Here is an 81844-nt window from a genome sequence, read left to right as displayed (position 1 = left end):
AGATAACCTATATCGTCCAATGCACTTTTTAGGCCTTTTTCTTCAATATTCCCAAAATCAGTTTCCACATCATCTTCAGCGGTGATATCTACTGGTATCCCGTTAAAATAATTCCCTTGGTTATTGGCATTTAGATTTTGGAACAGAGAGAGGTAAAGGGAATATGATTTTATTTTTATGGGAAAAAAACCGATTGGTTTTCCAAAAGTCTTAACGGGTTCTGATGGTTTTTCAGTTGTTCTTATGCCAATCAGTTTTACATCCATGTAAGGCTTCAGGCAATTAACCAATAATTCACTTGCTGATGCTGTTTTCTTACTGACAATGAAGTATATCCTGGTTAAATTATTTGGGCCAGCCGTTTTTTTAAAAAATGCTGTATTTGCATTTAAAGAATAATCACCATCTGCAAGCGTGGCCGTTCTGCCGTTAATAATAAAGGCGGGACTTCCGTCATCATTTAAAATAGGTTGTTTTGTTAATAAGGTTGCCCCTCCTTTTTGCATAAGGGTATTATATTTCTCTTTTCGCATTACCTTTCCGTTTGCACTTTGTGGTGCAACCAGGTTGGCGAAATTTTCGCAGGTTAAAATATCACCACCGCCATTATACCTCAGGTCAATAATTAATTCTTTTATATCTTCATTTTTAAAATAAGAAAATGCATTGTTTAAACTTTCGTCCCAGCCTTTGGGGCTGGAAAATTTCAGGTAAGAAATATAGCCGATACTGATGTTGTTTATCTTTAAAACGGATACCTTGTTTACCGGATCAGCAATATAGGCCATTCGTTTGATGGTATATTGCTCAGCCCTATATCCAGTAGGCTTGCCGTTTAATATCAGCTCTACCTTATCCCTGTCAAAGGCTGTTTTAACATATTTATAGAAATCTTCTGTGTTTTCACTTTTCCTTCCGTTAATTTCTTCCACTTTCATTCCTCTTTTTATCCCAGCTGTTTCAGCGGGAGAATTCTTGATGACATATTCTACATATATGGCGCTGTTTCCGACGGCAACAAGGGTAATCCCATAACTATAACCGAGGTCTGCGAGGCTGTAACTATTTTGGAGACCGGAATTGGAATTGTTTATTATTGTCGAGAATTTTGCTTCAGAAACATTATCCTGATTGAATTCAAATGATTTCCCAGTTTCAGGATTTATTGCATAGCTGGTGAGATCAAATATTTCATGATTATACTTGGCTATGGCAGAATTGCCAACATATTTTTTAGAATCGGAGCTGGTGTATTTTGGAAGCTGCTCATTCCAGAAATAAATCTGGTCTGCATATAAGCGAATCGAATCAATAACCTGTTGTTCTTCGTTATATTGGTCAAGGGGCAAAATTCTGGGCTCCTTTTTACAGGATATAATGGCAAAGCATAAAAGGGAAAAAAACGCAATGCGTTTTAAATAAAAGAGATGCATTAGTTTGAGATATAAATAATATCTCAAATGTAGGTCTATTAAATACCGATTTGTATCTATTCATATTATGCTTGTGTTAATTAATTTATATTTTTTGTAGTATTTGGATGCTAGTATGGTGCTTTTACATTTATAAAATAGAGCTAAAAAACAAGAGGGGGTTAATTATTAATTAACCCCCTCATTTAATTTATTTTAATTGCTTTTAAAAGCCATAGCGTAAACCAATTTGGAATTGGTATGGATTGCCGGAAGGTGTTGCAATGCCCTTATTGTTTACATTATAGTTAAACTTTTTATTAACGGAGTCAAATCCTGGATCTTGTAAGGCATATAGTTGAGTGTTGCTATTTGTCCATGATTCATTAACGCCCCAGGTTTTCTTAAAGATATTTGCTACGTTGAAAGCATCAACTGAAAGTTCGAAACTATGTGTTTTATATAGCTTGAATTTTTTAGTTATCCTTACGTCTACAATCCCATAAAAACTATTAATGCCACCATTTCTCTCAGCGATTTTACCAGTATATTTGTTAATATAATCTTTAAAACTTTGACTCGCTAATGGATTATCTAGAATGGACTGTAAGCCTGTTCGGATATTTTGAGCAACAGTAGGATCATTTCTGTCAAAAATAAAGGCCAAATCATTTGTTGATGCTACAAAATCGCCATTGCTGTTTGCTCCTGATAAGAAGCTATATCTTGTTCCCCCAATTCCAGAGTAACGTACGCCGATAGTTACCCCATAAAAACTCGGTAATGTGCCATAAATAACAACTTTATTTCGAAACTGATTGTCAGAATAGGTCATTTGGCTTAAGTCGCGGGGATCATCTTTAACTGGTAGTGATAACGTTGAAGTGTTAGCCACATTACCATTGTACGAGGTATTATCTTTAGTGTCATTGTACGTATAACTTACCGAAATTTCTCCATCCTTAAAATATCGATACGTTCCATCAATCACTATAGCAAACTGATTTACTTTTCCATTACTGTTCATTTCTAATACACGGCCTAACTTCTTACTTATACGCCCTTGTTGCCAATCTGCAACTCCATTTGCCGGAATACTGTTGGCTGGTACAAATACCCCACGATTCGCCTCGTTTGCCAATGTAAAATAAGGAGCGTTAACCATATTACGATCTACATAAACATAATTATTGCGGCCTAAAGTGGCAAAACCTGATATGCCAACTTTTAATCGTGGTGTGAAGAAGTGACTGTAAGATATGTTTGCTTTGTATACAACCGGAACTTTTGCATTATCTGCATAGGTATTTATTGTAGATAGTTGATATTGACTTAAAGTTGGGGCACTGCCAGGATTATTGCGGTAATCTGTTAGATAAGCCGAAGGAATGCCGACCCTTGTATCTACTGTGCCATAGTGTTTTCCATCGAAAGTTAAATTGTTGATGGTTGCATAGTTATTAATGTCTGAAGCAAAAATACCAGCACCTAAACGCACATAATCCATGTGCTGTTCCTTAACATCCCAGGTGAATTGAAAACGAGGCTGTACAACAAAAGATTTTAACTTATTATCCGTACGTAAACCCAACTCATCTAGTACTAATTGGTTTAATGGTGATGAAGGGTAATGTGCATAATCTAAACGTAAACCTGCTGTTAGTTCTAAGCCTAATGCGAGTTTCGTTTGCATTTGTCCGTATATGCCAGCATTAAATATATTTCCGGTTACCGTTGGATCGGCCATTAATGGAACTTCCCTGAAGAAACGATAGGCTGTTCCATTTTGGAAGTTATCTAAAGTTGGTACTTTTGTTACGCCATCAGGCAAGGTTTTAGTTCCAGCGTTCACATAAAAACGTCCGTTTACTTCACTGCCGTAAAGTGACTTTGCATGTGTATACATAAGATCGACACCAAAAGTGTATTTCACTTTATCTGTATTATAGTACAAGTTATCGATCAATTGAAGCACATTATTGGTAAAGCCTTCTTGTGCAAAACGATGGCCTCCTATTTCGATATCTGTTGCTTTTAATGTTCCGTCAGAAATGATAGAATTTACTTTTTCAACCACTACACGTGGAATATTAGTTGATGGTAATTGATCACCAGGACTACTTTTTTGATAAGTATATAAGTGCTGTACCTTTAATTCATTTGTTAATTTTGAATTGATCGAGGTACGTAATGTTGCGAGTAGGCTGTTATCAACATTTTTATCGTTACCGTATGATTCGTAGAAATTAATCTTTGAATTGTCTTCTAAACCAAGTGGATTTCTATCGTTAGTATAATTATCCCTCACAGTTAACAAGTTCTTTTCATCTATTTGCCAGTCTAATCGAATAAAGGCCGCATCTGATCCTCTCTTTTTGTTGAAAGAGCCATATTGAGGCGTATTGGCAACTCCGTATTTATCACGGGCAATCCCTAAGAAATTATCTAATGTTGCACGGGTGATGTTAAGCCTCGACTCATCGGCTGCTGACTGAACATCTGCAATTAATAACGGACGTGCATCTTTTTGATGATCCCATGCCACAAAGAAGTGTAGTTTATCTTTAATAATTGGTCCACCTAAAGAGAAACCATATTGATAAGTAGAAAAATCTGCCTGGCGCTTTGTGCCTTTAATGTCGTAAGGACTTGATAGCCAGTCTGCACGGCCATAGGTAAATGCGCTTCCACTTAATGTATTAGTACCTTGTTTGGTTACAGCACTAACTGTACCGCCACCGCTACGGCCATAGGTAACATCATATTGGTTAGTAACTACTTTAAATTCCCTTACAGCTTCGATAGAGATGGAATAGGGTGCTCCGCTTCGGCTGGTTGTACTACCTGCCGATGTTGGGTTTTTAGCATTCATTCCATCAATTGTATAATTGGTAGACGAGCCAAGCTGACCAGAAATATTACCTCCCTTACTTAATGGAGATAAGTCCATTAATGAAGTAAAGTTACGGCCATTAACAGGAAGCTGTGTAATATCTTTGGCAGAAATTGCTGTTGCTGCACCAATATTTTCAATTTTATTTTTCAGACCAGAAGCTACTACTTGTACGGCTTCTAGATTTTGTGAAGCTTCCTGCATGTTGATGCCAATTTTTATGGCATCGCCTTGGTTTAAATAATATCCGCTTCTTGTTTGCTCTCCAAAGCCAATATAGATCGCTTTAACAGTGTATGGCCCACCTAATGGAAGCTCCTTAAAGATATATTCTCCTTTAGCATTGGTGGATGTTTTGGTGGTAAAACCAGTTGAGTTGTTTTTAATTTGTACAGAAACGCCTGGAATTGGTTTCTTTTGTTCATCCGTCACAATTCCGGAAATTGATGCTTGTGTGGTTTGTGCAATTGCTGAATTAGTGGCATAGCATAAAAACAGCATCACTGCAATAAGTAAATTTTTAATCATGATCAGTTTTTTGATTTGTTATCTGACCGCAAAGGTGTTGTTGTAGTGTTAAGCCGATTTCGATTTTATGTTATGAAATTAGTTTAGAAATGTGGAAAATGTTAAGAAAACAGTATCCGCGGCATTTGAATAGTTTGTTCGTAAGTTTTTTAGATTTTATAAATGCCTTTTAATGTATTTGCTTTTATAAAAGTTTTACCTAAAAGAAATTTTAAGATAAGTTTAATTTCATTCCGGTATAGGATACAGCAATAGCAATATCACTATTGCGACGGACTTTCGACGGGGTTGAGTCGGACTTATGACAATTGTACGCGACTAAACACCGTCATAACGCTGCATAAACTGTAACCAAAGTTTCTACCAGTTGACACCATAGTGTAGTTCGATTAAGCCCCGGGTTCTATAATAAAAAACCTCCATCGGAATTAAGCGATGGAGGTTTGATAAATTAAGGTGGATTAAAGCTACTTCTTCTCAGCAGTATATTTCTCACTAAACTTCTTATCTAATTGTTTGTGCAGGTTATCGAGATTGATATCACGACCTTGAATAAAAGCCTGTTCAACTTTGTTCGTCCGCATATCCAATGCATCGCCAGTGGAGATAAAGAAAGTAGCGTCCTTGCCGGTTTCGATACTACCGGTGGTTTTATCAATGCCCATGGCTTTAGCTGCATTTAAGGTAATGGTTGATAAAGCTTTTTCTTTGTCTAACCCCCAGGCCGTAACGGTACCCGCCATGAAAGGCAGGTTGCGCTGTTGCCAATAACCATCAATGCTTAAAACTACATTTAGGCCCGCGTTGGCCAGTGTTGCAGCATTTTTATAAGGCATGTTTACATCATCATCATTATTGTTCGGTAAAGCATGAGGCTGTTTCACCACCAAAGTAATGTTGTTTTCTTTCAAAAAGTCGATCACCAGGTAAGCTTCATCAGCACCTGTAATTACCGGGCTAATGCCGAATTTTTTGGCAAAATTAACTGCGGCAACAATATCCTTCTGACTTTCGGCCGCGATAAATAATTTTTCGTTCCCTGCAAATACTTTTTTCATCGCCTCGAAACGGGTATTAATTACTTCTGGTTTGCCCATTTCGGAATAAGCTTTAGCTTCCGAGAAAAACGAAGATAACTGCGCAATGGCAGCCTGTGTTCTTTCGGCTAAAACTTCAGGCGACTGTTGCGGACGGCCGAAACCACCAAAGCCACCTCTAAAACGAGGTGTAACTGGCCAGGTCATGTGCATGGCATCGTCAGTTTTAAGCGCTGCATCTTCCCAGTTCCAGGCATCAAGCTGAACCACTGATGAACTGCCCGAAACCATTCCCCCCTGAGGGGTTGGCTGTGCCATTAAAATTCCATTGCTACGTAAAGTTGCCGGAACTTTCGAATCGGTATTGTAAGCAACGATAGAACGGATGTGCGAATTAAAATCGCCGATCTCCTGAAAATCCAATGTTGCTTTTACCGCTTCAATTTCTGTTAATCCCAAATTGGTAGTGGCTGCAATAAAACCTGGATAAATGTGTTTTCCTGTGGCTACAATACGCATTACGTCATCCTGTGGCACCTGTCCGTTGGCAGTTACCGAGATAATTTTTCCATTCCCAAAAAGGAGGGTGCCATTTTCGATCACTGTTCCATTACCCACATGTATGGTTGCACCGGTAATGGCGATGGTTTTACTTTGTTTTTTGGCTGGTGAAATGTTGGCCTGCGCAAAACAAATCAGGCTCGTTGCCGATAAAGCCAGGCTCATTAAATATTTTTTCATGTTAGTGTGCATGTTCTTTCTCTGTTAATTCTGCTGAATAGTTTTCTAAAGTTTCGCAATTGTAAAGGCGTGGTGCATCACCCATTGGGCGCTGTGTACGGCCACCTTTGCTTTTACTCTCTAACATTTTCTGGATCAATCGGGCTTTTTCAGTCTGCATGGCTTTAATTACCTGTGCATCTTTGTCAATATCCCAGTAGGCAATGCCATCTACAAAAGTTTTTTCTGCCCTGGCATAAATGGAAAGCGGATTCGCTGTCCAGATAGCCACGTCAGCATCTTTACCCGCTTTTAAGCTGCCCACTTTATCATCAATGTGCAGCATTTTTGCCGGGTTTAAGGTTACAAACTTAAAGGCTTCTTCTTCAGGCACATTTCCATATAATACCGATTTGCCGGCTTCCTGGTTTAAGTGACGGGCCATTTCTGCATCATCAGAATTGAAAGCGGTTGTTACCCCAACATTATGCATGATTTTTCCGTTGTAAGGAATAGCCTCGGCCACTTCGTTTTTATAAGCCCACCAATCAGAGAAGGTTGAGCCGGCAATGCCATGCGCTTTCATTTTATCGGCCACTTTGTAACCTTCTAAAATGTGTGTAAAAGTATTGATCTTAAAGCCTAAGCTATCCGCTACATGGATGAGCATATTGATTTCGCTCTGTACGTAAGAGTGGCAGGTAATGAAACGTTTATTGTTTAGAATTTCTACAATTGCATCCAATTCTAAATCTTTACGTACACTGTTACCTTTTACCGAGCGCGCTTTGGCATATTCTTTTGCGCGCGTAAATTCATCAACAAAGGTTTGCTCAACCCCCATGCGCGTAACCGGGAAACGTGCACCAGTACCAAAATTACTTTGTTTCACATTCTCCCCCAATGCAAATTTGATAAAACCATCGGCACCTGCAAATTTCAGTTCCTCTGGCGATTTACCCCAACGTAATTTAATTAATTGCGATTGGCCACCGATGGGATTGGCTGATCCGTGCAGGATTTGTGAAGTAGTTACCCCTCCGGCCAACTGACGGTAAATGTTTACGTCTTCAGAGTTGATGATGTCGGCAATACGTACCTCAGCAGAAACTGATTGTGCGCCTTCATTTATTCCTCCAGCACCTGCAATGTGCGAGTGCTCGTCGATAATACCTGCGGTAATATGTTTGCCGGTGGCATCGATCACTTTAGCGCCGCTCGCCGAAAGGTTTTTACCAACAGCTTTAATTTTTCCATTTTCTAAAAGAACATCAGCATTTTGAATGATTCCGTCTTTTTCATTCGTCCAAACAGTACCGTTTTTAATTAGTATGGTTTCTTGTTTTGGGAGTTCAGTACTACCGAAAGCTGAAAATGGATAAATTACCTGACCCATGGCTAAAACAGCTTTAGGCTCATCCTTTTTAGGTGTTTCTTTAGCTGCTTCTTTATAAGTAGCTGTGAATTTTCCTATAGTACCATCAGCCAATGCCGATTCGCCTCTTAAGGTAACCGGATTGGCTGAAGTAATGTATCCACTTAAACGGATATCACCTTTCGGATTTTTCTTTAAGTTGAAATTGATGCTTACCCAATCGCCATTTCTGGTAAAAGTGGCTGTAGTTTTTATGCTGTCTACACCAACTCTTTCAATTGCTGCGGTAGATCCGCCACCGGTGCCGGTTATTTTTAAAGTTAAAGCACCAAGGCCATCAACATTCAAATTGTAAGTGCCTCGTACGTCGCTTACATCTATTTTGTTTACGATGAAACGTTTGCCTTGTACCCAGTTTTCGAAAATGATATTTCCGTTTTTGAACAGGTTATCAGATGAGATCAAAAAGTTAGCGACTTTTCCTTTTTCCAGAGAACCAACTTTATCGCCTACGCCCAAAAGTGAAGCAGGGATTTCGGTAACCGATTGTAAGGCTTGTTTTTCAGTTAAGCCATTTTCTATCGCTGTGCGGATGTTCGCCCAGAAATCGCGGCTGTTTTCTAAGCCAAATGATGTTAAAGCAAATTTAATTCCTGCTTTTTCCAGGGCTGCCGGATTGGTTGGTGCCAGTTCCCAGCCTTTCATTTGGGATAAAGTTACATTTCTGGCCTCTGCCGGATCTTCTACATCGTAAGCTTTAGGGAAGGTTAGCGGAATAATTAAACTTGCGCCGGTAGCTTTAACTTCATTAATGCGTTGGTATTCATCGCCAGTAGATTTAATGATATATTTCTTGCCAAATTCTTTCGCAATTTTATCTGCACGCAGGATGTTCTGCCATCCATCAACTTCAAAAATCTGGGGGATATTTTGTTGTTTACCAAATTCATCGAGTGAGATGTTATATTCATCTTTTTGTTTTCCATACCATTCAGCATCGTAATAGGTTTGACGCAATAAAGCAATAGAACCCATTAAGGAAGTAGGATAATCGTTTGATGAACTTCCTTTGTTGAATGAGTAGTTTGCTGCGGTTTGGTCTTTTAAAAATACATTGTTATCTGCACCTTCATTTAAGGTTACCGCTGCAGAAATACCACGTGCAATGCCATCCCGGTTAATTACATTTACACTTCCAAAACCAACCTTACGCAATTCGTCGGCTTTTTTACTATCGGTCGAAAAAATGCTTTTTACATAAGTTTCAGGTCTGATAGCCTCATTCCAGCCATAAGCACCTTTTTTGGTCGAGACAAAAATAGATTGGCGTTGACCACCAAAACCGCGTTGTTGCGCGGGTGTTTCAGTAAGGCCGTAGCTGCTAAAAGCATCAATCAGTGATGGATAAATGAACTTTCCTTTTAAATCGATCACCACATAACCTTTGGGCACGGCTAAGCCGGCTCCAACAGCCTGAATGGTTTGTCCTTTAATTAAAAGGGTTGCATTTGTTAAAGTTTGGTTGGCATTTACTACTATCGTTGCATTAGTGAAGGCAAACATTCCAGGTCTGGTATCATAAGAGCCATTAACAGGGAAGGAGGTTTGCTGTGCAAACAGAAATGTAGCAGAAAATACCAGCACAAGGGCAAGTAAAATTTTCTTCATAGTAAGTTTGGATTTTAATTTGTTTAAAACTAATATAAATAAGCGTTCATTTTGTAGAATATCCTCTTTTTTACAATTAATGCCTACTTTTGATTAAACATATTTTAGAAAAATGTACAGTATCTTAAAATCTGCGCACTCCGGATGGCGCTACATCGTATTAATTTTATTGGTTATCGCGGTAATCAACGCATTATCGGGCTGGTTTGGAAATAAAACATACACAGAGGGTAACCGCAAATTGAATGTGTTTACGCTGATTAGTGCACATATCCAATTTTTGATTGGTTTGGTGTTGTACTTTCTAAGTCCGCTAACCAAATTGCCGATGAGCGATGCCATTGGTCGTTATTTTAAGGCTGAGCATACTTCGATAATGCTTATTGCAATTATTTTAATCACAGTGGGTAATGCAAAGTCGAAAAAAGTAACAGATGCTGTAGCAAAGCACCGCACTATTGCTATTTTCTTCGGATTAGCACTAGTTCTAATTATTGTAGCTATTCTATTAATGGTTAAGGCCGTTCCGGGAAGATCGTTTTTTGGGGTTTCTTAGGGGATAATGCTTACAATAAAATATAGAATCCTGCTTTAAAAGAGCGGGATTTTTTTTGGTTCTAATACACTCGTTTTTTACCACAAAGTACACAGAGGAAGGGCACGGAGGTTGCAAAGCTAGGTATACCAGCGGTCGTCATCTCGACTGGAGCATCGTGGAATGGGGAGATCTATCTAGGCAGATTTAGCTTCGCTGAGCCTTCGGGTTCTCGACTGCGTTGCACTCCGCTCCAAATGACGACATTGCGTAAAAGATCCTTCGCTGTGCTCAGTATTGACAATGTAACTAATATCACGACTTCCGACTCCGGACTAAACTTATTTTCATAAATATTTTGCTTTTTCAAAATTCTTTATATTTTTGTGGCTCATGATCAACAATATACATACATGGCTTTGGCAAAGTAATTCGAAAACGGATTGCGCAGGCTGCGTATGAAAAAAATATAGTTTATCAACCTAAACCTTATTAAAGAACCATTGAAGCCCGGCGTAGAACCACACGCCGGGCTTTTTATTGTTAAAAACAATTTAACCGTTATTGCAATGCACGAAGCGATAACAACATCGTAAAAACATGTATAAAATAAATACAACTTACAAAAAACTACTTGCTGATACCACCACACCGGTAAGCATTTACCTACGCCTGCGCGATGTTTATCCAAATAGCATTTTACTGGAGAGCTCGGATTACCACAGCCGCGAAAACTCCATGAGTTTTGTTTGCGCCGACCCCGTGGCGGGTATCATTTTAAAAGGTTCCCGACTGGAAACGTATTTCCCTGACGGGACGGTCGAAATTACCGAGAGCCAAAACCTGATTGATGAAATTGCCGATTTTAAAGATAAGTTTAAGGAAACTGAACTGCCTGAAATCAAATTCATTTCGAGCGGCCTGTTTGGCTATTTTACCTGGAATGCAGTGCAGCATTTTGAAGATATCAAGTTTACTTCCGAAACACCAGAAGGAGAAGAGATTCCGGAAATGCAATACCACTTGTATCGGTATATTATTGCCATCGATCACTTTAAAAACGAGATTACACTATTCAAAAATACTTTCGAAGGCGAAGAAGAGGGGGGATTGGAGAAAATGGAATACCTGATCCAGAATAAAAATTATCCTGAGTATAAATTTCAACTTCGTGGTGAGGAAAGTTCAAATCTAACCGATCAGGGTTTTATGGATTTGGTAGAGAAATTACAAAAGCATATCTATCGTGGTGATGTTTTTCAGATCGTTCCTTCAAGAGCATTTAAACAAGCTTTTACCGGAGATGAATTTAATGTATACCGTTGCCTGCGTTCAATAAATCCATCACCGTACCTGTTTTATTTTGATTACGGGAATTTTAAGCTATTCGGCTCTTCACCAGAGGCGCAGATCACGATCAAAAATAATTCTGCCAATATTTTTCCAATCGCCGGAACATTTAAGCGAAGTGGAAACGACATTGAAGACGCAGAACAAGCGAGAAAGTTAGAGCAAGACCCTAAAGAAAGTGCAGAACATGTAATGCTGGTAGATTTGGCCAGAAACGATTTAAGCAGGCACTGTAACCGTGTTGAAGTAAAGTCTTTTAAAGAAGTACAGTACTATTCCCACCTGATCCACCTGGTAAGTAAAGTGAGTGGCCATTTGCAGGAAAATGTAAGTGCTTTTAAGGTGGTTGCCGATACTTACCCGGCAGGGACTTTGAGTGGGGCACCTAAATATAAAGCCATGCAGCTGATTGATGAAAATGAAAAACTGGGCAGAAATTTTTATGCCGGTGCCATTGGCTTTATGGGCTTTAATGAAGATTTTAACCACGCCATCATGATCAGGACTTTTATGAGCAAAAATAACGAATTGCATTACCGTGCCGGAGCGGGTATTGTGGCCGATTCAGTGCCTGAAACAGAAATGCAGGAAGTAAACAATAAAATTGCCGCATTGCGTAAAGCGGTGCAAATGGCAGAGCAGATCTAGTTTGGGAGTTGGAAATTTTTAGCCTGGAGTAAAATCCACTAGTAAGAAATACAATGGAAAAAAATATAAATAGTAATCACCCTTCAGGGGGCAAGGGCGTGGTTTTGGTGATCGATAATTACGATAGTTTTACCTACAATTTAGTGCATTTAATTAATGAAGTTGGTTACGAAGCGGTAGTTTGGAGAAACGATAAATTTGATCTGGCAGATGTAGAAAAATATGACAAAATATTGCTTTCGCCTGGCCCCGGTATCCCTGAAGAAGCAGGTTTATTGCTGGATGTGATTAAAACTTATGCACCAACAAAAAGCATTTTTGGCGTTTGTTTAGGCCAACAGGCCATTGCTGAAGCCTTTGGAGGTACATTGTACAATTTAGGCAGGCCTATGCACGGAATTGCTACACCGGTAACGGTTGTAGACGGCGATGAGCCATTGTTCTGGGAATGCCCACAAACCATTAATGTTGGCCGCTATCACAGTTGGGTAGTGAGTAAAGATAATTTTCCTTCCTGTTTAAAAATTACTGCCAGAGATCATAAGAATGAAATTATGGCGTTAAGACATGAGACGTTGGACGTGCGTGGTGTACAGTTTCATCCTGAAAGTGTGTTAACAGAGTATGGTAAGCAGATGATGGAGAATTGGTTGACTAGTACGACCACGTAGATTAAATTTATCCGGCCGTCATCCTGAACTTGTTTCAGGATCTTGTTGGATTAGTTTTTTATTTTAGGTGCTGAAATAAATTCAGCATGAAGATTAAGAAAAAATGAACATACTAGATAAAATCGTATTACGTAAAACAGAAGAAATTGCCACAGCAAGAGCTTTGGTTTCTGTTAATGATTTGGAGAATTCAGTACATTTTAAGCGGACACCTTATTCTTTCAAAGAATTTTTGCTCGCTAAAGATCGGACAGGTATTATTGCAGAGTTTAAGCGCCGCTCGCCATCTAAAGGTTTAATCAATGGTATTGCCGATGTTGCCGAAGTAACTCAGGCCTACAATGCTGCGGGAGCATCTGCACTTTCGGTATTAACAGATGTAGATTTCTTTGGTGGTAAAAAAGAAGACATTCTGGCCGCACGTGCAACAAACAACATTCCGATTTTGAGAAAGGACTTCATGATCGATGAATATCAGATCCTGGAAGCCAAAGCCTGGGGTGCTGATATTATTCTGTTGATTGCCGCTATTTTAACGCCGCAACAAATTAATGATTTCGGAAAGCTTGCACATGATCTTGGTTTAAATGTGCTTTTAGAGGTGCACAATCTCGAAGAGCTGGAAAGAAGTATCTCACCTCATGTAGATGCTATTGGGGTAAACAACCGGAACCTGACTGATTTTACAGTTGATATTCAAACTTCGTTCGATTTGGTGAACAAAATTCCGGATGAATTTTTAAAGATTTCGGAAAGTGCTATTAGCAATCCGCTAACCATTAAAGACTTGAAAGAAGCAGGGTTTAATGGGTTTTTGATCGGTGAGAATTTTATGAAAACCGATAATCCGGGAACGGCTATTAAAGAATTTATAGCACAGATATAGCCAACATTGACTTCGGAAGTTTGCTAGCGCCCCTGGCCTTAGAAACTTCGGAAGTCTTTACAGCTTAATTTTACATTCGCAAATTTCGTATCTTTGCACCAATTACATGGGAAAACAAAAAACATACGATACTGCCGTTGTGCAGGAACGGGCAATTTTAGTCGGAGTAGTTACTCCGGGCGAAAAAGAAGCCCAAACAAAAGAATATTTAGATGAGCTGGCCTTTTTGGTAGATACAGCCGGAGGGAAGGTGGAGAAAGTTTTTACGCAAAAAATGCTCAAGCCTGAGCGTGCCACCTTTGTGGGGACTGGTAAGCTGGAAGAAATTAAAGCATATGTAAAATCAGAAGAAATTGATACCGTAGTATTCGATGATGAGTTATCGCCATCACAACTGCGTAATATAGATCGCGAACTGGGGGTTAAGGTATTAGACCGGAGTAATTTAATTCTCGATATTTTTGCCAACAGGGCCCAAACTGCACAGGCAAAAACGCAGGTAGAGCTGGCACAATTGCAATATGTTCTGCCGCGTTTAACAGGTATGTGGACCCACTTGGAACGCCAGAAAGGTGGTATCGGGATGCGTGGTCCGGGTGAAACGCAGATTGAAAGTGATAGACGGATTATTTTAAATAAAATCTCTTTGTTAAAAGAGCGTTTAAAAAATATAGACAGACAAAACGAGACACAACGTAAAAACCGCGGTCAGCTGATTCGGGTAGCTTTGGTAGGTTATACCAATGTAGGTAAATCTACCATTATGAATATGCTGTCGAAATCTGAAGTGTTTGCAGAGAATAAACTCTTTGCTACTTTAGATACCACAGTGCGTAAAGTAGTGATCGAGAATTTACCTTTTTTACTTTCTGATACCGTTGGGTTTATCCGCAAGCTGCCTCACCATTTGGTAGAATGTTTTAAATCTACTCTGGATGAAGTTAGGGAAGCCGATTTGCTGATTCACGTGGTAGATGTTTCGCATCCAAATTTTGAAGATCAGATTAATACCGTTAACGAAACCCTAAAAGATATCGGTGCAATTGATAAAGACATGATTCTGGTTTTCAATAAAATTGATGCTTATGTTTCGCCAGAGGTTGATGATGAAGAGGATGATGGAAAGCTTACTTTAGAAGACTTTAAGAAAAGTTGGATGAGCCACGATAAAGTGCCTGTATTGTTTATATCAGCCACAGAGAAAGAAAACTTAGAAGAATTTAAAACGTTATTGTACGATAAGGTTAAGGCTGCACATGTGGCGAGGTATCCGTATGATAGTAATTTATTATATTAGATAAATTCCGTCAATAGGTCGCGGAAATAAGTCTTACAGCTTTTAAAAGTAGGTCTCAGTTTGATTAATAACATCCCTATTCAATGTTTCGAGGTGTTTTTAATTTGGAATCGTCACCCTGATCCGATAGCTATCGGATTTATTTCAGGGTCTATTTGGAGTAGAGATGCTGAAATGAATTCAGCATGACGATCGCCTTCGAATAATATTAATCGAGCTTGGGTTGTGAAGTTTCAAAAGTTTTTACATTTTTAAATATATTATCTGTCCCATTTGCAGACTGATTATGGTCTGATAATTGATTCTTGGTCATTGATAATTTAAACCTTATCAATCGATATTATCTGGATTAAATCGTCTGGTAATTGATGATTGGTAATTGATAATTTTAAATAATATGGAAAGTAAACGTCAGCAGAAATTTGCAGGAGTATTACAAGAGGAGTTGGCACAGGTTTTTCAGCGTGAAGGTGCTGCATTTTTGCCTAATACATTGGTAACCATTACCCGGGTAAGGGTTTCGCCTGATTTGGCCGTGGCTAAAGTTTATCTCAGCTTTTTCAATACCAATAATACCGCACTTTCAATCAATACTGTTAATTCACATGCCGGAGAGATCAGATATAAATTGGGAAGTAGAATCCGCCACCAGGTAAGGGTGGTGCCAGAGCTTACTTTCTTTGTGGATGATACCAACGAGTATGTAGAGCGTATGGATCATCTTTTTGAGAAGATTGCTAAAGAGCCCAGACAAAAAGACGAAGACAGCGAATAATTATTTTGTGAGGAAGCTAAGGGAACCCGTTAATTTCTTCACACACTTTATACCGGCTTTATTAGCAATTCCGGCTGGATACTTCTTGCTTCAAAAATGCAATACACCTATTGATTATATTGCTGCCTGGATTTACAGCATCGGAGCCTTTATTCTTTTTGGCGTAAGCGCGATGTACCACGGCTATCCTGCTACGGATTATGGTGTCCGCTTTTGGCAGAAATTTGATCATTGCTGTATATATTTAATGATTGCCGGCTCTTACAGCCCCACTGCCTTACTGGTTTTTGACGGCTGGCTGCGTTGGAGCCTGTTTGCCATCGTATGGATTATAGCAATTATGGGCTGCCTGCTCAAAATTTTTAACCGCTTAAAAAGTACAGTTATATCTTTGTCTATCTATATTTTAATGGGCTGTTTAATTGTGCCATTGCTCCAAAAAATGTTAGGCACCTTACCCACTGGTGCAATTTTCTGGTTATTGTTAGGAGGTATTTTTTATATCGGCGGAACTTATTATTACGCCAAAGATAAGCAGTTGTACAAATGGATACATAGCCACGAACTTTGGCATTTATTTGTGATTGGTGGCGCTTTATCACACTATATTTATAACTACGTTTATATTTTTAAATAAACATCTTCCATGCATATTCTTGAGCAGGTAATTGAAACAAAACGCGACTTGATCCATCAGGTTGTAGGTTTCGATCCTAAAAATGATCAGCTTTTAAAGCTTGATTTTACCATTACAAATACTGAACTCACAAATGAAATTTTAAGCAATATCGACCTGTTTTCAGCTTGGATTGATGAAAAGCTTAATTCAAACCATGCGCGGTATGGCATTGGGGGTTACAATGAACACCGCACCATATATTCGCGCAGCTCGCATTTTGATACCGGTGAGGAGCCGCGCAGGCTGCATTTAGGCGTAGATATCTGGGCACCGGCTGGAACACCAGTTTACAATTTTTACGATGCAACCGTTCATAGCTTCGCCAACAACAATAATTTCGGCGATTATGGGGCAACCATCATTCTGTGTTATGATATTGCAGGTTATAAATTCCATGCGCTTTACGGGCACCTAAATTTAGCTTCTTTAGGTAATATGGAAAAAGGAATGCAGATAAAAGCAGGCACAAAATTCGCAGAACTGGGCGACAAAGATGAAAACGGTTGCTGGCCGCCACACCTTCATTTTCAGCTAATAGAAGATATGGATGGATTAAAAGGTGATTATCCAGGCGTATGTAAGTTTAGCGAGCGGGAAAAATATCTAGCCAACTGTCCTGATCCGGAGTTTATTTTGAAGGCCACTTTTTCTTAGTTTTTAACCACCGATTGCTAACCAAAAAGAAAGGAGAATATCGATCGGTCTTATGCTGTTTTCGTCACCCTGACCTGTAGCGCAGCGGAAAGCTACGAAGTAAACCGAGCCTTAAGCGAGCTCACCGAAGGTAATTTATTTCATGGTCTTATAGGAGAAAGATGCTGACCACGAAGTAGCTACAAAGCAAATGAAAACAATACCTCTACTTGTAAAATAAATTCAGCATGACGGCCGGGTTAGTTCCGTAGCAAAAACTCTTATTCCTTTGCGAAAAACTTTGTATTCTCTTAAGTGTTAACCTAATAAACCATAATTTAGTACAATGAAAAAACTGATCACCTTGTGTTTAATTTTCTGCTGCTCGCTAGCCATGGCCCAGGTTCAGTTTAAATCTGGCAAAAGCGGTTTTACAAACTTCTTGATAGAGAATACCATTTATCCGCAGTTTTCTAAAGATAATTGTATCCAGGGAACGGTAAATGTTAGTTTTAAGCTTAATCAACAAGGGAAAGTTTATTTTTCAAAAGTGAGCAAAGGCATATTAACTGATTTGGATGAGGAAGCACTACGTTTAGTTAGAATGAGCAGTGGTAAATGGCAGGTTCCGAGTGGTTACGATACAACAGTTTCGGTCATTGCTCCGGTTAATTTTAAACTTTCAGGCTACAATTGCGAAGGAAAATCAAGTGAAGCCATGCAGGAAGCAATTCGCAACTATCAGGCTGAAGAAGGCCTCACCAATTCAGTGATTAATTTCTATAAAAATATCGATCAGGCCAAACCCGGACAAGAAGTTCAGATTATAGCAATCAAAAATCAGTTGGGTATTGATGATGAATACCTAGACGACCGTATTCAAATGGGCTTAAAGAAAATAAAGCAGGGCGATAAACAAGGCGCCTGCGAGGATTTTACTTTCGTTAAATACATGGGAAGCAAAAAGGCAGATGATTATTTAACAAAGTACTGTAAGTAATGAAGAATACTACCCGATTTTTTGCTTTATTGGATCTCATTAGCATCGTTTTGTTAGCCAAACAATTTTGGTAGATTTTAACGCATTTAAACGAAATTCCCGATCAGGTACTTTCGCAAGCCAAAGTGGTATTGTTGCTGCCCTTATTCGTTTCACTGTTTATCTCCGCTGCCGGTTTACTCCTGAATAAGAAATTTGGCTTTATTGCCTATTACATTCAATTTCCTTTCCGTTTGGTGGTATGGGTATTTTCCATCGGTTTTATCACTTATTTACCAGAAATATTAAACCTTGGTGAGCGTTGGTTTGATATTTTATTCCGGATCTGTTTTATTGCCGAATTCTTTAGGTTGTATTTTACGATTAAAATTCATCGTTCAATTTTCTAATACTTCAGGTAAAACTACTGTTATGGCAGCAGGAAGAATTTTTGCTTCAACAGTATTTACCTTTCCAATATATTCTCCATCAATCTGAAAGTGCGCTTTGTGTTTTGATGAAATCTTTACTTCAGCAGTTTGAAACACTTCTATCTTTTTAGGGTTGAAGGGTAATTTGGTGATCCATATTTTTAAAATCTCGATATAGGAGTAATCTTTTACCAAAACTACTTCGAAAAGATCGTCATCTAATTTTCCGTCAGGATTTATCTTTAATCCTGTTCCATACATAGTGGCATTGGCAATGGCTACCATAGCCGCTTTAGAGGTTATGGTTTCATTTTTAAGTTTTAGTTGTACATCCATCCTTTTATGGTTCCACAAGGCATGCCAGGTGGCTTTAGCATAGCCCAACATACCGCGTTGAGGCAGGGCATCGAATTTTTTTACCAGATAGGCATTAAAACCAAGGTCTGATAAATGAATGCAGATTTCATCATTAAGTTTAACCACATGGATTTTTTCCAAATGGCCTTCATCCAAAATGGCTAAGGCCTGGTCAATATCAGTAGGTATGCCCAATTCTTTTGCCATCCCGTTAGCCGAACCGGCAGGAATAATGCCAATAGGTGTTTCGGTATGCAGCAGGCATTCTGCAACCAGTTTTAAGGTTCCATCACCACCAACGGCCACCACACGATCTGCTTTTGCACTTTTGATCTTATCTTTGATCTTCTCTAAAGAACAATCTTCTGGTAATTCGAAAAGATCAATTTCTGTATTTTTTGAATCGAAATAGGTAGAAATTACTTCCTTTAAATTAAGATCATGACTGCCTGAGCCTGGGTTGATGATGAATAATAATTTCATGTTTTACCTGATGGGGTTTTATCAACAAACAACTTTAAATAAACTCTGTTTTAATATAGATGAATAAATCTGTTAGTGTAAAAGTATATCACGGTTATGGTCATGCGCACAATTTGGTTGTTTATGGTCATGTTTTTAAACGCAAAGCGAAAACACGGCAGGTTTACAGTAATAATCTGTTTGTTAACATTATCCATCTTTTAAAACTCTTCATTTTAAAACCTTATGCTTTTGTTGAGGTGCGTTTGCAATTCTTTGATCAGACTATTTACAATAAAACCGAAGTTGACGGTTTTTTTAAATTCGAATGGAAGGCCCAACATGATGTCGCTGCGGGCTGGCACAATGTTAAAGTGGAAGCTATTGATCAATACGGGGCTGTTTTAAATATTGGAGAAGGTAGGGTATATGTGCCACACATTACGCAATATGCTTTTATTTCTGATGTAGATGATACGGTGATGGTTTCTCATTCCGCAACTGTTGGCAGAAGGTTGAGAGAGTTATTTATTAAAAACCCGCATACCCGTAAAACCTTTTCAGATACAGCCAGCCACTATCAGCAATTGGCCCTTTCGCATACGGAGGCAAATCAACCCAACCCTTTTTTCTATGTAAGCAGCAGCGAATGGAATCTCTATGATTACTTAGTGGAGACTTTCCGGTTTAATAAACTACCTGATGGTGCTTTTCTGTTGAATACGCTCAAAAAGTGGAAAGATTTAATTAAAACTGGCAAAACCGGTCATGAGGGTAAATTATTAAGGGTAATGCGGATCCTGGATACTTTTCCCAATCAGAAATTCGTGTTCTTTGGCGATAATTCGCAAAAAGACCCGGAAATTTATAGTTCGATAGTAGAAAAATACCCGCAAAACATCGAAGCGGTTTATATCCGTAATATCCGGCCTGAGAAAGAGTTAGAAACGAATGAATTGCTTAAAAAAGTAAAAGATAAAGGAGTGGAAGCTTGTTTGTTTAAAGATAGTGAGGAGGCAATTAGGCATTCTCGATCAATAGGATTGATCCAATAATTTAAAGGGGCGTCATTCCCGCGCAAGCGGGAATCTTAATGCAACTTAAACTCCCTGCCAAGGCATTACGATTTCCAATCAAGTTGGAAATGACGCTACGATATAGTACGAAAGTTTTTGCTCACAGGGACAGGCCAAAGTTCAATAAACCCGACAGGAGCGACAGCCCCGTCCCGATTTTTCATCGGGATCATGAGGGCTATAGCGAATGGCGGGACTTTCGGATCCGATAAACACAGAACCCTGCTTTTCAAAAATCCAAGAGATATACCACGAAATGTCGTGACTGTAAGGCTGGGATGGGGAGAACCGAAGCAATCTTATATATTAATTGACGATTGAGATTGCTTAGTAGGCGGAAAAGCCTTCTCACAATGACGAGTAAGTGGTCGAAATGGTAGAACTATCTAGGTTTATTCAGGTTAAGAAATCGATTTCCCAAACGGTGTAAAAGCTAAATTCATCAACTTAAAATGTTGGCGACCGAAAGGAATACCTACGATGGTGATGCAGAGCAGGATGCCGAAAAATAGATGCGTCAACGCTATCCAGAAACCTCCACAAAAAATCCAGATTAAATTCATGATAGTAGATAGGCAGCCTGTATTAGATGAAGTATCGGTTATTTTAACACCAAAAGGTGCGAGGCCTACAATGGCGAATTTAAAACATTGAATGCCAAAAGGAATTCCCACAATGGTTAGGCAAAGGATTAATCCTCCAATGATATATTCGAAGAAAATAAAGATACCACCAAAAATAATCCAGATAATATTGCCTAAAAAGTTCATTGTGTTTTTTACGTTAAGATTTAATATTGGATATTTTGTTACAAATCGTTCAAGTATTATAATTGGATTCTTCGTAATTTAGGGATACACACAAAAGAAACACCATATGAAAAAATTAACTCTTGCAGCGGCAATGGTCGCATGCTTCTGGCTATCTACTGCCAAAGCACAAAATGTAAACGGCATGAAATTGACCGATATCCACGTAGATTATATTCAAATTCGTGCAGTAAAAATTTTTTTGGCAAATAAACATTGGATTGCACTCGAATATGGACAAAAAATAGGTGATAATAGCGAAATGTATATTAGGGATGATAATGATAAAAGGATTGAATTTAATTCGGCAATTGATGGTGTAAACAAGATGAAAAACTATGGATATGAATTGTTTAGCATTTACACCGAGCAGATTGATAAAGATACTAACCGACCGGTATATGTTTTAAAAAGGAAATAGATAATAAAGAAGTCAAGTTTCATAGCAAGTTGGTTATTAAACTTGACTTCTTTATAATATCTATATAAAATCGAGTGTATTAAACTTTTTGTTTAAGATATCAGCATTATTTACATCGAGCCATTTATCTAAAATGGTACCGTAAACCTGCCTGAAATCCAACTGGTATTTTAAATCGCCGGTGTCTAAATCGCTGAGATTAGGCGCAGTATTAAATATGCCCTGTTTCTTCAATTTTCCGCCAAAAACAAACATATTGTTTGCTGTTCCATGATCGGTTCCGTTGCTTGCATTTTGTTCTACCCTCCGGCCGAACTCGGAGAAGGTAATCACCAACGTATCGTCTAATTTATTATTCGTTTTTAAATCTTTCAAGAAAGCAGCCATGCCCTCGCTGTATTGTTTTAGCAGATTCCCTTGTTGACCAATCTGGTTTACATGGGTGTCAAAACCGCTTAATGATACATAATAAACCCTTGTTTTTAATCCCGAAGAAATAAATTTTGAAACCGTTTTCAATTGATTGGCAAAACCTGAATTGGGGTAAGTGAATTTAGACTGATAAACTTTGGAAGTATCCTGTATATAAGCAGCTGATGATGAGGTTTCGATCATGGTTTTGTACAAATAACCCAGATTATTTTCATCTAAATGTTCCTTATCGTTTTGTAACATCGCCTTAAAAAACGGATCATTGGTATTGCGGAATAAAGCTGCAGGATCTTTTAATGCAATTCCTTTTTTAGTTTCACCCTTCATGGCCAAAGAAAGTGAGTCGTCAACTTCTATCGCAGTATAAGGGAATTTGCAGGTTTGGCAATTGCTGTCTAAATAGCGGCCAATCCATCCGGTTGATAAAAATTGATTACTGTCACTACCGGTTTGCCAGATATCCATAGATCGGAAGTGCGAACGATCGGGGTTTGGGTAACCAACATCGTTGATAATGGTCATCCACCCTTGGTCGTAAATCTCTTGCAGGGCGGCCATGTTTGGATTTAATCCCTGCATATCGTTCAGTTTAATTATCTCTTCTGGTTTAATGGCAATACTATTTCTTTTTTGATAGTAAATATCATTTCCAAAGGGAATAACTGTGTTTAGACCGTCATTTCCGCCAGAAAGCTGTACAACAACCAGGTTTTTGTAGAGGCTCAATTCATCTAGTGCCATGGCCTCAAGTGGTTTCATAAAAGCGGGAACAAATAGCGAACCTGCTGCAACAAATCCTGTATTTCTTAAAAAATTTCTTCTGTTCATCTTGTTAGTGTTTTTGTTCACTTGTCAATGGTTCATAGTTTTATAGTTGATAGCCTGGATGTTTAGCGAAACGGCTATCAACCACGAGCCATTAAACTATCAACAAACATGCGCCTAGCACAATTGATACTCTGGCATGCTGGTAATTTCTACGGCCGTGCTGCGTAATCCTTTATTATCGCCTACCATCGTAGTTATTTTGGTGTTTAATTTCGGTTGCAATAAAAACTCGGTGAGTTCCAGTGGCGTTAATCCCTTTGGCAAAGTGTTTAAAAATTTAGGCCAGTCTACACTTGCGTTTACATACGATTTTGGTTTCGTATTGGCATTTGCATTGGTGGTAGCCGTTCGGCTTAAAGCGATTACCGCTTCATCCTCAGGATCGGCCTTGCCGCTAAAATCAATTTCTCCATCATTTAAAACAAGCGAAGGAATCCGCATTCTTAACATTAACGATGAACTATCGATCCAGCTTTGCCCGCCAGGCCAGCCCGCAACATTAGGCGGATTAAATAAATATTGGCCTAAACTGCTTTGCAATTGTATTAAAACCTGTGGCTTGTTATAGGTAACATAAAACTCGCGACTTAAACCAACTAAAAATTCAGCTGGTGATTTAATTTTTGTGCCAACATTTTCGGGGCTATAGAACCAATCGGAAGTAAACATTTTTTTCATCATCGAAGCAATGTCGTACTTCGAATTGTAAAAATGAGTGGCGAGTTCTTTAACATGTGCCTCGTTCGGGATATCATTAACGAAGAATTTATATACTTTCCCAGCAATAAAATGCGCGGTTTCTGGTTTTTCCAGAATAATATCAATAATGTTTTCGCCCTCAAAATTTCCGATTTTACCGAAAAACGTTTTTGTTCCGGTATCATGCAGATTCTTCCTGAAAATAAATGAACCGTCTTTGTCATACATCCAGCCGGTAAACGAGCGGGCAGATTCTTTAATATCCTGTTCTGAATAATTTCCTCTTCCCAGAGTAAAAAGCTCCATCAGTTCCCGGGCAAAATTTTCATTTGGCTTACCTTTCTTATTCTGCTGGTTATTTAAATATTGTAACATTGCAGGCGACTTAGAAACCTCAACCAATAAGGTTTTAAAGCTACCTAAGGCGTTTGCTCTCTGGATATTATTTAGTTGTTGTGCAAAAAACGGATTGTTGCTGCGGCAGGCAAAATGTCCATGCCAAAAGAGTGTCATCTTTTCCCTCAAAGGGGCATCTGTATTGATCATCTTGGTAATGAAAGCAATATTCAGGTCGCGGCTCACATCGTTCTGTTCACGGATAATCTGCTGGCGCATTTTCTTTTCATCATCGGTAAGGTCTTTTTTTGCATATAAACCGGCCTGTACCAAAAGCTGCCGTTTTGATTCAAAATCGTTTATTAAGGTAATTGGATCATCTTTTTGCGAATCCTTAAGCAAATTATCTACTACTTTATCTAGTTTTTTTCTGCTTAATTTTTCTAAGTCGGTATAAGAAATTCCGAAGCCCGCCCGGTTATAAAGATGTTTTACTTTTATGAAATTATCTTTCGTGTTCATAATGGACTGTTTTACAATATGACTTATTTAGAACGTCAGGGTTTAATCTTTGTTTTCTTTCTTATTTTTGGTCATGTTTTTTCAGTTGCTAGATGATCATCCAGGCTTTCCTGATCCGGCCTTGGCAGAGGAGGATGGTTTGTTAGCCATTGGGGGCGATTTAAGTATGGAGCGGTTATTAATTGCCTATTCAAACGGTATATTTCCATGGTTTAGTGAAGGTGAGCCTATTCTCTGGTATTCGCCACATGAACGTTGTGTGATTTATCCTGATAAAATCAAGGTTAGTAAAAGCATGAGGAAAATTTTAAAACAGGAGGTTTTTAAAATCACGATTAACCAGGCTTTTGTTCAGGTGATCCAAAACTGCGCCACTACAGAAAGAAAAGGGCAGGATGGTACCTGGATTACGAATGAAATGCAAAATGCTTATATCAAACTTCATCAAGAAGGTTATGCGCACAGTGTAGAGGTTTGGCAGGAGGATAAATTGGTTGGAGGGTTGTATGGATTAAAAGTTAACCGTGTTTTTTGTGGCGAAAGTATGTTTAGCCATGTAAGTAATGCCTCTAAAGCAGCATTGATTTTTTTAAGTAATATAAATATCGATTTGATAGATTGCCAGTTACCGAACGATCATTTAATGAGTTTAGGTGCTGAAATGATCAGTAGGGAGTTGTATATGGAAATGCTTCAGGCTCCTTGAAGCTGATGTGGGTTTTGAGGTTTTGCTTTCAATTATTATGAGCCTTAGTTCAATTTATTAACTGTAGTGATCAACTTTAGTCTTTTTTTCCTAACGCGATCGTCATGCTGAACTTGTTTCAGCACCTTTCCTGCTAGATAGACCCTGAAATGAATTACCTTCGGTGAGCTCGCTTAAGGCTCGGTTTGCTACGTAGCTTTCCGCTGCGCTACAGGTCAGGGTGACGACGCTGAGTTGAAAATATTTACAGAAGATCTTTAAAGGCATGTTATTAATCAATCTCAGATTAGGAGCGTATTTTAATAAAGCTATTCAGATTTCTTCCGCTTTACGTTTGGGAGCGATACTGACTGTAATCGGGGCTAGGTGGCCAGGCTTGTATTGCTATTTTTGGCTAAGCGTTTATGCAAAATGCATTACACCTAAATTAATGCGTATATTAATCGTTATCATCAATTAAACCCTGCTCGCGCATGGCATTTTCAATTCTGCTATCAGGAATAAACCAGATGCAGGCCACCGCAAAATAAAGCGCTACGCCGATCCATGGGTTGATGAAGCTTAATCCGATACCTGCAATATAAAATAACAACGAGAACTTTCCTTTAGCATCATTACCAATGGCATGTACCACCAAAGAGTGCTGACCTTCCGTTTTTTTAATTATAATGACTAATAAGGTGTAAGAAATGGCGGCAAGAAGTAATACCACACCATACACAATAACTGGCCACAGGGCAAAGTGGTGTTCGCCCATCCAGCCAGCTGCAAACGGAAAAAGTGAGAGCCAGAAAAGGAAGTTTAGGTTAGCCCAAAGCATTGATCCATTTACTTTTTTAACGGCGTGCAGCAGATGGTGATGATTGTTCCAGTAGATGCCAACGTAAATAAAACTTAGGATATAACTGATGAATTTTGGGAAAAGTGGCTTTAAGGTTGCTAAAGTTTCGCCATGTTCAGGTACTTTAATTTCCAAAACCATAATGGTGATAATAATCGCAATTACACCATCGCTAAATGCTTCTAATCTGCCTTTGTTCATAAAAAAAATCCGACCTTAAATATCTGATTACAATTATCCGCCAAATTATTTTATAAAACAAAACCTGCAAGCTTTTGGCCTGCAGGTTCCTTATTGTTGTTTTGTTGAAATTATAATTTGCTATTGTTCCCGTGTGCAACGGGGATGTATGAGATGCACATTTTTAATGTGACTATAATTCCTTTAAGCGATACAATCGCAATTCTCGTCGATCCTCGTTATAACGAGCAACATTTAGTTATAGTTCTCTTACCCAAATGTTTCTGTAGCTAATGGCAGGACTTGGATCGCCATGATCTTGTAATTTAATAGAAGAAGGTCCATGTTTTTTATATTCAGGAGCACCAATGTACCTTGTTGCACCCTTTAATACAAATCCGTTCTGTAGAAGCACGCCATTTAAAAATAAGGTAACACTTGCTGGTTTTTGTAATGTTCCATCTTCGTTAAAACGTGGTGCATTCCAAATGATGTCGTAATATTGCCATTCGCCAGGTTTTTTGTTGGCATTAGCTAAAGGAATTGCTTGTTTATAAACACTTCCTGTTTGTCCGTTCACATAGGTTTTATTGTTATAAACATCTAAAATCTGGATCTCGTAGCCATCATCACCACCGCCGGTTGAAGCTAAAAACACACCGCTATTTCCACGTGCCTGACCTTCGCCAGTAATGTTTTCAGGAATTTTCCATTCCATATGCAGCTGGTAATCGGTAAACTTTTTATTGGTTTCGATATTTCCCGTACCTTTTTTTACGGTAAAAAAGCCATCATCAATTGTCCATGCAGCTGGTTTAGATGGGTCTTTAACAGCGTGCCATGCATCTAAATTTCTTCCGCTAAAAAGAATAATAGCATCAGATGGTGCATCCTGAGGCAATTTACCCGGCGTAACAATTTTAGGAACAGGTTCCCAAACCTCTGTTGTTTTTGGATCGTTGGCAGGATCTGGTTTCTTATCTTGTGCCATAACTTGCCCTGCAAAAAGTGCCGGGATAAATAATATTGTGTACTTGTTCATGATAGTGGTTTAACTTTTTTAAAGTTAACCAGTTTATTAGGAAATGGAAATTTAGTATTTAAAATTTTACCCTAAATCGTCAACAACATAGGTTTCAGTAATCACTACCTCATCTGGCACTACATCTTCTCTGCGTTGTTCTGCTAAATCGCGCATTGGGCAGTAGCCTGTAATACCACGGTAAAGTAATCCTGCACCAATTGCTGCACCAGTTAAGCCAATTACAGGATGCGAAAAAATGCTGGTAATACCCTTAAAAAGTAAATATGTGCCTGCTGCGCCAGATAACCAACGTTCTGATTTTGAAACATTTTCGAATAACTCTGGGTATTTCCATGCTTCTTTAACATTATTTACTGCGGTATTAAAATCTTGATTTGTCATGATAGTAGAATTTATGTTTATTATATAACAAACAAGGTGAGAATGAGTTTTGAAAAGGAGTTTAAATTGTTTCTCCATTAACTTCATCATCATTTCGGCAGTAGTGCATCACAATTGGAAAAATCTACATACTATCTGTCATTCTGAACGTAGTGAAGAATCTTAACATTAAGAAAGCATAAGAAAACCTTGGTCGACTAATAAGATCCTTCATTGCATTCAGGATGACATAGATCTTAATTCAATATATCCCTGATATCCTCCTTGCTCAGCGATTTAAAGAAACTTTCTTCTGTGGTGATCAATGAATTGGCTAAAGATTTTTTACGGTTCTGTAAAGCCAGTATTTTCTCTTCTACAGTATCTTTTGCAATGAATTTATAGATGAAAACCTTTTTATCCTGACCTATACGGTGAGTTCTATCAATAGCTTGCTGTTCTACTGCAGGGTTCCACCATGGATCTAGAATAAAAACATAATCGGCTTGTGTGAGGTTTAAACCTACGCCACCGGCTTTGATAGAGATTAAGAAAACCTTCAGCTCAGTATTCTGCTGAAATTCAGAAACGATCTCACCACGGTTACGGGTTGATCCATCCAAATAAGCAAAAGGAATATTTTCGGCCTCAAAGTGCTTTTTAAAGATATCCAGGTGTTTTACGAACTGCGAAAAAACCAAAACCTTGTGTCCGCCCTTAAGCACATTATCTAACGTATGGATGACGTTTTCAAATTTCCCCGAATCGGAGACGTATTCCCCATCGATCATTACAGGGTGGTTGGCTAGCTGACGTAAAGCCGTTAATCCCTGTAGAAGCTGAACATGTTTTTGCGCGAAAGTTCCATCATCCATGCTCTGCAATAAATCGTTGCGGTAAGCCGATTTTGTTTTTTCGTAATAAGCGGCCTGGTCTTCACTCATGTCGCAATAAATTACCTGTTCCGTTTTAGGGGGTAATTCTGCCGCTACCTGCTCTTTTGTTCTGCGGAGTACAAAAGGTTTGATTATGGATTGCAGTTTTCTTGCTTTTTCTTCGTCTTTTTTCTTTTCTATTGCCTGCACATATTCTTCGTAGAAAAATGCCTGTGTACCCAATAAACCAGGATTTAAGAAAGTTAACTGCGACCATAAATCACTTACCGAATTCTCTACCGGTGTACCGCTCAGAATCAATTTGTGTTTTGATTTTAAGCTTCTAACGGCTTTGAAAGATTTTGATGCCGGGTTTTTAATGTTCTGACTTTCATCAAGAATGATGTAATTAAAATAGAAATTTTTCAATTCATCTACATCTACCCTCGTTACGCCGTAGGTGGTAATGATAATGTCGTAATTGGCAAAATTCGCTACATCTTTATTACGATTGGTACCTGTATGCGCCAGTATCTTAAGCTTTGGCGTAAATTTTTTGGCTTCTGTTAACCAGTTATAAATTAAAGAAGTTGGCATAATAATCAGTGATGTGGTTTGTGTGTCCACCAGTTGATCATCTTCCTTTACCTTTTGCAGCATGGCCAGTGTTTGGATGGTTTTACCCAAACCCATATCATCCGCTAAACAGCCGCCAAAATTATACTCGCGTAAAAAGCTGAACCAGTTATAACCGGCTTTCTGGTAATCGCGCAAACTGCCTTTAAAATTTACGGGCATCTGTGTATCTGCAATATTTTCAAAGTCTGATAGCCTTTGGAGCTTGCGTTCGAGGGTCACATTTGCCAAACTGTCTTCGGCCAGGTCGTTAATTAAACCGATATGGTGTTTCTTTAATTTGAGCGTTTGCCCTGCTTCTGCCAAACTGAACAAACTGCCGTATTGCGTAAACCACTTATCGGGGATAATGGCCACTTCTCCATCAGGCAATAAAAATTCGCGCTTTTTATGTAAGATATGCTGTTTTAAAGATAGAAAAGGGATCTGGTATTTACCAAACCAAACCACTGCATGGATATCGAACCAATCATTCCCTTCTTTAACCTCCAGGTCGATTTTGCTGGCACCGAGTACAAATTTTTTCTGCCCCGTGGCTTGTTCAATTTCGAAACCCGATGCCTCTAAAATTTCGATGTGCTCATTTACCCAATTTATTGCGCCATAACTTGGGTTTTCTTCTGCTGAAGCTACTTCCAGATTACTGAACAAAGAACTGGTTTTTTTTAGTCCTAAGGAGAGGAGTAAATTGAATTGCTTTTTCTCCCAGTCTGCCGAACGTTTAATGCGGTGGAAAATATAGTTATCGGCTGTTTTCTCTAAACGTACGGTAACTTTATGTGCATTTTCTACTGGAAAAGTATATTCCCCATACTTAAAATATAGCTGAATCTGAGAAAGACCGCCATCAACATATAAAACTTTAATAACTGGTATAGCCTCAAATTGTTCGGTCCTGATTTCGAAACCTTCAGCATACACATGGTGTTTTTCTATTAAGGGCGCAACAAATTTTTCGAAGTAGGTAGCTTCCGTTGTTTTGGGTATGGCAATAAAGCGTTTATTTAAAAAGGGCTGTAATTTCTTGCCCTCAATATCCTGGTCAAAAAAATATAACACATCATTGAGCAATAACCAGGCAGGTTTGTTGCTAATAATCTGCGCTTCTTTAAACATAAATTCGATGCGCAGGTTCTGGTATTTGATGGTTGGAAAATAACGTGTTTCAGTTTCGTTTCTCCGGAAATGGAAAAGGATAGATGCAGGCTCATCAGCAAGTTCGATTTTGCGCTCTACCGGCCAGCCATCTTTGTCCATTACATAAAGCTCATTTTTGACCTTTAAGATTTCCAAAGCTTCGGCCAGTTTCTTTTCAATTTTAGGACGAACATTTTCATAAAACTTATCGTCGAAAATTTTGGTAAAGAATTCAGTAGGCCTGATTAATTTTTTATAATACTTTTTAATGAGCGAATCCTGCTCAATATCATCTAAAATCTTGATCAGCTTATAATCAATGTCATTTAAACAGGCATTAAATTCTTCGGCGGTATGTGTGAAAATTCTTTGATAAGTAAAGGAAAAATCGCCCTGAGGGTTTAGCTGAACTACGTGTGGTTCAATTAAATAGCCAAAATACTCATGCTTGCACAAAGAGTACACCACTTTACAGGCTTTAGAACTATCGACACGTAACATTGATTGGTTTAAAAATTTTTCTAAGCTAAGCGCTTAAAAAAATTTAAACTTACAATATTTTGCGGTTACATCAAAAAAACTGGCCCGTTTTGGGATAAAAAATATATTGAATTTTGAGCTGCATTGAAAAAAGGACTGTAACGCAGCAGTTTAATTGTATGATATTGATTTCGCTATTAAAATCTGATTGGAAAGCTCGCAATGATGATCACTCAGGATGACCAGTTAAAAAAATCTCTGTGCTTTAACCAGTGTTTGTAGCGACACAGCCCATGGAATGAAAAAAGGCATCCTGAAAATCAGAATGCCTTTAATGTGCTGATCAATTATGTTTTATTTCCAGCCACCACCCAGTGCGCGGTATAGATTTACCACCGACTGTAGTTTTTGTAATCGGTCATTAATCCCGTTCAATTGAGCTGTTAACAAACTTTGTTCTGAAGTTAAAACATCAGTATAGTTTGTTGCTGAGCTGTAGCGCAATAATTCTTTAGTAAAATCTACTGCTTTTGTTAACGAGGCGATTTGCTTTGCCCTGGTTTCCTCTTTCTCTGCAGCAGTTTGGTAAGCATACAAGGCATTTGATACTTCCTGGCCTCCGGTTAATAGCGTCTGTTGAAAGTTGTAAAAAGCAATCTGTTGATTGGCTTCAGCTGTTTTCAGTCTGGCTTTATTTGCGCCTCGGGCAAAAATTGGCTGTGTTAAGCCGCCCACTAAATTATAAAAGATAGATTTGCTGAAGAAATCCTGTAATTGTAAACTTGATAATCCACCGGCTGCGGTAATGGTTAAAGCAGGGTAAAAGTATGCCTTGGCCACATTGGTATTTTCGAAAGCAGATCTAAAACCAAATTCAGCAGCAATCACATCCGGACGGTTTTTTAACAATTGTGCAGAAACCCCGGTTTGTAAATTCGCATAAGGGGTCTGCTGATCTAAAGTCGTACGGTTAATAGCATTTGGCGCTTTGGCAACCAAAACACTTAGTGCATTTTCGGCCTCTTTGATGCTTCTTTTTAAATCAGGTACGGTTACCTGAGCCGCATATAAATTGGCTTCACTTTGTACAACCGCCGCACCATTTACTACAGCTCCTTGTTTTAATTCCCTCATGGTTTCCACGTCCTGAGTTCTAACCTTAATGGTTTGTTCTGTAATGGCCAATTGTTTGTCGAGGGCCAGTAAAGTATAATAATTATTGGCAATAGTGGCGATTAATTGCGTTTGAACTGCTCTTTTTGCTGCGTCAGTTTGTAATAAAGTTGCATATGCGCCACGTTTTGCGCTTGTTAATTTACCCCATATATCGGCTTCCCAGCTGGTGCTCAGTTGTGCCTTATAGGTTTGGGTTTCTAAATTAATGTTAATCCCGGGAGGAAAGTTTAAGGAGGCTTGCGACTGTTTATTATCAGTCACATTTACGTCTGCCTGTAAGCTTGGAAGTAGTGCTCCACGACTCTGTATTAAAGTAGCCTCTGCAATTTTAATCCGCTCAATGGCCTGCTTCAGGTCTAAATTTTCATTTATCCCTTGTTGGATCAGCGACTGTAAAGTGGTATCCGAAAACAATGTTTTCCACTGTAGGTCTGCCATTGTAGCCGTATCTGTTGTATTATTATCCCGGTATAAACCCTCGCTTTTTACCTGAGGGCGTTCGTATTTTTTAGTTACGCAGGCACTCAGGGCAACAATGGCTAAACCGGTTAAAAGGGAATGCTTATATCTAAAATTCATCTTCTTAATATTAATGTTTGCTATTCACAGTAGCCAATTCATATTCCTCTGGCGTTTGTTCATGGTCAACACCTTCGTTAAAAGGTGATTTATTGCTGATGCGCTCCTGTAAGGATTGAAATATGATAAAAAGCGCAGGAATTACGAAAACCCCGAAAATTGTTCCGATCAACATACCACCTACAGCTCCTGTACCAATTGAGGTATTACCTGCTGCACCAACACCTGATGATAGCATTAGCGGTAATAAACCGAGAATAAAGGCGAATGAGGTCATCAAAATCGGGCGTAAACGTGCTGTTGCACCATCAATAGCCGCATTGGCTATACTCATACCTTTTCTTCTTCTATCTACCGCATATTCTACAATCAAAATGGCATTTTTGGCGAGTAGTCCAACAAGCATGATTAGCGTAATCTGCGTATAAATATTATTATCCACACTAAAAATTTTGTCGAAAACGAATACACCTGCCAAACCAACTGGTAACGAGAATAAAACGGCTAATGGTAAAATATAACTTTCGTACTGTGCGGCAAGCAAGAAATAAACAAAGATTACGCAAAGTAAAAAGATAAATACTGTTTGACTTCCGCCTGCCATTTCTTCACGTGATAAACCTGAAAATTCGTAGCCATATCCTGCCGGAAGATTTTTAGCTGCCTCTTCCTGAACAGCCTTTAAGGCATCCCCCGAGCTATAGCCAGCATTTGGATTACCCGTTACCGAAATTGAAGTAAACAAGTTGAAACGCGAAATGGCTTGTGGTCCATATACTTTGGTCAAAGTTATAAACTCTGATACCGGAGCCATTTGCCCTGAAGTGGTTCTAACAAAAATGCGGGTTAAAGTTTGCTCATTGGCACGATATTGCGCATCTGCCTGGTACATTACCCTAAACTGTTTACCAAATTTGTTGAAATTTGAAGCATAAACACCACCATAATAACCTTGCATTACACCCAATACATCACTAACATTCAGGCCAGCCTGTTTAACCTTTGCCACATTTACATCAATCTGATATTGTGGGAAATTTGGGTTAAAAGAGGTAGAAGCATATTGGATTTCAGGACGTTTACTTAATGCTGCTAAAAATGCATTTCCAATTTCATTGAATTTTTTAATGTCTCCGCCGGTTTTATCCTGTAGCTGAAATTCGAAACCACCGCTGGTACCAAAACCCTGGATAGTAGGCGGCGCAAAGAAAATAATTTTAGCACCTTTAATGCCTGCTGTTTTTGCAAACAGTTCTCCAATAATTGCCTTTACATCACGGCCTTTACGTTCATCCCATGGGGTTAAACGCGAAATTACCATCCCGTAAGAACTACCTGAACCACTGATCATACTTCGGCCTACAACCCTTAAAGTATTTTTAATTTCAGGTATTTTGTGCGCAATGCTATCAATCTTTGCAATTACAATATTGGTTTCCTCTTGTGAAGTTCCTGCTGGTAAAGAGATATCGCTCATAATGGTTCCCAAATCCTCGTTTGGTACGAAACCTTTTGGCGTAGTATTCATTGTCCAGACCAGTAGGACAGCGAAAAAGGCAATAACTAAACCCACGATCCATTTTTTTCTGGAAAGAAAGCTTACCGATTTTTTATATTTTCCGGTTACAGCATCGAAAGATGTGTTAAAAGCATCGTAGAAACGCTGTAAAAAGTTTTTAGATTTTTGGTGTTCTTCTTTGTGCGGTTTTAAGAATAAAGCACATAATGCCGGACTTAAAGTTAAGGCGTTAATGGCTGATAGAATGATCGAAATGGCCAATGTTAAACCAAATTGTTTGTAAAACACACCAGAAGATCCGGAGATAAAACTCACCGGGATAAATACAGCAGCCATTACCAGAGTGATCGAAATAATCGCTCCGCTAATGTCATCCATGGCATCAATAGTTGCTTTTTTGGCGTCTGTATAACCTTCATCCAGTTTGGCATGTACAGCTTCTACTACCACAATAGCATCATCTACCACAATACCAATAGCAAGCACCAGGGCGAACAAAGTGAGCAGGTTAATGGTAAATCCAAATAAACTCAGGAAAAAGAATGTTCCAATAATGGCCACCGGTACGCTAATCGCCGGAATCAAGGTTGACCGGAAATCCTGCAAGAAGATAAACACCACCAGGAACACTAAAATAAATGCTTCGATTAAGGTATGAAGTACTTTTTCAATCGATGCATCCAAAAAGTCGTTTACGTTAACCAAAGTAGAGTAATGTACCCCTTTTGGAAAAGATTTTTGAGCTTCATCAAGGGTTTTGATAGAGTTTTCGATTACCTCTTTTGCATTTGAACCTGCAGTTTGGTTAATCGCAATACCTAAAGCCTGTTTTCCGTTAAATTTAACCGAACTGGCATAACTTTGCGCACCTAATTCAATTCTTGCAATATCTTTTAAACGAAGAACCTGGCCATTATCAGTAGTTCGGATAATAATATTGCCAAACTGTGCCTCATCTTTTAACCTACCAGTATATTTTAAAGTGTACTGAAATGCCTGATTACCAAGTTCTCCAAACTGACCAGGGGCGGCCTCCACGTTCTGATCGGCAAGAGCTACGCTAATGTCGTTTGGCACCAGACCATAAGTCGCCATCACATCAGGTTTTAACCAGATTCGCATGGTGTAATCCAACGTTCCGAATGCACTTGCATCACCAACGCCATTGATCCTTTTAATCTGTGGGATGATGTTGATGTTGGCATAATTCTGCAAAAACTTCTGATCGTAAGAAGGATCGTCACTATATAAACCAAAGATCAATACATTACTCGCTTGTCTTTTTGCTGTAATTACACCCGATTTGGTTACCTCTGCAGGTAATAAACTGGTCGCACGTGCCACCCTGTTCTGTACGTTTACCGCGGCAAGATCGGGATTGGTACCCAGTTTAAAATTTACTGTGATGGTTGCAGAACCATCGTTACTGGCACTGGAAGTCATATAAGTCATGTCTTCCACACCATTGATCTGCTCTTCCAGCGGAACAACCACACTATTCATCACCACATCGGCATTGGCACCCTGGTATGAGGTAGAAACCTGCACCGTTGGCGGGGCAATTTCAGGATATTGCGAAACCGGCAACGTAGCTAGACCTAAAACACCAAGTATAACGATGATGATGGATATAACCGTTGATAAAACCGGTCTTTCTATAAATTTCTTAAACATAATTAATATTGATTACACTATAATAGTGTGATAAGCAACATGATATTGTTATTTTTTGATCTCAGCATATACTGAATCGGCACTTTTTTCCTCTGGTTTGATTTTCGTTCCATCTTTTAACGATTGGAAGCCCTCTAAAACAACTTTATCTCCGCTTTTAAGGCCTTTAGTTACTACATAGAACTTGCCTTTGGCCAGATCCATGATCTCAATTTCAGTGTTAATTACTTTCGCAGAATCGCCTAAAACATAAACGAATTTTTTGCCCTGTAAATCGATTGTTGATTTTTGAGGGATTAAAATAGCATTTTCAATGTGTTGAGGAACCCTTACAGAAGCACTGGCCCCGTTTTTTAATAAAGAAGTAGGGTTAGGGAATGTAGCCCTTAAACTCGCAGAACCCGTGCTCGTATTAATCTGTCCGTTGATGGATTCGATTTTACCATTTTGTGCGTAAACCGTTCCATCCGCAAGTACCAAACTTACTGCCGGGATGTTTTTCATTTGTTGAGCCAAAGTATTTCCTTTATAGTTTCTAGAAAAATCCAGCAGTTGTTTCTCATTTAAAGAGAAGTAAGCATAAACCTTTGATGTGTTAGAAACTGTTGTTAATGGCTGCGTACTGGTACTGCTTACCAAACTTCCATTTCTGAAAGGAATGCTGCCAACTACACCGTCAACCGGGCTTTTAACAGCGGTATAACCTAAATTAACCTGTGCATTTACCAATTCGGCCTTTGCCTGTGCCAATGCTGCTTTTCTGCTTTGCAATGTTAACTGGGCAGCATCCAGATCGTATTTACTGATGATGTCTTTTTCTACCAATGGCCTGGTTTTATTTACCGTTAACTGGGCAGCATTAACATCTGCTTCTGCACTACTAATGGCCGCTCTTGCAGTTCGTACCTGTTGTTCATACTGAGGTGCATTGATGGTGAAGAGCAACTGGCCTTTTTTAACCACAGCACCTTCATCTACAAAAATCTTTTCGATAAAGCCGTCAACTTTTGGGCGGATGTCTATATTTTGAATACCTTCAATGGTTGCTGGATAATCAGAATCTAAAGTGGTATTTTGTGTGTTTACGGTAAAAACCGGGTAGGCTTGTGGACCAGCTGCTGCTGCGGCTGCTGCTTTTTTAGCATCATCATTGTTTCCGCAGGATGCTAAAAGCATACCCATGCTCACGCTAAAAAAGAGAGTTGTTACTTTTCTCATGTACTATTTCTGTGTGTGTATAAATTTGAATTTCCGGAATGAAGAGTGTCGCCAAAATTTAGGACTTCAACTCCGAAATTATTGTCCAAAAATAGCGCCTAACCAAAAATAAATCTGTCCAAGTTCTGTCATTTAATCAATCGATTGATTTATTTTAGGGATTAAAGGCCGCTTAAATAGGATTAAAATATTGCTTACAAGCGTTTTAAAGGGTTTTTTCCTCTCAAAGCAATACTTGTAAATATCTTGAGACAGTTGTTAAATGCTGTTAAATTGGCACTTCTGGTTTGGGATTATTGAAGCAGACTGTTGTTTATTTCAAGCAGTTGGCCATATATGGAGTGTATATTTTACACTACTACTCAATGGGCGACAATCATAGTTTTTCTTAACTTTATGATATGAAATATCTTTTGCTGTTAGTGGTTATGGTGTTTAATTCCAGCTGCTTAATGCCTGGCTCACCTCACTATTACCATTATCAATCAGCCAGTGAAAATGTTGATTCGATTGTGGTGATCTCTTACCCTTCAAGGCTCGACTACCAATACCGCTTTACCAAAAATAAATGGGACAGTGTTATGGTTTTTGATCCTGTACAACTGCAATTTAAAAAAATGACGCTGGTCGAAAATGTTGATTTCTATCCAAAAGCTTACTACTCTTTTTATAAGCGTGAACGCTGGAATTTACTAAAGATGAAAAATGTTAAATCAATTATTGTTAAAAGGTACCAACAAAATATAGCAGATGTAGATACCCTTTATGATAAGGTTGTCAAATGAGTTTGCTTATTCCACTTCTCCTTCGAAAACCAATTTCGCTGGACCGCATAAAAATACATTGGTAAATGTTTTGCCGTCGTAATCGAATTCTATTTTAATATCGCCACCCAAAACCTTAATGTCGGTTTTAATATGACCCATTTGGTTTTTATGTTTGGCAATGGCCATTGCAACCGCAGTTACACCAGTGCCGCAAGCATATGTTTCATCTTCAACACCGCGCTCATAAGTACGTACAAATAAATGATCGCCTTTATCTTCAACAAAGTTTACATTTATACCCTTTTCTGCATATATTGCATTATAACGGATGTCTTTTCCTTTGGTGAAAACGTCAAAATCTTTTAGATCACTTTGTAGTGCAACGTAATGTGGCGAACCGGTATTCAATACATATGCTTCACCGTCCTTGGTAATGGTTCCAACATCAATCATTTGTAAATCGACCCATTCTCCATTTTCTGAAATTCTGGCATAATGTGGCCCATCTACTGCCAAAAAGTTTGTTTCGCGGTCGATAATGCCTAGCTGTTTGGCAAAGGCCACGATGCATCTGCCACCATTTCCACACATGCTGCCAGGTTTGCCATCGGCATTAAAATAATGCATTTCAAAATCATAATCCTTATGCTTAGTGATAAACATTAATCCATCGGCGCCAATGCCAAATCTTCTGTGGCATAGTTGTTCAACTAATTGACTGTCAATATTTTTTAACGGACTGGTAGTGTGGTCTATTAAAATGAAATCGTTGCCTGCGCCCTGGTATTTATAAAAATTAATTTTCATTAAAGCTTCATTTTTTAATGCAATATTTGAGTTGCAAAAGGTAATAAGCGGATTGTGTTTTTTAATTTAACATTTTTTAACACAAAACTAAGTGCTTTGAGGATACAAATATCGTTTATATGGTATTAAATTTGAATAAACTTACTAAAGAAAATTTGAGCAGATAAAAACTGCTGGAGCATCCTGCTTAAATCAAAATGAAAAACGCTCCCGCAAATAAGAACATTTAATAAATGAATATTATGAGCTAAACCATTTGCTAGCAGATTAGCTTATAATAATCATGGCTTTAGAAAACAAAATACATACACATGAAAAAAATATTAGGAATTACCGTGTTAGCTGCTTTTATAGGTGGGGCAGCAGCAATTGGAGGTTACAAATTATTTGAGCGTAACCAAACAGGCAGTACCATTACTGAAAAACAGAATTTGTATTTTGCCAATAATCCACTAAAAGTATCATCAGCAGGTGCTACAGATTTTACACAGGCTGCAGCAGCAGTTGCGCCGGGTGTGGTTCACATTAAAACAACTTACGCGGCATCGAAAGGCCAGGGTTCTTCTTCTCCTTTTGATATGATGGAAGATTTCTTCGGCGGCGGTGGCCGCCAGATGCAGCGTCAGCCAAGGGCTGCGTCAGGTTCCGGTGTAATTATCAGTCAGGATGGTTATATCGTAACCAACAACCACGTAGTAGAAAATGCGGAGAAAGTTGAAGTGGTTTTAACAGATAGACGTAAGGTTGAAGCAAAAGTAATTGGCCGCGACCCAAATACAGATTTAGCATTAATTAAAGTAAATGCGACTGGTTTACCTGTAGTAAAAATGGGTAATTCGGATAATGTTCAGGTTGGAGAATGGGTATTGGCTGTTGGTTTTCCGTTAGATTTAAATACAACTGTAACAGCTGGTATTGTAAGTGCAAAAAACCGTAGTATTGGTATAATTGGCCGTGAGCAACAAGGCAATGAAATAACAGAAGAGGAATATCGCGAATACCAACGAACTGGTAAAAGACCAGATCGTCCGGCAAATACCAGTATCGAATCATTTATCCAAACAGATGCTGCCATTAACCCTGGTAACAGCGGCGGTGCCCTCGTAAATGCTAATGGCGAATTGGTAGGTATCAACTCAGCAATCGCATCTCAGAGCGGGTATAACCAAGGATATGGATTTGCTATTCCAGTTAACCTTGCCCGTAAAATTGTAGACGATTTTATGAAGTATGGTTCTGTTAAACGTGGTTATATTGGTGTAAACTTTGTGCCGTTAAGTGGTGAAGATAAACCTGAAGGCATTAAAACCAACGAAATAAGTGGTTTATACGTTAATGATGTAGTAGCTGGCGGCGGTGCTGCGGCGGCGGGCATTAAAGCAGGTGACGTCATTAAAAAAGTTGATGGAGTAGTGATTAACGATTCGCCTGATCTTCAGGAAAGAGTAGGCCGTTTAAATCCTGGCGATAAAGTTAAATTAACCGTGTTAAGAGATGGTGCACTTAAAGATTATACCGTAACTTTAAAAGGAGAAGCGAGCGTTGGACTTACCGCTAAAAATGCTGCAGGTAAAAGCCTGGAAGTTTCGAAACTAGGCGCAACCTTTGTTCCTGCTACTCAAGCGCAAAAATCGAAATATGGCATTAACAGTGGTGTGGTTGTAACATCGGTTACCACTGGTAAAGCTTTCGACAATATTGGGGTAGAAAAAGGTTTAATTATCACCAAAGTGAATGGACAACCCGTAAATTCTGTGGCTGATGTTCAAAAAGCATTGCCTTTAGGCAGAAACAATATGGTAAGTATTTCTGGTGTAAGTGAGCAAGGTTCATATAATTACAGTTTCCCTGCCCAGTAATTGATTGTAATAAATAGTTTAAAAGGCTTCACAATTTAATTTGGGAAGCCTTTTTTATTTAGTCCTGTTTGATAGGTTCGTGGTTAGCGTGGCAGGCCGCTGCACATTCTTCACAAGCCACCGCGCATTGTCTGCAGTGTTCGTGATCATGCTTGCTACACTCAGCCGCACAAAGCCTGCATATTTCTTCGCACAACAGCAAATATTGATGCCCTATAACTGAATCTCTCTGTAACAGTCTCGCTGCTTGCGTACAAATATCTGCACAATCTCTATCGAGTTTAATACAATCAATCATCATTTTGATATCTTCTTCCTTTAAGCAAGATGATGCACAGTGTTCACAAGCTAGCGCACAATCCAGTAAGGTTTGGATTAATGCATGGTTGTTTCTCGTTTCCATATCGGTAATGATTTTAGTTATACATGTTTTGTGTAGTAATAACCTGCCAGAAATTAAACTGTTTTTAAAAAAATGAATCGGGATAATCTCATCGCGTTATTTTTTGCCACGGATGAACACAGAAGAACACGGAGAGTTTATTATACTGAATGTTAGGTTCCGTATTTTATGGGCGGAGATTCTTTACTGTGTTCAGGATTGACAATAGATCTGAGTAGCGAAAAGGTTATTTGTTAAAATACCTTAAATCTTATTTGATCAGCCCCCTTTCTTATACGCAAAACAATATTCATCCGTTTTTCATAATCAAGATTTAGTTTCGCTATTACTGATTGATCAACAACCTTTACCGGTAGCAATTAACTTTTATTTTTCCATATTGGAATCAGCAACAAAAACCGAATGTTATGGCTTTAGCTAGTATTAACCTGAGTGTAAAACAATATTTCAATTTCATGAGCAGAACAGAGTTTGAAAGACGGATATTTCATGATACTTATAAAGAATTTCAAAAAAGATCAAAAATATACAGCTTAGATCAGCGCCTGCATACTTTTTCTCAGATGCAACAGGCCAATGAAAAGGCCATTACGCTACATCAGAAACTTCAGTATTCGGTAATGAACAGCATTGCAGCGTTAGAATATAAAATACCTGTTTTAAATGATCTTGAGGATCATCCGATCCTTTTTGATTGTGCCGAATTGCATATTTATGCTTCTGATCTGTTAAATAAAGCAGCGCACGTCGTTTCCATCACTTATACCAGCCCAAAGTTAATTTTACATGAAATCGTTGGTGATTTGCTTATTCTAAGCTATAGTGATAGGGGTAATGAAAGATTAGTTGTAAAAATTACCGAAAATGTGACGGTGAATGATGAGCAGTACGAAAGTCTTGTTTATAGCTAACGTAGGCTTTAATTGCGGAAGTTTACTTTTGCAATAAGTTTGTTTTTTACGCAGAAAAGTGAATGGGCTAATCCTATTTTGAAAGTATTTCTAGGTGAAACCAGGTAATACTACAATAATTGATAAATTAAATTTGGCCTTAAAAAGGCCTTAAAGGGCATATAGACAATGTATTTAACATAAATTATTTAATAAAAAAAATAAAAAATTGATTTATAGGTATTTAACCATATCTTTGGTAAAATTAAAATACAATACAATGCAACAAGGAACAGTAAAATTTTTTAATGAAACTAAAGGTTTCGGATTCATTACTCCATCTAATGGCGATGCCGAAATTTTTGTTCATGCTTCAGGCTTAATCGACAACATTCGCGAGAATGATACCGTAAACTACGATGTAGAAGAAGGTAGAAAAGGCCTAAACGCGGTAAATGTTAAAGTAGCTTAAGAAAACTCGAATACATAAATCGTAAAAAGTCCCGATGCAAATCGGGACTTTTTTTATGCCATTTATTTTTGATAAGTTAAGTATTCTTATTATCAACCCGAATTTGATTAATAATGCGTCTTTAAAGATCTTCAGTAAATATTTTCAACTCAAGTTGTCACCCTGACCTGTAGCGCAGCGGAAAGCTACGTAGTAAACCGAGCCTTAAGCGAGCTCAACGAAGGTAATTTATTTCAGGGTCTATCTGACAGGAAGGATGCTGAAACAAGTTCAGCAAGACGATCGCGTTAGGAAAAGAGGCAAAAATTGATCACAACATAAAAATATTAATTGAACTTAGGTTATCAGGTTTTTTATCATTAAGAACACAATTGTTATTTTTAAATCATCATCTCTACAATCTAAACTTAATGACCTTAATCTCTAAATAGTCAAAAACTTTTATTTAACACCATACTGCAACTTGAAATTGATAATCGAAACACTAAATAATCGCATATTCTTTCGATTAATTACGAATATGCTTTAGAATGTTTCTAAATAAATGTTTTATCGCTGTTTTGTCATAATCGTTTATAAATTAAACTCATAATTAGATACTTTTGCAAGAAATTTAGATATAAATCCTAATCAAATGAGTGGTTTCGGAAATGCATTTTCTTCATCAATAGGGAAGAAATTCATCATGGGTATTACAGGTTTGTTCCTGATACTTTTTTTAATTGTACACTGTGGTATTAATGCTTTAATTTTTATTAACGACGGTGGCTTAACATTTAACGTAGGCGCACATTTTATGGCCACCAACTGGATTATCCGGGCTGGCGAGATTGTGTTATTTATTGGTTTGCTTGCACATATTTTTCAGGCCTTACGTTTAACCTTGGAAAATCAGAAAGCGCGCCCGGTTAAGTATGCTGTAAACGATGGTAAGGCAAACAGTAAATGGTACAGCCGTTCTATGGGCTTGCTAGGTACGCTTTTGCTAATCTTTTTGGTGGTTCACCTGAAAGATTTTTGGGTAGTTTCCCGTTTTACAGGCATTCCAACAGTTGATGCCAACGGACATGAAGATCTTTATGCGGTAATGAAAGAAAAATTTCAGGATCCGGCAAGGGTTGCTGTGTATATTCTGGCTATGTTTTCTTTATGCTACCACTTATTGCATGGTTTTGCTTCAGCATTCCAGACATTAGGATGGAACCACTCAAAATATAACGGTCTAATTAAAGGAGCTGGCGTTTGGTATTCGATCATTATTTCGATCCTTTTCGCGGCCATGCCGATTGCAGTTTATTTCGGTCTTATTCAATAATTTTTAGCACAAAAGATATGTCAGATATTAATTCAAATATTCCAGAAGGCGAATTAACCAGTAAATGGACAAAATATAAGTCTTCTGTGCCTTTGGTTAACCCATCGAACAAAAGAACTATTGAAGTAATCATTGTAGGTTCAGGTTTAGCAGGTGCTTCGGCAGCGGCTACTTTAGCTGAGATGGGTTACAAAGTAAAATGTTTTTGTTTCCAGGATTCACCACGTAGAGCACACTCCATTGCTGCTCAGGGTGGTATTAACGCAGCAAAAAACTATCAGAATGATGGTGATAGTGTTTATCGCCTTTTCTACGATACGATTAAAGGTGGCGATTACCGTGCCCGCGAAGCCAATGTGCATCGTTTGGCTGAAGTAAGCGCCAATATTATAGATCAGTGTGTGGCTCAGGGTGTGCCTTTGGCACGCGAATACGGTGGTTTGTTAGATAACCGTTCATTTGGTGGTACACAGGTTCAACGCACTTTCTATGCTGCAGGTCAAACCGGTCAGCAATTATTATTAGGTGCATATTCTGCTTTAGAACGCCAGATTGGTATGGGTAAAGTAGAAATGTATACCCGCCACGAAATGCTTGAGGTTGTTAAAATTGATGGCAAAGCACGTGGTATTATTGCCCGTAACTTAATTACAGGAGAAATCGAGCGTCACTTTGGTCATGCGGTAGTATTAGGAACAGGTGGTTACGGTAACGTATTCTATCTTTCTACCAATGCGATGGGAAGTAATGTAACGGCAGCCTGGAAAGCGCACAAACAAGGTGCTTATTTTGCAAACCCTTGCTATACGCAGATTCACCCAACCTGTATTCCGGTTTCTGGCGATCATCAATCTAAATTAACCCTGATGTCTGAATCGTTGCGTAACGATGGACGGATTTGGGTGCCTAAAAAGAAAGATGATAACCGTAAAGCTTCAGAAATTCCTGAAGATGAAAGAGATTATTACTTAGAACGCCGTTATCCTGCTTTTGGTAACCTGGTTCCCCGTGATGTGGCTTCACGTGCTGCGAAAGAGCGTTGTGATGCAGGTTATGGTGTTGGAGCATCTAAACTTGCTGTTTACTTAGACTTTAAAGCCAATACCGAACGTTACGGTAAAATCGAAGCTGCTAAAGCGGGTAACCACAATCCGGATAAAGAAACCTGCATGCGTTTAGGTACTGCAGTGATCAAGGAAAAATATGGTAACCTGTTTGATATGTATGCGCAGATTACTGGCGAGAACCCTTACGAAACGCCAATGCGTATTTATCCAGCGGTTCACTACACCATGGGTGGTTTGTGGGTTGATTATAACCTGATGACCTCTGTACCGGGATTATATTGCACTGGTGAAGCTAACTTCTCAGATCACGGTGCTAACCGTTTAGGTGCATCAGCTTTAATGCAAGGCTTGGCTGATGGTTACTTCGTGCTACCTTACACTATTGGCGCTTATCTATCAAAAGAAATTTCGGTAAAAGCAATTCCTACCGATCACCCTGCGTTCGTAGAAGCTGAATCCAGAGCTGTAGGTATTTTAAATACTTTGGTCAATATTAAAGGAACCAAGTCGGTAGATCATTTCCATAAACGTTTAGGCCACATTATGTGGGAGAAATGCGGTATGGCCCGTAACGAAAAAGGTTTAAATGAAGCCATTCAGGAAATCAGGGCCTTACGTGCTGAATTCTGGAGCGATGTTCGTGTACCTGGAGCTGTTAATGAGCTTAATCCTGAACTGGAAAAAGCAGGGCGCGTAGCTGATTTTATCGAACTGGGCGAGTTGATGTGCATTGATGCCTTAAACCGTAACGAAAGTTGTGGTGGTCACTTCCGCGAAGAGTATCAGACAGAAGAAGGTGAAGCATTACGTGATGATGAGAACTATGCTTACGTTGCCGCCTGGGAATTTAAAGAAGGTGTAAACTTCGAACTTCACAAAGAAGAATTGAAGTTTGAAAATATTAAAGTTGCACAAAGAAGTTATAAATAGTGATGCGTATAGCGTTAAGCGTAAAGCGTGTAATCGCCAAACGCCAAGCGCAACCCGCTTACCTAAAATCTCAATATCATGAGTACAGGAAATATGAACTTAACGCTAAAAGTTTGGCGTCAAAAAAATAACAATACCAAAGGTGCTTTGGTAGATTATAAATTGGCCGATATTTCACCGGATATGTCTTTCTTAGAGATGTTCGATGTATTAAACGAGCAATTAATTAACAAAGGTGAAGAGCCGGTTGTATTCGATCACGATTGCCGCGAAGGAATCTGCGGAATGTGCTCGATGTTTATCAACGGCCGTCCACACGGACCAAAAGACTTGGTAACTACCTGCCAGTTGCACATGCGCTCTTTCAAAGATGGCGATACCATAGTTGTTGAGCCATGGAGAGCTGCAGCTTTTCCGGTAGTAAAAGATTTAACTGTAGATCGTTCTGCATTTGATAGGGTTATTGCTGCTGGTGGTTTTATTTCGGTAAACACAGGTAATGCACAAGATGCGAACAACCTGCCAATCCCTAAAATGCAGGCAGATGCAGCTTTCGAAGCCGCAGCTTGTATTGGTTGCGGTGCTTGTGTGGCAACCTGTAAAAATGCTTCGGCAATGTTATTTGTATCTGCTAAAATCTCTCAGTTGGCACTATTGCCACAAGGCCAGCCAGAGCGTTACCGCAGGGTACAGAGCATGGTTGCGCAAATGGATGCGGAAGGTTTTGGTAATTGTACCAATACTGGTGCCTGTGAGGCCGAATGCCCTAAAGGAATCTCTTTAGAAAACATTGCACGTATGAACCGCGATTTTGCATCTGCAAAATTTGTTTCAGAAGAAACCGTTTAAAAAATATACTGTGTATTCCGATTTATCGGAATTCTAAGCCTCCACCTAGTGGGGGCTTTTTAGTTTAAATTAAGGTTATTAGTACAACAGTAATTCTTAGGTATTATTAAATTGCAAAATTAAACTACTCCTGTTTTTTAATGATGTGCGCGCAGCTAGTTGTTAATTGGTGCTTTATTAAGAGTTATATGCTATTATGAAAACATATGAAACTTTAAATTTTGAAAGCGAAAGCTTGTGCAATAAATTACCCTCAAAATAAAAGTTTGCGAAAGTTATAATAATCTTATGTTTGCATATTAAATTTTTGCCTTTATTGAAATTTTATTCTGTAATATTTGCATATACATTAAAAATTTTCTAAATTTAGTCTTCCGAGACAGGAGAGAAAACACAAAACCCCGGCAATTTTGCTGGGGTTTTGTGTTTAGAGAAAATTAATTTTTTAATGTATTAAAATTAGTTTCTCTGTGAGGCTGCTTTTTTAGTCGTAATCATTATTACTCCGTTTTTGCCTTTATCGCCATATAGTTTTTGAGAACTGGCATCTTTTATCACTACAACAGATTTTATGGATTCTTCATTTATTTTAGGATTGGTAACTTCTTTTCCATCTATAACGTAAAGTGGTTTTGCCTTGGGGTCAAAATCTCTGTTCAATAAATATCTTATTTCTTTAGGTGTATCAATATTAGGTATGGAGGGGCGCACGCTAAATCCTGATACTTTTCCTCTTAAATCAGATTTGTTCATTTCTGTTTGAGCGGCTTTAGGTTCATAATTATTGCTCAAAGAACCATTTTTGGTCTTAACCTCTATTACCCCTGCAAAACCATCAGCGCCATACCGCGCCGTTGCTAAGCTATCTTTTAAGATGCTTACAGATTCAATGTTGTTTGGGTTGACCTCGTTAAGTGATGAAAGTCCCCTTAAGTACTGTTTATTGCCGTCTATTACAATTAAAGCCTCATTGCCAGAAGCGGCTACGCCTCTAAGTGTAATTTTGTTTGTTTTAGTACTATCTGCTTTTTGGGCAAACCCTGCTAAACTAAAGCCCATCATCATGCTAAATACGATTACTTTTTTCATATTGAATTTGGTTAGAAGGTTCTTTTTATTTCGAAAAAGTTATTGTTTTTATCTATCGTAAGCTCTTTTGAGTTAAGTGGCCGGAAAGTACTGCTTTTTGTACCTTTGCTGGTCACTAAAATTACTCCATCCTTAGCTGTTGGCCCATATAGATTCATTGCTGTTTGATCTTTTAACACTTCAACTGATTCGATACTGTTTGGGTTTATTGTATTCAACTGACTGTTGTCTGCTAATTTAACACCATCTAAAATAATCAATGGAGCTAGATTCGCACCCTCCTTTGATCTGATCTGGTAGCTAGGAATGCTGCTTGTTTTGGTTTCTTTTACAGGATCGTTGAGCTGGAAATTAATGTTGATATTATATTTTACCCTTACTGCAAAACCATTTTTGATGCCTGGATCCCATTTTGGCGATTCTTTTAAAACCCTTACGGCCTCCTCGTCAGTGCCACTTCCTAAACCACGTGTAATTTGAATATCCGATAGTGCCCCATCTTTTTCAACAATAAAGCTAAGGAAAACCTTACCCTGAACATTGTTATCTTGCGCCATCTGTGGATACTTGATATTGCTGCCCACATATTTATAAAACTTGGTGATACCGCCCGGAAATTCTGGTTGTTTTTCAATCGAAACAAAATCATATACTTCGCTTATATTTTCAGATTTAACATCGCTGGTTTCTGTATCTTTAGGAAGATAAGATATGATATTAATCTTGTTTAGATTTACATAATCGCCCGATTTAGGTAACAGTTTATGCTTAAATTCTTTTGAAGATTCCGGAATTTTAAAACTTACTGTTAAAGCATAGTTGCCATTGGCAATAGTTTTAAAACCTTTGTATGATAAAATTGCCTTCATTACCTCTTCGTCGCAACCTTCGCCTAACTTTACATTTGATGTAATGCGAGTAATCCGTCCTCCTTTTACATTAAACCTTACCTGGGCATTGCCTTGAATTTGATTGCTGTTTGCCGCCTTTGGATATTTGATGTTCTTTGCTAAAAATTGATAAAACCCTTGCCAATTTGGGTCTGTTTTGCCATCAACAAAAGTTTCTGGCGCCATAACAGTCTTCTCGGACGGACTAACTATATTTTCAACCAGCTCCATTGGCTTATCCATTGGGATTTGATCGGTAATGGACAACAACTTCTCGTTTTTGCGTACAGTAGCTGATGCAAGTACAATGAGAAGTGCAAATAACGGAATAAAGATTCCATACTTCAAAACAGCGATCTTTTTAGATCGCTCTTTATGAAGCATGAAAATTCTTTTTTTGATCAACGATTTTTCTAAAAAGCCATTTGTTAAGGTATTTGGTGAAATGCCAAAAGACTTACTGAGTAATAACATGGCATATTCAGCTTTATCACCTTGAAACTCGGCAGCAAGTTCATCTGCCAGATACTCGTGAATATTTTTGATGGCTTTCTTATAAAGATAAATTACCGGGTTTAACCAGGTAATAATTCCTATAATTTCGAAAAATAAAATATCCAGGGTATGCCATTGTTTGATGTGTGCTTCTTCATGAATATCAATTACATCCATTTGGGGTAAGTCCTGATCAATTACTTTTTTTCCAAAAAAAGAAAAAGCTGAGCCTGCCTTACTTACATTAATGAGTTTTTTAACGGCGAATAAGTTAAATACGAACCTAATTAAAAAAAATACAATTCCTGTGCAGTAGATGTACACAAATGCATTTCCCCAGTTAAAGCCATCATTACGTTCTGTTACAATTGTTGCTTTTGCCAATACAGCTTCCCAATTAACTGATGTATAAACCTGTTGCGCCGCCTTCTGTTCAGTTAACCATTCTAAACGGATAAATGGTGTGCATAATGACAAAAGGCCTGCAGCTACTAAATAAATACGGTTTAGCGTGAAGTAGGTCTCCTTATCTAACAGTAATTTGTAAAAGCCGAAAAAAACGATTAAGTATAAGTTTACCTGTAATAGGTAGTGGGCAAAACTCATTTTGGCTTATGTTTAATCTGATTAATCATTTTTAAAATCTCATCAACATCACTTAAATCCAGTTTTTCTTCTTTAACAAAGAAAGAGAACATACTCTCTACAGAGTTTTCGAAGTAATTGCCTAAGAGTTTTTCTGTAGCGTGGCGTTTATATTCTTCTCTGCTGATTAAGGGGTGGTACTGATGAGCCTTGCCGAAAGCTTCGTGACCAATAAAACCTTTGGTTTCTAAAATTCTAATGATTGTTGATACGGTATTGTATGCAGGTTTGGGAAGTGGCAGCTCGTGAATCACTTCTTTAACAAATGCTTTTTCCAATTGCCATAGAACCTGCATAATCTGCTCTTCGGCTTTAGTTAAATCTTTAATTTCCATAATAGTTAATAATAAGGATGATGGCAAATTAATTGCCTTAACTAAAGTTAAAACTAATTGGTTAGTTGCCCAAATTTTATCTAATAATTATTTGAAAATAAATAAGCTAGTGCTTTTGTGCTATTTTTAGGCTTTTCTTTCCGAAAAAATAATAAAATTTTAATATGTATATTTCTGTAAATCAGTATCTTGAATTGGTTTTGGATTAGATATTGATCAGATTGTTTTTGATGCCATACACTACTAATCCAGTGCGCGATTTAATGTTTAGCTTGGCAAAAAGAGATTCCCTATAGTTGTCAACCGTTCTTGGGCTTACATTCATCAGGTCGGCAATTTCTTTATAGGTAAGTTCTGTGCTGCAATATTGTAAAAAAGTAAGTTCTCTTGCAGAGAATGTTGGTTTAATATCTTCATTTTTTAAAGCCACTAAAAGCCTGCCTGATACCAGTTCATTTACATAAAATCCTTTGTTTACAATCATCTTTATAGCAGTTAATAAGTCGGAAGGTGTAGATTCTTTGAGCATATAACCTCCGGCGCCTGCTTTAAGCATGCCAATTATTGCTTTTTCATCTTCTAGCATGCTGAGTGCTAGTACATGAACGTTTGGATAGTTGGCTTTAACCCATTTGGTAGTGGCAAAACCATCCATCACTGGCATGTTAATGTCCATTAAAATAAGCTGAACTTCAGCATGCTGATTGATTTTAGCTTGAAGATCAATGCCATTCATGGCTTCGAACATCACATCTATTTCATCGAATTCTTCTAATAAACTTGCTAATCCAGAGCGAAAAAGGGTGTGGTCATCAACAATGGCAATAGAAATACTTGGTTGCTGCATAATTAAGGGTAGGGGATTTCAATTGAAATAGACGTGCCTTCGCCCGGAGCCGAATTTAAGACTAATTTTCCATTGATCATCTCAATTCTTTTGTAAATTGAATTTAGTCCCATCCCAGATTTTTTTATCTTCATTTCATTTGGGTCAAATCCGATACCATTCTCAGTTACCTTTAAATGTAATACATTTTTCTCAAGATATGTATCAATATGTATCTGTTTTGCCTGCGCATGTTTTATAATGTTGTTGATGATTTCCTGTAATAAACGAAGAATGATCAAATCTTTATCAGGAGATGTGATCTGCAGATATACCAACTGGTTATTCACTTTTAGTTCATATGTTCCTGCCTTATTAAGCCAGTTGATTTCCTGATCTATGGCATGGCCAATACCATTTTCTACCAACTGCTCACCGTGCAATAGCTTGGCCAGTTCCCTTAACTCTTTAATGGATTTGTTAACAAGTGCTAATGAATTGTCGATTTTCTTTTTAGCCTTTTCTCCATCGTTTAAATTTACGGAATTTAACGTTAGGGTGGTAAGACTGAGCAACTGGCCTACGTTGTCATGTAATTCGGTAGCAATACTTTGCATGGTCTGGTCTTGTACTTCCACACGAGTTTGAAGCATCTCAGACTCAAATTTCTGCTGCATATTCTGTTTTTCCAGAAAATGATTCTTTTTATGCCGATTGTACGATCTGATATATAAGATCAAGAATACGGGCACGAGCAGGAAAACCATTGTTGCAATGGCAACTAAGAATGCAATTTTCGTTGTTTCATTGTGCATATAAAGGAATATAACCAACAGCTATATAAAATAAGGTTTAATATAATATAAATGCAATATTTCAAGGTAGCAAAGCCTATAAGTTTAACGGTAAATAATCCATCAAAAAGATTCGACATGGTACTTCCAAAGTAATAAAACAAAACGCCTGTGACCCACCAAAATTCAGGATGTATGCGAATCTCAATAAAGTTTTCATCCGTTACCAGCAAGTAATAATAGTAAAGGCAAAAAAGTGTAAAAATTACGGACATTACGGTAATTGTAACGGTATTTAATTGTGAAAAGGATTGAGTAAATAAAAAGAAAATATAAGTTAGTATTATAGTGCCCAAGCCTATTAGGAATATAGGCTTGGGATTAACATATTTTTTTATGCAATGGTATAGACCGTATAATATTGCGCTGATTTCAAAAATAATGTAAATATTAAATAGCCATAAATTGTGTATTCCTCTTATGCCTAAATAGGCTGCAGCCTCCTCTGTAACAAGTGCAATAGCCAAATAGCAAGTGATCACTTTTCCAAAAGCATTTTTATCTTTCCATATTATGGCGATTGCGACTATAAAGCAAATAACCTCTGCTATAAATATGGGGGATAAATATCTCATTGTTATAAATCTGTACCATTGCACTGGTCAGGACAGCCCTGACCGCGGTTTCCAATGTTGCCCAAATCATCTTTATGGTCATCTATTTCATTATCATTACCCACTCTTGATGTAGTTGGTACCAACAATAATGTATTTCTACCTTCGTATGATTCAGGAACACCATCGATTGCTCCTTCTAAATATTGTGCGAAATAAATTCTTAATCCATCATATTTGCCTTCGCTCATTGATTTTGCGATTTCCAAAATCTGTTCAGCAGGAAACCATACTGCCTTTGTGTAACATTCTGAAGAGGTCATGCCATCTTTGGCATAGGCAGCAACCATAGCCTTTGCAACCTTCGGGTCGATAGGTTCCATATTTAATTTTTTGCTCATAAGATTTAAAGGTTTTGTTTGTAAAAGCCTAAAAATCGATAATAATTAATGATCTATCAAGAAGTATTTGCAAATAAAATACCGTAAAAACACCCTTTAATTTAGGGGATTTTATGCTCAAATCATATTGTGCCTCTACACTAATTTTGGTATAGAATAGCAACAAATAGTTTGTTATTGTAAATAAAGAAAGCTGTCTATCCTTTAAAACAAACATTTTAAACTGATATCAAAATAAGCCTGTTCTGGTAAAGGCTGATTATTAGAAACTAATTAATTCTCTCAAAAAATGATAAATAATATCCTATTGCAGGAAAATCATGGGTCGATTAGTGAAAGGGAAGTCGAAATTGTACACCTGTTGTCAATGGGGTACAATAGTAAAGAAATTGGTTCAATGCTTTTTATCAGCGAACACACAGTTAATACGCACCGAAGAAATATGGTAAGAAAGTTAGATCTTAAAAACTCTTATCAATTAATTGTTTGGGCTTTCAAAGAAAGAATATTATCTCTATAAGAGTTAAAATACATATAACCTCTCAGTCTAAACAAGAAAGCCTGCTATTTGGTACTAAAGTCAAATCAGCAGGCTTTTATTTGTAGGTATGTTTATTAGGGCAATTACTTTATGCTCTTTTTGGTTACAATAAAATAGCCGATGATGAAAAGCACTGAAGCATAAATTAAACTTGTCCATATTTCTTGTGTAAAAACAGGGAACGCTAATGGATCAGTACCTTTTTTTACTTTGGTTATTCTTGAAGCAAGCGTTGGCAAAGAATAGGGAATCAAGTAAGCATATTTCCACCCTACATTGGCAGCAATAATGCCCATAATGGTGCCAACAAAACCAATTCCCATTGGTTTAAGGAAATCGCTCCATAACAAACTTATTATAAATTGTAGGGATAAAATGCCTAAAGAAGCTAAAAATAATTTAGTATAAGCGTTAATCAGTATATCTAATGGACTGTATTGATTAAAATTAAACTTAGGAACCAATACCTGTAATAAATGACCAAATGCATAAGTAAGTGTAGCAAATAAGAACAAGCAGATAAATATTAAAAATATAGCGTATAGGTATTTTGCTGCATAAATTGAAAATTTATTGAGGGGCTGGGCAAATAACATTTTCCAGGTATCGTTCTTATGTTCGATGTTGTTGACCGAAAAGGCCATAAATATAACATAGAAAGGCATGATTAAGAATCCCATTACGCCTAATGCTGCGCCACTATACTGTGCCCATAAGAGCATTGGAGGGTAGTGGTTAGCAATGATTTTATCGGCATTGTTATAAAAACCAGCACTGATTAACCCACAAATAATAAGGGGTAATAATATAGCAGCCCAAAAGGCCAAGGTTTTTCTGGATTTGTAATATTCTGATATTAAGGAAATATAAAGAGCGTGCATGTTAGTTGGTGTTAGTAATATCCAGGAATAAATTTTCGAGATCTTTTCGTTGCTGATACAGACTGCTCACCGTAAAACCGTTCTGGATTAATAATGTATTTAGTTCTCCACTTTTTCGCGAAGAAACAAATGGCACAGTAATTACCTTTTCCGTTTTTGTGGTAACTTCATATCCCTGCTTTATTAGTAGGGTGCTCGCATTTTCAATATTGTCTACTTCGATCTCAAGCATGGGTTTGCTCAATAAATGAAGTTCGTTAATTGTACCCTGAAATAATAATTGGCCTTTATTTATAATGCCAACATGGGTTGCTGTTCTTTCTATTTCTGCCAATAGATGGCTTGAAACCAGTATTGTTTTTTGGTGTTTAGTGGCTAGATCGATCATGAGGTTCCTAACCTCAATAATTCCATTTGGGTCCAATCCATTGGTAGGTTCATCCAGTAACAGTAATTCTGGATCTGAAATTAGTGCCTGGGCAATACCCAGCCGTTGTTTCATGCCTAGCGAATATTTGTTGGCTTTTTTATTTGCTGCTTCTGCTAAGCCTACCAGCGACAGCATTTCATCGGCCTTTGTTTTTTTAATGCCGAGTAAGATACAACGGTTAACCAGGTTTTCTTTTCCGGTTAAATGACCATAAATGGCCGGTTGTTCTACCAAAGCACCTATGCGTTTAAGGATCGCTATACGATTGCTGTTTATTTCTTTGTCAAATATAAAAACCTGATCAGATGGTGACTTCAATAGGTTTAGTAGGATTTTTATGGTGGTTGTTTTACCAGCGCCATTCGGGCCTAAGAAACCGTATATGCTCCCTTTTGGTACTTGTAATGATAGATCTTTTACTATAGCCTGGTTGCCGAAGTTAAAGTTTAGACCTACGGTTTCGATAGCGTAATTACCCATTATTCCTATTTGAAAATAGCAGTTGCCTGTTTCACAATAGAGCCAGATGTTTTTGTAGGTTTTACAACTATTTCTGCATCATTCTGATTGGTGTTAACGGTAAGTGTTAAAATAATCATCATAAATACTGGTACTAATAAAAGTAAAAATGGCGATGTGTTTGCTAACTTTTTCATGGTCGATAGTTTTATTTGAGAGATTGTGAAAAGGCCATCAGTAATTACTGTTTGATTTTTTAAGCTAATTGCTGATGATGTTTTCATTTTGTTTCCGTTTTGATGATTCAAAGAAACTCAAGAAAAATAACCTGCTAAAATCTATTATACCAAGTGTTCAAGATTCTAGATCAACAGACATTTTTGGCGTTTGTCGATAAAATTTGCCAATTGGACCGTTCGTAGAAAAAAAATGCCCGTTGGTAGATTGTGTAAGTAAATCGATAAAACTTTATTTATTTTGTGGCTTGAATGATATGCATTAGCTAAACCTATATCAACATTCGCCAATTTTAATATATATCTAATGAAACAAAGTAGGGGGCCATTTATATTACATGCTATTTTTTGGACAATTATTGTAATGATAATTTTTGGAGTAAGTATTTTTGATAATTCCATACATACGGGCAAAGATTATTTTATCAGTTATGTAGTATATGGGATCATCAATATTTCAATTTTCTACATTAATTATATTTTCTTGATTCCAGAACTGATCAAGAAGCGGAAAAAATATTTCATATATGTATTGGTATTTTTATTATTGATTGCATTAACCGTTGTAGCTAAAACAGCTATAGCCGTATTATATCCGGATGATGTATTAACTGCTATCAGTGCTAAAGGAAAGCGGATCGATATACCGGTTCATAGTTTTGTGATCGGGGTAACTTTTTTGTCAGGCTTTTTCATGATCAGTAGCTGTATTATCAAGTTCACTATTGATTGGTTTGCGAGTGAGCGGATTCAACGTAACCTGGAAAGTGAGCGCCGTGAGATGGAGCTTCAGTTTTTAAAGTCTCAGTTAAACCCACATTTTCTTTTCAACTCGCTTAATAATATCTATTCACTGGCCTATCAAAAATCGGATAAAACAGCTGATGCGATTATGAAGCTTTCTGAGATTATGCGCTACATGATTTATGAAAGTAATACACCAACAGTTGCCTTAAGCAAAGAAGTAGATTATTTAACCAGTTATATCGAACTGCAAAAAATACGGTTTAAAGATGGTGCTTATATCGAACTCACTTTAAACGGTGAGATCGATAATCAAAAAATTGTTCCTTTGATGCTGATTTCGTTTGTAGAAAATGCATTTAAACATGGCGTGGTAACCGATCCGGCAGAACCTGTAAAGATCAATATCATTGCCAACCAGAAGATTTTGCATTTTAGTGTAGTGAATAAGAAGAACCAGCAGAATAAAGATGCACAGGGTGGGGTTGGTTTAACCAATGTAGAACGGCGGTTACAATTGGTTTATCCTGATAGATATAAATTAAATGTTGTAAATTCGGCTACTCATTATACCTGTGAACTGATGATTGACATATAATCTGCGATAACCAGACATAAACCGGATAAAATCATTAATTAAAATAATAACCTAAAATGAACCTAAACTGTATTGTTGTTGATGATGAGCCTTTAGCGCTTGATATTTTACAGGATTATATTTCTAAAGTACCTTTTTTAACCATGGTTAAAAGGTGTGAAAACCCTATTGAGGCTTTGCAGATTGTTCAGGGTGGTGGGATTGATCTAGTATTTTTGGACATACAGATGCCTGAATTAACCGGAATCCAGTTTTTAAAAATTGCCGGCAATAAATGTCACTATATATTAACTACCGCTTACCCACAATATGCTTTAGAAAGTTATGACCTCAATGTTTCTGATTATCTATTGAAACCTATTGCGTTTGATCGTTTTTATAAAGCGGTAGAAAAAGTACACAATCAGGTAAAACCAATTGAAGTTCCTGCCAGTGTAGCACAACCCATTGTTACACCTGCACCCTTTTCGGGCTCACCAAACCCCGTTCAGGATTATATTTTCGTGAAAACAGAGCATAAGATTCAAAAAATCTACCTGCACGATATTTTATTTATTGAAGGTTTAAAAGATTATATTTCGATTTTTACCAAAGATGAACGTGTAATCACCCTGCAGAGCATGAAAAAGATGGAAGAAGCATTGCCTCAAAGCCAGTTCATCCGTGTCCATAAATCTTATATTGTAGCGGTAGATAAAATTGAAAGCATAGAGCGTAGCCGTATTACCATCAATCAGAAAATTATTCCTGTAGGCGATACCTACCGCGATGAATTTTTTAGGGTAATCGGAAATAAGAATATTTAGAGCGGTTGGCGTTAGGCGTTTAGCGTTTAACCAATTAACCATTTTGTTGCCAAGGATTCACAGAAACAAGGAGTATTTTACGAGAAGTCTGTTTAGATAGATCTCTCCATTTCGCTGCGCTACAGTCTAGATGACGACCATTCTATGAAAATCTGTCTACGGTGTCGGAATCGAAGGATCCTTAATGAGATTAATAAAATTATAAAGTAGCTGGCTGCGCCATTGGTTGACCTAAAACTTTTCTGATTTCGTTCTCTACCTCCAGCGTAATCTCGTTCGGTGGTTTTACTCCCGGTTCTATCGGCTTTAAAACCGTCCATTTTAGCGCATTTCCTGTGGTTAAAGGAAACATGCCAAAACGCACAATTTTCCATGAGTTTTCTATGGCCACCGGAACGATCAAAGCATTAGGCACCACTTTTAATAAGGTCGCTATGCCACCAAATTGGAATGTTTTCAGTTGTCCGTCTTTTGCCCGTGTTCCTTCCGGGAAAATAACGGTGCTCCAATTATGTTCTTTCATTCTACGGCCAAGTTTGATAATTTCAGAAATGGCCTGCTTATTATCTTTCCGGTTGATGTTTGCCCCGCCTCCTAAACGAAGGTTAATGGATATTGATGGAATGCCTTTGGTAAGCTCAATTTTAGAAATAAATTTTGCGCTGTATTTTCTTAAGAACCAAATTAAAGAGGGGATATCGTACATACTTTGGTGGTTTGCTGCAAAAATAATAGGCCTATCTGTTGGCAGATCGTATTCATTTTTAAAACTGATCGAGTTAAAAAGGAAAAGCTGGCAATAGGTCAGAAAAAAATTAAGGATATCTACCGAAACCTTATGTGCTTTATAGCCAAAAAGCTTAAAACAAAGCCATTGTACAGGATGGAATATACAAAGGGTTAATCCAAATAAAAAATAAAATATAGGGCTTAAAATATATCCGAAAAGCTTGCTCATCTGGTTGATTTAATGGATGGCAAAGATAATAATAAATTATGCTGGTTCTTTGAAGATATATTTTTCTTCATACTTGATCTCAAACATTTTTAAGAAAAGGTTATATTCCTCAAGAAATGTCTTCTTTTTATGATGTTGTTCCTGGTTTTGGATGTACTGAATAACCTGTTGGATATGGCTTTTTGAATAGGAAAATGCACCATAACCTTCTTGCCAGGCAAATTTTCCTGAGCAGAATCCCTGATCGTTTATCCATTTTGAACTTTCTGTTTTTACATTTTGGATCAGACTAGAAATAGATTGGTGTGGACTCATGCCAATAAAAATGTGGATATGATCGGGCATACAATTAATCTGGATCATTTTGTGGTTATTCGCCTGAAATATTCCAGTAATATACTTCAGGAGCCTTTCTTTCCAATCCGCCTTGATTAATGCAGCTCTGAATTTAACTGCAAACACAAATTGAATATGCAATTGGGTGTATGTATTTGGCATGGCATTCTAAATTAAATCAACATTAATTTCCTCTGAAACTTAAATTCCTAGTTGTACTGTTTTCTAACTGGAATTTATTCCCGTAACTCTAAAAATTTTAGGATGATTTGCTTTATGGAATTAGGTCTAGCGTTTTAAACAAGCCCCTTAAAGCGATGATACGCTCTGTTCCCTGATCTTTTGTTAAATTAAAAATTATTTTTCAATTTTCAAAAGACTAAGCCTTTTTTTCGCACGAAACGTTCCAACGGAACGAAAATTTTAATTGTATTATTTTTTTACATAGGATTTGTTCCTACGGAACAGCAAATATTTAGTTGTTTAGCATTTGAGTTAATCTGTGAGCCAAGGTCTTGAATGAATGATGTACCATAAGGCATATGCAAAGCTAAGCCTTAATGTGCTATTGAACCCGGTATTTAGCGGTTTAGCATTTGAATTAATCTGTGCCCGAAGTCGTTGAATGGATGACGTATCATAGAGCATATGCAAATCTGAGCCTAATGTGCTCTGATGACTAATATTTAGCAGTTCAGGATTTGAGTTAATCTGTGCCCGAGGGCGTTGAATGGATAACGTATCATAGGGTATATGTAAATATAAGCCTTAATGTGCTATGAAATCCGGTATTTAGCGCTTTAGCATTTGAGTTAATCTGCGCCCCAAGGCCTTTAATGATTAATGTCCCATAGGGACATATGCTGGGTAGAAAAATATGGAATATTTTTTATGTTCCGTTAGGAACATTTGGTGGTTATGGCCATTACAATTCCCCATTTGTGATCATAAGCTTCGCTCTTAGGATTGCTGCGACACTCATCGAATCGGTAATCTCTCCATTCATAACCATTTGATAGGCTTCTTCGAAAGACAATTTTTTAACTACAAGTTCCTCCGTTTCTTCGGGCATGGCAATACCTTGAATAAGATCGGTAGCAACATAGATGATGCTCAATTCGTCGCTTACAGAGTTGGAAAGGTGCATCCTTTGAATCTCTTTCCAGTTTCGGGCACTCATTCCCGTTTCTTCCAGTAATTCTCTTCTTGCACTTTCTAATGGTGCTTCATGGTGTGGCCCTCCGCCTTCGGGAATTTCCCAGCTATAGGCATTTAATGCATATCGGTATTGACCAACCAGCCAGGTATTGTAGTTTTCATCTAATGGAAGAATTCCGATAGCCAGATTCTTAAAATGAACAGTGCCGTAAATCCCCTGGCCGCCAGATGGGTTAATAACCTGGTGTTCGGTTAAACGGATCCAGTTGTTATCGTATTTTACTTCGCTCTCCAGCGTTTTCCAGGGGTTGATCTCTTCCATGATCGCAAGATAAGCAATCATCTTATTTTATAGTAGTTGGTTTTCTGCAATAGCAAAAAAAGAGCCTAGAAATGATTTCTAAGCTCTTTGGTTATTAAAATGATCCTTCATCAGGGCGGTTGTCCTGCTCTTCTTTTTTCTTTTTATTTGTGCCGGTAAATGTGGTTTTTCCAAAGCGATAGGAGAAAGTTAAATTTCCCATTGTTCCCTGAAACTGGCGTTCAAAATCAACAATGGTAGCTCTATCTTCAGTGGTCATGCTCCATCTTCTGGTATTAAATACGTCTCTAACATTGAAACTTAAAGATGCTTTTTTGTTCGGGAAATCATATTTGGCGCCGCCATCAATTCCATACATGGCATTGCGTTTTCCCTGAGCCATCACTTCTGGTGCCCTATAGTCGCCGCGTACCTGTAACGATAAATTTTTAACTACTGTTAAATTTCCGGTCAGGTTGGCGTTCCAGCTAAAGCCACTGCTTGATGGGATATCAAATCGTGCATCGCCAGCAAATTTTGCCTGGTACAAGTTTACGTTTGTGGTGAAATTTAAAGCTTTAATCAGGTCAAAGCGGCCAATTAATTCTAACCCGCTGTTAATCTGCTTAGATAAATTTTGAGGGGTTGAGGTAATAATTCCATTAACCGGTATACTTCTTACTCGCTGGATCACATCATTGGTTTGACGGAAATACAAGCTTGAGGTTAAGGTTACTTTTTTCCAGTATTTGCTATAACCCAATTCAAATGAGTGTACATCCTCCGGTAATAAATTCGGGTTACCACCTCTGTAATTCAATGGATCGGAAACATCTAAAAATGGATTGGTATCCCATGGACGTGGACGGTTTACACGGCGCGTATAACTCAGTTGAAGCTGGTTGTCGCCTTTTAGTTTCTGCGTTAAGAACACACTTGGGTATATCCTTTTGTAGTGGATATTTCCCTCGGCAGTGGTTAATACATTGTTCGTGTAGCCTTCCAGATGGGTATCTAAACGCGCATCTTCCCCCCTTAAACCTATCTGATAACCAAAATCTTTAATCTGGTTCTGGTAATTGAAATACAGCGCATGCACCTGATCTTTACTATCAAAACCGTTGATCAATTTATTATTGCTGATATAAATACTGCTGTTGGTTAAGATCGAATCTGCATATTGATCATTTTTTCCTAAGCGGATCTGGCTACGGTAACCCACTTCAATTTTACCCGCTTTACCTACTGGCAAGGCATAATCCGTCTGAATATTGTAGTTGGTATTGTTACCAGTATTAAATACACGCTGTAAACTCAAGGTTTCATCAATGGGCACACCATTACGGTTAGTGGTATTGGTACTGTAATACTGATCGTTGTTGTTAGTGCCATAAGAATAACCAAAATTAAAGGTCAGTTCTTCTTTCGGTTTCTTAAACTTCTGTACGTAATCTAAATTTGCGTCATAACTTGATCCAAAACCATCGGTGTTATTCGTTCTGTTGCTGATTAGAACCGGCAATTGGTTTTTATCTAATTGTCTGATGTTGAGCAGATCGTTACGCTCATTTTCTCTTGAGTTAAAGCCACCCGATAGGCTGATTACACTTTTAGGGGTTAAATAATAATCTATACCGGCTTTGGCATTGTGTCCTTTATCCAATGAGTTGGAAACTGTATTTTGGCTGGCAAACCTTGTTCTTAATGAATCTGATTTATAGGTGATGTCCTGAAAGCCGCCTCCCACACGATTGCCGTAACGATAGCCATAGTTTCCATAAATATTGACCTTACTGTTCTGGAAACTTAAATTGGTATTGGCATTATAGTTATCGCGGTTACCTGCAGTTAAGGCAACTGAACCGTTAAAGCCAAGTTTTGTATTTTTCTTAAGTACAATGTTAATAATACCTGATTGGCCTTCGGCATCGTATTTTGCCGATGGATTGGTAATTACCTCAACACTTTCAATAGAGCTGGCCGGGATTGATTGCAGGATCTGTGCTACGTTACCGCCAGCGATTAAAGATGGTTTTCCATCAATTAATACTTTAACACCCGAAGAACCACGCAAACTCACATTGCCATCCATATCAGTAGAAACGGAAGGAACATTCTGTAATAAATCGCCTGCAGAACCACCTTCGCTGATTACGCTCTGATCTACAGCAAAAACCTTTTTATCGATTCCCATTTGCATGCCTTGTTTTTGGCCGGTTATGGTAATTTCGCTTAATACATTACCTTTTGCCGTATTCATTTTAATGTCGCCAAAATTTAAGGTGCCTGTGCTGGCCGTTATGGTTACATTATCCCTCACCATGGTTTGGTAACCAACAAAACTGATTTTAAAAGTAAAGGTTCCGTTAGGAATATCGGTCATGACAAAAGCACCGTTCACATCGGTCTGGGCTATTTTTGCGTTTTTGGCCGTAGCTTTATCAATTAAAACCGCTGTGGCAAAGGGAATGGTTTCTTGTGTTTTTGCATCTTTAAGTACTCCGGTAATTTTTGCCTTTCCGCTTGTTTGTGCGAAAATGTTAAATGATAAGCTTAAAAATAAAAGGGTAATTTGTATAGTTCTTGATTGTAAAAGTCTCATTAAAAATAAAATTTCGTGTGTTTTTATAAAGGGAGACAAAGTAACGGCAACTAAGTTTAATAAATGGGGCGTAACTATTTTATTACAGCCATTTTATAGTAATATTTTTGTGGGTAATCTGCAGTTCACAGTTTACAATTGGCAGTTTTCAGTCTGCCAGTAGCAATGATAGAATATTACAATTGATCAATCTGCAAAATGTTACTTTTGTACATTATGAAAAGGATATTAATTGTTGATGATCTGCACCCTGCATTTAAAGAGCAGGCCATTGCCATGGGCTACCAGGTTGATGATGAGCCACAGATTACCCGCCAGCAAACATTAGATAAAATAAAGGATTATACGGGCATTGCCGTACGTACGAAATTTAGGATTGATGCCGAGATTTTTGCTGCTGCTACCAATTTAAAGTTTGTGGCCAGGGCAGGGGCTGGGTTGGATAATATTGATGATAAAATTGCCTTTGAAAGAAATATCGAATTGATTAATGCACCCGAAGGCAACTGTGATGCTGTTGGCGAACATGCCACAGGTTTGCTTTTATCTTTAATGAACAACTTCCGTAGGGCTGATATCGAAATTAGAAATGGTATTTGGGATAGGGAAGGGAACCGTGGTTACGAATTGAAGGGCAAAAAAGTCGGGATTATTGGTTATGGTTTTATGGGACAAAGTTTTGCAAAGAAACTGGCTGGTTTTGAGGTTGATGTAATGGCTTACGATAAGTATAAAACAGGCTTTTCTGATGCTTTTGCCCGTGAGGTGAGCATGGAGGAAATTGTAAAATACAGCGATGTGCTAAGTTTACATATTCCTTTAACAGCAGAAACCAAACAAATGGTGGATGATGAATATTTCTTTCATTTTAAAAAGCCCATCTTCTTTATCAATACCGCCAGGGGAGAGATTGTAAATACCGCTGCGGTACTGAATGCGATTAAAAACGGAAAAATTTTGGGTGCTGGATTGGATGTGCTGCAAACGGAAAAATTTCCGGCCTTGGGAGAACAGCCCTGGTACGATGAATTAAAGAATAACGAAAAAGTGATTTTAACCCCACACGTGGGTGGTTGGACGTTCGACTCTTACCGTAAAATTTCTGAAGTTTTGGTTGAGAAGTTAAGCGGGCTTAGTTTTTAGTATAATTCTTGGTTATTTGGTTTTGAAAAGCACAGGCACTGCTAGTAGTTAAGGCTCTGTCCTGCTTTTCATTACAAGTCCTCGCTACGCTGTGGGCTTTTCATTACAATCAGGTTTATATTGTTCGGCTGCAACCTGCAACTCTTAAAATAAACTACTGCTTTTGCCATTTAGCCCTGGGTGAAGCGTTACCCTGCAGGGCAGAGGTACGAAGCCCAAAGCGTATAAGCGGAACACAGGAGCCAATTTATTTTCTTACACAAGCCACGCGCTCAAAATAAAAATTAACAGCTATTTAAACTCAATACTTAGGTTTAAAAAAGGTATAAATCTCCATTTTATTTTCTTAAATTGGCTATAATCTAACCAGTTTAATTATGCCGAAAGATCATTTATATTCAACCACCGTTACCTGGACGGGCAACAAAGGATCAGGTACAATGGATTACCGTTCGTACGATCGTGATTATGTAATTTCAGTAAAAGGTAAGGCCGATATTGCAGGTTCGTCTGATTCTGTTTTTTTGGGCGATAAATCTAAATATAACCCGGAAGATTTGTTGTTAGCCTCAATTTCCAGCTGCCACATGCTCTGGTATCTACACTTATGTTCTAAAAATGGAATTGTGGTTATTGATTATAAAGATGAAGCTGTAGGTACCATGGAAGAATTGGCTGATGGGAGCGGCCGTTTTAGAGAAGTTACGCTGCATCCTCAGATTTTAATAGCCGATAAGGCACATTACGAACTTGCAGCGTCGCTACATCATGAAGCCAATAAAATGTGTTTTATTGCCAATTCATTGAATTTTCCGGTTAAACATGAGCCGGTTCTCAGTTACTAGTTTGCAGTTCTCATTCAACAGTTTTCAGTTGGTAGTTTGATATAACTGCCAACTGAAAATTGCAAGCTGCTACTTATTTCCCTTTCCAAATATTGTCTTTCGGTGTGGCATCTACATAAATGCCGTTATCCAAACTGATTGACGTTATTTTTTTAGTGGTATTAACCATGATATTAACTTCTTTCTGGTTTGCTTTCCAAACCGCTGGTGTTTGGTGTATGGTATCAGTTTTACCATCTGCGTAAGTGACTACTACATCAAAGGGGATTGCAAAACCACCAACATTTTTAACAGTTACCGTCGATTTTTCTTTTGCAGTTGTTACTTTGCTAATGGCTAAATCGAGGTAATTATTCGTGAAGAACCAATTCTGGAAAAACCAGTTTAAATTCTGCCCGGAACCTGCATTCATGGAGTTAAAGTAATCCCATGGAATAGGATGTTTGCCATTCCAGTTGCTCATATAGGTATGTAGTGCTTTTTTGAACAAGTCATCGCCCAGCATATCCTTAAGCGCTAAATAAGATAATGAAGCTTTCCCGTAAGAGTTATTGCCATAACCTGCACCAGAAACCTGATCAGACATTGAAATTACAGGCTGATCTTCTTCTGCAGATTTATCGTTAATGTAGTTGTCTACTCTAAATTTTCTGTAAAAATCATCAGCAGCCTGTTTACCATGTTCGGCAATCCCAATTAAATATTCGAATGTAGTGGCCCAACCTTCATCCATATAGGCATAACGGGTTTCGTTTATACCCATATAAAAAGGGAAATAAGTATGTGCCACTTCATGATCCTGAACCAGTTGTGCAAATACAGGGTCGCCAAATTGCGAATCGTTCACCATCATCGGATACTCCATGTCGGCAAAACCCTGAAAAGCAATGGTTTTTACATAAGGATAGGGAATACCTGGCCAATTGTTCGAAAACCAGTCTAAAGCGTTAAGATTGTATTTAACAGAATTGATAAAGTCCTTTCCTGTAGTTGGGTTGTAGGCAGCCTGGGCACTGGCACGGCGATTGGTTTTTTTATCTACAATTACGCTGGCACCGTCCCAAACGTAGTGGTTGCTCAAAGCAAAAGTGACATCGGTAATGTGATTTACCGCGAACTTCCAGGTATTCCAGTCTTTTTGTTGCGTTACTTTACCATCCTTCATTTCCTGCTCGGTAGCGATATGGATTACTTCGTCTCCGTTATATGATTTTTTTAAACGGGCAGAAATCTCCGGTTGCAATACTTCATCCGGATTCAGGAAATCTCCGGTTGCATACACCACATAGTTTTTAGGGGCTTTGATCGTGAATTCGTAATCATTAAAGTCGTTATAGAATTCAGCCCTATCGGTATGTGGAATGCGGTCCCAGCCATTATAATCATCGTATACCGATATGCGCGGATAGCTGTAAGCCACAAAAAATGAGTTTGGATCAATCTGTCCCTCACGTCCGCTTTCTTTTGATAAAGGGTAATCCCACTCAATTTTAACCGTAATTTTTGATTTTGGTAATAAAGGTTTTTTCAGCGTTACATTACCAACTGTTCCCCAGCTTTTGCTATCCACTTTATATTTTTGGCCATCTACCCAAAAGGCCTTAATATCTAAGCCTGTACTTAAAAAGTCTTCACTTACAGCACCGCTTCTTGGTGAGGTGGGTTTGTGCAGGTTGTTTACAAAGCGGATGGCCAGATTTTTTAAGGTATCGGAACTGTTGTTACTATATAAAATTTCTTCTTTACCGCTAACTACTTTGGTTTCGGCATCTACCTGAATATCCATGTTGTATTTACCATGGTTTTGCCAATAATTTGGACCAGGTTTCCCATTAATAGCACGCGTACCTTTCGCATAGGCAGCTTTAATATTCCGGGGCATGTAAAGTTCCTGTGCAGAAACCGTATAACCACTCAGGCAAACGAGGAGGGCAATAGAAAATAACTTTTTCATTTTTTAAGAATAATTTAAGCTAAATTAAAACTAATGATTGAATTTTGAGTACGTGTATAATTGAATGTTACGTGTCTGGTTAATTTTGTCTGTAAAGGAAACAGGTTGGTGTAAAAAAGGGTCGCTAAATCTAAAAATCCGTTAAATGTTAATCTTTTATTTGCTTTTGTAATTTCCACATTTTATCTTCGTTATAATTGAAGCAAGACTATGTAGCAAACCAACTATATAGTCTTGTTTGTTTTTTATAGCGTTTGAATAAAATTAATAGAGCAATGACAGAGGTAACGTATTACACCCAAGAAGGGTTAGATAAATTAAAAGAGGAAGTTCATTATTTAACTACCACCGGTCGTCAGCTAATATCTAAAGCAATTGCAGAAGCAAGGGATAAAGGTGATTTATCGGAGAATGCCGAATACGATGCTGCTAAAGAAGCGCAGGGATTGCATGAAGCAAAAATAGCAAAATTAAAAAACACATTGGCAAATGCCCGTTTAATTGATGAGTCTAAATTGGATTTGTCAAAAGTATTGGCATTATCTATTGTAAAAATAAAAAATGTTAAAAACGGTGCAACCATGACTTACCAATTGGTGGCCGAAAGTGAAGCCGATTTAAAAACCGGAAAAATTTCTGTTAAATCGCCAATTGCACAGGGTTTGTTGGGTAAATCTGTAGGCGAATTTGCCGAAATCGAAGTGCCTGCAGGTAAAATGCAGTTTGAAGTTCTAGAAATTTCGAGATAAGCGAATAGCGTTTGGCGGTAAGTGATTATTAAAACGCCTGTCGCCAAACACTTAACCCTATGCCTTCCACCCTTTAACCTTCCACCTTATGACTATCTTTTCAAAAATCGTTGCAGGCGAAATCCCTGCCCATGTTGTTGCTGAAACTGTAGAATATCTGGCATTTTTAGATGTTTCGCCATTAACGGCCGGCCATGTGCTGGTGATACCAAAAACTGAAGTGGATTATATCTTTGACATGGAGGAAGATCTGTACGTTGGTTTGTGGATGTTTGCTAAAATTGTAGCTAAAGGTGTGAAAATAGCTTTCCCATGCAAAAAAGTGGGCGTTTCGGTAATCGGATTGGAAGTGCCGCATGCGCATATTCATTTAATTCCAATGAATAATGTAAGCGATATGAATTTCAGTAAAGAAAAATTAAAGCCAAGCAATGAGGAATTGGCTGAAGCAGCTGAAAAAATTAAACAAGCTTTACTCGAGGTATAAAAATGGTCGGCTGCGTAAACACAGCCGACCATTCAATATTTTCTAACCTAAAATATTTTTATTGTGCCGGTGCAACCGTAATTGTGGTTGAAACATAAGGCCAAAGTGTGCCGATACCACCAATGGTAATACCTTTGTTATCTCCTCTTTTTGTATCTCCTACAAAATAATATAGTGGCCATCCTTTGTAGGTAAGTTGTTTTTTATTAACGCTGGCTACAGTAATTACACCAAGGTCCGTTTTTGCAATCACGGATGGAACATTCAGGATCTCAGAAGTGTAAACTGGCCAGATTCCTTCTTGCGTTGTACCCTTTGTATAGTTATTTACTCCATTTTTATCAGGAGCGAAAGTGTAAAGTGTTCTGCCAAATGCATCTGTAAAGTATTTAGTAAGTCCGGTCCCTTCCACATAGGCACTGGTATAACTTTTGGTATCGGCACCTACCAATTGTGCATTGGCCAACATTAATGAATAATCGGGCTTCGCTACAAACCATGTTCCACCAACTCCATCACCTTTAATATCACCTTTTGCGGCATCACCTGCAAAATAATAAAGTGGGTAACCACGGTAAGTGCTTTGTTTACGTCCATCAGTACGGGTAACTTCACCAACATCGGCTTTGTTGAGGTTTAAATCTGTACTGGCATCTGCTGAGTAATATAGTGGCCAAGCGGTTTCACAACCATCAGTACAGGTTGGTGTACCCCCAGCATCGTTTGCAAAAAAGTATAAGGTTTTGCCGTCTTTATCTGTTAATACAGATCCGAATTTAGCATCGGTGGCCAATTGGATTCCCTTATTGTTATTGGGAACAGGTGTAGTTGTAGGTTGGTCTGAACTATTTTTTTTGCATGCAGTAAATACCATGGCTATACACACAACAGCCAATAGATTCTTTTTTAAGTAGATTAGCATAAGATTTTTGTTTTTAGTTTTAACTTTAATAAAATTGATATGCCGCTATTACGCCTACAAGTTTTAAATGGTTGCTTTCATGATGAATATTTTTAAACCAAATGAATGATATAAAATATTTCTAAAAAAGTAATTTTTGAAGCAACCTTTCGTTGTTCCTCATCGTAATGTATTTTGAAAGGAGAGTTTGTGACCGCTAAGCGCGACAGAGAAGATATTATACAAAAGTATATTCAAGGCTGCATTAGAAATGAAAGAGATAGCCAAAAAGCGCTATATCAACATTTCTATAGCTTTGCTATGGGTATCTGTTTGCGTTATGCAAACGATCGGTTGGATGCTGCGGGAATACTGAATGATGGCTTTTTTAAAGCTTTTAAGAACATTGACAAATATGAACCTACCAAAGCTTTTTTACCCTGGCTTGGGCGCATCATAACCAATACTGCTATTGATTACTATCGGGCAAATCTAAAATTTGCAGATCATGTAGATATTGTTGATCATGAAGATGTAGCGCAGGTAAGTTCTATATATGATAAGTTGGCTTATCAGGATTTACTGGCACTGGTGCAAGAACTAAGTCCGGGTTACCGAACCGTTTTTAACCTATTTGCCATAGATGGATATACGCATGAAGAAATTGCCGAAATGCTTGGGATATCGGTAGGTACGTCAAAATCTAACCTGTTTAAAGCAAGGCAAAAATTACAGGAAATGTTAAAAGCTACGGAGGCGAAAACTTACCAGGTAAGGAGTTCGGAAGTAGACAGGAACCTTTTACAGGTTAGGTTAAACACAAATACGCAATGAAAGAGGGAAAAGATATAGATAAATTATTTAAGGATGGATTGGAAAATCCTGACCTTCCTTTTAATGATTTAGATTGGGATAGTCTGGAGGAGAAGTTGCATCCATCACCAAAAAGGAGGGTAGTGCCATTGATGTGGTTAACTGCTGTGGCTGGAATAGCTGCATTGTTGCTGGTGGTGTTTTTATTGGCTAAACCAAGTGCTGATCAATCTAAAAACAATCTGGTTAAAGCTAGGACAGAAAAAAACAAAAATATAGATAAGCCTTTAAATGATAAACCAAATTTAATTAAAAAGCCATCAGATGAGAACGCTTCTGCCAAAAATGGGGGAGAAAGTTTATTGGCTGGCAATAATAATACAGACAAAGCTGCCAATAGGCAAAATACCGCTGAAACACAATTTGTAGAAAAAATTTTTACAAAAATTATGGAAGCTGGCAGTGATCCTGGTAACCAGTTAGTTAATGTGATTTATAAACCGGAAATAAGGACTGAAACGGAACCAATAGCATTTGAAACGCAAAACCTTGTATTAGCGCCTGCTCATGGTAAGATAGCAAAAATTAAAGAGCCAATTTTTAAGAAAAAGTCGCGATTGATATTAAGTATTCTAGCTGCACCAGATTTAACTAGCGTACAAAAGTCTGGGCAAAGTAGCTTAAGTGGCGGTTTTGGCCTGGAGGCAACCCTAATTCTAACCAAAAAATTAAGTGTTACTACAGGTGCATCTTATGCAAAGAAAATTTACAATTCAGATTTTAGTTTATACAAACCCAATACAGACTATGTATTTGGTGTAACACCATCAAATATCCATGCCAATTGTGATGTACTGGATATTCCGCTCAATTTAAACTATAAAGTTTTTGATAACCGACGGAATTCCATTTCTGTAAGTACAGGCTTATCCAGTTATTTAATGTTAAAAGAGAAATATAGCTTTTCTTACACCGGCACTTACCAAGGTCCTCAGGATTTCGAAGTAAAAAATGAAAACCAGCATTATTTGGGTATTGCCAATATTGGTTTAGAATTTCAGCACAAAATCAATCGTAATTTAAGTATCAGTGCTAAACCTTTTATGAAAATTCCGTTAACGAATATAGGTTATGGCAATACCAGGCTATCGTCAACAGGCGTGGCCGTTTCGGTAAATATGAATCTGTTTAGAAAGAATTAATGTTTAATGTTGCGAATGGGATCTGGTAAAGGAACAAAATCAGTTTCTCCCGGTACAGGTTTAAAAGTTTGTTCCAGCCACTTTGTTTTGGCTTTTTCAATCAATTCCCTATCAGAGGCAACAAAATTCCAGTAAATAAAACGTTCCTCGGGAAAAGGTTCGCCCCCGAAAATATAAACCGTAGTGTTTTCGTGCATGGTAAATTCGCACAGTTTGGCGTCATTTGCTATTAAAATTTGGCGCGGTTCGAAAATATGTCCATCGCTCTCTATTGCTCCTTCTAAAATATACAACGCACTTTCGCCAAATAGGTAATCGCCAATATTTACTTTCTCCCGGTTTGTACTTTTTAATTCTAAAAAATACAGCGGACTGTACACTGGAACGGGAGATTTATACCCAAAAGCTTCTCCGGCAATTAATTTAAAATGTACGTCATCTTGAGTCCAGGTTGGAATGTCTGCCTCTTCTACATGGCAAAATTCAGGCTCCATTTGTTCTAAAGCTTTAGGTAAGGCTACCCAGATCTGTAAGCCATGGAGCATTTTATCGGTATGACGAAGGTACTCTGGGGTCCTTTCTGAATGTACAATGCCACTGCCTGAAGTCATCCAGTTTACCTGCCCAGGTTTAATTACAACATCCGATCCCAAACTGTCTTTATGTGTAATTTCGCCTTCGAATAAGAAAGTTAAGGTAGATAAACCAATGTGCGGATGGGGTGGAACATCAAGGTTTTCATGATCACTCATTGCAGCAGGGCCCATATGATCAATAAATGAAAATGGCCCAACCATACGTTTCTCTCTGAAAGGCAGGAGTCTGCCAACCATAAAATTGCCAATATTTGCGGGCCTTTCTTCGATAATGAGTTTAATGTTCGACATGGGATGATCAATTTTTTGATGATGTGAATTTAAGGAAAAAGGATGGGATTTAAATTGAAATTCTATTCGTCACGTCATTATAAGCGAACATGATATCGGGTGCAACGGAATTGATAATCTGCCTGGATAGATCTCTCCATTCCGCGATGCTCCAGTCGAGATGACGAAACCCAGTACCAAAAGGAGTACCTCTTTTGGGTTTTGGAAAGCAAGTGCAGAGGCTTTTAGGCTATTGTATTCCCGCTCCCGCTTTGATCGGGTTTAGGCGGCTACGACATTGCTACTGTAAGAAGTAAAATAAACCCGACCGACAGCGTTATCCCGGCTTTTTCAGCCGGATTAAGCAAAGGGCGGGGCTGGAGCAACCGAAGTATCACAGGCATTGCTTTCCTCATGATAGAAAAAGTTTTATTTTATTGAATGCTTTTATTGGATAAAATAGTTTCTTCCCAATGTCAGATGGTAACATCTGACATCACAGATACGTCTTCAATATTTCCATCGAATAAAATAATTTCTTTTCGTTGTTATGATAACACCAGAGGTTGCCAATAGATCTCTCCGTTTCGCTGTGCTGCAGTCGAGATGACGGCGAGCTCATTTAACAAAAAAGCATCCCTTTCGAGATGCCTTTCTAAACTTGAAAAGAAAAAATAGGGTTTTTTATACCAATTGCATTAAAGCTTCTTTGCTAAAGCCTTTCAATTCTTCCATACGGTTATTTTTAATTTTTTCTACCCAGTTCGGATCTGCTAAAAGCGGACGACCAACGGCTACTAAATCAAAATCGCCACGGTCCATTCTGCGTACTAGTTCCTCTAGCGAGCTAGGCTGTGAGCTTTGGCCTGCAAAAGCACCAAAGAAATCTCCGTCCAAACCAACTGAGCCTACTGAGATGGTAGTTTTACCGGTTACTTTTTTGGCCCATCCTGCAAAATTTAAATCAGAACCTTCAAACTCGGGCTCCCAGAAGCGGCGTTGCGAGCAATGGAAAATATCAATTCCGGCTTCGGCCATTGGAGTTAACCATTGTTCCATTTCCTGCTCATTTTTAGCTAATTTAAAATCATAAGCAGCCGGTTTAAATTGTGATAAGCGGATAATTAAGGCGAAATCTTCACCAACTCGTTTCCGTACTTCTTTAATTACTTCAACAGCAAAACGGGTACGTTCGGCTAAGGTTTTACCCCCATAAATATCGGTGCGGTTATTGGTCGCATCCCAAAAAAACTGATCGATCAGATATTGGTGCGCGCCATGTATTTCAACGGTGTCAAAACCCAGAGCCTTGGCATCAGCCGCAGCCTGACCAAAAGCAGCAATGGTATCGGCAATAGCTGCATCCGTCATCGGTACGCCGTTTTCAAACCCAGGGCTGTTAAAAGATGAGGGGCCTTCAAATGGCGTACTTGGTAACCAACCAGAAGCATGATTTGCATGAATACCCTGGTGCCATATTTGCGGCCCCATTTGCCCACCGGCCTGGTGAACTTCATTAATTACCTGCTGCCATCCTGCTAAGGCTTCGGTACCGTAAAAATGTGGAATGTTGGGATCTGATGAAGAAGACGGGCGGTTAATTACCGTTCCCTCTGATAAAATTAAACCTACTTCTCCGGTTGCTCTTTTTGCATAATATGTTGCAACTTCAGGTGTTGGCACACCACCTGGAGAGAATGATCTCGTCATAGGTGCCATAACAATTCTATTTTTGATATTTAATGTTTTAAGGCTAAATGGCCTAAATAAACTATCTGTGTTCATATGTTTCTAAATTATAATTCGGTATTGATGATATTGCTTAATTTTTTTAAACCTTCTTTATTGCGTTTGTAATAAGTCCATTGGCCCACGCGTGTAGAGTTGATTAAATCAGCACGCTGTAAAATAGACAGGTATTCGGAAATGGTACTCTGTGATAAGCCACTTTTAATCTGGATCTGCCCAACGCAAACACCAACATTTTCAAAATCGGCATTTGGCTGTTCTGGAAAATGTAATTCAGGCTCTTTTAACCAGGTTAAAATCTGTAAACGTGTTTTGTTAGAAAGGGCTTTAAATATTTCTACTTGATCCATGATGCAAATGTATATCGACTTTTCCCGATATACCAATTAAATGAATAAAATTTACACTTGGATGTAAAACTAATGGATGGATAAAAATGGAGTATGGTATATTCTGAAAATTAAAAGATGCTTCGCCTTGGCTCAGCATGACAAAGAAAAATAGATAAGAAAAAAAGCTAAAAAAGAACGGGGATAAATCATACCGACCTATCCCCGTCATCTAAATTAACGCTCTCATATGTATAAACAACCAAAAAGGTGATTTATTATATATGATGTAAAATATTTTTATTTTTTTGTTGCAGGCTTTTTAGCTGCTGCTTTTGTTTTCTTTTCGGCTACCGGAGTTTCTTCTGTTGCCTCAGCTTTTTTCTTTGCAGGCGCTTTAGCTTTTTTAACTTCTAATGCAGGCTCTTCAGTTGCTTCGGCTTTCTTTTTAACAGGTACTTTTTTCTCTTTTTCCCCGGCAGGCGCTTCTTCAACCACAACATCCTTCTTAGCTGGTGCTTTAGCTTTTTTTACTTCAGTTGCAGGTGCGTCAGCAACGGGTTCTTCTTTAGGTGCTGCTGCTTCAGTTATATGATCTTGTTGCAGGTAGTTTGCAAGAATCTGTCTTAAATATACCTCTGGTTTAGGCATATTGATGATTGTTCCTGGTTCTTTATCCTGAGATTGTTTAATGTAAGCTGATTTAATTTTGCCCCAATCTTTAGAATAAAGTCTGATAAACATTTCTACAAATTGTTCATCTGTATATTTTTTAGGCAACCTACCCAGCACTGCCTGAATTTTTTCTTCTTTTTTATGTAATACCGCCATGGATTTTATTTTGTACAAAGATAACCGAATTTTATCATTATCGGTTTTTTGCTTTTTTGGCGAAAATAGATGGCCCAGGAGGTTAAATTTAACTCCTAACGAGAAGCTGTTACTTCTGCTTCGGCTGATTCGGTTTTTCTGTTCTTAACCAGACGTTCGCGATGTTTTAATCCCCAATCTCTTAATTCATTAATTACTTTATCTAATGATTCGCTGTATGGGGTAAGTTCGTAGGTTACGGTAACTGGAGTGGTAGAGTATACTTTGCGGATCACAAATTCATTCAATTCCAGATCTTTAAGTTCTTTTGATAATATTTTTGGCGTAATTTCTCCAAGCGATTTTTGGATCTCATTAAAACGTTGTGGTCCTTCTTGCAAAGAAATAATCAAGGGTAACTTCCACTTACCATTTAATACATAGAGTGCATCTTTTACGGCGTTTAAACTTGCCGTACAGGTTTCTTTATTATGGTGTTGTTTTGTTGGCCCCATTGTACAAAGATATAAGCTTTCCTAAAGGATATCACTATCCTTTAGGATATTAATACCCTTAAGATAGTTAAAGGTGAATAATTGTTCTCACGGTTTGAAACAGTAACTAAACATCAGTTATTATTTCTTCCAGCCTTTTTGCATCTTTTTGTAGGCTTTTTTACTGATCTTCGACTTTTTCTTGGATCTCGATTTGCCTTTTTTCTTTCGGGCATTAATGTTGTTTACCAATGAGTTTTTAACGCCCAACTTATTCTTTTTTTTGCCTTTCTTTTTATCCTTTTTCTTTTTGCTTTTTTTCTTCTCTTTTGCCATGATATAACTTATTTATTCATTTAACACCGAATGGTATAAAAAGGTTCCGGTAAAAAATGGCGTAAGCAGAAAAGTGGTCAAATAATTCTTTTAGCAATTAAATGAAGTATATCCAGGCATCATCACCAATTGGTAATGGTTTCATTGAGCCTTAAACAAAAAAGCACCAATCTATTAAGACCGATGCTTTTATGCTTTTAATACTGTTTATTAAACTTTTTTTGGGGGAAGGTCGAATGCAATCGCTTCGTGCTCAAAATGCCCATTATGTGCGCCATCGCAAAAAGGTTTGTTTTTAGATAAACCACAACGGCAGATCGAAAGTACTTCTCTGCCCTGTAAGCCATAAACGTTTCCGTTTCTATCTACAATTTCGAAATCGCCCTCAATTTTAACAGAGCCGTTATTGTTAATGGTAAGTTTTGTTTTAGACATGTTTTGTTATTTGTCCGGCAAAACTAAGCCATAAAAACCGAAATTTTCAGCAAGATTTCTATTTAGAAACATTCTCCCTTGAATCTATAAATCCTCTTTTTTAATCACATAGGCAATCATATCGGTCCTGATTTCGAAACCCAGTTTCTGATAAAGCTTGATGGCAGCCTCATTATCGTTCTTCACATGCAGAAAAGGGATTTCGTTGCGGAGCAATATGCGCTTGATCTGCTCCTGCAGGATCTTAAAGGAATAACCTTTCCCCAAATGATCGGGATGGGTACAAACCGCGCTTACCTCGCGATAGGGGCTAGGGAAAAAGCGGTGACCAGCCATTGAAGCCAGTTTTCCATCCACGAATATGCCGGTATAATTGCTCAATTCTATGGTTTTGGACAGGAAAGGTCCCGGTTTGGTCAGCTCTACCAGATCGATCATTTCATTAACATGATTCAGATCTAGATCTGTTATTCCTGTTGCATCTGGTGTGGGGATTTCTTCGCCACGAAAAACCAATTGAAACATATTGATATGGGTTAATAGGTTCCATTTTTCAGGTATTTCTACAGGTGTTTTGGAGAAAAATACGAAAAGGCTTTCTGCCTGACTGATCTGATAGAGGGTGTTTAGATTCGCCTGCGAATTATCTTTTAAGCCGGCAAATACAGTAATATCTTCAGTATAATATTTAACCTCGTTAATGCCTTTTGAGAACTGGTTATGACCAGATGTTAAGGCATAATAGATCGGATTATCCAATACGTGTTCCATTTGGCAAAGATATTAAATACTTAATCAGGTGGGGGTAAATTTTGGGTGGATTTGCGGTATGCCATTTTTAAAGATTGCAAAAATACCCGCGGTTTTTAGTCGCGGGCATCTGAAATAGCTGTTAATATGAAGCTAATTTATTGATTTGATTCCGAACGAATCAGTTTCCATAATGATTCTACAGGTACTGTATTCTTCACTACCATTTGCATACTCGGGTTCATTTCACTATGTGTGTACATTTTGGTGTTTGAAACCGTTCCCACAACACGTCCGTAAACATCCAATACAGGGCCACCGCTAGATCCGGTTGCATAATCTGCAGAGATGGCCATCATTTCCCTGAAAAAATGGGCATCATCTGGTCCAGCTTCTTCCATGTATTTGTTAGTTACGTTACCCTGGCTAAAAAAATAATGCATTCCCTTTGGATGTCCGAGTACAAAAACCTGATCACCAACATTTGCGGATTTTGCAAGAGGAAGGGCAGGCAGCATATCTCCATTTGTTTCCAGTTGTAAAATGGCCAGATCATTTTTTTTAGATGCTGTTAATATGGATTTAACTGCATAAACGTGACCATTTGCCAAGCGCACCGTAAATGCAACAGGTTTGAAGCCATCATGCATATCTGCATAGGTATTTACTACGTGATAGTTTGTTACCACAATTCCTTTAGCATCAATTACATAACCTGTTGATTCGCTCAAATGCGTATTTGAACACTTCGGGCAAAGATAAGAACAGCCAACAATCAGGATAGATTTTTTGGCCAACTCGTACAATGCATTTGGGCTTAAAGCCTTTTTGGTATCTTTTGCTAAATTAATTTCTAAAGTAATAGAAGGTACTTTTAATACCGCCAAGGCCGCGGTTGCAGTTACTGATTTTGTTTTGGTTAGTAAAGAATCTACACTTTTTTGGTAATCAGCTAAAATCTTTTGATCGTTGGTAAAATCCTGTGCACTTGCAGAGCGTGCTGTAAGCAATAGGCCAGATAGCAATACAATTAACTGCAATTCTTTTTTTATTCTAAATAGATTCATGGGAATTTTAATAAGTCCGGCCAGCTCGATTGGCCGGACAAGTAAAGAAATTTTTTTAGCCTATTTAGTTATTACGGTTACTCTTTCCTGGTAAGATTTGGCTTCCTTAGCCAAAGACTTGGCACGGTCTTCAAAATAACTCATAATTGCAGCCTTTTGTTCAGGAGTAGCTTTAGCTAAATTCTGCATTAATATTCCTTCTAGAATACCTTTGTATGGGGTTTCGCTAGGTAAAGTAGAAACACGACGTTTAAAGTAACGGATCATACCATCCAAATCCTTATTCACCACAAACAGAGCGATGCGGCACATGTGGTTTTCAGCTTCGAACTGAGGTAACTTAAGTAAGCCAATGGTATAAGCCACATCTTCCACTTCCTGTGGCGTGTAGAAAACTTTATATCTGGCACCGGTTTCAGTTGCAATACTGTACATGTCCTTACGTATTTTGTCGAAAAGAATCCTGTTGGTTATTTCAGTACCTAAAGCCTGGTCAATGCTGCTTTTATCCATCATTAGTTTTCTGAAAAAAGGCGTTCCAAATTTAGTTGTACCTAAAGCAACTTCCAGGTAATCTCTGCTAAAGCGTTCGTAATCCTCCGAATTATCAAATAACTCATTTAACACAGGTACGGGATCTTTTGAATTCTGGTAAAGCGCCAGGGCGTAAGGCAAACCTGTTATTAAACTTTTGTTTGCTTCATAAGCAGCTTTGTATCCTGGTAAGGAATTTTTTGGATCTAGTGCCGCTTTTACTTTCGCAACAAATTCTTCTGCGTTTGATTTACCTACAACCCGGTTAATTTCTTGTCCTTTTGCATCTAGAATAAGAAAAGTAGGATAAGCCGTTACATTGTATTTTTTTGCAAGTTCTTTTCCTTCACCCTTTTCCATATCAAACTTTACAGAAATAAATTTTGGGTTAAAATAATCTCCGGCAACTTTTTTTGGAAATTCGTATGAAGCCATCTCTATGCAGGGTACGCACCAGGTAGTATAACAGTCAACCAGTATAAATCTGGGGGCTGCAGGGTCAGAAGCCTTATTCATGGCTTCTTGCAAAGTAATAGTTTCAAAATTGATACCCTGAGCAAAGGTAGGTTTCCAGCCTAATGTGCTTAAGCAAATGATGGTAAGAATAATTAATTTTCTCATTTTGTTGTTGATTTTTCTCCTTTAAGGGTAGATTCAATAAGGGCTTTTAATTTAGCATCAGTAGGACGAGGGGCATCAATGCTCACTGTTTTTCCGTTTTTATCAAATAAAATAAATCTAGGGATTTCTGTTACTTCATAGTCGCTAACAACAGATCCTTTGTTGTTGGTAAACAAGTGTAGGCCAGATAATTTTTTCTCTTCTACCATTTTTTGCCATTTGGCTTTATCGGTATCAATGGAAAGGCTTAGAAAAACTACATCTTTACCTGCGAAAGATTTTTCCAATTCTTCAAGTGCTGGCTGCTCTTTAAGGCAAGGCGCACACCAGGTAGCCCAAACATCAATAAATACCACTTTACCTAAGTTGTCTGATAATTTGTGCATTTTACCAGCAGCATCAGGATAAGAAAAATCAATCCAGTCTCCACCAGGTTCTTGCATACGAGCTCTTTTCAACATTACTTTCATTTTATCACGCTGCTGATTGGTTTGCATATACTGCTCATTACGTTCCAGGTATTGAACAAGATTCATGTTTGCGCCTCTTTCTGCCTGTGCAACAATAAATTTAGCTTTCAGCTCCTTATTAGAAATTTCTGGGATGAGTATATCGGCAGCCATACCTTGTTTCGAATTATAGATGATATGTTTCACAAAGGCGAAGTAAAGCATGTAATGATAACCCATAGGCAGGTTCCATATATTGGCATCTGTCCATTTTTCATCATTATAAAATTTTACCAGACTCTCAGGATATTCATCTTTCTTCCCGATGTTTAAACCAGAAGCAGTTGGAATAATCACATCATATCTATAACTATAAGTTAAAAAATGTTTAGCCTGTTTATCGAAGGCTGTGTTTCCGGTATTGATATTTTTAATAAACTGCTCTACCGGTGCTTTAAGTGAATCAATGATTCTCAGATACCCGTCAGAAGGTAACGTGTAGCCATTTTTGGTATAACCATAATTTCTAAGTGGCTTTATCATTTTGTACCAGTCTGCAAATACCTGGTTTTCTTTATTGATAGTCCCTGAATAAACAATTTGTCCGTCACCAGCGTCTACATTCAGTTCCTCGCCAGCTTTCAGGTAAACCGCATACTGTTCATCAAATACCCCTACATAACGGATGGTATTAAGATCTTCTTTCTTTACTTCTCCACGAAAGATTTGGTCTTGTCTGCTTTTTACCATCGGGAGAATAACCTCAATCTCACCATCTTCAGGTTTGGAAAAGAAAACCTCTTGAGTTTCCTTGCCATTTGGCAAAAGCTTGTGGAATTTTCCTTTAATGACAGCGGTTTGTGACCATGATGATGCAGATATCGCAATCATCGCAGAAAAAATTAGTGTTTTTTTCATTATAGTTTTGTAATTGTTTAAAAGTTGGTAAGTTTAAAATTGCTTGCCAGCGGTTGAATATGTGGTTTTGTTTAAATTATTTTATTCCCATATCAGTTAAAATCTGGCGGATGTAGCCGTACTTTAAAAGAATATTAGGATATGCAGCATATTTTTGTTTGAATTGGTCATCAGTATTCGCCATGGCCGCTTCTATGTACATGCTCACATCTAGCCAGGTAGAGTTGGGTGATATTGAGGTTATAATGGTATCTGGTCCAAGAAAACCTATTGCCTGAAAAGTTAAAGGAGTGCCAGCCGGTAAACCCACAATATAATTGCTGGTTAAAAAATAAGTGCTTAACCCGTAAGCATCACGCCCTGTTACAAATTTTTTAGAAACAGTATAAAACTTATCCAGGGTACTCGCATATTTATTATCCAATACTGTATTGGTAAGCATAGATCTTAATATTGCTGCTTTGTAATTCGCTTTAGTAGCTGCGCTCATGGTTGGGATTTTTGAGATCTGTGCAACTACAATGGTATTAAAACCTTTATAGGCATAGGTTCCGAAAGCATTGGTATTCATATTTTCAACCAAAAGAATACTCGGAACATGTATTTTGCCCGTTATTAACGGTATAATTTCTGTTTTTAAAAACGTGAGTGCAGTTGGTACATCTGCTTTATTACAATAAGTGAAAGATTGCACCACAGGTGGCGGTCCACTTTGTATGCCACCAAGCGAATAGCTTAAGGATAGGACTTCGTAATAAGTGTAAGCTTTTCCGAAAACATTTACCCGCTGTTGCGAGCCGATGGTATCGTTAACAAATACCGGGATGCCTGTTTCTTTATAAAACTGAAAATTGGCATGAATGGTTGCATCATTGGGATTATCTTCCATGGCCAACCAGTTTTTATCATAATCCGGAAATTTGGTAAAAGGTTCTTTTCTACATGAAAGCAGCGTAAATAAAAAGCATGCTGCAATCACAAATAAAATATTTTTCATCTTGATCAGGTTAAGGTTGAATATTACGTACACTGCGAATGGGGTTGGTTAGTGAGCCCCTGTTAAATTCTATAGCATAATTAGGGATGGGTACCTGCCAGCTGGCGGCATCCTGAGCAATAGAGTTTAGAACATAATTTCCAGCTCGGGTGTAGGTATTCGTTTGCGCATCATAACTATAGGTGGGATGTTTGATCGTAAAATCTGCACCTAGCGGATATTTTGAATTTACTTCATACCGCCTCAAATCGAACCAACGATGACCTTCAAAGCAAAATTCCCTCCTACGTTCATCCCGGATAAAGTTAACCAGAGCCGGGTTAGATGCTGGTTGCTGGCTGCTTGTGTTATTGTTAAAGCGCATCGCCTGCAGTTTCTGAATTTCACTCCAGGCTTCACCATCAGCACCAAGCATAGCTTGCGCTTCTGCACGGTTAAGCAACATTTCTGGCAAACGGAAAGAAAAGATACAAGATACCTGCTCCGGATCGTTATAAGTTTCCCAGGTACGGTATTTAGCCGGAAGAAATGCTTTGCTTTTTGCAGATAGCTTAAAACAGGCATTCAGGCGTAAATCATTAGGGCTAAAGCGCTGTATCAGATTATCAGAAGCTTTAAAACCAGATGCAAGACGATCAACAGGAGAAGAAGATCCTAAAGAATCATTAGGAAAAACGACAGGAACAGCATTTGTTCCCATTGTAAATATGGTTTCTGTAGAACTGCGGTAAGTAAAGTTACTGTTTGCCACATAACGCTTTAAATCAATGATACTGTAACCCATATTTTCATATCCATTAGTCACCTGCAATACTTTATCATATTGTTCGGTAAATAGATATACCCGGCTTTGTAAACATTTAACAGCAGCAATACCTACCCTAATTTTAGTTGTAGGATTGTAGCCTTGAAGGAAATCTGCGGCTTGATTAAGATCTGCTACAATCTGATTATATACAGCCTCATTATTTGTCCGTTTAAAATAGATATCTTCTATTTTTTCCGAAATCTT

73 protein-coding genes (1 of these 73 running past the window's edge) are annotated in these 81844 nt (G+C 38.0%); 29 read left to right on the top strand and 44 right to left on the bottom strand.

Going from position 1 to position 81844, the window contains the following annotated elements:
• The 4 genes from OQX63_RS14635 to OQX63_RS14620 form a co-directional block, all read right to left on the bottom strand.
• A partial coding sequence (locus OQX63_RS14635) for a S41 family peptidase (protein ID WP_265851595.1) occupies window positions 1-1349 on the bottom strand: 1349 nt, incomplete at its 3' end.
• A gap of 289 nt (window positions 1350-1638) precedes the next feature.
• Window positions 1639-4833, bottom strand: coding sequence for a TonB-dependent receptor (locus OQX63_RS14630; protein ID WP_265851594.1), 3195 nt, complete (start codon window positions 4831-4833; stop codon window positions 1639-1641).
• Between the two features lie 467 nt (window positions 4834-5300).
• Window positions 5301-6611: an amidohydrolase family protein gene (locus OQX63_RS14625; RefSeq protein WP_265851593.1), complete on the bottom strand. Its 1311-nt coding sequence runs from the start codon at window positions 6609-6611 to the stop codon at window positions 5301-5303.
• A 1-nt stretch (window position 6612) separates the two neighbouring features.
• A complete protein-coding gene (locus OQX63_RS14620) occupies window positions 6613-9633 on the bottom strand; it encodes an amidohydrolase family protein (protein ID WP_265851592.1) in 3021 nt (1006 codons plus the stop codon).
• A 112-nt stretch (window positions 9634-9745) separates the two neighbouring features.
• Between OQX63_RS14620 and OQX63_RS14615 the strand changes: the two genes are divergently transcribed.
• The 10 genes from OQX63_RS14615 to OQX63_RS14570 all read left to right on the top strand — a co-directional run bounded on the left by OQX63_RS14615 (window position 9746) and on the right by OQX63_RS14570 (window position 18496).
• Window positions 9746-10189 (top strand): cytochrome B, encoded by a 444-nt coding sequence (locus tag OQX63_RS14615; RefSeq protein WP_265851591.1) that lies wholly within the window; start codon window positions 9746-9748, stop codon window positions 10187-10189.
• Between the two features lie 579 nt (window positions 10190-10768).
• The gene (locus tag OQX63_RS14610; RefSeq protein ID WP_265851590.1) at window positions 10769-12166 is read left to right on the top strand and encodes an anthranilate synthase component I family protein; all 1398 of its coding nucleotides are present in this window, start codon (window positions 10769-10771) and stop codon (window positions 12164-12166) included.
• A 53-nt stretch (window positions 12167-12219) separates the two neighbouring features.
• Window positions 12220-12837: an anthranilate synthase component II gene (locus OQX63_RS14605; protein WP_265851589.1), complete on the top strand. Its 618-nt coding sequence runs from the start codon at window positions 12220-12222 to the stop codon at window positions 12835-12837.
• 103 nt (window positions 12838-12940) lie between these two features.
• Window positions 12941-13723, top strand: coding sequence for an indole-3-glycerol phosphate synthase TrpC (gene trpC / locus OQX63_RS14600; RefSeq protein ID WP_265851588.1), 783 nt, complete (start codon window positions 12941-12943; stop codon window positions 13721-13723).
• Between the two features lie 106 nt (window positions 13724-13829).
• Window positions 13830-15020 carry a GTPase HflX gene (hflX, locus tag OQX63_RS14595; RefSeq protein WP_265851587.1) on the top strand — a complete coding sequence of 397 codons (1191 nt, stop codon included), beginning with the start codon at window positions 13830-13832 and terminating at the stop codon, window positions 15018-15020.
• 397 nt (window positions 15021-15417) lie between these two features.
• Window positions 15418-15795, top strand: a complete 378-nt coding sequence (rbfA, locus tag OQX63_RS14590; protein ID WP_265851586.1) for a 30S ribosome-binding factor RbfA — start codon at window positions 15418-15420, stop codon at window positions 15793-15795.
• A gap of 7 nt (window positions 15796-15802) precedes the next feature.
• Entirely contained in the window at window positions 15803-16432 is a 630-nt protein-coding gene (gene trhA / locus OQX63_RS14585; protein WP_265851585.1) for a PAQR family membrane homeostasis protein TrhA, read from the top strand.
• 9 nt (window positions 16433-16441) lie between these two features.
• Window positions 16442-17128: a peptidoglycan DD-metalloendopeptidase family protein gene (locus OQX63_RS14580; protein ID WP_265851584.1), complete on the top strand. Its 687-nt coding sequence runs from the start codon at window positions 16442-16444 to the stop codon at window positions 17126-17128.
• A gap of 325 nt (window positions 17129-17453) precedes the next feature.
• On the top strand, window positions 17454-18107 hold the full coding sequence (locus tag OQX63_RS14575; protein ID WP_265851583.1) for a TonB family protein: 654 nt from the start codon (window positions 17454-17456) through the stop codon (window positions 18105-18107).
• Window positions 18108-18241: 134 nt separating this feature from the next.
• Window positions 18242-18496 (top strand): hypothetical protein, encoded by a 255-nt coding sequence (locus OQX63_RS14570; protein WP_265851582.1) that lies wholly within the window; start codon window positions 18242-18244, stop codon window positions 18494-18496.
• Here OQX63_RS14570 and OQX63_RS14565 read toward each other — a convergent pair.
• Window positions 18485-19357, bottom strand: coding sequence for a diacylglycerol/lipid kinase family protein (locus OQX63_RS14565; protein ID WP_265851581.1), 873 nt, complete (start codon window positions 19355-19357; stop codon window positions 18485-18487). The genes OQX63_RS14570 and OQX63_RS14565 overlap by 12 nt on opposite strands.
• Window positions 19358-19416: 59 nt before the next feature.
• Here OQX63_RS14565 and OQX63_RS14560 point away from each other — a divergent pair, with 59 nt between their 5' ends.
• Window positions 19417-20391, top strand: coding sequence for an App1 family protein (locus OQX63_RS14560; protein WP_265851580.1), 975 nt, complete (start codon window positions 19417-19419; stop codon window positions 20389-20391).
• A gap of 422 nt (window positions 20392-20813) precedes the next feature.
• Here OQX63_RS14560 and OQX63_RS14555 read toward each other — a convergent pair whose 3' ends face one another.
• A complete protein-coding gene (locus tag OQX63_RS14555) occupies window positions 20814-21182 on the bottom strand; it encodes a YccF domain-containing protein (RefSeq protein WP_039472680.1) in 369 nt (122 codons plus the stop codon).
• Window positions 21183-21288: 106 nt separating this feature from the next.
• Here OQX63_RS14555 and OQX63_RS14550 point away from each other — a divergent pair, with 106 nt between their 5' ends.
• The gene (locus OQX63_RS14550; protein WP_265851579.1) at window positions 21289-21642 is read left to right on the top strand and encodes a hypothetical protein; all 354 of its coding nucleotides are present in this window, start codon (window positions 21289-21291) and stop codon (window positions 21640-21642) included.
• A gap of 60 nt (window positions 21643-21702) precedes the next feature.
• Here OQX63_RS14550 and OQX63_RS14545 read toward each other — a convergent pair whose 3' ends face one another.
• Both OQX63_RS14545 and OQX63_RS14540 read right to left on the bottom strand, forming a co-directional pair.
• On the bottom strand, window positions 21703-22902 hold the full coding sequence (locus OQX63_RS14545) for a DUF1501 domain-containing protein (RefSeq protein WP_265851578.1): 1200 nt from the start codon (window positions 22900-22902) through the stop codon (window positions 21703-21705).
• 114 nt (window positions 22903-23016) lie between these two features.
• Window positions 23017-24459, bottom strand: a complete 1443-nt coding sequence (locus tag OQX63_RS14540; protein ID WP_265851577.1) for a DUF1800 domain-containing protein — start codon at window positions 24457-24459, stop codon at window positions 23017-23019.
• Window positions 24460-24532: 73 nt separating this feature from the next.
• Between OQX63_RS14540 and aat the strand changes: the two genes are divergently transcribed.
• Complete coding sequence (gene aat, locus OQX63_RS14535; protein ID WP_265851576.1) at window positions 24533-25165, top strand: leucyl/phenylalanyl-tRNA--protein transferase; 633 nt, start codon at window positions 24533-24535, stop codon at window positions 25163-25165.
• Window positions 25166-25604: 439 nt separating this feature from the next.
• On the opposite strand, the gene OQX63_RS14530 is transcribed toward aat, so the two are convergent.
• From OQX63_RS14530 to OQX63_RS14500, 7 genes are all read right to left on the bottom strand, one after another.
• Window positions 25605-26207 carry a TMEM175 family protein gene (locus OQX63_RS14530; protein WP_265851575.1) on the bottom strand — a complete coding sequence of 201 codons (603 nt, stop codon included), beginning with the start codon at window positions 26205-26207 and terminating at the stop codon, window positions 25605-25607.
• 238 nt (window positions 26208-26445) lie between these two features.
• Entirely contained in the window at window positions 26446-27228 is a 783-nt protein-coding gene (locus OQX63_RS14525; protein ID WP_265851574.1) for a 3-keto-disaccharide hydrolase, read from the bottom strand.
• Between the two features lie 66 nt (window positions 27229-27294).
• Window positions 27295-27612 carry a DUF2892 domain-containing protein gene (locus OQX63_RS14520; protein ID WP_265851573.1) on the bottom strand — a complete coding sequence of 106 codons (318 nt, stop codon included), beginning with the start codon at window positions 27610-27612 and terminating at the stop codon, window positions 27295-27297.
• A gap of 236 nt (window positions 27613-27848) precedes the next feature.
• Complete coding sequence (locus tag OQX63_RS14515) at window positions 27849-30740, bottom strand: DEAD/DEAH box helicase (RefSeq protein ID WP_265851572.1); 2892 nt, start codon at window positions 30738-30740, stop codon at window positions 27849-27851.
• A 333-nt stretch (window positions 30741-31073) separates the two neighbouring features.
• Window positions 31074-32474 carry an efflux transporter outer membrane subunit gene (locus OQX63_RS14510; RefSeq protein ID WP_265851571.1) on the bottom strand — a complete coding sequence of 467 codons (1401 nt, stop codon included), beginning with the start codon at window positions 32472-32474 and terminating at the stop codon, window positions 31074-31076.
• Between the two features lie 10 nt (window positions 32475-32484).
• Window positions 32485-35667, bottom strand: a complete 3183-nt coding sequence (locus OQX63_RS14505) for an efflux RND transporter permease subunit (protein ID WP_265851570.1) — start codon at window positions 35665-35667, stop codon at window positions 32485-32487.
• A 48-nt stretch (window positions 35668-35715) separates the two neighbouring features.
• Complete coding sequence (locus OQX63_RS14500; protein ID WP_265851569.1) at window positions 35716-36885, bottom strand: efflux RND transporter periplasmic adaptor subunit; 1170 nt, start codon at window positions 36883-36885, stop codon at window positions 35716-35718.
• 401 nt (window positions 36886-37286) lie between these two features.
• Between OQX63_RS14500 and OQX63_RS14495 the strand changes: the two genes are divergently transcribed.
• Window positions 37287-37670 (top strand): hypothetical protein, encoded by a 384-nt coding sequence (locus OQX63_RS14495; protein ID WP_265851568.1) that lies wholly within the window; start codon window positions 37287-37289, stop codon window positions 37668-37670.
• Between the two features lie 6 nt (window positions 37671-37676).
• On the opposite strand, the gene dapF is transcribed toward OQX63_RS14495, so the two are convergent.
• A complete protein-coding gene (dapF, locus tag OQX63_RS14490) occupies window positions 37677-38459 on the bottom strand; it encodes a diaminopimelate epimerase (protein WP_265851567.1) in 783 nt (260 codons plus the stop codon).
• Between the two features lie 311 nt (window positions 38460-38770).
• On the opposite strand from dapF, the gene OQX63_RS14485 reads away from it, so the two are divergent.
• From OQX63_RS14485 to OQX63_RS14460, 6 genes are all read left to right on the top strand, one after another.
• Window positions 38771-40318, top strand: a complete 1548-nt coding sequence (locus OQX63_RS14485) for a trypsin-like peptidase domain-containing protein (RefSeq protein WP_265851566.1) — start codon at window positions 38771-38773, stop codon at window positions 40316-40318.
• 810 nt (window positions 40319-41128) lie between these two features.
• Window positions 41129-41632 (top strand): hypothetical protein, encoded by a 504-nt coding sequence (locus OQX63_RS14480; protein ID WP_265851565.1) that lies wholly within the window; start codon window positions 41129-41131, stop codon window positions 41630-41632.
• Between the two features lie 259 nt (window positions 41633-41891).
• A complete protein-coding gene (locus tag OQX63_RS14475) occupies window positions 41892-42083 on the top strand; it encodes a cold-shock protein (protein WP_010599638.1) in 192 nt (63 codons plus the stop codon).
• Between the two features lie 634 nt (window positions 42084-42717).
• On the top strand, window positions 42718-43398 hold the full coding sequence (locus OQX63_RS14470; protein WP_265851564.1) for a succinate dehydrogenase cytochrome b subunit: 681 nt from the start codon (window positions 42718-42720) through the stop codon (window positions 43396-43398).
• Between the two features lie 17 nt (window positions 43399-43415).
• Entirely contained in the window at window positions 43416-45395 is a 1980-nt protein-coding gene (locus OQX63_RS14465) for a fumarate reductase/succinate dehydrogenase flavoprotein subunit (protein WP_265851563.1), read from the top strand.
• A gap of 78 nt (window positions 45396-45473) precedes the next feature.
• Window positions 45474-46244, top strand: a complete 771-nt coding sequence (locus tag OQX63_RS14460; RefSeq protein WP_205059332.1) for a succinate dehydrogenase/fumarate reductase iron-sulfur subunit — start codon at window positions 45474-45476, stop codon at window positions 46242-46244.
• A gap of 459 nt (window positions 46245-46703) precedes the next feature.
• On the opposite strand, the gene OQX63_RS14455 is transcribed toward OQX63_RS14460, so the two are convergent.
• The 6 genes from OQX63_RS14455 to OQX63_RS14430 all read right to left on the bottom strand — a co-directional run bounded on the left by OQX63_RS14455 (window position 46704) and on the right by OQX63_RS14430 (window position 52333).
• Window positions 46704-47333 carry a TonB-dependent receptor plug domain-containing protein gene (locus tag OQX63_RS14455; RefSeq protein WP_265851562.1) on the bottom strand — a complete coding sequence of 210 codons (630 nt, stop codon included), beginning with the start codon at window positions 47331-47333 and terminating at the stop codon, window positions 46704-46706.
• Between the two features lie 11 nt (window positions 47334-47344).
• Window positions 47345-49324 (bottom strand): M56 family metallopeptidase protein, encoded by a 1980-nt coding sequence (locus OQX63_RS14450; RefSeq protein WP_265851561.1) that lies wholly within the window; start codon window positions 49322-49324, stop codon window positions 47345-47347.
• Window positions 49321-49698: a BlaI/MecI/CopY family transcriptional regulator gene (locus OQX63_RS14445; RefSeq protein WP_090502968.1), complete on the bottom strand. Its 378-nt coding sequence runs from the start codon at window positions 49696-49698 to the stop codon at window positions 49321-49323. The genes OQX63_RS14450 and OQX63_RS14445 overlap by 4 nt, the downstream gene beginning before the upstream one ends.
• A 205-nt stretch (window positions 49699-49903) precedes the next feature.
• Window positions 49904-50545 (bottom strand): response regulator transcription factor, encoded by a 642-nt coding sequence (locus OQX63_RS14440; protein ID WP_265851560.1) that lies wholly within the window; start codon window positions 50543-50545, stop codon window positions 49904-49906.
• Window positions 50546-50547: 2 nt separating this feature from the next.
• Window positions 50548-51339: a sensor histidine kinase gene (locus tag OQX63_RS14435; protein ID WP_265851559.1), complete on the bottom strand. Its 792-nt coding sequence runs from the start codon at window positions 51337-51339 to the stop codon at window positions 50548-50550.
• A gap of 616 nt (window positions 51340-51955) precedes the next feature.
• The gene (locus tag OQX63_RS14430; RefSeq protein WP_265851558.1) at window positions 51956-52333 is read right to left on the bottom strand and encodes a hypothetical protein; all 378 of its coding nucleotides are present in this window, start codon (window positions 52331-52333) and stop codon (window positions 51956-51958) included.
• Window positions 52334-52622: 289 nt separating this feature from the next.
• Here OQX63_RS14430 and OQX63_RS23480 point away from each other — a divergent pair, with 289 nt between their 5' ends.
• Window positions 52623-52853: a LuxR C-terminal-related transcriptional regulator gene (locus OQX63_RS23480; RefSeq protein ID WP_205059339.1), complete on the top strand. Its 231-nt coding sequence runs from the start codon at window positions 52623-52625 to the stop codon at window positions 52851-52853.
• A gap of 104 nt (window positions 52854-52957) precedes the next feature.
• On the opposite strand, the gene OQX63_RS14425 is transcribed toward OQX63_RS23480, so the two are convergent.
• Genes OQX63_RS14425 through OQX63_RS14415 form a run of 3 tightly spaced genes read right to left on the bottom strand, consistent with a single transcriptional unit; the run spans window position 52958 to window position 54928 of the window.
• Window positions 52958-53755 (bottom strand): ABC transporter permease, encoded by a 798-nt coding sequence (locus tag OQX63_RS14425; RefSeq protein ID WP_265851557.1) that lies wholly within the window; start codon window positions 53753-53755, stop codon window positions 52958-52960.
• A gap of 1 nt (window position 53756) precedes the next feature.
• Window positions 53757-54665, bottom strand: a complete 909-nt coding sequence (locus OQX63_RS14420) for an ABC transporter ATP-binding protein (RefSeq protein WP_265851556.1) — start codon at window positions 54663-54665, stop codon at window positions 53757-53759.
• Between the two features lie 5 nt (window positions 54666-54670).
• Window positions 54671-54928 (bottom strand): hypothetical protein, encoded by a 258-nt coding sequence (locus OQX63_RS14415; protein ID WP_265851555.1) that lies wholly within the window; start codon window positions 54926-54928, stop codon window positions 54671-54673.
• A 259-nt stretch (window positions 54929-55187) separates the two neighbouring features.
• Between OQX63_RS14415 and OQX63_RS14410 the strand changes: the two genes are divergently transcribed.
• Both OQX63_RS14410 and OQX63_RS14405 read left to right on the top strand, forming a co-directional pair.
• On the top strand, window positions 55188-56222 hold the full coding sequence (locus tag OQX63_RS14410) for a sensor histidine kinase (protein ID WP_265851554.1): 1035 nt from the start codon (window positions 55188-55190) through the stop codon (window positions 56220-56222).
• A 56-nt stretch (window positions 56223-56278) separates the two neighbouring features.
• Complete coding sequence (locus OQX63_RS14405) at window positions 56279-57028, top strand: LytR/AlgR family response regulator transcription factor (RefSeq protein WP_265851553.1); 750 nt, start codon at window positions 56279-56281, stop codon at window positions 57026-57028.
• Window positions 57029-57227: 199 nt separating this feature from the next.
• On the opposite strand, the gene OQX63_RS14400 is transcribed toward OQX63_RS14405, so the two are convergent.
• The 4 genes from OQX63_RS14400 to OQX63_RS14385 all read right to left on the bottom strand — a co-directional run bounded on the left by OQX63_RS14400 (window position 57228) and on the right by OQX63_RS14385 (window position 62383).
• Window positions 57228-57986 (bottom strand): lysophospholipid acyltransferase family protein, encoded by a 759-nt coding sequence (locus OQX63_RS14400; RefSeq protein ID WP_265851552.1) that lies wholly within the window; start codon window positions 57984-57986, stop codon window positions 57228-57230.
• 36 nt (window positions 57987-58022) lie between these two features.
• Entirely contained in the window at window positions 58023-58484 is a 462-nt protein-coding gene (gene tnpA / locus OQX63_RS14395) for an IS200/IS605 family transposase (RefSeq protein ID WP_265851551.1), read from the bottom strand.
• A 763-nt stretch (window positions 58485-59247) separates the two neighbouring features.
• Window positions 59248-59802, bottom strand: coding sequence for an NUDIX domain-containing protein (locus OQX63_RS14390; protein ID WP_265851550.1), 555 nt, complete (start codon window positions 59800-59802; stop codon window positions 59248-59250).
• A gap of 94 nt (window positions 59803-59896) precedes the next feature.
• Window positions 59897-62383, bottom strand: a complete 2487-nt coding sequence (locus OQX63_RS14385) for a TonB-dependent receptor domain-containing protein (RefSeq protein ID WP_265851549.1) — start codon at window positions 62381-62383, stop codon at window positions 59897-59899.
• Window positions 62384-62599: 216 nt separating this feature from the next.
• Here OQX63_RS14385 and OQX63_RS14380 point away from each other — a divergent pair, with 216 nt between their 5' ends.
• Together OQX63_RS14380 and OQX63_RS14375 are read left to right on the top strand one after the other, a co-directional pair.
• A complete protein-coding gene (locus OQX63_RS14380; protein WP_265851548.1) occupies window positions 62600-63526 on the top strand; it encodes an NAD(P)-dependent oxidoreductase in 927 nt (308 codons plus the stop codon).
• A 377-nt stretch (window positions 63527-63903) separates the two neighbouring features.
• Entirely contained in the window at window positions 63904-64371 is a 468-nt protein-coding gene (locus tag OQX63_RS14375; RefSeq protein ID WP_265851547.1) for an OsmC family protein, read from the top strand.
• A gap of 73 nt (window positions 64372-64444) precedes the next feature.
• On the opposite strand, the gene OQX63_RS14370 is transcribed toward OQX63_RS14375, so the two are convergent.
• Window positions 64445-66325, bottom strand: a complete 1881-nt coding sequence (locus OQX63_RS14370) for a M1 family metallopeptidase (RefSeq protein WP_265851546.1) — start codon at window positions 66323-66325, stop codon at window positions 64445-64447.
• 275 nt (window positions 66326-66600) lie between these two features.
• Between OQX63_RS14370 and greA the strand changes: the two genes are divergently transcribed.
• The gene (gene greA / locus OQX63_RS14365) at window positions 66601-67074 is read left to right on the top strand and encodes a transcription elongation factor GreA (RefSeq protein WP_010603520.1); all 474 of its coding nucleotides are present in this window, start codon (window positions 66601-66603) and stop codon (window positions 67072-67074) included.
• 88 nt (window positions 67075-67162) lie between these two features.
• Window positions 67163-67561: an HIT family protein gene (locus tag OQX63_RS14360; protein ID WP_265851545.1), complete on the top strand. Its 399-nt coding sequence runs from the start codon at window positions 67163-67165 to the stop codon at window positions 67559-67561.
• 58 nt (window positions 67562-67619) lie between these two features.
• On the opposite strand, the gene OQX63_RS14355 is transcribed toward OQX63_RS14360, so the two are convergent.
• Window positions 67620-68483, bottom strand: coding sequence for a hypothetical protein (locus OQX63_RS14355; RefSeq protein ID WP_265851544.1), 864 nt, complete (start codon window positions 68481-68483; stop codon window positions 67620-67622).
• Between the two features lie 174 nt (window positions 68484-68657).
• Between OQX63_RS14355 and OQX63_RS14350 the strand changes: the two genes are divergently transcribed.
• Together OQX63_RS14350 and OQX63_RS14345 are read left to right on the top strand one after the other, a co-directional pair.
• Window positions 68658-69296 carry an RNA polymerase sigma factor gene (locus tag OQX63_RS14350; protein ID WP_265851543.1) on the top strand — a complete coding sequence of 213 codons (639 nt, stop codon included), beginning with the start codon at window positions 68658-68660 and terminating at the stop codon, window positions 69294-69296.
• Entirely contained in the window at window positions 69293-70477 is a 1185-nt protein-coding gene (locus tag OQX63_RS14345) for a hypothetical protein (RefSeq protein ID WP_265851542.1), read from the top strand. Before OQX63_RS14350 ends, OQX63_RS14345 begins: the two co-directional genes overlap by 4 nt.
• Here the strand turns inward: OQX63_RS14345 and OQX63_RS14340 are convergent.
• The 13 genes from OQX63_RS14340 to OQX63_RS14280 all read right to left on the bottom strand — a co-directional run.
• Window positions 70474-71364, bottom strand: coding sequence for a pirin family protein (locus tag OQX63_RS14340; RefSeq protein ID WP_265851541.1), 891 nt, complete (start codon window positions 71362-71364; stop codon window positions 70474-70476). The two genes, OQX63_RS14345 and OQX63_RS14340, sit on opposite strands and share 4 nt — an antisense overlap.
• A 663-nt stretch (window positions 71365-72027) precedes the next feature.
• Window positions 72028-73128 carry an NADH:flavin oxidoreductase gene (locus OQX63_RS14335; RefSeq protein ID WP_265851540.1) on the bottom strand — a complete coding sequence of 367 codons (1101 nt, stop codon included), beginning with the start codon at window positions 73126-73128 and terminating at the stop codon, window positions 72028-72030.
• Between the two features lie 11 nt (window positions 73129-73139).
• On the bottom strand, window positions 73140-73442 hold the full coding sequence (locus OQX63_RS14330) for an ArsR/SmtB family transcription factor (protein WP_265851539.1): 303 nt from the start codon (window positions 73440-73442) through the stop codon (window positions 73140-73142).
• Between the two features lie 279 nt (window positions 73443-73721).
• Complete coding sequence (locus OQX63_RS14325; RefSeq protein WP_265851538.1) at window positions 73722-74252, bottom strand: hypothetical protein; 531 nt, start codon at window positions 74250-74252, stop codon at window positions 73722-73724.
• A gap of 95 nt (window positions 74253-74347) precedes the next feature.
• Window positions 74348-74746 (bottom strand): winged helix-turn-helix transcriptional regulator, encoded by a 399-nt coding sequence (locus OQX63_RS14320; RefSeq protein WP_265851537.1) that lies wholly within the window; start codon window positions 74744-74746, stop codon window positions 74348-74350.
• Between the two features lie 120 nt (window positions 74747-74866).
• Window positions 74867-75061: a hypothetical protein gene (locus OQX63_RS14315; protein WP_090984532.1), complete on the bottom strand. Its 195-nt coding sequence runs from the start codon at window positions 75059-75061 to the stop codon at window positions 74867-74869.
• Between the two features lie 210 nt (window positions 75062-75271).
• The gene (locus OQX63_RS14310) at window positions 75272-75496 is read right to left on the bottom strand and encodes a CDGSH iron-sulfur domain-containing protein (RefSeq protein ID WP_010600649.1); all 225 of its coding nucleotides are present in this window, start codon (window positions 75494-75496) and stop codon (window positions 75272-75274) included.
• 84 nt (window positions 75497-75580) lie between these two features.
• Complete coding sequence (locus OQX63_RS14305) at window positions 75581-76267, bottom strand: GNAT family N-acetyltransferase (RefSeq protein WP_265851536.1); 687 nt, start codon at window positions 76265-76267, stop codon at window positions 75581-75583.
• A 137-nt stretch (window positions 76268-76404) separates the two neighbouring features.
• Complete coding sequence (locus tag OQX63_RS14300; RefSeq protein ID WP_265851535.1) at window positions 76405-77313, bottom strand: S1 family peptidase; 909 nt, start codon at window positions 77311-77313, stop codon at window positions 76405-76407.
• A 60-nt stretch (window positions 77314-77373) separates the two neighbouring features.
• Window positions 77374-78468 carry a thioredoxin family protein gene (locus OQX63_RS14295; protein ID WP_265851534.1) on the bottom strand — a complete coding sequence of 365 codons (1095 nt, stop codon included), beginning with the start codon at window positions 78466-78468 and terminating at the stop codon, window positions 77374-77376.
• Window positions 78465-79835: a TlpA family protein disulfide reductase gene (locus OQX63_RS14290; protein ID WP_265851533.1), complete on the bottom strand. Its 1371-nt coding sequence runs from the start codon at window positions 79833-79835 to the stop codon at window positions 78465-78467. Before OQX63_RS14290 ends, OQX63_RS14295 begins: the two co-directional genes overlap by 4 nt.
• Window positions 79836-79911: 76 nt before the next feature.
• On the bottom strand, window positions 79912-80832 hold the full coding sequence (locus OQX63_RS14285) for a hypothetical protein (RefSeq protein WP_265851532.1): 921 nt from the start codon (window positions 80830-80832) through the stop codon (window positions 79912-79914).
• 10 nt (window positions 80833-80842) lie between these two features.
• Window positions 80843-81844, bottom strand: partial view of a RagB/SusD family nutrient uptake outer membrane protein gene (locus tag OQX63_RS14280; RefSeq protein ID WP_265851531.1) — the 3' portion only. 582 nt of this gene lie beyond the right edge of the window; only the last 1002 of its 1584 coding nucleotides appear in the window; the start codon falls outside the window, past its right edge; its stop codon occupies window positions 80843-80845.

The sequence above is a fragment of the Pedobacter sp. PF22-3 genome (assembly GCF_026239555.1).
Classification (GTDB): Bacteria; Bacteroidota; Bacteroidia; order Sphingobacteriales; family Sphingobacteriaceae; genus Pedobacter.
The sequence above is the reverse complement of the archived record's forward strand: the minus strand, read 5'-3'. Positions and strand labels throughout refer to the sequence as shown.

Excerpts from the sequence above, each read along its gene's own strand:
- OQX63_RS14630 (WP_265851594.1), bottom strand. The coding sequence starts at position 4,833 with ATGATTAAAAATTTACTTATTGCAGTGATGCTGTTTTTATGCTATGCC.
- OQX63_RS14625 (WP_265851593.1), bottom strand. The coding sequence starts at position 6,611 with ATGAAAAAATATTTAATGAGCCTGGCTTTATCGGCAACGAGCCTGATT.
- OQX63_RS14620 (WP_265851592.1), bottom strand. The coding sequence starts at position 9,633 with ATGAAGAAAATTTTACTTGCCCTTGTGCTGGTATTTTCTGCTACATTT.
- OQX63_RS14615 (WP_265851591.1), top strand. The coding sequence starts at position 9,746 with ATGTACAGTATCTTAAAATCTGCGCACTCCGGATGGCGCTACATCGTA.
- OQX63_RS14610 (WP_265851590.1), top strand. The coding sequence starts at position 10,769 with ATGTATAAAATAAATACAACTTACAAAAAACTACTTGCTGATACCACC.
- OQX63_RS14605 (WP_265851589.1), top strand. The coding sequence starts at position 12,220 with ATGGAAAAAAATATAAATAGTAATCACCCTTCAGGGGGCAAGGGCGTG.
- trpC (WP_265851588.1), top strand. The coding sequence starts at position 12,941 with ATGAACATACTAGATAAAATCGTATTACGTAAAACAGAAGAAATTGCC.
- hflX (WP_265851587.1), top strand. The coding sequence starts at position 13,830 with ATGGGAAAACAAAAAACATACGATACTGCCGTTGTGCAGGAACGGGCA.
- rbfA (WP_265851586.1), top strand. The coding sequence starts at position 15,418 with ATGGAAAGTAAACGTCAGCAGAAATTTGCAGGAGTATTACAAGAGGAG.
- OQX63_RS14580 (WP_265851584.1), top strand. The coding sequence starts at position 16,442 with ATGCATATTCTTGAGCAGGTAATTGAAACAAAACGCGACTTGATCCAT.
- OQX63_RS14575 (WP_265851583.1), top strand. The coding sequence starts at position 17,454 with ATGAAAAAACTGATCACCTTGTGTTTAATTTTCTGCTGCTCGCTAGCC.
- OQX63_RS14565 (WP_265851581.1), bottom strand. The coding sequence starts at position 19,357 with ATGAAATTATTATTCATCATCAACCCAGGCTCAGGCAGTCATGATCTT.
- OQX63_RS14560 (WP_265851580.1), top strand. The coding sequence starts at position 19,417 with ATGAATAAATCTGTTAGTGTAAAAGTATATCACGGTTATGGTCATGCG.
- OQX63_RS14555 (WP_039472680.1), bottom strand. The coding sequence starts at position 21,182 with ATGAACTTTTTAGGCAATATTATCTGGATTATTTTTGGTGGTATCTTT.
- OQX63_RS14550 (WP_265851579.1), top strand. The coding sequence starts at position 21,289 with ATGAAAAAATTAACTCTTGCAGCGGCAATGGTCGCATGCTTCTGGCTA.
- OQX63_RS14545 (WP_265851578.1), bottom strand. The coding sequence starts at position 22,902 with ATGAACAGAAGAAATTTTTTAAGAAATACAGGATTTGTTGCAGCAGGT.
- OQX63_RS14540 (WP_265851577.1), bottom strand. The coding sequence starts at position 24,459 with ATGAACACGAAAGATAATTTCATAAAAGTAAAACATCTTTATAACCGG.
- aat (WP_265851576.1), top strand. The coding sequence starts at position 24,533 with ATGTTTTTTCAGTTGCTAGATGATCATCCAGGCTTTCCTGATCCGGCC.
- OQX63_RS14530 (WP_265851575.1), bottom strand. The coding sequence starts at position 26,207 with ATGAACAAAGGCAGATTAGAAGCATTTAGCGATGGTGTAATTGCGATT.
- OQX63_RS14525 (WP_265851574.1), bottom strand. The coding sequence starts at position 27,228 with ATGAACAAGTACACAATATTATTTATCCCGGCACTTTTTGCAGGGCAA.
- OQX63_RS14520 (WP_265851573.1), bottom strand. The coding sequence starts at position 27,612 with ATGACAAATCAAGATTTTAATACCGCAGTAAATAATGTTAAAGAAGCA.
- OQX63_RS14515 (WP_265851572.1), bottom strand. The coding sequence starts at position 30,740 with ATGTTACGTGTCGATAGTTCTAAAGCCTGTAAAGTGGTGTACTCTTTG.
- OQX63_RS14510 (WP_265851571.1), bottom strand. The coding sequence starts at position 32,474 with ATGAATTTTAGATATAAGCATTCCCTTTTAACCGGTTTAGCCATTGTT.
- OQX63_RS14505 (WP_265851570.1), bottom strand. The coding sequence starts at position 35,667 with ATGTTTAAGAAATTTATAGAAAGACCGGTTTTATCAACGGTTATATCC.
- OQX63_RS14500 (WP_265851569.1), bottom strand. The coding sequence starts at position 36,885 with ATGAGAAAAGTAACAACTCTCTTTTTTAGCGTGAGCATGGGTATGCTT.
- OQX63_RS14495 (WP_265851568.1), top strand. The coding sequence starts at position 37,287 with ATGAAATATCTTTTGCTGTTAGTGGTTATGGTGTTTAATTCCAGCTGC.
- dapF (WP_265851567.1), bottom strand. The coding sequence starts at position 38,459 with ATGAAAATTAATTTTTATAAATACCAGGGCGCAGGCAACGATTTCATT.
- OQX63_RS14485 (WP_265851566.1), top strand. The coding sequence starts at position 38,771 with ATGAAAAAAATATTAGGAATTACCGTGTTAGCTGCTTTTATAGGTGGG.
- OQX63_RS14480 (WP_265851565.1), top strand. The coding sequence starts at position 41,129 with ATGGCTTTAGCTAGTATTAACCTGAGTGTAAAACAATATTTCAATTTC.
- OQX63_RS14475 (WP_010599638.1), top strand. The coding sequence starts at position 41,892 with ATGCAACAAGGAACAGTAAAATTTTTTAATGAAACTAAAGGTTTCGGA.
- OQX63_RS14470 (WP_265851564.1), top strand. The coding sequence starts at position 42,718 with ATGAGTGGTTTCGGAAATGCATTTTCTTCATCAATAGGGAAGAAATTC.
- OQX63_RS14465 (WP_265851563.1), top strand. The coding sequence starts at position 43,416 with ATGTCAGATATTAATTCAAATATTCCAGAAGGCGAATTAACCAGTAAA.
- OQX63_RS14460 (WP_205059332.1), top strand. The coding sequence starts at position 45,474 with ATGAGTACAGGAAATATGAACTTAACGCTAAAAGTTTGGCGTCAAAAA.
- OQX63_RS14455 (WP_265851562.1), bottom strand. The coding sequence starts at position 47,333 with ATGAAAAAAGTAATCGTATTTAGCATGATGATGGGCTTTAGTTTAGCA.
- OQX63_RS14450 (WP_265851561.1), bottom strand. The coding sequence starts at position 49,324 with ATGAGTTTTGCCCACTACCTATTACAGGTAAACTTATACTTAATCGTT.
- OQX63_RS14445 (WP_090502968.1), bottom strand. The coding sequence starts at position 49,698 with ATGGAAATTAAAGATTTAACTAAAGCCGAAGAGCAGATTATGCAGGTT.
- OQX63_RS14440 (WP_265851560.1), bottom strand. The coding sequence starts at position 50,545 with ATGCAGCAACCAAGTATTTCTATTGCCATTGTTGATGACCACACCCTT.
- OQX63_RS14435 (WP_265851559.1), bottom strand. The coding sequence starts at position 51,339 with ATGCACAATGAAACAACGAAAATTGCATTCTTAGTTGCCATTGCAACA.
- OQX63_RS14430 (WP_265851558.1), bottom strand. The coding sequence starts at position 52,333 with ATGAGCAAAAAATTAAATATGGAACCTATCGACCCGAAGGTTGCAAAG.
- OQX63_RS23480 (WP_205059339.1), top strand. The coding sequence starts at position 52,623 with ATGATAAATAATATCCTATTGCAGGAAAATCATGGGTCGATTAGTGAA.
- OQX63_RS14425 (WP_265851557.1), bottom strand. The coding sequence starts at position 53,755 with ATGCACGCTCTTTATATTTCCTTAATATCAGAATATTACAAATCCAGA.
- OQX63_RS14420 (WP_265851556.1), bottom strand. The coding sequence starts at position 54,665 with ATGGGTAATTACGCTATCGAAACCGTAGGTCTAAACTTTAACTTCGGC.
- OQX63_RS14415 (WP_265851555.1), bottom strand. The coding sequence starts at position 54,928 with ATGAAAACATCATCAGCAATTAGCTTAAAAAATCAAACAGTAATTACT.
- OQX63_RS14410 (WP_265851554.1), top strand. The coding sequence starts at position 55,188 with ATGAAACAAAGTAGGGGGCCATTTATATTACATGCTATTTTTTGGACA.
- OQX63_RS14405 (WP_265851553.1), top strand. The coding sequence starts at position 56,279 with ATGAACCTAAACTGTATTGTTGTTGATGATGAGCCTTTAGCGCTTGAT.
- OQX63_RS14400 (WP_265851552.1), bottom strand. The coding sequence starts at position 57,986 with ATGAGCAAGCTTTTCGGATATATTTTAAGCCCTATATTTTATTTTTTA.
- tnpA (WP_265851551.1), bottom strand. The coding sequence starts at position 58,484 with ATGCCAAATACATACACCCAATTGCATATTCAATTTGTGTTTGCAGTT.
- OQX63_RS14390 (WP_265851550.1), bottom strand. The coding sequence starts at position 59,802 with ATGGAAGAGATCAACCCCTGGAAAACGCTGGAGAGCGAAGTAAAATAC.
- OQX63_RS14385 (WP_265851549.1), bottom strand. The coding sequence starts at position 62,383 with ATGAGACTTTTACAATCAAGAACTATACAAATTACCCTTTTATTTTTA.
- OQX63_RS14380 (WP_265851548.1), top strand. The coding sequence starts at position 62,600 with ATGAAAAGGATATTAATTGTTGATGATCTGCACCCTGCATTTAAAGAG.
- OQX63_RS14375 (WP_265851547.1), top strand. The coding sequence starts at position 63,904 with ATGCCGAAAGATCATTTATATTCAACCACCGTTACCTGGACGGGCAAC.
- OQX63_RS14370 (WP_265851546.1), bottom strand. The coding sequence starts at position 66,325 with ATGAAAAAGTTATTTTCTATTGCCCTCCTCGTTTGCCTGAGTGGTTAT.
- greA (WP_010603520.1), top strand. The coding sequence starts at position 66,601 with ATGACAGAGGTAACGTATTACACCCAAGAAGGGTTAGATAAATTAAAA.
- OQX63_RS14360 (WP_265851545.1), top strand. The coding sequence starts at position 67,163 with ATGACTATCTTTTCAAAAATCGTTGCAGGCGAAATCCCTGCCCATGTT.
- OQX63_RS14355 (WP_265851544.1), bottom strand. The coding sequence starts at position 68,483 with ATGCTAATCTACTTAAAAAAGAATCTATTGGCTGTTGTGTGTATAGCC.
- OQX63_RS14345 (WP_265851542.1), top strand. The coding sequence starts at position 69,293 with ATGAAAGAGGGAAAAGATATAGATAAATTATTTAAGGATGGATTGGAA.
- OQX63_RS14340 (WP_265851541.1), bottom strand. The coding sequence starts at position 71,364 with ATGTCGAACATTAAACTCATTATCGAAGAAAGGCCCGCAAATATTGGC.
- OQX63_RS14335 (WP_265851540.1), bottom strand. The coding sequence starts at position 73,128 with ATGAACACAGATAGTTTATTTAGGCCATTTAGCCTTAAAACATTAAAT.
- OQX63_RS14330 (WP_265851539.1), bottom strand. The coding sequence starts at position 73,442 with ATGGATCAAGTAGAAATATTTAAAGCCCTTTCTAACAAAACACGTTTA.
- OQX63_RS14325 (WP_265851538.1), bottom strand. The coding sequence starts at position 74,252 with ATGGCGGTATTACATAAAAAAGAAGAAAAAATTCAGGCAGTGCTGGGT.
- OQX63_RS14320 (WP_265851537.1), bottom strand. The coding sequence starts at position 74,746 with ATGGGGCCAACAAAACAACACCATAATAAAGAAACCTGTACGGCAAGT.
- OQX63_RS14315 (WP_090984532.1), bottom strand. The coding sequence starts at position 75,061 with ATGGCAAAAGAGAAGAAAAAAAGCAAAAAGAAAAAGGATAAAAAGAAA.
- OQX63_RS14310 (WP_010600649.1), bottom strand. The coding sequence starts at position 75,496 with ATGTCTAAAACAAAACTTACCATTAACAATAACGGCTCTGTTAAAATT.
- OQX63_RS14305 (WP_265851536.1), bottom strand. The coding sequence starts at position 76,267 with ATGGAACACGTATTGGATAATCCGATCTATTATGCCTTAACATCTGGT.
- OQX63_RS14300 (WP_265851535.1), bottom strand. The coding sequence starts at position 77,313 with ATGAATCTATTTAGAATAAAAAAAGAATTGCAGTTAATTGTATTGCTA.
- OQX63_RS14295 (WP_265851534.1), bottom strand. The coding sequence starts at position 78,468 with ATGAGAAAATTAATTATTCTTACCATCATTTGCTTAAGCACATTAGGC.
- OQX63_RS14290 (WP_265851533.1), bottom strand. The coding sequence starts at position 79,835 with ATGAAAAAAACACTAATTTTTTCTGCGATGATTGCGATATCTGCATCA.
- OQX63_RS14285 (WP_265851532.1), bottom strand. The coding sequence starts at position 80,832 with ATGAAAAATATTTTATTTGTGATTGCAGCATGCTTTTTATTTACGCTG.